Origin of the sequence: Listeria floridensis FSL S10-1187, from assembly GCF_000525875.1 — a bacterium.
Classification (GTDB): Bacteria; Bacillota; Bacilli; order Lactobacillales; family Listeriaceae; genus Listeria; species Listeria floridensis.
This window is the reverse complement of the sequence record NZ_AODF01000006.1, coordinates 1-94,997: the sequence shown is the minus strand read 5'-3', so window position 1 is coordinate 94,997 and position 94,997 is coordinate 1. Positions and strand designations below refer to the sequence as shown.

Below are 94,997 nucleotides of genomic sequence, written 5' to 3'. Positions count from 1 at the left end.
GCGTTCTGTATGGCGTAACTCCTCCGATCGTTCAAGGTCAGCTTCCCATAGGTGGCGAGTCAAACTCTTTTCATAGACTCGACTGTCCGTACATTCTGTGCGAAGTGCACATCCTTCACAAATGGTTGAATTGGATTTATAGAGATAGTAGCCCTCTCGGTTGAGACGGACATAGGACAAAAGATGATTATTCGGACAATGAAACGCGTTTAACCATGCGTCATACATAAAATCTCGTTTCGTGAAAAAGCCTTCTTTTCCTCGAGGCCGGGTATAAGGAAGCACCGCTTCCATCTGATTTCCCCACAGATAATGGGCAATCGCTGGCGTCTTGTAACCTGCATCCATTACCACCACTTCGGGTAGGTATTTTTGACGAAGTTTTTCCATTAAAGGGATGAGTACTTGGCTATCGTGAATGTTTCCAGGTGTTACGATTTTTTCAAGAATAAAGCCATGGCGATCACAAGTCGTGTGAAAAGAATAGGCAAACTGTTTCTCTCGTTCCCCTTTGACGTAGTATCCACTTTCGGGATCTGTTCGACTGATTTTAATTTCTTTCTCCTCGCGTTTCTCTTTCCACACAATCGGCTTTTTTCCTTCTGATTCTCGCACAAAATTAATTTCTTTTTCAAGCTCCTCTTGATAGGTACGTGTTTCTTTACGTACCACTTTTTTTATGCCATTTATTTTTATTCGCATTCGCTTTCACATGTGTCGAGTCTACAAAAGCGATTTCCGTATCCACAAAGCCTGCTTCTGAGGCTTGCTTGAGAATCCGATAAAAAATTTGTTCAAACACATCCGTTTCTGCGAAACGGCGAACATAATTCTTCCCAAAAGTTGAAAAGTGAGGAATTTTCATCGTAAAATCATAGCCTAAAAAAACCATTTGGTTTTTTATGTCAGTTCTCTCCTTAGTATAATCAAAAAAAAGACTGTAAACAAAAGTTTTTTTCACTACTTTGTCTACAGTCTGAAACATCCGGTTGGTACCGGATGTTTTTTTTATGTAAAAGTGTATACAATGTTTGTTAAATCGTACAGAAAAAGCAAAAAGAAAGTCATGATAATTTTAAGTTATATAAACCTTTAAGCGTTGCAACATCTAAGTTTCAATCAAAGAGGACAAACGATTTGCTTCAGACAAAAAGGTCGCGAATAGATTATTTAAAAATTCTTTGATAGAATCAACAAGAGAAAATGAATGTAGGTGTGGTGTAGAATGGGTTGGCTAAAAACTTTCTTCTTTGGCGACATGGAAGAAGAAAACGTAAACGAAGAAAAAAAATTTGAATACAGATGAATCTAAAACGACTTTAAAGCAAGAAATCGTGCCCGATCGATCTCGACAGGTTCGCGCTACGAAATCTAGACCAGAACGGCGAAAAGTCAAAACTAAAATTGCATATGAGTACCCAAAGGGACGTTTCCGTTTTCCGCTTATTCCAGATGAAACAGGAAGACATACATATCAAGTAAGTGATCCCTCTACTCCGCATATTGCTAAGCAAGACGTTGCTGATCAAACGACATCTGAGTCGGTAAAGAAAAAGCCGTTTATTCCAACAGAAGTTCCGTCTCCTGTATTTGCTTATCAAAATCGGCCAAGCCGTTTTGAGTTTAATCTTGATGAAAACTCAGAGCAGGCTAGCCGTTCAAAAAAAACGTATTGCATTAATTAATGAAGAAGTTGTGGTTTCTGATGGATCTATCGTTAACTCAGAAGAAACAGTTCCAGAAATTATTGCTGAGGAGAAGCCCCAACCAGAAATTACATACTCTGAAGAAACTGAAAAAAACTTGGTGGAGCATAATAGTCCAGAATCCGATCTAGAGGATATCTCCGAACCTGAAGTTACCGAGACAATTGATCCGGCGATCCAATCAAATGCATATCCTAGCACTGTTCATGAGTTTGAAACTGAAGCAGATCAGGAGGAAGCTTGTAGTACTGCTGAAGAAGATGAACAAGAAGCGCTTGAAACGATTCAAAATCAGGAACTTGCTTTTCAAACAAAAACTGAGATTCAAAAGAAAGAGTGGAAGGATACACATAAGAAAAATTCGGCGGAACGATCTGAATCACCAAAGTCGCATATTCCGTTTAACGTTTTGATGGTGAATCAAGATGTGAAAGAAAAAGATAAACCACAAAATGATCCTATGATAGAAAAGCCTTCTGCGATGGAAATATCCTCTTTTAGCGAGCAGTCGTCAAATCAGGAGGGTAATTACCATTTTCCGCCTTTATCACTCTTAAATCCGCCTGTTGTATCCAATCATGATGAAACGTGGCTTGATCAGCAAGAAGACCTTTTAAACGAAACCCTGCAAAACTTTAATGTGGAAGCGCATGTAGTCGGACGTACACAAGGTCCCGCTGTAACACGGTTTGAAGTTCAACCGCAAAAAGGAGTAAAAGTCAGCAAAATCACGAATCTAAGTGATGATATTAAACTTAGCTTAGCAGCAAAAGATATTCGAATAGAAGCGCCGATTCCTGGGAAAAGTACGGTCGGTATCGAAATTCCAAACCAAGCCAGCCGTCCCGTTATGCTTGCTGAAATCATGGGGCAGTCGATTTTCCAAGATAACCCTTCGCCGCTTACCGCTGCACTCGGTCTAGATATTTCAGGGGAAGCGATTGCGACAGATTTGCAAAAGATGCCGCACGGGTTAATTGCCGGTGCAACTGGTTCGGGTAAAAGTGTTTGTATCAACTCGCTACTTGTAAGCCTGCTTTATAAAGCTAGGCCGGATCAGCTTAAACTTTTGTTGATTGATCCGAAAATGGTAGAACTTGCGCCATATAATAAAATTCCTCATTTGGTTAGCCCTGTCATTACCGACGCCAAAGCAGCAACTGCAGCCCTTAAATGGGCAGTGACCGAAATGGAACGGCGCTATGAACTTTTTGCGCATACTGGTGTCCGAAACGTAGAGAAATATAATGAGCAGGCAGGGCACCCTGACCATTCTGGTGTTAAGCTGCCATATATTTTAATTGTGATTGATGAGCTTGCTGATTTAATGATGGTTGCTCCAAACGACGTCGAAGAATCAATTAGTCGTATCGCTCAAAAAGCACGCGCTTGCGGAATTCATATGATCGTTGCGACACAGCGACCATCTGTTGATGTTATTACAGGTTTGATCAAAGCGAATATTCCAACACGGATTTCGTTTTCCGTTTCAAGTGCGATCGATTCACGCACCATTCTCGATTCTTCTGGTGCAGAAAAACTGCTTGGAAAAGGGGACATGCTATTTTTACCAAGCGGAGTGAGCAAACCTGTCCGCTTACAAGGAACTTATGTGAGCGATGAAGAAATTGATGCGGTCGTTCGTCATGTTCGCTTGCAAGGCGACCCAGACTACTTGTTTTTAGAAGAGGATTTGGCGAAAGAAGCCGTTCGAGAGGAAGAAGATGAACTTTTTGAGGCGGCATGCGATTTTGTGATGGAGCAAAATGCCGCGTCTACTTCTCTTCTGCAACGTCACTTCCGGATCGGTTATAATCGTGCTGCACGTCTTATGGAAAGCTTAGAGCGTTACCAAATCGTATCAGCAACGAATGGGTCAAAACCGAGAGATGTGATTATTACTCGAGAACAACTCGAAAAGTTGCGCAGTGACGAGCCGGCTATTTAGTACTTATGGCATGGATGAAAAGCAACCTTAATTACAATGAAACGCTTTCTTGTAAGCTTTTTTGTGCCTTTTTCCGTGATTTAAAACAATCGTTTTTCTATTTTCATCGAAAGTGCTATAATAAACAGGTGAATTGACTTCAAATTTGGGTATAACATAAAACACGTTGTAAAAGTAAGATGATGTCTAGAAATTTGAAACATACTTTAGCTCGTTTTTAGACACCCGCTTCGAAAAGGAAAAAATGGGGGTTCAAAACAATGACAGTTTATCATTTTGTTGGAATTAAAGGCGCCGGGATGAGTGCACTTGCACAAATTTTACATGATAAAGGATTTACCGTCCAAGGCAGTGATGTTGAAAAATACTTTTTTACACAGAAAGCATTAGAAGAAAAGCAAATTCCAATTTTGCCTTTCAGCGCTGATAATATTCATGAAGGACTAACAATTATTGCAGGAAATGCTTTTCCTGATACGCATGAAGAAATCGCCAAAGCGTTTGAACTTGATTTGCCAGTTATCCGCTACCATAAATTTTTAGGTCAGCTGATTGGAGACTACACGAGCATTGCTGTGACTGGATCACACGGAAAAACTTCAACGACTGGGTTGCTTTCACATGTGCTTGAATCTATTCGACCGACGTCTTATCTAATTGGAGATGGTACAGGAAAGGGAAATAAGGACGCTGAATACTTTGCTCTAGAAGCTTGCGAGTATCAACGACATTTCTTAGCCTACAAACCAACATACGCGATTATGACAAACATTGATTGGGATCACCCAGATTACTTTAAGAGTGTTGACGATGTTTTTAATGCCTTTGAAACACTTGGCAAACAAGTGAAGAAAGCCATTATTGCTCTAGGGGATGATGCTCAGCTTCGCCGTTTGCAAGATGTAGTAGATGTCCCTGTTATTTATTATGGTTTTGGTGAAAATAATGAATACATTGCTAAGAATGTTGTTAAAAAGACAACAGGAACAACATTTGATGCTTATAATCGCGACCAGTTCATTGAAACTTTTGAAATTCCTTCTTATGGAGATCATAATGTAATGAATGCGCTAAGCGTGATTGCTTTATGTCAGGAAGAAGGTCTTGACATGGAGGAAGTGAAACGCGAATTAAAAACATTTAAAGGTGTAAAACGTCGTTTTAGCGTGACTGAAAAAGCACACCAAACTTTAGTAGATGATTATGCACATCATCCCTCAGAAATTCGCGCGACAATCAATGCGGCACGTCAAAAATATCCGGATAAAAAAGTGGTTGCAGTGTTTCAACCGCATACTTTCACACGGACCCAAGCCTTTTTACAAGGATTTGCAGACAGTTTAAATCTAGCTGATGAAGTTTATCTTTGCGATATTTTCGGATCGGCTCGTGAAAAAACAGGAAGCTTAACGATTTATGATCTGGCTCGTAAAACGAAAGGCAACCATGTGATTCAAGAACAGCACACTGAAGAGTTATTGCAATATGATGATGCTGTCATTCTGTTTATGGGTGCGGGTGATGTTCAAAAATTTCAAGCTGCTTATGAAAAAATTCTAGATAATCGTCAAGAGTATCCCGAACTAGGAGAAAAAGCTGCCTTTTAATAGGTCTAACTGATCTTGCTTGTACCAAGCAAGATCAGTTTTTTTAGTCTTTACATACCAATGATACTGTAATACAATGAAAAATATCTCTGATTTTAGGTAGGAGGACTATTAAAATGTTAAACAGACTGGCAGGGCAAGAAGCACCCGTTTTTCAATTGGAGGCAGTAATGCCCAATTTGAGCATACATACGCTTGCCCCACTTGATTTGAAGGGCTGGACAATTTTGTTGTTTTACCCAGCTGATTTTAGTTTGATTTGTCCAACAGAAATTGCAGCTTTTTCCGCCAGAATTCAGGAATTTTATGAGCGGGACACAGAACTAATTGGTATCTCAACAGATTCACTTGAAACACATCTAAAATGGATAACGGATTCAGCTAAAGATGGAGGAGTCGGCCCAGTATTATTTCCACTTGCCTCAGATAAGGAGAAAGAAGTATGTCGCAGTTACGGAGTCTTGAACGAAACGACGGGAATGTCACGCCGTGGTCTCTTTATTATTAATCCAGACGGTGTGATTGAGTACGAATCGGTACATTCTGAATTGATTTCTCGCGAAGTAAATGAAGTATTACGCATTCTAGAAATTCTACAAACGGGAGGGCTATGCCCGATTAACTAAGTTTATCTGAAAGTCTTTCGCTCTTTGCAAAGGCTTTTTTAAACGTATAAAAATTCATTTCATTTTATTTTTAACGAGTAAAATTGCTACAATAAAAAGGTAAGCATTCTTGCTGAGTGCTGCAATGACGTTTTACATATTAGCCTAAGGGGTAAAGAAACAAGAATATGGAGGTGGGAGTAAATGATTGTTATTTTATATATTGCGGCACTTGTCGCAGCAATCGCTCTTTTAGTAATCGCGATCTACTTAAGCAAAACACTGAAATCAACTTCGCAAACGATTGATGAAGTTGCTAAAACTGTTGAAAAAATGACAACAGAGCTACAAGGGATTTCAGGGGAAGCACAAAAGATGCTTGATAAAGCAAATGATTTGCTGGAAGATGTAAATGGAAAGGTAGCCAAAGTTGATCCGGTTTTTGATGCAATCGGAGATGTGGGTACTTCGATGCTTGGTCTCAGCCAATCCGTTCGCGAACTTGCAACACTCGCAACAAATAAGGTTTCGGCAAATGAGAAAAAGGTTGCGCAAGCCATTTCAATCAGCAATTCAATTCTTGCTTTTAAAGATAAGATGAAAGCAAATAAAGCAGCAAAAGAAGCAGCAAAAGAAGCGCATCAAGAAAAAACTGTTTAATTAACTTGAACTGGAGGAATGTGTTATGTCTGGAAAAGACGGATTAGATGTAAAAGATTTTATTATTGGCGGCTTGATCGGTGGAATTATCGGTTCTGTTACGGCTCTTCTACTTGCTCCAAAATCTGGGAAAGAGCTTCGCGGCGATTTGAATGATCAAGTAGGGGTGTTGAAAGAAAAAGGAACGGAATGGAAAGACATTGCTTATGAAAAAGGAATTGAAATTGGCAATGTTGCCAAAGATAAATCGGGTCAGCTAAAAGATTCTGCTAACGATTTTGTTGGCGTGGTAAAGGATAAATCACAAAACATTGCAGACTCAATTTCGAAACAAAGCAAAAATGTAAAAGATGTTGTACTTAAGAATAAAGAAGAAAATAAAGAAGCAGCTGAAAAAGCAGTTGATGCTGTGGAAAAAGATTTAGATAAGGCTTCTAAAGCGGTTAATGATGCTTCTGAAAAAGCAAAAGATGAAGTTAAGACAGCGGTCAAAGAAGGAAAAGAAGAAACAAAGAAAATCATTGAAAAATAGTAGTTTGAAAAAGCAGTGTGATCATTTCACACTGCTTTTTTTTAGTGGCTTGCATCTTACTGTTAAAAGTGTTATCATAACAATTATACTTTCCGCTTTAGCGCTTAAAAGCGATTAAGTGGAAAAGAAACAATGACAAAATCCTAGTTATCCTCTATAATGAGAAATAAATTGTCAATACGAAAGAAGAAGGGCGGAAGTATGGTGAACAATAATCTGGATGAGCTTCGTAATCAAGTAGATCAGCTGAACATTGAGCTGCTTGAAGTGATTAACAAGCGTGCTAACTTAGTACAAGAGATTGGTAAATTAAAAGGAGTACAAGGATCGTTACGATTTGATCCCGTGCGCGAAAGAGAAATGCTTAACAAAATTGTTAGCGCAAATAATGGACCATTTGAGGATTCCACGATCGAGCATTTATTCAAAGAAATCTTTAAAGCGGGGCTTGAGCTCCAAGAAGAAGATCATTCTAAAGCGCTGCTCGTATCGCGAAAAAATAAACAGGAAGACACCGTTGTTTCAGTAAACGGACTTCCGATCGGCAAGGGTGAACCTGTTTTCGTCTTTGGGCCTTGTTCAGTTGAGTCTTATGATCAAGTTGCACAAGTAGCAGGTTCGATCCGAGCAAAAGGATTGAAACTAATCCGCGGCGGAGCTTTTAAACCGCGTACAAGTCCTTATGACTTCCAAGGTTTAGGAGTTCCAGGGTTAAAAATTCTTAAACAAATTTCGGATGAATACGGCTTAGGCGTGATCAGTGAAATTGTCACTCCAGCTGATATTGAAACAGCTCTTGATTATGTGGATGTCATTCAAATCGGTGCCCGTAACATGCAAAACTTCGAATTGCTAAAAGAAGCAGGACGTGTGAATAAACCGATTCTTTTAAAACGCGGATTAGCAGCGACCATTGAAGAGTTCATCGGTGCAGCTGAATACATCATGTCGCAAGGAAACGGACAAATTATTCTATGTGAACGGGGTATCCGAACCTACGAAAAAGCAACGCGTAACACACTTGATATTTCTGCAGTTCCGATCCTAAAAAAAGAGACCCATCTTCCAGTTATGGTTGATGTGACACACTCTACGGGTCGAAAGGATCTATTGCTTCCATGTGCAAAAGCGGCACTTGCAGTTGGGGCTGATGGCGTTATGGCTGAAGTACATCCAGATCCAGCCGTTGCACTTTCCGATGCTGCCCAACAAATGAATTTACCTGAGTTCGATGCTTTTTGGGAAGAAATTTTAGCTTCCAATCTATTACAGTTAGCTAAAAAATAGATTTATTGAAACAGATCAATGTAGATTGGTCTGTTTTTCTTTAACGAAATTCAGAAAGCGATTTCATAGTGAAAAGCGTATGAAATAACCGTTTTAATGCTTATTCAATATGAAAATTAATGAAAAACAGAAGCGATTTCAATTGCATAACACAACAGATTATCGTATTATAAGATGAAGGCTAAAATGATGACGTTTACATGAAGGAATATTTTTCCTTTTGAATATCAATTTGTGGAGAGTGAAAAGAGATGAATGTGACGATTTATGATGTGGCACGTGAAGCAAACGTTTCAATGGCAACGGTATCACGTGTAGTGAACGGAAATCCGAATGTTAAACCAGTTACACGTAAAAAAAGTTTTAGATGTGATCAATCAACTGGGCTATCGCCCAAATGCTGTAGCACGAGGCTTGGCAAGTAAGCGGACTACAACTGTCGGAGTGATTATTCCGGATATTTCCAATGTTTTTTATGCAGAGCTTGCACGAGGCATTGAAGATATCGCAACGATGTACAAATACAATATTATTTTAAGCAGCTCCGATGAAAATGAAGATAAAGAGCTGCAAGTGTTAAACACTTTGCTTGGCAAACAAGTGGATGGTATTATTTACATGGGCGAAAAAATCACAAGCCAGCTTCAAGAAGAGTTTGACCGTTCACCGGCACCTGTTGTACTCGCAGGAGCAGTTGATATGGAACAGAAGCTTGCTTCCGTTAATATTGATTATCGCGAGGCAACGAAAGCGGCAGTTCAAATGTTCATCCAAAATGGACATAAACAGATTGCCTTTGTAACAGGATCGCTTGAAGAACCTGTGAACCGCGAATTAAAATTAGAAGGATATAAAGAAGCACTTCAAGAAGCTGGAATTAAATACGATGAGAACTATGTCATTGAAGCAGACTATGATTATACAGCTGGAGTTCGCGCTTTTGAACAGTTAAATAAACTTGCTACACGTCCAAACGCTGCCATTGTGACAGATGATGAACTTGCAATCGGCGTCCTGAATGCTGCCCTTGATGCGGGTGTGAAAGTTCCGGACGAGCTTGAAATTATGACAAGCAATAATACGAAACTTACACTGATGAGCCGTCCGCAGCTCTCAACGATTGTGCAGCCGCTCTATGATATTGGGGCAGTGGCGATGCGTCTTCTTACTAAGCTCATGACAAATGAAGAGGTAGAAGAAAAAACAGTTGTTTTACCGCATAGCGAAAAACTTCGCGGGACAACAAAATAAATTAGTAGTTGACGATCAGAAAAAAGATATGCTATAACTAAAGGTATAGTTAAATATTCCAAATGACAATGAACGGACGAAGTAGTCGCTTATCCCTTTTTAAGAGAGCCGATGGTTGCTGTGAATCGGTAAATATAAGTCAGACGAATTACATCCTGGAGTCAAGTCGCGCAGGATAATGGCGCGAACGGCAAAAACCGTTAAACAATGAAGTAAAAGTTGGGTGGTACCGCGTTCAAATACGTCCCTTCGTTCTTAACTGAGCGATCGGGGCGTTTTTTTATTTGGAAAAAACAAAGAAAGAAGGGAATCAAATGAATATTATTGACGAACTAGAGTGGCGTGGCGCCATTTATCAGCAAACAGACGAAGTGGGGCTCCGTGAATTAACGGAAAAGGAATCTGTTTCACTTTACTGCGGAATTGACCCAACAGGAGATTCCATGCACATCGGGCACTTGATTCCGTTCATGATTTTGCGACGTTTTCAAGACGCCGGCCATCGTCCGATTATCCTAGTCGGCGGAGCAACAGGAACAATCGGCGATCCAAGCGGTAAAAAAGAAGAACGTCAGCTACAGTCACTTGAACAAATCAATCATAACGTTGAAAGCTTACGCAAGCAATTAGGGCAAATTTTTGATTTTGACGGTGGATCTGCTGCCAAAATGGTAAATAACTATGACTGGACAAAAGACTTATCCATTCTCGACTTTTTACGTGATTACGGAAAAAACTTTAATGTAAATACAATGCTTGCTAAAGATATTGTACAAAGTCGCCTTGAAATCGGAATTTCTTTTACAGAATTTGCTTATCAAATTTTGCAAGCGATGGACTATAATCATTTGTATGAATTTCATAATTGCCGCCTTCAAATCGGCGGATCTGATCAATGGGGCAACATTACTGCCGGACTTGATTTGATTCGTAAAAAACAAGGCGAAAACGCAAAAGCATTTGGGCTTACGATTCCACTTTTAACGAAAGCAGATGGAACGAAATTCGGGAAGACGGAAGGCGGAGCCATTTGGCTTGATCCTGAAAAGACGACGCCATATGAATTCTATCAATTTTGGCTTAATACGGATGATCGTGATGTCATTAAATATTTAAAATACTTTACATTTTTAACAGAATCCGAAATTGCCGAACTTGAACGTCAAGTAGAAGCTGAACCGCATCTTCGAGCTGCACAAAAAGCACTTGCATCCGAAATGACGAAATTCATTCATAGCGAAGCTGCACTTGAAACTGCCCTTAAAATTTCGAAAGCCCTATTCAGTGGGGAAATCAGTGATCTGACAGCTAATGAAATTGAACAAGGATTTAAAGATGTACCAAGCTTTACTGCGGCGAAAGAAGAGAAGAATCTAGTAGATTTCCTTGTCGAACTAGGAGTTGAACCTTCAAAACGTCAAGCGCGTGAAGATGTGACAAACGGAGCCATTTACATTAACGGTGAACGTGTGCAGGATTTAGAAAAACGGATTGGTTCTGGGGATCGAATTGAAGATCGATTTACCATTGTCCGCCGGGGCAAGAAAAAGTACTTTTTGATTCGTTATTAAATAAAAAAGCAATGAGAAGCATTTCCTCAAAAGGGAAGTTCTCATTGCTTTTTTTTATTTTGCTAATTTAGCCGACGCCTTTTCGGGAAGGTCATTTTTACTGACTTCTTCATAGGAAGTAACACCTTTATCCTTTTTGTAATAGATTTTTAAATAGGCACCATTACGCAAATTTTTCTGAGCAGTAAATGCTAGCTCTTTCGAGTCACCATTTTTATTATAACCCATCAAAGTGTATTTATATTGAACAAAAGTTTCGCCAGTGGAATCCTTCGAAGTCTCTTTTTGGCCGTCTTTATCAATATATACATAATAATTGTCTGCGCCGATATGATTATAATTTTTGAAATAATAGCCGACTGCAAAAGCAAGACCAAGAATGATCACGGCGATTGTGATAATAACAATTAATGATTTTTTCACAGATTGATCCTTCTTTCTGATTTTAGTATGATTTCATTATAAAATAAAAAATTGGATTTTTCCTGCTGAAAAAGTGACAAAGTAGGCGTACAGGCTTACAAATTTGTCATCTTTTTAAAGAAAAAGACTTTGCTTAGAAAAAGCAAAGTCTTTTGAAACTGCAAAATAAAGCTTAACGTGAATAAAATTCAACGATGAATGCTTCGTTAATTTCAGCAGCAAGTTCTGCACGTTCAGGAATACGATTCAATGAACCTTCAAGTTTGTCTGCATCAAAAGTTACGTATTCAGGAACGAAACTTGATACTTCAAGACTTTCAGCGATTGCAGAGTTTTTAGCAGATTTTTCACGAACAGAGATAACTTGACCAATTGAAACTTGGTACGAAGGAATATCTACACGTTTTCCATCTACAAGAATGTGACCATGGTTTACAAGTTGGCGAGCTGCACGACGAGTGCGAGCAAGACCCATGCGGTAAACAATGTTATCAAGGCGTTGTTCAAGTAAGATCATGAAGTTCTCACCGTGTTTACCTTGAAGTTTGCCAGCTTTGTTGAACGTATTTTTGAATTGACGTTCAGTTAGTCCGTACATGTGGCGCAATTTTTGCTTTTCAGCTTGTTGCAAACCATATTCAGACATTTTTTTACGTTGATTAGGACCATGTTGTCCTGGAGCGTATGGACGACGCTCTAATTCTTTACCAGTTCCAGAAAGAGAAATCCCAAGACGACGGGAAACTTTCCAGCTTGGACCAGTGTAACGAGCCATTAATAGACTCCTCCTTTAATTTGTTTTTAGCATAAAAACAAACGAGTACGACGCAGAAAAAGGGCAGTCTACCTTCAAATATCTTCACCTTTGCAGCCGCAGGGTTACACAATATTCCTCAGCAAAGCTGGGGGTAAACAACGAACTTCTTCCAAGCAATCACACAAGCTGCATTTTACACAAAGTATAGTATAGTACAAAGATACAACTATTGTCAATTAATTTCGGCGACAATAGTATCGCGAATTTTTTCGAGCCAGGTCTGGTCAACTGCATCAAACCGAGCGATTTCTGGGCTGTCTATGTCTAGGACGCCGATCAGTTTGCCGTTTGCAACAACTGGGATGACGATTTCAGAACGGCTCGCTGCATCACAGGCAATGTGTCCTGGAAACGCGTTTACGTCATCAACAAGATAGGTTTTGCGGTCGCTTGCGGCATTTCCGCAGACGCCTTTTCCGAGTGGGATGCGAATGCAGGCAGGCAAGCCTTGAAATGGGCCGAGGACGAGCTCGTTTGATGCTTCCTCGTATAAATAAAAGCCAACCCAATTAATAGAGGGAAGAGCTTGGTTTAAAAGAGCCGCTACGTTGCTGAGGTTGGCGATCAGATTTTGTTCGCCAGAGATGAGCGCGGCTGCTTGTTTCACACACAGGGCATAGTTTTCTTCCTTAGTACCTTTAAATTTTGGAATTTCAATCACATTTAGACACCACTTTTTCTTTTTTAAGAATTGGTCAAATTATAGCATATTCTGATTGGTGCTGAAAGTTTTGCTGCTTTTTTGTTTGATGAGACAAGTAAAATTTGCGGAATCGTGGTAAAATAGAGGATGTGTATATTGTGTCGCAAAAGCGGCAGCGTATTGATTGAATGTATTTAAAAAGATAAGGTTTGACCGGGCATTTAGTGGATGGGAGGATTTTTGGATGTTTTACTATATTTTAATTGGCTTTATTGTGGTGGTTGTCGCGCTTTTCGGTGCTGGCTACTCGCTTCGGAAAAAGCATAGCAAACGAATCGGCGAACTTGAAGAAAAACGTAATCAGCTACGTGATAAGCCGGTTATTGATGAGCTTTCGAAAGTGAAAAAGCTTAAGCTAACAGGACAAACAGAGAAATTATTCGAATCTTGGCGTGAATCTTGGGACGAAATTGAAACGAAGCTCTTTCCAGATGTCGAAGAAGTTTTGCTTGAAGCGGAAATGAATGTGGAGCGTTATCGTTTTGGGGCAGCAACACGACATGAAAATGATTTGGAGCAAATGCTTACAACGATTGAAAAACAAATCAATCAAATTTTAACTGGTCTGCGCGAGCTTTTAGCTAGTGAAGAGAAAAATGCGCTTGAAAGTCGTGAGACGAAGGAGAAATTAGCGGAAATGCGCCGCTTTATTTTGACACACGGGTTTAAGCTCGGTAAGGCACAGCCTGCTTTTGAGGAAGAACTGCATCAGATTCAAACGGAAGTGGATCATTATGATGTTTTGACGGATCAAGGCGATCATCTTGAGGCGCGTGAAGTGATTGTAGCTTCCAAAGGGAAGCTCGATGCACTGGATGAAGAGATGGAGCGGACACCGAAATTGCTGCATGAAACGGAAAGTGTGTTGCCAGATGAGCTTATTAAACTGGATGCTGGTTACAGCGAAATGATTGCACAGGGATACTATTTGGAGCCGCTTGGTTTGCAAAAGGAAATTGATCGCTTGAAGCAGAAAAATGATAGCATCAAGGAGCTACTTGTAAAACGCGAACTGGATGCTGCGGATAAATTAATCGAAGAGACAAAAGCGGAAACAGATTTGTTATACGATACGTTGGAAGGTGAAGTTTCAGCTCGGTCGTTTATTTTTGAAAACAAATCCAAGATTGCAGAAAAACTGGAAGCGCAAGAAGAAGTGTCAACGAAGCTGTCAGAACAGATTACGGAAGTGAAAGAAACCTACCACATTTCGGAAGAAGAAATCGCGGCTTATGTTAGCTCGCAGGCTTTGCTTACCGAGCAGAAGGAAAATTTTGAGCGAGTAAGCGACTTGCAGAAGGAAGGCATGATCGCCTACTCTGCAATGCAGGATTCGCTTCGCGAAGTTGAAGCAGTGCTGGTTGAAGTGGCTGAGAAGCAAGAAGTCATTGCTGATGATTTGCGCTCGCTTAGAAAAGATGAACTGGAAGCGCGGGATGAGATGGGGATCATGAAACGCACCGGCAACCAACTTGAGCGAAAATTAAATCGCGCACGTCTGCCAGGTATTCCAGAAGAGTTTCGGGCACTTAAGGTACATTTCTTTGAATCGATTGATAAGATGGAAGGAACATTGTCTGAACGGCCGTTAAACATTAAATCAGTAGCGAAATATCAGCAGATTGCGAAAGAAGATTTGGATCATCTCACGGAAAAAGCCGAAGAAATTGAAGAAAATGCCAAGCTTGTCGAAGCGGTCATTCAATATTCAAATCGGTATCGCGTAGACTATCCAGAGCTTGCAGCAAGTCTCGATCAAGCGGAAGGTCATTTCTATCGTGATTTTAATTATAAAAAGGCGCTTGAAATTGCTGTAACTGCACTTGAGAAAGTGGAGCCAAGTGCGTTTAAGAAGATTGAAAGAGAATTTGAACTGGATGAAAAAGAAGGGGAATAAAAAGAGATGCAGGCTTTAGAAAAAGCTTGCATCTCTTCTTTTTTAAGGTTGACACATGTGGTAAAATAGGAAAGGAAAACTTTTAGAAGGCGAGATTGAAGGATGATTTATTTTGATAATAGTGCTACGACAAAGCCTTATCCGGCTGTGATCGAAACCTATACGAAAGCGGCAAGTGTTTATTTTGCAAACCCGTCTTCGTTACATGCTTTTGGTCAAAAATCACGTGAACTGCATGAACAAGCAAGGAAGCAGGTTGCTCAGTTGGTTGACGTAAAGAATGAAGAAATTATTTTTACAGCAAGCGGAACGGAAAGTAATAATTTAGCAATTAAGGGGACTGCGCATCAATATAAAAATCGAGGCAAGCATTTGATTACCTCGCAGGTTGAACATCCGTCGGTGAAAGAAGTAATGAAAGACTTGGAAAAAGACGGGTTCTCAGTAACTTATCTACCGGTTGATCAAAGCGGGCGGGTAAATCCACGCGACTTGGAAGAAGAACTACGCGAGGATACAATTTTAGTTTCAGTCATGCATGTGAATAATGAAGTTGGAACGATTCAGCCGATTAAAGAACTTGCTGAAATTATGAAGCGACATTCAGCTTTTTTTCATGTGGATAATGTCCAAGGAATGGCGACTACTGAACTTTCTCTTCAAAGTATCGATTTAATGTCGGTTTCAGGACACAAGTTGCATGGCTTGCGTGGAACGGCTTTTTTATATAAGAACAAAGCGGTTTCGCTTCATCCGGAAGTTCTCGGAGGCGGTCAGGAATTTGGCCTGCGAAGCGGAACAGAGAATACGGCTGGTGCTGTTGCTCTCGCAAAGGCGCTTCGGCTGACATTGCAGCGCCAAAGTGAAAAACGGTCGGATATGCTTATGCTACGTAATTATCTAGCAGAGGAACTTGTGAAGTTAGATGGTGTCACACTACACACCGAAACATCAGTTTCTGCACCGCATATTCTTTGTTTTTCAGCAAAAGGGCATCGCGGGGAAGTGCTTGTTCATGCGCTTGAAGAAAAAGACATTTTTGTTTCGACGACAAGTGCCTGTTCTTCGCGGGCGAAACTTGCGAGCAGTACACTGAAAGCTATGGGAGTTTCGGACAGTGATGCGCAAGGCGCGATTCGGCTTAGTCTTAGTTATGAAAACACGAAGCTTGAAGCGGAACAATTTATCGAAAGTTTTCGAGCAGTTTTACAAAAAATCAATGAAGTGGTGAAATAATTGGAATTTGAACGTATTTTAATTCGTTATGGTGAACTTTCTACGAAAGGAAAGAATCGTAAGCAATTTGTAGCAAGGCTCGCAACGAATGTAAAGCGAGTAGTTCAAGATATGCCGGAAGTGAAAGTACACGGCGAACGTGATCGGATGCAGCTTTATTTAAATGGGGCGCCGTATGAAAAGGTTTTGGAACGTTTGAAATCTGTTTTTGGGATTCAATCTTTTAGTCCAGTGCTCAAGGCTGAGCTTGATGTTGAGGCCGTGAAAGAAGCTGCTTATAGGCTTGTAAGTGAGAATCATCAGCCAAACGGAACATTCAAGGTTGCGGCGCGGCGCGGCTTCCGTGATTTTCCACTTGACTCGAATGAGCTTAACCAAGAAATCGGGGCAGCTGTATTAAGACGCATTCCAGATCTAACGGTTAATGTAAAAAATCCGGATATTAAACTAATTGTCGAGGTACGTGCAGATGGGGTGTTTTTGTCCTCGGAAACGATACTTGGTGCTGGCGGGCTTCCAGTTAGCTCGTCGGGACGGGCGATGCTGATGTTGTCCGGCGGTATTGATAGTCCGGTAGCGGGGTATCTGGCGATGAAGCGCGGAGTCGAAGTTGAAGCGGTTCATTTTCATAGTCCGCCGTATACAAGCGAGCAGGCGAAGCAAAAAGCAGTAGATCTGGCGCAAAAAATAGCCAAATACAGTGGCCAAATTCAGATGCATGTTGTACCGTTCACAGAAATTCAGGAAACGATTAAGAAACAAGTTCCAGAAAGCTACATTATGACGGTGACGCGGCGGATGATGCTTAGAATTACAGATGAATTGCGTAAAAGGCGAAACGGGCTTGCGATTGTAAATGGGGAAAGCTTAGGGCAGGTGGCAAGCCAAACGCTCGAAAGCATGATTGCTATTAATGAAGTGACATCAACGTCGATAATCCGCCCCGTGGCTACAATGGATAAAAACGAAATTATCGAGATTGCCAAGGCGATTGACACGTTTGAACTTTCGATTCAGCCATTTGAAGATTGCTGCACGATTTTTACGCCGGCTGCGCCGAAAACGAAACCGAAGCTTGAGAAGGTACAGCATTATGAAAGCTTTGTCGATTTTGACGGCTTAATTGAAAAAGCACTTAAAAACGTGGAAACATTCCCCGTTGAAGTAGCACAAGAAGCGGCAATCAAGGATGAATTTGCCGATCTATTTTAATAGAGAAAGAGAGAATCGAGATGGATAAATTAAAAGAATGGTTGATAAAAACCTTTCCTTGGTACACCGAAAATCTGCACAGCATTATGATGTATCTTGTGATGGGCGGATTTACGACACTCATTAACATTGTCAGTTTCTGGTTTTTAGCTTCTGTTTTAAACTGGGATTATCGTGTAGCCAATACGATCGCTTGGATATTATCGGTCTTATTTGCCTATCTTACGAACAAGCGTTATGTGTTTGAAAGCTATACACCGAGTTTACGTGACAAACTCCGGGAAGCGGGCTCTTTTTTCGGCTTCAGGTTTTTAACGTATCTGGTCGATATGCTGTTAATGGTCGTCTTCATCAGCATGCTTGGTATTAACGAGACATGGTCGAAGATTTGGGTAAATGTCGTGGTGCTAGTACTAAACTATGTGTTCAGCAAATGGATTATTTTCCGGATTCGCAAAAATTAAATGCTTTGTGAGGCTCAGTGCAAACTGGGTCTTTTTTTATATAAAAAACCTGAAGCAGAAGGTTGCTCCAGGTTCAAAAGGTTTATAAGAAATTTCGTTTTACTTTATCCCAAAAAGAATTGTCCGGGAGTTTAATGATATTGATGAATCGATCGCCAACTTCCAGTTTAATATCATGTACGTGTTGGATACTGAGCGCTTCACTGTCCATCCCAATCAGTGGGAAATCATTATTTTCATCTGAGCCGATTTCGATGTGTAATTTCCGTTTTGGACTCAAAATAAAAGAAGAGCCAAGTGTGCGGAAACGATTATTATTCAAGGAAGCGAGTTCACTGACTTGCATAGAAGGCAAAAGCGGATCAACTATCGAGCCGTTAACCGATTTGTTGTAAGCTGTACTTCCTGTTGGTGTCGAAATCACCATTCCGTCACCGCGGAACGTTTCAAAGTGATGATCGTTGATATAAAGATCCATCGTCAGCGTCCGTATAATCGAAGAACGAATGTTAAATTCGTTTAAAACATAAAACGCTTTCGTATTGTTGACTGTTCCATAAATGGTCGGATACCGTCTTACGAGCCAACGTTCCTCTGAAGCAGCTTTTATGATTTCATCCAATTGATGCACATGGAAGTCACAGTATTGTCCAAGTTGCTCAGTCAAAGCAATCCCAGCATAAAGACAATCTTGACGGAAATGTGTTTCGCGAACTGATTTTAAGAAGGCACCGTCTCCGCCGATACTGATAATAACGGTTGCTTTCGTATAATCCTCAGTTAATTCATAACCGTAGTCGGTGGTGATTTTTTTTTAAATCTTTCGCAATTTTATGAAGTTCTTCTGTCTTGCGATATGAAAAATGAAAAACTTGTTTTGGCATTTTTGTTCCTCCTGTCGATCAAATAAAGTCTACTTTTCTATCATATCACGGTTTTTAAAAGTTTGCAGAACGAATTTGCTAGGAAGTTCACAAATAAGCAGATCAGTAGCATTCGGCGGCGCTTTTTTCTACAATAAAAAAGAAGACAACTTGAAGGAGGAAAAATAATGGCAGATGTAACTTTTAAGGGTGCAAAAATGACGCTACTTGGAACAGAACAGCAGGTTGGAAATCAGGCACCTGATTTTACTGTATTAGACAATGCTTTAAATCCTGTAACCTTGCATGATTATGACGGGAAAGTGCGAATTATCAGCGTTGTTCCATCAATTGATACAAGTGTTTGTTCCGCACAAACACGCCGCTTTAATGAAGAAGCGGGCGACCTCCCGAACACAGTTATCTTAACAATTTCAGTAGATTTACCGTTTGCACAAAAAAATTGGTGTGCTGCATCTGGGCTAGATCATGTTATTACGCTTTCCGATCATAAAGAACTTTCGTTCGGAAAAGCTTACGGTGTGGTTATGGAAGAATTGCGGCTTTTAGCTCGTTCTGTTTTTGTGGTGAATCCGGCTGGCGAAATTGTCTATGCTGAATACGTTCATGAAGGAACAGATCATCCAGATTATGAAAAAGCAATCATAGCTGCGAAGAATGCCTAAAAGAAGCGCCTTCAAGCCGTTTGGCAGGAGGCGTCTTTTCTTTTTTCTACAAGCAAATTATTTCTGTACTAATAAAGAGCATAAACTGTATTACAAATAGCCTTTTTTTTGAAAGAAAGGCTTTCAAGTTAGATCGAAATACGTTATAATGATTTTTGGTGTTAAATGATGAAAATTCGAGGTGTTACCTTTGACAAATGAAACAACCCCAAAAGTTTTTCAAGTTCTTGATGAAACTGCCATCATTTTACAGAACGTACTTGAAATGAGTTATTTGGAAGCGGTTTATGAAACGAGTGAGAACCTTTTCCAAAACGATGTGTTACAAAAAGATGAGCTCACGGCTGAACAAGTCAAGAAGCTCGAAGAAAAGTACCAAATGATTCAATTGGAAGATTTTTCATCGGAAGAAATTCGTAAAAGTTTCCAATTGGCTCTCTTAAAAGGAATGAAACACGGCATCCAAGTTAATCACCAGATGACGCCGGATTCGATCGGTTTTATTTTGGCTTATCTAGTTGAAAAAGCGGTGGAAGGCAAGAAACAGATTTCAGTTCTTGACCCAGCGGTAGGAACGGGGAACTTGCTTACCACACTTGTTAACCAGCTTAAGCTTCATAGCGGCGACAAGATCGAAGTGGCGGCAACAGGCGTTGAAGTCGATGATCTCTTGATCTCGCTTGCGTTAGTAGGTTCAGATTTAGAACGAGTTGAAATGACGCTACTGCATCAAGATGGTCTTGCTAATCTGTTAGTTGATCCTGTAGATGTCGTGATAAGCGATCTTCCGGTTGGCTATTATCCAGATGATAATCGAGCCGAAGATTACGAACTGAGACGAGAAGACGGCCATTCCTATGCTCACTTTTTATTTATTGAACAAGGTATGCGTTATACAAAGCCGGGCGGGTATTTATTTTTCATTGTTCCGGAAAATATGTTTGGAACAGAAGACTTCGCCAAGCTCGACCGTTACATTAAGAAATACGGCTTTCTAGAGGGGATAATCAAGCTGCCGGAAAGCTTGTTCCAGTCGGAGAAGGCACGTAAGAGCATACTAATTCTGCAAAAGAACGGCGAGGGTGTGAAGGCGCCGAAAGAAGTCTTGCTTGCGAATTTGACTTCGCTGACCGATCCGCATACAACTGCTCCAATTCTGGCGCAAATTGAAAAATGGTTCCAAGAGAACAAACAAGAAGGGAATTGAAAAAAGAACAATGGAAAAAACAATCGCAATTAATGCAGGGAGCTCATCGCTCAAATTTCAACTTTACGATATGCCTCAAGAAGAAGTGATTACAAAAGGAATCGTAGAGCGAATTGGCTTAAAAGACTCAATTTTTACAATTACAGTAGATGGGGAAAAAATCACTGAAGTAACTGATATTCCTGACCACGAAGTGGCGGTAAATATGTTGCTTGAGAAGCTTATTTCTCACAAAATCATTGGTTCTTACGATGAAATTACAGGTGTTGGTCACCGAGTTGTTCATGGCGGTGAAAAATTCCCGGAATCGGTTTATATTGATGACCAAGTCATTAAAGACATCGAAGCACTATCCGAGCTTGCACCGCTTCATAATCCTGCGAACGTTACAGGAATTAAAGCGTTCAAGAAAATCTTGCCAAATATTGTTTCTGTTGCTGTATTTGATACAGCTTTCCACCAAACGATGCCTCCAGCAAGCTACCTTTACAGCTTGCCATATAGCTACTATGAAAACTTTGGTATTCGTAAATATGGATTCCATGGAACGAGTCATAAATACGTTTCGGAACGTGCAGCTGAACTTTTAGGACGTCCTGTTACTGAACTGCGTCTTATCACGTGTCACCTTGGAAACGGAGCAAGTATCGCAGCAATTGAAAACGGAAAATCAACGGATACTTCAATGGGCTTTACGCCGCTTGCTGGGGTTTCGATGGGAACTCGGTCGGGGAATATTGACCCGGCGCTGATTCCGTTCATTATGGAAAAAACAGGCAAAACGGCTGAGCAAGTCTTGGACGTGCTTAATAAAGAATCTGGCATGTTAGGGGTTTCTGGAATTTCAAGCGATTTGCGCGACCTTGAGGAAGAAGCATCAAAAGGCAATGCACGTGCTGATTTGGCGCTTGAAGTTTTTGTTGATCGTATTCATAAATATATCGGTTCGTATGCAGCTCGGATGAACGGTGTAGATGCCATCATCTTTACTGCTGGAATCGGGGAAAACAGTTCATTTATTCGTGAGAAAGTCCTTCATGGTCTTGAGTTTATGGGTGTTTACTGGGATCCAGCGCTCAATCAAGTGCGCGGTGAGGAAGCATTCCTTAATTATCCGCATTCGCCAGTAAAAGTCATTGTTATCCCAACGAATGAAGAACTAATGATTGCACGCGATGTAGAACACATTAAAAGCGAAAGAGCTTAAGAAAAATAAATTTTCAAGCCGTCTTTTTACTGCAGGAAGCAGTGATTAGGCGGCTTTTTTTTATTTAAATAATTTGTAAATATATTTTACTTTTGTTTATTAATATGATAAACTTTTAAGATGAAAGAAAAGGAGGGGGAAAATGGATCTCATTAAACGAAGTTTTGAGGAAGTAAAACATGGCTTTCATAAAAGCGAAAACAGCTATATCTGCAATTACTGTGAGCAGGTTTTTGAAGAAGGACAGGTCTATCCGCTTTCTGATAAATTCTACACAGCTGAACAGATGATTTTGAACCATATTGAAAGTGTTCACGGCGGAAATTTTCAAATGCTTGTGGACGACCCAAGCAAGTATAATACGCTGACTAAAAAGCAGAAGGAACTTTTGAGGGCTTTTACATCGAAAAAAAAGGATGCTGAGATAGCGAGCGAGTTAGGAGTTTCAGCGTCAACGATTCGACATCAAAAATTTACTTTTCGTGAGAAAGCAAAGCAAGCAAAACTCTACTTGGCACTTTATGAAAATGTGTTTCGAGTTACGGAAGATCCGGCCGAACGTTTTCTTCCGATTCCGACTCGTGCTGCGAATGTTGATGATCGTTTTGCGATTACCGAGAAAGAATATACAGATACGATTCAAGCTTACTTCGATTTTACGGACGGTCTTGTCTTAAAACGACTTCCTCGAAAACAAAAGAGAATTATTGCAGTATTAAATCGCATTAAAGCTGAAATTGATGGTGAAAAAACGTATACGGAAAAAGAAATTACAGCCTTGCTTCAAACCATCTACTATGATCCGGTTACGCTCCGTCGTTATTTATACGATTATGGTTATATAAGCCGGACAAAAGACGGAACAAAATACTGGCTGGAAAAATCCTGATTTGCATCGCAAAATCAGGAGGGTTAAAGGAGAATTGAGTAATGGATGACAAAAAGAAAAAAAGAACTGCGTCAACAATATAAGGAAATGAAGACTTATTATGGTGTTATACAGCTGAAAAATGATGTGAATGGCAAAGTTTTCATTGATACGGTACCGAACACGAAAAATCGCTGGACGTACTATACGATGACACTAGATTCAGGTCGACATCCGAATAAAAGCTTGCAAGACGAGTGGAAAGAATACGGAAAAGAGCATTTTCATTACGACGTCTTGTTTGAAAAAGCAAATACGGATGTGTCTGATATGAAATTTGAACTTAAAAAACTAAAAAAAGAGTGGCTTGTAAAATTACAGCCATTTGCAGATGAAGGTTATCACAAAGAGGACGAATTGGATAAATAAAAAAGCGAAAACCTCAATAATTAAGAGGTTTTCGCTTTTTCGTTAAGTAATTAATCGTAACTTGGATCTTCGTTACGTACAACTAAAACATCGCAAGGGGAGTGACGGATAATATATTCCGAAACACTTCCAATAAGTAAACGTTCAACAGCATTAAGTCCAGTGGCACCACACATGATCAAATCTGCTTGGAAAGCTTTCGCTGCTTCTTTTGTGATCGCAGTTTTTGGCGAACCATATTCAATGTATGTTTCGACTTTGCCAACACCATCTTTCATTGCATCTTCTTTGTAGCCGCTGAGCAACTCGTCAGCATATTCAGTTGCTTTATCCGCCATACTTGTATCATAATTGGCAACGGAAGAAAAAGCACGTGTATCGATAACATGAACTAGACCAAGTGCACCGTCGTTCCTCTTCGCCACTTGAATAGCTTTTTTAAAGGCTTGTTCCGCTTCTTTTGATCCATCGACTGCAACGAGGACCCGTTTGTATTGTTGTAACATTAGAAATCCCTCCCAAAAATATCTTTGAACTACTCTTATTTTACCCCTTTTTTCATGAAACAACCATCAATAACTGGAAAAAAACAAAAGAAATCTAGTATTCTTGTTATTCTTTTTTTAGTTGGATAATTTAGTCGAAGGTTTAGTGAAATTTATTTTTAAAAAAAGACCAGATATGTGTGTGCAATTTAGGTATTTTGTGTTATCATGAAAATGTAAGCGGTTAACTATAGGGCTAATGCCCCATCAAAGGAGAGATTTTTAATGATTATTGGAGTACCGAAAGAAATTAAAAACAATGAGAACCGTGTGGCTATGACACCTGCCAGCGTATTGTCGTACGTGAATGCAGGACATACTGTCATGATCGAAAAAGGGGCTGGGGAAGGTTCGAATTTTCATGATGGAGATTATGAAAAAGCTGGAGCGAAAATTGTAGAGACTGCGAAAGATGCTTGGGCTGCTGAAATGGTCGTTAAAGTAAAAGAACCGATTGCTTCTGAATATCAATATTTCCGTGAAGGATTACTCCTTTTCACTTATTTACATTTGGCAAATGAGCCTGAACTAACTGAAGCACTTGTGAAGAACAAAGTGAATGCGGTTGCTTATGAAACGGTTGAACTGGATGACCGTTCGCTTCCACTTCTTACACCAATGAGTGAAGTAGCTGGTCGTATGGCAACTCAAGTTGGAGCTCAGTTCTTGCAAAAAAATAATGGCGGCATGGGCGTACTGCTTGGCGGCGTACCCGGCGTTGAAAGAAGTAATGTTACGATTATCGGCGGTGGTGTGGCTGGAACAAATGCTGCGAAAATCGCTGTTGGTCTTGGCGCTAAAGTGACAATTTTAGATTTAAATTTGCATCGTTTACGTGAGCTTGATGACATTTTTGGAACAGATGTAACAACTCTAATGAGTAATGATTTCAACATCGAAAAATGTGTCCGCGAATCTGATCTTGTAGTCGGTGCGGTTTTAATTCCAGGTGCTAAAGCTCCTAAACTTGTTAAAGAACATATGGTACAGCAAATGAAACCAGGTGCTGTTCTTGTTGATATCGCGATCGACCAAGGAGGTATCTTCGAAACTTCTGACCGCGTGACAACACATGACAATCCAACTTATGAAAAATATGGGGTTGTACATTATGCTGTTGCAAATATGCCGGGTGCGGTTCCTCGTACTTCAACAATCGCACTTACAAATGCAACGCTTCGCTATGGCTTAAAGCTTGCTAATGAAGGGCTTTTAAAAGCAGTGACGAACGACTATCATTTGTATAAAGGAGTTAATACATTTGAAGGAAACGTGACTTACCAAGCTGTTGCAAAAGATTTAGGTTATGAGTATCAAGAGCTTAGCGTACTTATGAACGCTGCTGCAAAATAAAATAAGAAAAGGCGCTTCGAAAATTCGAAGCGCTTTTTCTTATACATATAATAGATCTTTTGGAAATTCAGTTAAGATATCGTATCCAGATTCGGTTACAACAATGTCGTCTTCAATGCGAACACCGGCTACTCCTGGAACGTAAATACCTGGTTCGATTGTAAATACCATATTTTCTGCAAGCGGCATTTCATTGGTTTCTGTAATAGAAGGGAATTCATGGACGCTTGCTCCGAGTCCGTGTCCAAGTCTGTGCGGAAAATATTCGCCGTATCCAGCTTCGCGGATGATATTTCGCGCAGCAAGGTCAATTTCTTTTGCGGGAACACCAGCTTTGACTTGGTCAATTGCTGCTAATTGCGCCTTTAGTACAGTTTCGTAGATACGTTTTTGTTCGTCTGAAATTTCACCAAATGCAACGGTTCTTGTTGTATCTGATGAGTAGCCCTTATGAACAACGCCAAGATCAAACAAGACGAGATCCCCTTTTTTTATTTTTGTTCCACCGGGAGTACCATGCGGAAGTGCACCGTTTTTTCCAGTTAGAACCATTGTTTCAAAACTCATGCCGCTCACGCCTCTGCGCTTCATTTCATACTCGATTTTTGCAACGATATCCTGCTCAGTGACACCCTCAGCAATTTCAGCAATCCCGATTTTAACTGCTTCATCTGCAAGCAAGGCAGCCTCTTTCAGAATTTTTAATTCTTCGGGTGTTTTTGTCAATCGAATCATTTGAAGTTTGTTTTCAATGGAGAGGTAGGAGGCTGAACTGAATTTGCTTGAAAACTGTTCAAAGCGATCAACACTCATGTGTGATTTTTCAATGGCAATTCGCGCGGGATTCTTTACACGTGCTTTAATTTCGCGAGCGATAATTTCGAAAGGATCTTCGGTATCGCTGTAGCCGTAAACATCGTAATTGAAATCGCTAGCTTTCGCGTCTTCAACTTCAAGTCCGGGTGTGAACAAGAAGGGAGCATGTTCACTAAAAATAGCAAGGCCTAGAACTCGCTCATGTGGGTTGCTGTGATAACCGGTTAGGTAAGCAATGTTTTCTGGATTTGTTAAAAAAGCGGCTTCAGCGCCTTCTTGTTGCAACCAGCTTTTTAATTCGTTTAATTTTTTTTACCATTCTACATCCTTCTTTCGAGGTAAATTTTCTTCTCCATCATACCATGATTCACGATTAGCTAACATCATTTCGATTTTTCTTGTGAAAGTATTGCTTTTCTAGACTAATACAGATAAAATTAGACTAGTACAGTTTGTTTCTTGATACATAAGCATTTATAATAAGTTTTTCTTTTTGTGAATAAAACAGTTTTCTATTTTTTCTAATGGAAAGGAAGTTTTTTGAATGAAAATCTCATTTCACGGTCAAGCTTGTATTAAAATTGAAACGGCGGGTAAGACGATCTTAGTAGATCCATTTATTTCAGGAAATAGTCAATCTGATTTGATTGCTGAAAATGAACAGCCGGACTTTATTGCAGTGACGCATGGGCATGACGATCATGTAGGCGATACGGTTAAAATTGCTAAGCAGTCCGGGGCAACAGTAATCTGTAACGCTGAGCTAGCAGATTTTTTCAGTCTGCAAGGGGTTCAGAATATTGCGGGAATGCATATCGGTGGTAAACGGACTTTTGATTTTGGAACAATTAAGTTGACGCAGGCATTTCATGGTTCTTCGACTGTTGTTGACGGACAATTTATAGATTTGGGTCTTCCAAACGGTTTTGTATTTACGATTGAAGGGAAAAATATATACCACGCTGGAGATACGGGGCTTTTCTCTGATATGAAACTCATTGGGGAATTACAACCGCTTGAACTAGCTTTCTTGCCGATTGGCGATAATTTTACGATGGGGCCGGAAGATGCGAAAATTGCAGCTGATTTTCTTAAAGCAAAAAAAGTTGTGCCAATTCATTACAATACTTTCCCATTGATTGCCCAAGATGGCGCTAAATTCACAGCTTCGCTTTCTGAGGGGATTGAAGGTGTCAAGATGGAAATTGGAGAAGAAATTCACGTTTAAGACTATTAAGAAACAGGTGAATCGAATGGCTACAAAACATGAACAAATTTTAAAGTATATTGAAAATTTGGCGGTAGGCGAAAAGATATCGGTACGCAAAATTGCAAAGAATCTCTCGGTTAGTGAAGGGACCGCTTATCGCGCGATCAAAGACGCGGAAATCCTCGGTTTTGTTTCAACGATAAAACGAGTGGGAACACTAAGGATTGAGCGAAAACAAAAAGACAGTATTGAAAAATTGACGTTTGCTGAAATTGTGAACATGATTGATGGTCAAGTACTTGGCGGGCGAGAAGGCTTGTATAAAGCACTCAATAAATTTGTGATCGGTGCGATGACGATCGAGGCAATGGAACGATATACCGATGCAGGTAATCTTTTGATTGTTGGAAATCGTGAACGTGCGCACGAACTTGCTTTAAATCGCGGTGCTGCGGTTTTGATTACGGGTGGATTTGATACGAGTGATGAAGTGAAACAGCTTGCCGATGAAAAAGAGCTTCCGATTATTTCGACATCCTATGATACGTTTACGGTTGCGACAATGATTAATCGGGCAATTTATGATCAGCTGATTAAAAAAGAAGTTGTAATGGTTGAAGATATTTTGACACCATTTGAGGATACAGCTTATCTGGATACATCTGAAAAAGTGTCAGATTGGCATGCACTTCAAGAAGCGACGGGACACAGTCGTTTTCCTGTCGTTAATAAGGGGCTCAGGCTCGTTGGAATGGTGACAAGTAAGGATATTATTGATAAAAATTTAACAATTTCAATTGAACGTGTAATGACGCGAAGTCCGCTAACGGTTGGTCCGAAAATGAGTGTGGCTTCTGTCGCGCACATGATGGTGTGGGAAAGTATTGAAGTGATACCTGTTGTGAAGGATGATTTAACATTGATCGGGATTGTCAGCCGGCAGGATATTTTGAAATCCATGCAAATGATTCAGAAGCAGCCGCAGGTTGGAGAAACGATTGATGACACGATTGCAAAACAGGTGGAGGAAAAGCAAAACGACCACGAGGAGCCGAGCTATGAGTTTAAAGTGACACCGCAAATGACGAGCTCGCTTGGAACGCTTTCTTACGGTGTCTTGACACAACTTGTTTGCGATGTTGTGCAGCAAAAGCTTTTTTCAATGAAAAAACGCAATGTTGCGATTGAAAATGTTTCGGTTTATTTCCTTAAGCCAGTTCAGATGGATGCTGTTTTGCATGTTATTCCGCGTGTGCTTGAGATGGGAAGAAAAGCCGGAAAGCTCGATGTTGAGCTTTACTTAGAAGGTATTTTAATTGGAAAAGCGATTGTTGCTTGTCAGATGATGGAACGTTAACGAGAGAGAGGTTGGGCGAGGGAAATGAAGCACGAAATTTTAGAGACCATTAAAAAATTTGATACGGTGATTATACATCGCCATGTTCGACCAGATCCAGATGCGTATGGTTCGCAATTGGGGCTCGCAGAAATCATTCGAGCAAGTTTCTCGGATAAGAATGTGTACTCGGTCGGAGAAGAAGAGCCTTCGCTAGCTTTCTTAGGGAATTTGGATACAATTTCGGATGACATTTATCAAGGGGCGCTCGTGATTGTTTGTGATACAGCGAATACGGAGCGAATTGATGATGCGCGCTATTCGACAGGGGCAAAGCTGATTAAGATTGATCATCATCCAAATGATGATGCTTACGGTGATCTCTTTTGGGTTGATCGGTCAGCTTCGTCATGTAGCGAAATGATTACCTCATTTTATGAAACATTCAGGGATGAGCTTGTTATGAATGAAACGGCAGCTATGTTGCTTTACGGAGGAATTGTCGGCGATACAGGACGCTTTTTGTATCCCAGTACGACTGATGAAACACTTCGGCTGGCGGCAAAGCTCGTCGAATTCCCGTTTGATAGACCGGCACTATTTCAAAAATTATACGAGCAGCCGCTTGAAACCTTACATTTGTCAGGCTATATTTTTGAAAATCTTATTGTAGAACCAAATGGCGCAGCAACTATCTATATTTCAAAGGAAACACTTGAGAAGTTCCATTGTACGCCAAAGCAGGCTTCCAATTTAGTCAGTAGTTTTGAAAATGCGAAGGGTCTTAAAGCATGGATTATGTTTGTTGAGGAAGAGAATGAAATTCGTGCACGACTGCGCTCAAAAGGTCCTGTTATCAATGAGCTTGCAAAGGAGTATCGCGGCGGCGGTCATCCATTAGCATCGGGTGCGACAGTGTATTCCAATCAAGAAGTGCAGGAGATGCGTGAAAAGCTGATGCAGTTGTGCGACACTTATCAGAAAGGCCTTTAAATTTTTAAGGGTCTTTTTTTATGCGAACATACTTTCTTTTTTTCGGATTTTCTCGCTATAATAGAAAAAAACAACTGAAAAGGAGTGGGAACATTGGGTTTTGTCCACTTGCAAATTGCGACGGCTTTTGACTTGCTCTCAAGTACGGCTCGCATTGATGCTTTGGTTGAAAAAGCAAAAGAATACCATTTTCCTGCTCTTTCAATTACTGATAAAAACTCGCTTTATGGAGCGGTAGAATTTTATAACGCTTGTAAAAAAGCAGCGATTAAACCGATTATTGGTATGACTATATCTGTAGAAGGTATTGTTTATCCTGGGAATGAGTATGAACTGATTTTACTTGCAGAAACAACAGAAGGATATCGTAATCTTCTGAAAATCACAAGTGCGATTAAAACACGTGATGATAAGGAATCCCTTCCGCTGAAATGGTTGAAATCTTATCGGGATGGGCTGATTGCGCTTTCGCCTGGAAAAACTGGCGAAGTTGAAGGTTTGCTACTTGAAAGTAAAACGGATCTAGCGCTTGAAGCGGCAACTTACTGGCAAGAGCTTTTTGGCTCAGATAATTTTTATTTGACATTACAGAAAGAACAGCCAATTCTTGCAGAAACTGTAAGTGATTTTGTACAGAAGAACAATACTTTTTCACTTACTGTAACAAAAGATGTCCGTTATATTGCACCGCGCGATGTTCAAGCTGTAGAGGTTCTCGAAGCCATTCGTGATAATCAGCTTGTTGACTGGGAAGCGCTCGAACTGATTGGCACTTCTTTTTTTGCAAGCGAAGCGGAAATGGAAAGGATGTATACATCGGAGTTTGAGCGAAAAGCACTTGCGGAATCTGGGGAAATTGCTGCTCGCTGCCACGCTGAAATTGACATGCATCAACAGCTTCTCCCGCGTTTTCCGCTACCAAAAGGAGAAGAAGCGGCAACTGTTTTACGAGAAACGGCTTATCGAGGGTTAAAAGCACGCGGACTTGATGAACAACCGGAATATCAAGAGCGGCTTAGCTATGAGCTGAACGTGATTACTGAGATGGGATTCGCTGATTACTTTTTGATTGTTTGGGATGTGATGAAGTATGCACGCGAACACGACATTTTAACAGGCCCGGGTCGTGGTTCAGCAGCTGGATCGCTTGTATCCTATGCACTTCAGATTACAGATGTTGATCCGATTCTTTACAATTTGCTTTTTGAACGGTTTTTGAATCCAGAACGAGTGACAATGCCGGATATTGATCTTGATTTTCCGGATAATAAACGCGATGAAGTCATTTCTTATGTAGTTGCCAAATACGGCGAACAGCACGTTGCACAAATTGGAACATTTGGGACACTTGCCGCAAAGGCGGCTATTCGTGATACAGCACGAACCTTTGGACTTAATTCCGTTCAGCTATCTGAATGGGCTAAATTGATTCCGAGTACGCTTGGAATCACGCTCGAAAAAGCGTTAAAGGATAATCCACGGCTTGAAAAACACATTCATTTTTCAAGGAAGAATGAAATGATCTGGGAAATCGCTTGTGCAATAGAGGGGTTGCCGCGTCATATATCTACTCATGCAGCCGGTATCGTTATTAGTGATGAACCGCTCGTCGATCAGGTTCCGCTTCAAAAAGGGAGCCAAGATGCATTGCTGACTCAATATGCAATGGGAGATCTGGAACAGATCGGTCTACTGAAAATGGATTTTCTTGGTTTGCGCAATTTGAACCTACTTGACCGTGTCCTTCGTGCAGTTAACTATAATAGAAAATTAAAGCTTACTTTAAAAGATATTCCGCTGAATGATGAATTAACACTTCAGCTTTTTAAACGCGGGGATACAACGGGTGTCTTTCAATTCGAATCAGATGGGATTCGTCGTGTTCTTCGTAATTTGGAACCGACTTCTTTTGAAGATATCGTCGCGGTTGATGCGCTTTATCGGCCGGGTCCGATGGAACAAATCGATACTTTTATTGCTCGCAAGCACGGACGCCAAACCATTTCTTATCCGCACAAAGATTTAAAATCAATTTTGGAAGTGACTTACGGCGTCATTGTTTATCAAGAACAAATCATGCAAGTAGCGAGTACAATGGCTGGATTTTCACTTGGAGAAGCGGATTTGCTACGTCGAGCTGTGAGTAAAAAGAAAGCGGATGTTTTAAATGAACAGCGTGAGAAATTTGTTTCTGGTGCAAAACAAAAAGGTTATCAGGAGCAAAGTGCTCAAGAAGTTTATGACTTAATTCTTCGCTTTGCCAATTATGGCTTTAATCGTAGTCATGCAGCTGCTTATTCAAAAATCGCTTTCCAGCTTGCCTATTTAAAAGCGCATTTTCCGGCAGAATTTATGGCGGCACTACTTAGTTCTGTGTTTGGAAACGATGCAAAGATTGGCCAGTATGTTTCAGAGGCTAAGAAATATGGTATTAAAATGCTGGCGCCGAGCATTAACAGCAGTCACTATTACTTCCAAGTAGAAGGCAATACGTCAATTCGTTATAGTTTTCGGGTAATCCGTAAAGTTCCAAACAAATTTATATTAGAGCTTCTTGAAGAACGTAAACGAGCACCTTTTGTTGATTTTTTTGATTTTTGTGAGCGTATGCCACAAAAAATGTTAACGCCTGCTATACTCGAAGCGCTAATTTATGCTGGCTGTTTCGATGAATTCGGGAAAAATCGGGCGACTCTGATTGCTTCAATGCCTGCTGTGTTGCAGTTTTCAAGCTTGATCGGCAACGATGAGAGAGGCATCAATTTATTCACAGCTGACGATGATTTTGTTCAGACGATGAAGCCGCGGTATAAGGAACAAGATGAATATCCGGAGAAAGAAAAACTGGCGCTTGAGAAAGAATACACCGGGCAGTATGTGTCTGCTCACCCTGTGATGCGTTATCATACAAAAATGAAAAAGTTGGGAATGGTTCCACTCGCTGAACTTGCGACACGCAAAACTGCTTTAATAGGAGCTTATCTTCTATCCGTCAAGGTAATTCGTACGAAAAAAGGTGAGAACATGTGCTTCTTAAACTTGTCGGATGATAGCGGTGAACTATCTGCTGTAGCTTTTCCTGAAGTGTATCGGAATTTTAATCCGTTGTTTGAGACAGGGAATTTACTTGCACTTCAAGTGAAATTAGATAAGCGGGGCGGTGAGAGACAGGCTATTATTGAGCGTGCAGAACGGCTTGAAGTTGTTGAAGTGCCCAAACGGTTATTCTTAAAGGTGGCAAACGAAGCACAAACGGAACAAATTAAAGTTTTTTTGCGTCAGTCGCGTGGAAATTCTAAAGTAGTACTTCATTATGCAGAAACGAAACAAACTATTGAATTGCCAGATTATTTTTCTGTATCTTTCACAGCCGAACTTGAAGAGAATCTAGGACGTTTGCTTGGCGATGGTAATGTAGTTTTTCAATAAAACAGCTTTTTTCATTTCCTAAATAATAACAAAGTGTGGTATAGTTTAGAGTGGACTGGAGGCTTATGGTCTGACTACTGCTAGAAGTAGTTGTTTCAAATAGGTCTTTTTTCCATTCATAGCTTGAAAGAGGGACTATTTTTTATTTTTTATTTTATATCGCTATGAATCCCAGTAAGAAAGCGTAGTAGGGAGGTTTCATTTTTGTTAGGCGATTTATTTACTAAACCAAAGAAGAAAAAATATGCAGCGGTCCAATCAGAAGGAACAAAACATGAAGTTCCGGAAGGGATTATGACGAAATGCCCCAAATGTAAGAAGATTATGTATACAAAAGAACTTGAAAAAAAACTTGATGGTCTGCAGTCATTGCGGATTTCACCATCCGATTGGTGCACAAAAACGTATCAGTTTTCTTGTCGACCATGGATCGTTTCAAGAACTTGATGCCCATTTAAAGCCGGCTAATCCGCTTGGCTTTGAGGATTACATGGATCGTATCGAAAAAGATCAAGAAAAAGCCGAGATGAATGAAGCGATTATGACGGGAACTGCCGAAATAAATGGTGAACCGCTTGTGATTGCTGTCATGGATTCCCGCTTTCGAATGGCGAGCATGGGGAGCGTAGTTGGTGAAAAGATTTTACGTGCAGTCGAAAAAGCAGATGAATTAGGACGTCCATTCGTCATCTTTACAGCTTCTGGCGGTGCTCGGATGCAAGAAGGCATGCTGTCGCTAATGCAAATGGCGAAAACGTCAGCAGCATTTAAGCGTTTTAGCAATCATGGTGGGTTGGCTGTTACCGTGATGACACATCCGACAACTGGCGGAGTCTCTGCTAGTTTTGCTTCACTTGGAGATTTTAATTTTGCTGAACCAGGAGCATTAATCGGCTTTGCGGGTCGACGTGTTATTGAACAAACGGTTCGCGAAGAATTGCCGAAAGATTTTCAAACAGCAGAGTTTTTACTAAAGCATGGGCAGCTTGATGCTGTTATTTCACGTCTTGATTTAAAAGACAAACTGCATTTTGTACTGTCAATCCATGCGAAAAGTGAAGATAGCGGGGAGGATTCAACGGATGGCGAATGAGATGGATTTTGAAAAACCCGTACTTGAGCTTCGTACTAAGATTGCTGACTTAAAGGAATATAACGCTAAATCAGAGGTAGATCTTTCAAAAGAAATCGAAAAGCTTGAGCAACGTCTTGAAAAGCTTGAAGCTGATATTTACGGGAATATGACGGCATGGGATAAATTTCAAGTAGCGCGTCATCCAGAACGTCCAACGACATTAGATTATATTCCTCTTTTGTTCGAAGATTTTATGGAACTTCATGGCGACCGAACTTTTGGCGACGATGCAGCGATTGTAGGTGGTATTGCACGTTACAAAGGAATGCCAGTTACAGTGATTGGTCACCAGCGAGGGAAAGATACAAAGGATAACTTGCGTCGAAACTTTGGAATGCCTCATCCGGAAGGATTTCGAAAAGCGTTACGCTTAATGAAGCAGGCGAACAAATTTGGTCGTCCGATCATTTGCTTGATCGACACAAAAGGGGCTTATCCAGGACGTGCTGCGGAAGAGCGCGGTCAAAGCGAAGCAATTGCTCGAAACCTGTATGAAATGAGTGATATGGAAGTTCCGATTATTTCGATTGTAATTGGTGAAGGCGGAAGTGGCGGAGCTCTTGCGCTCGGCGCGGGCAACCAAATCTTCATGCTTGAAAATGCAGTATTCTCAGTGATCACCCCAGAAGGTGCAGCAGCTATTTTATGGAAAGATGCGAGTCTTGCGAAAAAAGCCGCTGAATCGATGCGTATTGCTGCAAGCGATCTTTATGAACTTGATATCATTGATGGAATTATTCCAGAAGTTCGCGGCGGTGCACATCACGATCTCAAAAAGCAAGCGCAATGGATCGATGAAACCTTGGCCAAGTCACTGCGAACGTTAACCTCATTTACAAAGGAACAGCTCGTTGAACAGCGTTATAATAAGTTTAAAAAAAATTGGAATTTATGAGTCTTAATCAATCAGACATCCTTGATTATTTTATAAGGGTGTCTTTTTTCTGAACTATACCAAATAAGAACTTTTTTCACAAATAAGGTGAATATCTTGGAAATGAATTATGTATAGACCAATTGTTTCTACTTGCTTTATTTGCAAGAGTTGCACGTATCTACCAATTATTTCTCTTGTTTTTAAATTTGTGTAAAACCTTTGAAAAAGCTGGATTTCAGGCTTTCCATTTATGGGGAATTGGGGTAGAATAGTAGCGTGTGATGGAAAAATAATATCATTGTCTGAGGTGGTAGTAAAAAATGAAACGTATTGCGATATTGACAAGTGGTGGCGACGCGCCGGGCATGAATGCTGCAGCACGTGCAGTCGTACGCAAAGCAATTTATGAAGGATTAGAAGTTTATGGAATTAATTACGGCTTTCTTGGACTTGTAAACGGAGATATCCACAAACTTGAACTCGGATCAGTCGGAGATAAAGTACAACGCGGAGGAACTTTCTTATATTCTGCCCGTTATCCGGAATTTGCAACGGAAGAAGGACAACTAAAAGGAATCGAACAACTGAAGAAACATCAGATTGACGGACTTGTAGTTATCGGAGGAGACGGCTCATATCATGGTGCTGAAGCTCTAACAAAACGCGGTTTTCCAACTATCGGAATTCCTGGAACAATCGATAACGACATTTCTGGAACTGATTTTACAATCGGTTTTGATACAGCGCTAAACACGGTTTTAGATGCTCTTGATAAAATCCGCGATACAGCAACAAGTCATGAACGTACTTTTATCATTGAAGTTATGGGACGCGACGCTGGGGATATTGCGCTTTGGTCAGGTCTTGCTGGCGGAGCAGAAGCCATTTTAGTGCCAGAAGTTGAATTCAACATGGAAGATATCGTAGGTCGTCTAAATAAAAGGACGCGAACGCGGTAAAAAACACAGCATTATTGTCGTTGCTGAAGGCGTAATGTCGGGGAATGAGTTTGCGAATCAACTCGCAGAATACGGCGATTATCATGCTCGTGTTACAGTTCTTGGGCACGTACAACGCGGCGGTAGCCCAACGGCATTTGACCGTGTACTTGCAAGCCGTTTAGGTTCACGTGCGGTTGATCTATTGCTTCAAAATCGCGGTGGTCTTGCTGTCGGTATCCGAGAAAATAAAATTGTTGAAAATGATATTACAGAAATATTGAAAGAAAAACATCAGCTGAACAATGAAATGTTTAAGCTAGCATCGATTCTTTCAATTTAAGCAGAAAGGTCACTAAGGATTGTTTAGTGACCTTTTTCGAAGTAAGTTATGAAAACAAGTTTTGAAAATAAGAATTGTTCTCATTTAAGTTATCTAGTTTTTACCGCCATGCTTAAAAAAGCTAGTTTGAACAAAAGTTCACATAGATCTTGTTTCACAAGGTTGTTACTGGTAAAATGAAGTAGATGTGTTTATAATGAGTAATGAATAGGCAGTTCTAGGAGGAATATTGAAGATGAAAAAAACGAAGATTATTTGTACTATTGGACCTGCTAGTGAATCAATTGAAACACTAGTAAAATTGATCGAATCGGGCATGAACGTAGCTCGACTTAATTTCTCTCACGGAGACTATGAAGAACACGGAGCTCGAATCAAAAACATTCGTGAAGCGGCAAAAATTACCGGTACTTCCGTTGCACTTTTACTAGACACAAAAGGTCCGGAAATCCGTACAAACGACATGGTTGACGGGAAAGTAGAATTTACCGAAGGCGATGTTGTTCGTATCGCAATGACTCCTGTAGAAGGTACAAAAGAAAAATTCTCTGTTACCTACGGAGAACTCTTTGATGATGTAGAAATCGGTTCAAGCATCTTACTTGATGACGGATTAATCGGTCTTGAAGTAATCGAAAAAGATGATTCAAACCGCGAACTTGTAACAAAAGTTTTAAATCCTGGCGTTCTTAAAAACAAAAAAGGTGTAAACGTACCAAACGTTTCAATTAATCTTCCTGGAATTACCGAAAAAGATGCGAATGATATTCGTTTTGGTTTGGAACAAGGGATCGACTTTATTGCAGCTTCATTTGTTCGTCGTGCTTCTGACGTGCTTGAAATCACTAAGATTTTGGAAGATAACGATGCGACTCACGTACAAATTATCCCTAAAATTGAAAATCAAGAAGGCGTTGACAATATTGACGAAATTCTTCAAGTTTCTCAAGGTTTAATGGTTGCACGTGGAGACCTTGGGGTTGAAATTCCTGCTGAGGAAGTTCCAATCGTTCAAAAAGAATTGATCAGAAAATGTAATAAATTAGGTAAACCAGTTGTAACTGCAACACAAATGCTTGATTCTATGCAAAGAAACCCTCGTCCGACTCGCGCGGAAGCATCAGATGTTGCCAATGCGATTTTCGATGGTACTGACGCAATTATGCTTTCTGGTGAAACAGCTGCGGGGGATTATCCAGTTGAATCAGTGCAAATGATGGCTAAAATTGCGATTCGTACTGAGGAAGCATTGATTACTCAAGATAAATTTGCGCTTAAGATGCATGCTAATACAGATATGACTGAAGCGATCGGTCAAGCAGTAGGACACACTGCTCGTAACTTGGATGTTCAAACAATTGTTGCAGCAACACAAAGCGGTCATACTGCTCGTATGATTTCAAAATATCGTCCTAAATCACATATCTTAGCAGTTACTTTCAACGAACATGTTTGCCGCGCATTGGCTCTTTCTTGGGGGGTTTATGCACGTCTTGCTGAACCTGTTCAAAATACAGATGATATGTTTGATTTAGCTGTAAAAGAAGCGCTAAATTCCGGTCTTGCTAAACAAGGCGATTTAATCATCATCACTGCTGGTGTTCCAGTTACCGAAAGCGGAACAACAAACTTGATGAAGATTCAATTGATCGGCGAAAAAGTAGTCAAAGGACATGGTGTAGGTCGTACTTCTGTAAGCGGAAAAGCAATTGTTGCGAAAAACAATAAAGAAGCGCTTGAAAAAACAGAAGAAGGCGGAATTCTTGTTGTGAAAACAACAGATAAAGAAATCATGCCAGCTTTTGAAAAGAGTGCAGCGGTTGTTGTTGAAGAAGGCGGACTTACTAGTCATGCTGCTGTTGTTGGTATCAACTTAGGAATCCCTGTGATTGTTGGTGCAAAAGATGCAACAGCGCTTATTAAAGACGGCGAAACGATTACAGTAGATGCTCGTCAAGGCAATGTATACAACGGAAAAACTGCTACTCATTAAGAAATAATTTCAAAGCTATCTTAGATGCATTAAAGCATCTAAGATAGCTTTTTTTCTTTATATTTTTTAAATCTATTGAAATGCGTTATAATGGTGGGATAGAAGAAATACTGGAGTTGATAAAATGAAAAATATGCTCGTTTATTGGTCAGTATATGGACTTGTCGAACTGATTCTCTATGTTTGGCTGTTTCATTGGATCGGTTTTTGGCCGCTCTTTTTGATTCAAGTTCTTTCAACTGCCTTTGGATTATTTATGTTTCGAAGAGTGGGGGGAACCTTATTCCGGAATATTTTAGACGGGCGCACAGTAACTCCTTACTTGCTTGATACAATCTGTTTTCTTTTTTTGCTGCGCTGTTCTTCACGATTCCAGGAGTTCTTACAACTTTATTTGGCTTGTTGCTATTTATTCCGTTTGTCAGAAAATATGTCAAACCGAGGCTTTCTAAATGGTTTTTAAGTCAAAGCAAACGTCCAAGTGATTACTACTTCGATATGTGACAAATTGAAGCGAGCTTTTATTGGAAGGCTCGCTTTTATTTCAAAAAGAATCATTCGGATTACTTATGTTATTTCGGAAACAGTATAGGTTTATTTTATGCTGAATGCGGATTTTATGGTATAATATTTTTATCTTACGGTACTCGTAAGGGAGCGAAAGGTGTTTATTATGTTCACTGAAAGCATGTTATTTTTATTACTATTTTTAGTTCTTGGCCTTGTTGCGAAAAATAATTCGCTCATTATCGGAGTTGCTGTTGTTATCATTTTAAAACTATTTACAACCAATACTAAGATTATGGAAGTCATCCAGTCAAAAGGGATAAATTGGGGCGTAACAATTATTACAATTGCTATCTTGATACCAATTGCGACTGGCCAGATCGGCTTTAAAGATTTGGTTGATTCGTTTAAATCACTAGCGGGATGGGTAGGTTTAAGTGCAGGGATTCTAGTTTCGATACTTTCACGAAAAGGGGTCGGCTATATGTCACAAGATCCTCAAATTACAGTGTCGCTTGTATTTGGAACCATTCTCGCAGTCGCATTGTTTCGCGGGATTGCTGCAGGGCCTGTTATCGCATCTGGGATTGCTTATATCGCGATGCAAACGATCACTTTTTTTACAAAATAAAGACATGAAAAGTTACATAAGGAGTTAAAGGAGGATTTATATGACGGTTTCAAAGGGGTTAGAAAATGTATATGTAGCAGAAACATCAATTAGCTCAATTATTGATGATACGCTTAAATATGTTGGATACAGTATTGATGATCTTGTGGAAAATAATGTGAGTTTCGAAGAAGTTGTCTATTTGCTATGGCATTTAAGGCTTCCAAATCGAGATGAGCTCAAGAAATTTCAAACTGAAATCAAAGAACACATGGTAGTCTCTGATACGATTATTACAAGTCTCCGAATGCAAAATCATCAAAAGCTTCATCCGATGAGTGTTCTTCGGACAACAGTTTCGATGCTTGGCGTTTTTGATACTGAATCAGAGCTTGATGACGGGGAATCAATTTACAAGAAAGGTCTCCGGCTGCAGGCGAAAATGCCCACCATCGTGGCTGCTTTTTCACGTATCCGTCGAGGTCTTGATCCTATTGCACCGCGTGAAGATCTTGGTATGGCTGCAAATTTTCTTTATATGCTTACTGGCGAAGAAGCCGATCCGCTTTCTGTTGAGGCGATGAATAAGGCACTCGTTCTTCATGCTGATCATGAATTTAATGCTTCAACTTTTACCGCGCGCGTTTGTGTGGCAACGCTTTCGGATGTTTATTCAGGGGTTACAGCTGCGATTGGCGCGCTCAAAGGTCCGCTTCACGGTGGAGCGAATGAACGTGTTTTTGATATGCTTGTCGAAATTGATCAGGCATCAAGCAATGTGAGAGATTATGTGCAATATAAAATTGATCAAAAGCAGAAAATTATGGGTTTTGGGCATCGTGTTTATCAAAATGGTGATCCCCGTGCAAAACATTTGAAGCAAATGTCAGAGCTTTTGACTCGCGAAAAAGGCGAAGAAAAGTGGTATACGTTATCGTGCCAAGTTGAAGAAGCGGTTTGGGAACTGAAACATTTGCGACCGAATGTTGATTTTTATTCGGCATCAGTTTACCATGCGCTTGGAATTGATGTTGATTTGTTCACGCTTGTATTTTCTGTAAGCCGTGTTTCTGGATGGCTTGCTCACATCTTTGAACAGTATCGTGACAATCGATTGATTCGTCCACGGGCCATTTATGTAGGCCCTGAGAACCGTGAATATCTACCGATTGAAGAACGAATCTAAGGAGGAAATAAAATAAATGGCAGAAAAAATTCAAGTAAAGAATGGTGTGCTTAATACACCAAACGAACCAATTATTCCTTTTATTGAAGGTGATGGAACTGGTCCAGATATATGGCGCGCAGCAAAACGCGTGTTGGATGCTGCAGTTGAAAAAGCCTATGCTGGAACTAAAAAAAATTGCTTGGAAAGAAGTTTTAGCAGGCGAAAAAGCATTTAATCAAACGGGTGAATGGCTTCCAAAAGAAACGCTTGATTCGATTTCAGAATATTTAATTGCAATAAAAGGCCCACTTACCACGCCAATTGGCGGCGGAATTCGATCGCTTAATGTGGCGCTTCGTCAAGAATTAGATCTTTATGTTTGTCTGCGTCCAGTGCGTTATTTTAATGGTGTTCCTTCGCCGGTGAAACGTCCTGAAGATACGGATATGGTGATTTTTCGAGAAAACACGGAAGACATTTATGCAGGGATTGAGTTTGCTGAGGGAAGTGCTGAGGCTAACAAATTGATTAAGTTTCTTGCAGATGAGTTTGGCGTAAACAAAATTCGTTTCCCAGAAACTTCTGGCATCGGCATTAAACCAATATCAAAGGAAGGCACGGAGCGGCTTGTTCGTGCAGCGATTGAGCTTGCGTTGAAGGAAAAACGTCAATCTGTAACGCTTGTTCATAAAGGAAACATTATGAAGTTCACTGAAGGTGCTTTTAAAAAATGGGGCTATGAGCTTGCTGAACGAGAGTACGGCGATCAAGTTTTCACTTGGAATGAATACGACCGCATCAAAGAAGCAGAAGGTGCAGAAGCGGCAGATCAAAAGCAAAATGAAGCCCTTCGTTCTGGCAAAATTCTGATCAAAGATTCGATTGCGGATATATTCTTGCAGCAGATTTTAACGCGTCCAGCTGAATTTGATGTAGTTGCAACGATGAACTTAAATGGTGATTATATTTCGGATGCACTTGCTGCCCAAGTGGGTGGTATCGGAATTGCTCCAGGTGCGAACATTAATTATCAAACGGGTCATGCAATTTTTGAAGCAACTCACGGCACAGCTCCAAAATATGCAGGGCTTGATAAAGTAAATCCGTCATCCGTTATTCTTTCAGGCACGCTGATGCTCGAACATCTGGGATGGACTGAAGCAGCTGAACTTATTACAGCTTCAATGGAAAAAACAATCCAAGCTAAGACCGTTACGTATGATTTTGCACGACTAATGGATGGTGCAACTGAACTTAAATGTTCGGAATTTGCGGATCAATTAATTGAAAATCTATGATAAAGTAAAGCTTTTCTGGGTTGTAATTTGTTTTTATTTATTTAATGTTCGTATTTGTAAGAGCGCAGTTTTTTCGCTGTGCTCTTTTTTTTGTTGCTTATAGCTGAAACTGTCAATGTACATGCGGATTATGGTAAAATGTAAACAAGTGTAATATTGAGAATGAGGAGGATTTTTCCTGTGAGTAAATTAATTTTGATCGATGGAAACAGTATTGCGAACCGCGCTTTTTATGCGCTCCCGCTTTTGACAAATGATAAAGGGGTATACACGAATGCGGTATATGGATTTGCAATGATGCTCAGCAATGTGCTCGAAAATGAAAAGCCAGATCATGTGCTTGTTGCTTTTGATGCAGGAAAAACAACTTTTCGCCATCAAACTTTTAAAGCCTATAAAGGCGGAAGGCAGAAGACGCCAAGTGAACTTAGCGAACAATTTCCGTTCATTCGCGAACTGCTTGATGCTTATGACATTCCGCGTTATGAACTTAAAGATTATGAGGCGGATGATATAATCGGAACGCTTGCGAAGCAAGCAGAAAAAAGAAAAAACTCAAAACGGTGATTATCACAGGAGACCGCGATTTGACTCAACTTGCAAGTGATGATGTGACGGTTTACATTACGAAAAAAGGCATCACAGATATGGAGAAAAACACGCCTGAAACTTTACGTGAAAAATTTGATCTTTCTCCTGAGCAAATTATAGATATGAAGGGATTAATGGGAGATTCTTCGGATAATATTCCTGGTATTCCGGGTGTGGGTGAGAAAACAGCGCTTAAATTACTGCATCAATACGGAGGAACGGTTGAAAGTGTGCTTGAGCACGCGGATGAAATTTCAGGTAAGAAGCTGCAGGAAAAAGTGATGGAAAATAAAGATTTGGCTCTTCTAAGCAAGGAACTGGCTACAATTAACACAGATTCGCCAATTGAAGTGAGTCTTAAAGATACGGCTTATACGGGCTATAACCCAGAAAAAGTAGTTCCGTTTTTGAAGGAAATGGATTTCAAATCGATTTTGAAAAATATCAGTAGCGAATCGGATGAAATGACCGAAAAGCAAGTTGTCGAAATCGATTATGAAATCGTAACGGAGTTAACGGAAAAGCACTTCGGATCGAAAACGGCATTATATGTTGAACTTGAAAACGATAATTATCATACGGCGCCGTTTATCGGCTTTGCTCTTCATTCAGATGCCGGCACTTTTTACTTTTCAAAGAAAACTGCTGAAAACAGTGCTGCGTTTAAAAAATGGGCGGAAACGGATAAAAATGAGAAGTTTGTTTATGATGCGAAAAAAGTGACTGTAGCACTTCACCGGATGGAGATCGAAATCAGTGGTATTTCGTTTGACATTATGCTCGCTTCTTATTTGCTTAATCCTTCGGAGACGATTGATGATTTTGCAAGTGTAGCGAGTTTGCATGATTATGAGAATGTGGAAACAGATGAAGCGATTTACGGTAAAGGAGCGAAATATGCTGTCCCAGATGAAGATGTTGTTGCGAATCATTTGGTTCATAAAGTTGTTGCAACGGATGAGCTTGTTAAACCATTAGCACGGGATCTCGAAGATAATGAACAGATGGAGCTAATGACGGAACTTGAATTGCCACTTTCGTTTGTACTTGCGAAGATGGAAATTCTCGGGGTTCGTGTGGATACGGATCGGCTTCTTGAAATGAAATCAGAGCTGGCAGAGCGAATTGATACGCTTGAGAAATCCATTCATGGGCTTGCTGGCTATGAATTTAATATTAATTCGCCAAAGCAGCTCGGGGTTGTGCTTTTTGAGAAGTTAGGGCTTCCTGTGATCAAGAAAACAAAAACTGGATATTCTACTGCGGCGGATGTGCTTGAGGCATTATCCGGTTCGCATCCAATTATTGAAGAAATTTTGACGTATCGACAGCTTGGGAAATTGCAGTCAACGTATATCGAAGGCTTGCTTAAGGTGACGGATAAGGATACGCACAAGGTTCACACGCGCTTTAATCAGACGCTTGCGCAAACGGGGCGGCTAAGTTCTGTGGATCCAAATTTGCAAAACATTCCGATCCGCCTCGAAGAGGGCCGCAAAATTAGGCAGGCCTTTGTCCCAAGTGAGCCGGGCTGGAAAATGTTTTCAGCCGATTATTCGCAAGTTGAACTGCGTGTCTTGGCACATATTTCGCAAGATGAAAACTTGATCTATGCGTTTAAGCACGATTATGACATTCATACGAAAACGGCGATGGATGTGTTTCACGTCGAGGAAGATCAAGTGGATTCATTGATGCGACGTCAAGCGAAAGCAGTCAACTTTGGGATTGTTTACGGTATTAGCGATTATGGCTTGTCACAAAATCTCGGAATTACTAGAAAAGCGGCAAAGGACTTTATTGATCGTTACTTTGAAAGTTATCCTGCGGTTCAAGAATATATGCACGATATTGTCAGAAAAGCGAAGGAAACTGGTTATGTAGAAACGATTCTACACCGGAGACGTTATATTCCGGAAATTACAAGCCGCAACTTTAATGTGCGAAGTTTTGCAGAGCGGACAGCTATGAACACGCCGATCCAAGGTAGTGCGGCTGATATTATTAAAAAAGCAATGATTTTGATGAGCGATCGGCTAAAACAAGAGAAACTAGAAGCGCGCTTACTGCTTCAAGTGCATGATGAACTTATTTTCGAAGCACCTAGTGATGAGATTGCAAAATTAGAAAAGATTGTACCGGATGTGATGGAAAATGCTGTGCAGCTGGATGTACCGCTTAAAGCGGACGCTGCTTACGGTGACACTTGGTATGATGCCAAATAAAGGGGTTTTAAAACATGCCGGAATTACCAGAAGTGGAAAATGTACGTAAAACTTTGAACGAACTAATTATTGGGAAAAAGATTGATCACGTGACGATTGGTGTCCCGAAAATGATGGTTCACACCGATCCGGATGAATTTCGGCTCGCGCTTGTCGGTCAAACATTCGAAGCGGTTAGGCGCCGCGGCAAATTCTTGATTTTTGACTTGACTGATTGTTCGATCTTGGCTCATTTGAGGATGGAAGGTAAATTTCGATTGAATGATGAAACGGATGAAGTGACAAAGCATACGCATGTCATCTTTCATTTTACGGATCATACAGAGTTGCGCTTTTTGGACGTTCGCAAGTTCGGAACAATGGAATGGATTGAAAAATACGGCGAAGTGAAAACTAAATCAATCGCAAAATTGGGTCCGGAACCATTTCCCGGAAGTTTTGAACTTGAACCATTTCGGTCGAAAATCATGAAATCATCTCGTGCAATTAAAACACTTTTGCTTGATCAAAAGTACGTGGCTGGAATCGGAAATATTTATGCGGATGAAATTTGTTACCGCGCTAAGGTCTTACCAATGCGACCCGCGGATTCGCTTTCAGAAATTGAAGTCAGCCGCATTTATGAGGAAACGATGACGATTATGGAAGAAGCGGTTGCGCTTGGCGGCTCAACGATTCGAACGTATGTCAATTCGCAAGGAAAGCTTGGGCAGTTTCAAGAAAAATTAGTGGTCTACGGTCATGACGGGGACGCTTGTCCAATTTGCGGAACTGTCATAGAGAAAATCAAATTAAACGGGCGGGGCACACATTTTTGTCCGCATTGCCAGAAATAGGAGCTGAAATAATGGGATTTACACTTGGGCTTACAGGAAGTATTGCGACGGGAAAATCAACGGTCAGTAAAATGCTTAGTGATGCTGGGATTCCAATTATTGATGCGGATGTGTCAGCCCGAAGAGCAGTTGAAAAGGGCACGGACGGACTCGCGTCCATTGTAGATTTTTTTGGGAGCGATATTTTGCTTCCAGATGGTCAACTTGACCGAGCAAAGCTTGGCTCGATTGTTTTTATGAATGAAGATAAACGGGAACAATTGAATCGAATAGTCCACCCATTTGTACAGCAAGATATGTTAAACGAACGCAAAAAATGTTTCGAGGCAGGGGAAATGATGGTTGTGTTTGATATTCCACTGCTTTTTGAAAGTGAACTTGCAAATATGGTTGATGAGGTGCTTGTGGTTTGGACGACTGAAGAGGTTGAGCTTGAAAGGCTTATGGCACGAAACAACTTAACGAAAGCTGAAGCTCTGGCGCGTATCCAATCGCAAATTGGGATTTCAAAAAAGAAAGCTTGGGCGGATTTTTTGATTGATAACAACGGGACAAAAGAAGAAACGAAACGGCAAGTTGATCAGCTTTTACAGGAACTTAGCCGTCGTGGTATAATGAAGCGAAATAATGGGGGTGAATGAACTTGAAATGTCCATCTTGTAAGTATAATGGTACTCGTGTTGTTGATTCTCGCCCCGCAGATGATGGAAATTCGATCAGAAGGCGGCGTGAATGTGAGAATTGCGGATTTAGGTTTACGACGTTTGAAAAGATTGAAGAAAGTCCGTTGATTGTTGTGAAAAAAGACGGTGCACGTGAGGAGTTTGCGCGTGATAAAGTACGTCGTGGTTTGATTCGGGCTTGCGAAAAACGCCCTGTCAGTGTGGAAAAGCTAGAGGAAGTTGTCTCAGAAGTGGAGCATGAATTAAGAGGTCTTGGCGAAAGTGAAATCCCTTCTGATTTAATTGGCGAAAAAGTAATGGATAAGCTTGCGAAGATTGATGAAGTGGCTTATGTCCGCTTTGCTTCGGTTTATCGTCAGTTTAAAGATATTAATGTGTTTGTAAATGAATTAAAAGAATTGATGGAGAAAAATAATAAAGGATGAGATTGGCTTGACAGAATTTTGGATGGAATTAAGACCGGTTGACGGCTATCTTGTGAAGGCAGACGGCGTGATAACTGAATTTGACCGCAAGGTGATCACAAAGCTGTACCAACCGCTTATGGGCGCAGCATCTCTTTCTCTTTATTTGTCTTTGCTTGAAGAAATTGAAGAAACACGGCTTTGGAGCAAGGAAAAACCGCATTCGCAGCTTTTAAGTGCGCTTGGGTTGTCTCTGAAAGCTTTTTTTTGAAGCTCGTTTGAAACTTGAAGGGTTGGTGGCTTTTGCGAACGTTCCAAAAAAGCGGAAGTGATGCGCAGTATTTTGTTTATCAATTGCTTGCCCCGCTTAATCCAAAACAGTTTTTTCAAGACGGGCTACTGAACATTTATTTGTTTAGTCAGGTAGGAAACCGCAGATACCAGTTGCTACAGCAGATGTTTTCAGATAATTCGTTTGACAGTACCGGGTATAGTGAGCTTACACGCTCATTTCAGGATGTTTTTGCGCCTTTTCGTGGAGGTATGGAAACGCCTCGTATAGAGGAGCAGTCCGAATATGTTGAGCCGAAACCCCAAGCGCCAATTAAGCTCGATGCGATTGATTTTGATTGGACTTATTTTTATAATCTGCTTTCACCAAACATGTTAAGCAGAAATCAAATTACAGAGGAAGTTGCAGATACAATTTTGAAGATGCATGCGATTTATCAAATTGATGAAGCTGAGATGCCTTCTTTTTTTGTACCGTGCTCTTGATGCGAAAGGAAATATTGTACCTGAGCAGTTGCGGAAAATTATTCGGGAAAGTTATCAGATTGAACATCAAGATTTACCAAAGCTTGTTATGCGTAAACCGGAGCAAGCACTCGTCAATCAGGAAGAGCAAGTGCAGCTGAATGATGAGGATGCTCTTCAATTGTATCTTGAAAGTGTAACACCGTTTCAACTGCTTGTTGACATTGCAGACGGGGCAGAACCGGCGGAAACGGATCTTAAGGTGATTGAAGATGTAATGACAAAGCAGAACTTGCCACAACCAGTGATGAATGTTTTGATCGAATATGTCTTACTTCGGCTAGATGGTAAAATTTCAAGAAATTATATGATGACGATTGCTGCTCACTGGAAGCGAAAGCGGGTAAAAACAGCTAAGGAAGCTATGGAACTTGCACTTGCGGAACATGAAAAGTACAAAAGATTGCAAGAGGAACCGGAGCTTAAAAGGTCGAACAAAGCCCCGTTTTCGAGAAAACAACGTACGGAGGTTTTGCCTGATTGGTTTGATAAAGAGGAGACGGAGCCTGCGGAAAGCGAGCTTTCCGAACGTGAAAAGGAAACGCTCGAGGAGCAAGTGGAGCGCATTAAACGACAATTGAAGAGGTAGGTGAAACGGGATGGATAAAATCGAACGAACGCTTGGTCAGCTGTTCAGCGGCCGTGATTTTGAGAAGGAATATGGTGAGTTGAAAGAAAAAGTGCTGAATTATGAACCGATTCGGAAGTTTTTGGCGGAACACAGAGCAGATGTGACGGATCAACTGATCAACCAAAATATTTCAAATTTATATGAATTCATGACTCAAGATGAGAAATTTCAAGCGAAAGAAGAAACACTCATGCCGGGCTATGCTCCGAAATTGGTGCTTGATGGCGAGTTTATTACAGTAACGTATTATCCGACTCCAGAAAAAATCGAGGCAGATAAAAGACGGAATGTGGAGCGGCGAATTCGCTCGCTTTATATGCCGAAACAAATTCTCGAAGCATCACTTGATCATTTTTATACGGATGAGGAAGACCGGCAACGAGCGCTCGTTGAAGCATTTAATTTCCTTGAGCATTATCCAAATCAAGCGGGTGAACCAGTGAAAGGACTTTTTATTCACGGCAGTTTTGGTACGGGAAAATCCTATTTGCTTGGCGCGCTTGCTAGAGAACTCGCTCTTCGCGGTGTTTCATCGACGCTTGTTTATTTGCCGGAATTTATGCGAGAGATTAAACAATCGATTTCTGATAATACGGTAAGTGAAAAAAATTGAGTTTGCTAAGGAAACGGAAATTTTAATGCTCGATGATATTGGTGCAGAAGCGATGACGGCTTGGACGCGTGATGAAGTACTCGGTGCGATTTTACAATTCCGGATGCAAGAAGAACTGCCGACATTCTTTTCTTCTAATTACAACATGAAACAACTGGAAGCTCACCTTACGTTTACGCAAAATGGGATGGAAGAGCAACTTAAAGCACGCCGAATTATGGAACGGATTCGCTTTTTATCAAAAGAAGTGCCGCTTGAAGGGAAAAATAGACGTAAATAAAAAACATGAAAGGGCTTGCCAAAATGTTTTTTTTGTGCGTATACTTAAATTAATAGCTCAAAAGTACTGATAAGGACAACCGTCTTGATGGACTGTTTCAGAGAAGGAGGGGAAGCTGAGAACCTCCAAACAGGAATTGAAGAACGGACCCCCTTTGAACTTCTATTTGGAAAGCGCTACTTGCGTGAGTAATGGTAGACGAGTCGCTCTCGTTATCAGCGGCAAGAGGAAATGAACGTTTTTCGTTTGTTTCAAATCTTGGGTGGAACCACGAGTATAACTCGTCCCTTGTTTTTAGGGACGAGTTTTTTATTTGTTCAAAGGAATTTGTTTTTACCAGCAACTAAAAATTTCAAAGGAGAGAATAACATGAAAATTTCATTTCCAGATGGAGCCGTAAAAGAATTTGAAAACGGCGTATCAACAGCGGATATCGCAGAATCAATCAGCCCTAGTTTGAAGAAAAAAGCACTGGCGGGGAAAATTAACGGGGAGCTGATTGACCTTGTTACACCAATTGAAGAAGATGGAGCAATTGAAATCGTAACACCTGATCATCCGGATGCGCTTGGGATTTTACGCCATAGTTCAGCACATTTGCTTGCTCAAGCGGTAAAACGCTTATATCCGGATGCGAAATTCGGGGTTGGTCCTGCCATTGATACAGGTTTCTACTATGACATTGATTCGGATAGCGTGATCAGTGAAGAGTCTTTCCCAGAAATTGAAAAAGAAATGAATAAAATTGTGAAGGAAAACTTGCCGATTTCACGTGAAGTTGTTTCGCGCGAGGAAGCCATTAAGCGGTTTAAAGAGATTGGCGATCCGTATAAATTGGAGCTGATCGAAGCGATTCCAGCAGATGAAGACGTAACGATCTATACGCAAGGTGAATTTTTCGATCTTTGTCGTGGGATTCATGTTCCTTCGACAGGGAAAATTCAAGTGTTCAAGCTCCTAAGTGTGGCAGGCGCTTACTGGCGCGGCGATAGCAACAACAAGATGCTACAGCGGATTTATGGTACTGCGTTCTTCTCGAAAGAAGATTTGGAAGAATTTCTCAAGATGCAAGAGGAAGCTCGCGAGCGTGATCACCGCAAACTTGGTAAGGAACTTGATTTGTTTGCAAACTCAGCTGAGGTTGGGCAAGGTTTACCGCTTTGGCTACCAAAAGGTGCTACGATTCGTCGCGTAATTGAACGCTACATTGTGGATAAGGAAGAAAGTTTAGGATATAACCATGTTTATACGCCGGTAATGGCCAATGTTGAGCTTTATAAAACAAGCGGTCACTGGGATCACTATCAAGACGATATGTTCCCGACGATGAAGATGGATAATGAAGAATTAGTTCTTCGTCCAATGAACTGCCCGCATCACATGATGATTTATAAGAACGACATTCACAGTTACCGCGAACTTCCGATTCGGATTGCAGAGCTTGGTCTTATGCACCGTTATGAAATGAGTGGAGCACTTTCTGGTCTTCAACGGGTTCGTGGAATGACACTTAATGATGCGCATGTATTTGTTCGTCCAGATCAAATTAAAGATGAATTCAAACGTGTGCTTGAACTTGTGCTTGAGGTATATAAAGATTTCAATATCACGGATTATAATTTCCGTCTTAGCTACCGCGATCCTGAAAACACTGAAAAGTATTTTGATGATGATGCTATGTGGGAAAAAGCTCAAACAATGCTGAAAGAAGCTATGGATGAAATGGGTATGGATTACTTCGAAGCGGAAGGCGAAGCAGCATTCTATGGTCCTAAGCTTGATGTGCAAGTGAAAACTGCCATTGGCAAAGAAGAAACGCTTTCAACAGTTCAACTTGACTTCTTGCTACCTGAACGTTTTGACTTAACATATATCGGCGAAGATGGGGAAAAACATCGTCCGGTCGTTATTCACCGCGGGGTTGTTTCGACTATGGAACGTTTTGTAGCTTATTTGATTGAAGAGTATAAAGGTGCTTTCCCTACTTGGCTTGCTCCTGTTCAGATGGAAATTATTCCGGTTAATGCTGACGCTCATCTCGAGTATGCAAAGGAAGTGCAAGCTAAGTTACAACGTGCTAAATTCCGTGTTGAAGTCGATGATCGCAATGAAAAGCTCGGCTATAAGATTCGCGAAGCGCAAACGCAAAAAATCCCTTATGCTCTTGTGTTAGGAGATCAAGAAGCGGAAAGTGGCGAAGTGAATGTGCGACGTTACGGCTCGCAAGATTCGGAAAATATGCCAATCGAGAAATTTATCGAAATGGTATCGCAAGAAGTAAATAAATACTAGATTTTTTGAAACGCTTTTCCTGCTCGTTGTTGTGGGAAAAGCGTTTTTCCGTTATACTAGAACGAGATTAAGAAAAGGATGGGCTGAAATTTATGCAGGTACACAATGTTGAACTGGTCATTAGTGCGGTATGGCAAGAACAGTATCCGGAAGGCGACTTGCCGGAATTTGCGCTTGCTGGACGTTCAAATGTCGGGAAATCTTCTTTTATTAATAAAATGATCGGCCGCAAAAGTATGGCGCGAATTTCGCAAAAGCCAGGGAAAACACAAACACTCAATTTTTATAAGATTGAAGAAATGCTTTATTTTGTTGATGTGCCGGGTTACGGTTTTGCGAAAGTATCGAAAAAAGAACGTGAAAAATGGGGCGAAATGATTGAAACTTATATCACGTCGCGTGAACAGTTGCGAGCGGTAGTTCAGATCATTGATTTGCGTCATAAACCGACTGCGGATGATGTGATGATGTATGAGTTTTTGAAATACTATCAAATTCCCGTCGTTGTAGTGGCGACTAAAGCGGACAAAATCCCGCGTAGCAAATGGCATAAAAATGCGAAAGTTGTGAAGGAAACGCTTGATTTTGATCCAGAAGATGATTTTGTAATGTTTTCATCAGAAACTGGAATGGGCAAAGAAGAAGCATGGAGTTTTTTAGAAGCAAAATTAGGGGAATAATTAGGGCTGTCTCTGGCAGCTCTTTTTTTTGTAACCTAAAGCTTCAATTTCACAAACTGTGTGATTGAATAAACGTAGTGAGAAGTGCTAAAATGGGTGTAACACACTTTAGGGGGACTTGCGGATGTATATACTTTCTGTTGGGCTGAATCATAAAACAGCACCGATTGAGGTTCGCGAAAAATTCAGCTTTTCTGAAACGGAAGAGGAAAAAGCGCATCAAACATTGCAGCAGGAGAAAAGTATTCTAGAAAACGTAATTCTGTCAACTTGTAATCGAACAGAGATCACAGCAGTTGTCGATCAAATTCATACAGGGAAATATTATCTGAAACGTTTCCTTGCAGACTGGTTTAACATCGGTCTTGAGGAGGCTTCTTCGTATTTATTTTTCCATGAAGAAGAGGCGGCGGTAAAGCATCTTTATGAAGTGGCGTGCGGGCTCGATTCGCTTGTCCTTGGTGAGACACAAATCCTTGGTCAGGTAAAACATGCTTTTGCTGTGGCGCAGGAAGCTGGGACAACGGGAACAATATTAAACCAACTATTTCGCGAAGCGGTTCATTTCGCGAAAAATATGCACCATCAAACAAAAATCAATGAAAATGCTGTTTCGGTTAGTTACGCAGCTGTTGAAATCGCAAAAAATATCTATACAGAACTTAACGACAAAACGGTACTGCTTATCGGGGCTGGGAAAATGAGTGAACTAGCGATGCAAAATCTGGCTGGAAGCGGCGTTCGTGAGCTAGTGTTGATCAACCGAACGACTGAAAAAGCAGAGCTTCTTGCTAATCAATTTACAGCGCGGGTAGGTCGTTTTGAAGATATGCACATGGAACTTCTTCATGCGGATATTGTGCTCGTTTCTACATCTGCAGAAAACTATTTACTATGCGAAGCAGACATCGAACCAATTTGCAGCAAGCGCAATTCCCCTCTTCTTATTATCGACATTGCTTTACCGAGGAACGTTGATCCGAAAATCAATCAATTACAAGGTGTCTATCTGTATGATTTAGACGATCTTGAAGGGGTTATTTCTGCAAATACGGAAGAACGTCGGCAAATTGTGGAGGAAACAAAGAGGGCAATTGCTGCAGAGGCTGATCTTTTTTTCGAATGGGAACGTCAACTTGGCGTGGTACCACTGATTCGCGAGCTACGCGAGCAAGCTTTAACTATTCAAGAAACGACCATGCAAAGTCTTGAAAATAAACTCCCAGGTCTTACAGAACGCGAATATACGATGATCGGGAAGCATATGAAGAGCATTATCAACCAAATGTTAAAACAGCCGATATTAGAAGTGAAAGAAATGACAGGAAAACCGAATAGTCATGACCAGATCGAAACTTTTAAAGCTATTTTTGATCTTTCCGGCAACCATCAGCTTAAACAACAAGAGCATAAAAAAGAACTGAACGAGGTGAAGAAATGACAAGAGAAATTATTGTCGGTTCAAGGCGAAGTAAACTTGCTTTAACGCAAACTCGCTGGGTCATTGCTCGCCTTTCCGAACATTTTCCCGAGTACCAATTTAAAATTCATGAAATCGTGACAAAAGGCGACAAGATTCTTGATGTCACTTTGAGTAAAGTCGGCGGTAAGGGGTTGTTCGTTTCTGAAGTTGAAGAAGCGCTGGCTGATGAAACGATCGATTTTGCTGTACATAGTATGAAAGATGTCCCGAGCGTACTTCACGAAGGGCTTGTAATCGGAGCAATTCCGAAGCGAGAATCTCCATTTGACTGTATTGTTTTTGATCAAGCAAGGCGTCTCTCTGATTTAAAAGAAGGGGCGGTTATTGGAACGAGCAGTTTGCGACGAGCGGTTGAAATACTACGTTATCGCCCGGACTTTGAGATTCGTTCGATTCGCGGAAATATCGACACAAGGCTCCGTAAATTGAAGGAAGAAGCATTTGATGCGATTATTTTGGCTGAAGCCGGTCTTAGCAGAATGGGCTGGCTCGAAACGGGAGAGCTGCATCTTGAGCACCTTCAGCCGGAAGTGTGTCTGCCAGCAGTTGGGCAAGGCGCGCTCGCAGTGGAGTGTCGAGCTGACGACAACGAACTAACGAATATGCTTGCACGAATTCACGATCCAGATACAGCTTTCCCAGTACAAGCGGAACGCAGCTTTCTTGAAACACTTGCCGGCGGTTGTGAAATCCCGATTGCTGGTTTTGCAGAGAAGCAAGGGGATGAGCTGTATTTTCGCGGACTAGTTTCAAGCGTAGACGGCAAACAGCGCTTGACGGTTGAAAAACAGGGAACCAATCCGAAAGATGTTGGTGTGAAGGCGGCTGAAACATTGCTTGAAGCTGGAGCTGCCAAACTGATCGCGGAGCTTCGAAATGGCTGAAACTATTTTTTTAACCCGTGAAGCGGATAAAAATGAAGCCAGCCAAAAAGTATTAAAAGCGGCTGGAATTGATGCTGTGTCTGTTCCGATGATTCAAATACAGCCGCTCGCCTTTACGTTTACCTCTGAAATGTTGCAAGCTGATTGGGTTTTCTTCACAAGCCAAAATGCCGTTCGTTATTTTTTTTGACGGTGTCAAATCACTTCCAGCCACACTTAAAGTGGCATCTATTGGAGCAAAAACATCCGATATGCTGTATGACAAAGGAATTTCAGTTAATTTTGAACCAAGTCAATATGAAACAACCCTTTTTTTTGAGAGAGTGGTTTGCGCACTATGGAAAGACAGCGAACACAGTACTTTTACCGCAGAGCGCGATTGGGAAATCGACAATTCCTGTTTTTTTAGAAGGAAAGGGGATTGCTTGCAACCGAATCCCGCTTTACGATACCATCTTGCCAAGTGATGCTTTGACGAAACTTGAAACCGCGCTTCAATTGCATCCTAATTTTCTTGCTGTTTTTGCGAGTCCATCGGCTTGGCGAAACTTTCTACACGTTTTACGCCAGACTAGCTTCAATCGGCCATTTCGTATCGCCTCGATTGGCGAAGTGACAACAGCAGCGATTAAGCAGGACGGATACAACGTACAGTTAGAACCAAAACTTTATACGATGAATCATTTAATTGATTTAATCATAGAGGAGAGAAGTAAATAATGACAAAACCATTTGATCGGCATCGTCGTTTACGTTCATCACAAGCAATGCGAGATTTAGTACGTGAAACTGAACTTACGATGAACGACTTTATTTATCCAATTTTCGTAAAAGAAAGCGGAACAGAAAAAACGGAGGTCTCATCAATGCCAGGTGTTTTCCAGTTTCCGCTGCATATGCTTGAGCAAGAAATGGAAGAAATTCGTGCGGCCGGCATCAAAGCCGTTATTCTTTTCGGACTTCCAAAAGAAAAAGATGAAATCGGGACGGGAGCTTTTCACGATCACGGTATCGTCCAAGAAGCGACTCGTTTAATCAAAGAAAAATTCAAAGATATCCTTGTTGTCGCCGATACTTGCTTGTGCGAATTTACGAGCCACGGGCATTGCGGTGTTGTTAATGGCGAAGAAATTTTGAATGATGAATCGCTTGAAATCTTGAAGAATACGGCTGTCAGTCAAGCAAAAGCAGGGGGGGGATATTATTGCGCCAAGCAACATGATGGATGGCTTTGTAACGGTTATCCGCGAAGGACTAGATGAAGCAGGATTTACCAACATTCCGATTATGTCTTACGCAGTCAAATACGCATCTTCATTTTATGGTCCGTTCCGTGACGCAGCAGATGGGGCGCCACAATTCGGCGATCGCAAAACCTATCAAATGGACCCAGCAAATCGGGAAGAAGCCTTTCGCGAAGCAGCAAGCGATGAAGTAGAAGGAGCGGATTTTCTAATCGTGAAACCGGCGCTCTCCTATCTTGATATTGTACGCGATATTCGAGGTGCAACACATCTTCCTGTTGTCGCCTATAATGTGAGCGGTGAATATGCTATGGTTAAAGCGGCTGCACAAAATGGTTGGATTGACGAACAGAAGATTGTTCTTGAAATGCTGACAAGTATGAAACGTGCTGGCGCTTCACTTATTATCACTTATTTCGCTAAAGATGCTGCTGGCTACTTAGCTGACTAAAAAACCGAGGAGGTCATATTATGAATCATTCAGCATCTAAAAAAGCATTCGCTGAAGCAGTTAAATTAATGCCGGGCGGAGTAAATAGTCCTGTCCGCGCTTTTAAATCGGTTGAAGCAGACCCGGTTTTTATGGATCATGGAAAAGGAGCTTATCTGACTGATATTGACGGCAATACATACATAGATTATGTGCTCTCGTGGGGACCGCTGATTTTAGGACATGCTAATCCGACAGTTGTTGAGAAAATTACGGCAGCACTTCAAAAAGGGACTAGTTTTGGAACCCCAACTGAAATGGAAAATGAGCTGGCAAAACTTGTGATTGAGCGTGTTCCTTCGATCGAAATCGTACGGATGGTTTCATCGGGGACAGAAGCGACGATGAGTGCTATTCGACTCGCGCGTGGCTATACAAAACGCAATAAAATTTTGAAATTTGAAGGAAGCTATCATGCCATGGTGATTCACTTTTGATCAAAGCGGGATCAGGCGTTGCAACACTTGGACTTCCTGATTCTCCTGGAGTTACTGAAGGACTAGCTAAAGATACGATTACAGTTCCTTACAATGACCTTGAAAGTGCTACACTTGCGTTTGAACATTACGGCGAAGATATTGCTTGTGTGATTGTAGAACCAGTAGCAGGCAATATGGGTGTCGTTCCACCAATTGAAGGCTTTTTGGAAGGGCTCCGCAAACTTACGGAAGATTATGGCAGCCTATTAATCTTTGATGAAGTGATGACTGGATTCCGAGTAGATTACTATTCTGCACAAGGCTATTATGCTGTTAAGCCAGACTTGACCTGTCTTGGAAAAGTAATTGGTGGTGGACTTCCAGTTGGTGCTTACGGCGGTAAAAAAGAAATCATGGAACAGATTGCTCCTGCTGGAACCGTTTATCAAGCAGGTACACTTTCCGGTAATCCGCTTGCTATGACAGCTGGATATGAAACGCTCAAGCAGTTACAGTTGCACCATTATGATGAGTTTCATTCACTGATCAAACGAATGGAAACCGGCTTGCTTGAGATTGCTGCACGTTATGAAGTTCCTGTTTCGGTTAACCAGGCTGGCTCAATGTTCGGCTTTTTCTTTACAAACCAAAAAGTAACTAATTTTGAAACGGCGAAAAGCAGTGATTTGGACTTTTTTGGACGTTACTATAAAGAAATGCTTGATCAAGGTATTTTCTTACCGCCGTCTCAATTTGAAGGCATCTTTATTTCCACTATGCATACGACAGCTGAAATCGACCGGACACTCGAAGCAATTGAAACAAGCTTTAAGCGGATTAGAAGTTGATTGACGGACTGCTTGAATTTTGATAAACTGATTTTATACTAGTCAAATGCAAAGATGGGGAAGAGTATGTGAATTCGTCTTTCTTAGAGAGAAAGTGGTTGCTGCAAACTTTCAAAGAAGATTCACAGAAGGTAGCCTCGGAGCAGTTTTTCTGAACTTATAGTAGGAAAAACCGGTGCAATTCGCATCGTTAATGGAATGAAGTGCCAAAGTCTTTTTGCTTTGGTAAAAAGGTGGTACCGCGAATCTAAACTCTTTTCGTCCTTTTCGGATGAAGAGAGTTTTTTTGTGCATCTGATTCAGATGACTTTGAAGGGAGAGATTGGATGAAGGACATGGATAATACTCAAATGCCGACGAAATATGAACCAACCAGTGTTGAAAAAGGAAAGTATCAGTGGTGGCTTGAAAACGACTTTTTCAAAGCACTCGACGATGATACTAAACCAACCTACAGCGTTGTTATTCCGCCTCCAAATGTAACGGGGAAATTGCATCTTGGACACGCTTGGGATACGACGTTACAAGATATCATCACGCGTATTAAGCGAATGCAAGGTTTTGATACACTTTATTTGCCAGGGATGGACCATGCTGGGATTGCTACTCAGGCAAAAGTTGAAGCAAAACTAAAAGACGAAGGGGTGTCACGTCACGAGATCGGTCGAACAAAATTCCTAGAAAAATCGTGGGAATGGAAGGAAGAATATGCCGCTTTTATTCGTGAACAATGGGAGAAACTTGGGCTTGGGCTCGATTACTCGCGGGAACGTTTTACACTTGATGATGGTTTGTCTGATGCGGTTAAAAAAGTATTCGTTTCACTTTATGAAAAAGGACTCATTTACCGCGGCCAGTACATTATTAACTGGGATCCGGTTGCCAAAACAGCGCTATCTGATATTGAAGTTATCCATAAAGATGTTGAAGGACAGTTCTATCATTTGAAATACCCGCTTTCAGACGGTTCCGGCTATCTTGAAATCGCGACAACACGTCCTGAAACAATTCCTGGAGACACAGCGGTTGCAGTGCATCCAAAAGATGAGCGCTATCAAAACTTGATCGGAAAGACGATCATGCTTCCGATTATGAATCGTGAAATCCCGATTGTTGCAGATGAATATGTAGAACGCGATTTTGGTTCTGGTGCAGTGAAAATTACGCCAGCACATGATCCGAATGACTTCGAAGTCGGAAATCGCCACGATTTACCGCGCATTATCGTAATGAATGAAGATGCGACTATGAATGAAAATGCTGGGAAATACCAAGGTTTAGACCGATTTGAAGCACGTAAAGCGATCATTGAAGATTTTAAAGAGCTTGGCTTATTTATCAAGCAAGAACCGCATCTCCATGCAGTGGGACATTCAGAACGTACTGATGCAGTCGTTGAACCGTATTTGTCTCTGCAATGGTTCGTAAAAATGGAACCACTTGCCAAAGCTGCACTTGAGATTCAAGATTCCGAAGAAACAAAAGTTAATTTTGTGCCAAATCGATTTGAAAAAACCTATGTGACATGGATGGAAAATATTCACGACTGGTGTGTATCGCGACAACTTTGGTGGGGACACCGTATCCCAGCTTGGTATCATAATGAAACAGGTGAAGTGTATGTGGGGGAAAATCCGCCGGAAAATGAAGCGGAATGGACTCAGGATGAAGATGTTCTCGACACGTGGTTCAGCTCTGCTTTATGGCCGTTTTCAACAATGGGATGGCCAGATGAAGAAGCGCGTGATTATAAACGCTATTTCCCAAACAGTGCGCTTGTAACAGGCTATGATATCATTTATTTCTGGGTTTCACGGATGATTTTCCAATCTGTCGAATTTACCGGAAAACGCCCATTTAAAGATACATTAATTCACGGACTAGTACGTGACGCAGAAGGACGTAAAATGTCTAAATCGCTTGGAAATGGGGTTGACCCAATCGAAGTGATTGACAAATACGGCGCAGACTCGCTTCGCTATACACTTTCAACGGGAACCGCGCCAGGTCAAGATTTGAAATTCAGCTTTGAAAAAATCGAAGCAACTTGGAATTTTATCAATAAAATTTGGAATGCCTCACGTTTTGCATTGATCAATATGGACGGTTTGACGCATGACGAAATTGACCTGTCGAATGTTAAAGAAGTAAGCGACAAATGGATATTAACTCGGCTTAATGAAAGCATTGAAACAGTAACAGCGCTTTCTGAGAAATATGAATTTGGTGAAGTCGGAAGAACGCTGTATAATTTCATCTGGGATGACTTTTGTGATTGGTATATTGAAATCGCTAAAATTTCGCTTTACGGTGAAGATGAAGAAGCTAAACATACAACCCGTTCTGTTCTCGCTTATGTTCTGGATCAAACGATGCGTCTGCTTCATCCATTCATGCCATTTGTAACAGAAGAAATTTGGCAAAACCTACCGCATGAAGGTAAGTCAATTACAATTGCAAAATGGCCGGAAGTGCGTAAAGAACAAATGAGTTCAGATGCTGCTCTCGCAATGAAAACATTAGTTGATATCATTCGTTCTGTGCGGAATATTCGTGCAGAAGTAAATACACCACTCAGCAAAAAAATTGATCTTGAAATCAAACCAAAAGATGAAGCTTACAAAAAAATCATCGAAGAAAATATTTCTTATATTGAACGCTTTTGTAATCCGGAAAACTTGACCATTTCATTTGATATTGAACCGTCAAGCACAGCTATGACTGCTGTTATTACTGGGGCAGAAATATTCTTGCCGCTTGAAGGCTTGATCAACATCGAGGAAGAAATTACACGCTTATCAAAAGAACTTGAAAAATGGAATAAAGAAGTGGCACGCGTGCAAGGAAAACTTTCAAATGAACGCTTTATTTCAAAAGCACCTGAGAATGTTGTAGAAGAAGAACGCGAAAAAAGAAAAAAGATTATCTTGCAAAAAAAAGCTATCGTTGAAGAACGCATTGCAGCACTAAGAAATGCTTGATAATCAGCAAACCGTCTTTTATCTGAAAAGGTAAAGGGCGGTTTCTTGGGAAGGAGAGAGTATTTGCTTTGAAATTCAAAACGTATGATGAAGCGCTCAACTGGATTCACGGAACGCTTAGACTTGGTATCAAACCAGGGCTGAAACGAATGGAATTAATGCTCGAAAAGCTAAACCATCCTGAAAAACAAAATCAATTTATCCACATTGCCGGCACAAACGGGAAAGGCTCAACGTTAACCTTTCTTTCCAAAGTGCTGGAAAAAGAAGGCTATCGCGTCGGAACCTTTACATCGCCGTTCATCGAAACTTTTAACGAGCGTATTGCTATAAACGGTGTCCCAATCAGCGATACAGACATTGTAAATCTTGCAAATCGAATTGCTCCCATTACCGAAGAAATTGCAGCCAGTGAATGGGGGCCACCTTCAGAATTTGAAATTATTACAGCGATGATGTTTCTGTACTTTGCGGAATACGATACGATTGATTTTGGTGTAATTGAAGTTGGCCTTGGCGGGAGGCTGGATTCAACCAACGTTCTCATACCGATTTTGTCGATTATAACGACAATTGGGCTCGACCACATGGAATTTCTTGGCAACTCCATCGAAGAGATTGCGGCAGAAAAAGGCGGGATCATTAAACCTCGTGTACCTGTTGTAGCTGGCGTTACTCAACAAACTGTGATTGCAACTTTAAAAGAAATTGCAGCCAAACAGGGAGCTGGATTTTACTTATTTCATCAGGACTTTACAGTAGAAAAAGTTGACAATCAATTGATGAATTATCGTGATAAAAAGCATGAAATTGTAGAAATAGCGCTTGGACTTCGAGGCGACCATCAAATGCAAAATGCTGCAGTTGCCATTTTTGCACTTGAGTACTTAGCAGCAGAAGGTTATATTCACCTTTCAGAATCAGGTTTACGTAAAGGATTGCAAGATGCGTTTTGGCCGGGGCGCTTAGAAAAAATTGGTTCAAGACCAGCCTTTATCTTAGATGGGGCACACAATCCAGAAGGCATTCGTGCATTGATTGAAGCATTAAAACAAAACCAGACGGAACAAGTAACACTTTTGTTCAGCGCATTAGAAGATAAAAAGTATCGTGAAATGATTGAAGTGATCTTAAAAGATGTTCCTAATATTGATTTTCATCTCACCACATTTGATTTTCCTCGCGCTATGACACACGAACAAGTGGATCAAATTGCTAGCGATTATGCAGTTACGGCAGAGCATCAATGGACTGATTTTCTCGATCAAAAATATGCCGAACATGCAGGGGGACCGATTTATATCACCGGTTCACTTTACTTTATTTCCGAAGTACGTAAATATCTGATAAACAAATGATCGAGAGCCGAAAAGGTTCTCGATTTTTTTGAAAACCCTTTTTTGGGTAAAAACACTCTTTCAAAATACGATTTTCCCTTAGCCAATTTTCCTTTTTCATTCTGAAAGACTGCGCTAAAAAGCAATTTTACTGAAATGACGAAGCAGCACTGGTCTGATATGATAGAGCTTCAATCGAGAATTAAGGGGAGAGAAGTCCATTGAATTATGTCATTTTATTCGTTTTTTCTGCTGTTATTGTTTCCTTTCTCCACGTTGCGGCTATCCACCTTCCGTTAAAACAGCCTTTTTTTATTTCGGTCGTCATATTGTGATTATTGCGGTGAGCAGCTTTCTATTGGACAAATTCTACCCATTGTATCGTATTTAGTTTTACGTGGATCAACAAGATGTTGCGGTAAAAAAATTTCAGCCGCCTATTTTTGGTCTGAACTATTGTTCCCGCTTACTATTGTCGGAATTTCTGTTTTACAGCAGAATCAAATGAGGCTTGTTCTTGTCCTATTGTGTTTTAGTTTCCTCTTCTTCTTTTTACTGACAGATTTATATTATCTCCATATTCCAGACCTCGTTGTTTGTCTGTTTTTCGGGACCATAGTATTTTATCGCATCTTTACGGGAGGAAGTTTGTATCTCCTCGCAATAGACTTTGGGCTTAATTTATTATTTTATACTGTCATCTATCTACTCTTCAGAAAAGGTATCGGAATGGGGGATGTCAAACTTTTATTTATCCTCGGATTAGCCTTTGGTTTCAAACACGGCTATCTAATCTTACTTGCCGCACTTCTTGTTGCTAATATCACGGTGATCAGTGGCATCCTTTTCCAAAAAATAAAGCGGCGGCAAAAAATTCCTTTCGTCCCATTTCTTTTAGCTGGCTTTTTATTCTATCTGATTTTACCGCTAGAGGTGATTACATGATTAAAAACGGTCCGCGTGAAAAGTTAATGGTTTACGGTGCATCAGCACTTTCCTTAGAGGAACTTGTTGCGATTTTGCTTGAAACCGGTAGTAAAACTGAATCAGTCAGTATGCTAGCCTCTAGGTTTGTCATGCAGTTTCGAGATACGGAAGAAATTCACTATGCTTCCGCAAATGAGTTTCAAACAATTAACGGGATAGGTGCCGCAAAAGCATCAAAACTCGCTGCTGCAATTGAATTTGGAAAACGTGTTTATCAAGAACAGTCAGCTGCAAATATAGTCACTATCAAGAATCCGTTACAAGCTGTTCAAATTGTACAACCAGAACTTAGTTTTCTGCAGCAGGAACATTTCCATTGTTTATTTTTAAATACCAAAAATCAATTAATCCACCGCGAAACCATTTTTGTCGGCGGACTAAACATTAGTATAGTTCATCCACGTGAGGTATTCCGAATTGCTTTAAAAGTATCGGCTGCCTCCATTATATGTTTTCATAACCATCCTTCTGGAGATCCGACACCGTCTAAAGAAGATATTTCTATTACCAAACGGCTAGAAGAATCAGGGAAGATCGTTGGAGTGAGCATGCTTGACCATATTATCATCGGAAGGAATAAGCATCTTAGTTTGAAAGAAGAGTCCTATTTTTAAAGAATTCCTTAATATTTTTTTCTCTCATTAAAAATTAATGCCTTAGCTACACAGTTATGTTATAATGTAGTGGTTGTATATGTGTATAGATAGAAATTGCGGCACAAATGCTTAAGTTTGCGTTATATCAATCAGTTGAAATCGTGTCAGCTCATATTTACTCATACAAGTTAATTTAATGGTAGAAAAGGAGAATACAGATGTTTGGATTTGGTAACAAAGATATCGGCATTGATCTTGGAACGGCAAACACACTTGTGTACATGAAAGGGAAGAGCATTGTTTTGCGCGAACCTTCTGTCGTAGCCATGAAAAAGGATACACAAGAAATCGTTGCTGTCGGCAGTGAAGCAAAAAATATGATTGGTCGTACACCTGGAAATATTATTGCAATTCGTCCAATGAAAGATGGTGTCATTGCTGACTATGATACAACAGCTGCAATGATGAAATACTACATTCAAAAAGCGAGCAAAGGGCTCGGCGCTAGTAAACCGCGTGTTATGATTTGTGTTCCTTCTGGAATTACTGGAGTCGAAAAACGCGCTGTAACTGATGCTACTCGTCAAGCAGGTGCTAAAGAAGCGTACACCATTGAAGAACCGTTTGCGGCTGCAATCGGTGCTGGTCTTCCTGTTTGGGATCCAACTGGAAGCATGGTTGTTGATATCGGTGGAGGTACAACAGAAGTTGCTGTTATTTCGCTTGGTGGTATCGTAACAAGCCGTTCAGTAAGAACTGCCGGTGATGATATGGATGAATCCATCATTAACTATATTCGTAAAAAATATAACCTACTTGTTGGAGATCGCACGGCTGAAACGATTAAGATGGAAATTGGTTCTGCAGACGCATCGAACCTTGAACTTGCACCGTTTAGTATCCGTGGACGCGATCTCGTTACGGGGCTTCCAAAAACAATTGAAGTAACACCGCAAGAAGTTAGCGAAGCGCTTGCTGATACAATTTCTGCTATTATTGACGCTGTGAAAAGCACACTTGAGAATACTCCACCTGAGCTTTCAGCTGATATTATGGATAAAGGTATCGTACTTACAGGCGGCGGAGCACTATTAAGAAATCTAGATTCTGTCATTTCTGAGGAAACGAAAATGCCGGTTATCATTGCCGACGAACCACTTGACTGTGTTGCAATTGGAACTGGGAAATCTCTAGAAAATATGGATCTTTACAAGAAGAAAAAAATGAACTAAATGAACACTCATTTTTTTCAAGCGAACAAAATAGTTAGCTTCTAATCGAAAAAAGAAGGATGAACGAGATGAGGTGTTCTTTATGCCGCAGTTTTTCCTAAATAAACGTTTGATTGTTTTGCTCATTTCGATTATTGTTCTGGTTGCGCTCGTTGGCTTTTCACTGCGTGACCGGGAAAATGCCTCCTGGCCGGAACAATTTGTAAAAGATGTTGTAGGCTTTGGAGAAAACATTGTTTCTAAACCTGTGTCTTATGTTTCCGGAATTTTTGAAGGAGCACAAGATTTAAAGAACACTTATGAAGAAAATGCAAAACTGAAAAAACGTTTGGAAGGAATGGCGCAGCTTGAAAGTGAAGTTGCAGATTTAAAAAAAAGAAAATAGTGATTTGAAAGATTCACAAGACATCAAAGACAGTATTCGTGATTATGATCCGATTAATGCAACGGTTATTTCACGAAATCCAACGAACTGGAATGAACAAGTCGAAATTGATAAGGGTTCGCGTGACGGTGTGAAGCCAGAAATGGCGGTAATTACAGCTGGCGGTTTAATTGGTCGAATTACAAGTACAGGTGCAAAATCATCGACAGTAGAATTGCTCACTTCAAATGATACGAGAAACCGGGTTTCGGCGATGATTCAAGGCAAAGAGAACGCTTATGGAATCATAAACGGTTATGATAGCGAAACCAGTTTGCTTGAGCTTAAGCAACTCCCTTACGACATGAAATTTACTAAGGGACAAAAAGTAGTAACATCTGGTCTTGGCGGAAAATTCCCAGCTGGAATTTTTGTTGGAACGGTTGAAAAAGTTGAAACTGACAAGATGGGGCTTTCGCAAACAGCCTATATTAAGACTGGTGCTGACATGTATGATATGAATCATATTATCGTGTTACAGCGAACTGCTCAAACTTCTTCTTCAGCTGACTTAGGTAGTTCGGATACGGCTTCTTCGACTGGAGGAAATTGATCATGAATGTAAAGAGAACCATTTGGCTTCCCGCCATCATGATTGTAACCTTTATTTTGGAAGGGGTCGTAAGCCTTCAGTTTGCTAAACCGCTTTTTGGCGACAGCAGGATGTTTGTCCCGCATTTTTTATTAGTGATGCTGATTTTGATGACGGCTTTTTATCGTAGAAATACGACGCTTGTATATGCTTTCATTTTAGGCCTTGTATTTGATATCTATTATACGAGTGTAATGGGTATCTATTTCGCGATATTTCCGTTTGTCGTGTACATTACAGATAAGTTTTTGAAGGTACTTCAAAATAATATCGTTTTAGTCGGACTGATTACTGTATTTAATATTATATTGACGGAATCGGTTGTCTATGCCTTTTATTCATTAATTGGAACAACTACTATGTCAATTGCAACTTTTATTGATATGCGGCTTTGGACAACGATTTTGTTGAATTTTGCTTTTTATTTAGTTGTGTTTTTCCCGTTTCGTTATTTCTTAGTGAAACTGAAAAAATCAGAAAATCGCTTATAGAACAGCTTGAATCGCTTGTGCTTTTGAAAGTACAGCAGATGTGTTTTTAACTATCTGAAGCGATTCGGCTGTTTTTTTCATGAAAAATGGCATATTAGAGCTGTTTTCTGCTATAATAAAATTTAGCGCTATGAAAAAAAGAATGAGGCGCATAATTGAGGTGAAAACTGGATGAAAAAGAACGTACAAATTAAAGGAACGAAAGACGGCATTCAAATTATGCTTAGTGACACCGCGAGTATTGAGGAGCTTGAAAAGGAGCTTCTAGTCTTGCTAAAAGAACAAAAGAGCGCACCTTATTCAGGAGAAAAACTGCCTGTTCAGGTACAAATCGGCAATCGTTTATTTTCTGTCGAAGAGGAGTCGAGGATAGAAGATATCATCAAGAAAAACAGCCAAATGGCTATCAGCGCTTTTTACAGCAACGTCATAACGAAAGATGCTGCCAAAAAGTGGAAAGAAGAGGATCAAGTCTATTCACTTGCGACGATTGTTCGTTCTGGACAAGTCATTCAAGTTTCTGGCGATATTCTCTTGATTGGAGATATCAACCCAGGCGGTCAGATCCGTTCAACTGGAAATATTTATGTGCTTGGTAATATTAAAGGAATTGTTCATGCTGGTTTTGATGGTAACGTGCGAGCTGTAGTTGCGGGAAAGTTTTTATATCCTTCACAGGTTAGAATCGCTGAACAATCTTTTGGTTTTGATAGTGAAGCTTATAAGGAAATTGAAGATACGCAATTATTTTCTGCTTTTATTGGCGAAGAGGATCAATTAGTGATCGATGATATACATAAAATTAGAAAAATCAGACCAGAAATTACGAATTTTGAGGGAGGACGATAAACATGGGGGAAGCAATAGTAATTACTTCAGGAAAAGGCGGTGTTGGAAAAACCACGTCAACCGCTAATCTTGGTACCGCTTTGGCACTTCAAGGCAAAAAAGTGTGTTTAGTGGATATGGATATCGGTCTCCGTAATCTCGATGTTGTCTTAGGACTTGAAAATCGGATTATATATGATTTAGTCGATGTTGTTGAGGGACGATGCAAAACGCACCAAGCATTGATTAAGGATAAACGTTTTGATGATTTGCTGTTTCTACTTCCTGCTGCGCAAACAACGGATAAATCAGCTGTTACTGGCGATCAAATGAAGGCTTTAATTAGTGAACTAAAGCCGGATTATGATTTTATTTTAATTGATTCACCTGCTGGGATTGAAACGGGGTATAAAAATGCCGTTGCCGGGGCAGACCAAGCGATTGTCGTCACAACTCCAGAAATTTCTGCCGTGCGTGATGCAGACCGGATTATCGGTCTCTTGGAGAAGGAAGAAGACATGGAGCCGCCAAAGCTCATTATCAACCGGATTCGTACGCAGATGATGAAAAATGGCGACGTGATGGATATCGATGAAATTACATCACATTTGTCGATTGAACTGCTCGGGATTATTATTGATGATGATGAAGTTATTCGTTCATCAAATAGTGGAGACCCTGTTGTAATGCAGCCAAATAACCGTGCATCACAAGGATACCGCAATATAGCCCGCCGGCTTTTAGGAGAATCGATTCCGCTAATGTCGATTGAACAGCCGAAGGAAGGCTTCTTTTCTCGTTTGAAAAAGTTGTTTTCTGGTAAATAAAGTACTTGAGCCTTCACGAAATTTGTGGAGGCTTTTTATGAAGCAATGAGGAGTGGAGAAATGAAGCAAATTATTGTAAATGCACGAACAACAGAGAAGAGAATTGCTGTGATCGAGGAAAAGAAGTTGCTTGACTTCATGATTATTCGCCCGGTGAAAGTAGCTCAAGCCGGTCAGATATATCTAGCTCAAATTGAAAAAATCGATCGGAAAATTAACGCTTGTTTTGTAACGCTTGGAAAGGAAAAAGGCTTTTTGCACTTGGATGATATCCCAGAGGATGCTATGAAAACCCAAGGCGGGAAATTGCTTGTTCAGGTGGTTCGTCCTGGTTCAAAGACAAAACTTCCACTTGTTTCGGGGATGCTTGAACTTACAGGTGAGCAGTTAGTTTATATCTACGGAAAATCTTATGTGTCAGTGTCAAAGCGAATCGGAGATGAGCGGAAGGAAGAACTGATACGTGAAGTAAAACCGCATTTGCAGCAAGCTGAGGCTGTGATTCTGAGGTCTAAAGCGGAAACGAGTTCGACCGAGTCGCTTGTTCAAGAACTTACAGAAAGACGCCAGTTTCTTTTAGACTTAGTTTCTCAATCGCAAAATAAAAAAAAAACCTGGTTTATTGCTTGATCAAGCAAACTTGGTTGCAGAACAAATTGTACGACTTAAGCGCCATTATGGGGTTAGTGAGGTTGTAGCGGACATGTCGCTTTCTGAGGCTGATCGTGTGATTTTGAATCGTGATCTTTTTCAAGAATTCGGTATCGACGGGGAAGTGGGCAAATTAACTCAGCCGATTGTTTACTTAGAAAACGGCGTGACGCTGTATATTGAAAAAACGGAAGCAATGTGGGTTGTTGATGTGAATTCAAGCAGTTTTTCAGGTAACTTTGATAAAGCAGAAACCGTTTTTCGGGTGAATCAGTCTGTGCTAAAAGAAATTTTGCGGCAAATCCGGTTGCGGCAGATGAGCGGCTTAATTGTGATTGATTTTATCGGTGGAATGAAGGATGCCGGTCAAGAAGAGCTGCTGCTCGAAATGGAGCAACTTATTAAGCAAGAACAGCTCACCACGCAAATTGCAGAATTTTCAAAGTCAGGCTTAATGCAGCTGACTAGAAAGAAAAAAAACAGCTTCTCTGCTTGAAACAGTGACAGAAACTTGTCCTGTTTGCAGGGGAACGGGTCATGTTACTTCCGCTCTTTCTACTGCTTATGAATTAGAACGCGAACTTGAATTTTATCAAAATGCCGATTCATTCTTGGTTGTAACCACTGAAGCTGTTTTGGATGTATTTTTAGGACTTGATCAAGCTTCTAAATATACCGTTGATTGGGAAATTGCTGATGAGGCAGCTCCGTTTTATGCGATTCGCCGTGCAGACTAAAAATCATGGGTATATGATTGACACTGTGCGGTTCATGTGCTATGATTTTAATGTTATGTTTGTAGCGCACCACGCTACAACCGCTCGGAACTGGGTCAAGTATTTATCTTCGGATAGATCTCCTGTGATGGCGAGTCTTAGTATATGAGGAGGTGCAAGTATGTACGCAATTATTGAAACAGGTGGAAAACAAATCAAAGTAGAAGCTGGTCAAGAGATCTATGTTGAGAAATTGGCAGGAGAAGTTGGCGACGTTGTTACTTTTGATAAAGTTCTATTCGTAGGCGGCGACGCAGCTAAAGTCGGTGCTCCTTTTATTGAAGGCGCAACGGTTACTGCTAAAGTTGAAAAACAAGGTCGTGCGAAAAAACTTACGGTTTATAAATATAAGCCTAAAAAGAACTACCACAAAAAACAAGGTCATCGTCAACCTTACACAAAATTAACGATTGATACAATCAACGCTTAATTTGAAAGGACGAAACTATGATTCACGTGACTGTTAATGAAAAAGATGGCTTAATTGCTTCTTTTACGATGGATGGACATGCAGATTTTGCCGAGCGAGGCAGCGATCTTGTTTGTGCCGGCGCTTCTTCAATTGCTTATGGAATGGTGAATGCTATTTCAGAGGTAATGGATTTTACACCGATACTTGAAGAAGAGGAAGGTTACCTTCATTATTCTGTTCCAGCTGAATTTGTTAAAGAAGATACGGTTCAAATTTTGTTGCGGGGAATGGTGAATCAACTTAGATCACTGGCGTACAGCTATCCTGATCATATTAAAATAAACTCCAAATAGGAGGTGTATTTCATGTTAAAATTTGATATTCAACATTTTGCCCACAAAAAAGGCGGTGGTTCCACTTCCAATGGTCGTGATTCAGAATCAAAACGTCTAGGTGCAAAACGTGCTGACGGACAATTCGTTACTGGCGGATCGATCCTTTATCGTCAACGCGGTACGAAAATCTATCCGGGAACAAACGTTGGACGTGGCGGCGATGATACTCTTTTCGCTAAAGTTGACGGCGTTGTGCGTTTCGAACGCATGGGACGCGACAAGAAAAAAGTCAGCGTTTATCCGGCTGCACAAGAAGCTTAAAATCAAAAGCCGAGGTCGCTTCGACCTCGGCTTTTTTTTGTGAAATAATCTAGCTAAAATTGCTAGGACAAACTGGCAGAACAACTAAGCTTAGCTTGTTTTGTGAAAAATATTGCATACTATTTTATTGACAGCGCTTACGTTCGTGTGTTTTAATGATATCAAGTTAATAATACTGTCAGGAGAAGAGATGACAATCAAAACGACCGCATAGCAAATATGCTTGCCCCTGTTTTGTTTGTCATTCTTTTTTTGAATAAATAAGTTTGGTGCTAGCGAGTCTGGGGGAAATAATAGAGAGATAGCTCAAACAAAAAATCAAAAGGAGTTGTTAAGGAATGATTGACACGAGTTTAGGTATTCAATTTTTGGGAGAAGTAATTGGTACTGCTGTTTTAGTTTTACTTGGTGGCGGGGTCGTTGCAGGTGTTTCATTGAAATTTTCAAAAGCTGAAAATACAGGTTGGGTTCTTGTAGCACTTGCGTGGGGATTCGCTGTTACGATGGGTGTTTATGTTTCCGGTTACATGAGTATGGCGCATCTTAATCCAGCGGTTACGCTTGGTATGGCACTTGCTGGGACATTTCCTTGGAATTATGTTTTACCTTATATCCTTGCCCAGTTTATCGGAGCCTTTATCGGAGCTACACTCGTTTGGCTACATTACTATCCGCACTGGAAAGCAACAGAAGACAAAGCAACGAAACTTGGTGTCTTCTCTACAGCACCAGCAATTCGTCACTATACCTCAAATGTATTCGGCGAAGCACTTGGTACATTTATGCTTGTATTCGGTTTAATGTCGCTTGGTGCAAACAAATTTTCGGACGGTTTAAATCCAATTGTAGTAGGTATTTTAATCATCGCTATCGGGATGAGCCTAGGTGGAACAACAGGATATGCTATTAATCCAGCACGTGACCTAGGTCCTCGTATTGCTCACTTTATCTGGCCGATTGCTGGTAAGGGTGGTTCTGATTGGAGCTATTCTTGGGTGCCAGTTATTGGACCGTTTTTAGGTGGCGCTCTTGGTGCACTTTCGTATAATGCAATCATCAATAAAGATTTTGGTATGTGGTTCTGGTTAGTTCTTGTGCTCTTTGTACTCGTACTTATTTTCTCAATGATGCTTGATAAGAAAAAACAACTCGTTTAAGCAATTTAGAAATAATACTTGTTTAAAAAAAGGGCTACATTTAAGGAGGAAAAATTAGTGGAAAAAAAATACATTTTAGCATTAGACCAAGGAACAACAAGTTCTCGCGCTATGATCATTGATAGTGACGGAGATGTGATTGGTGTTCAGCAGCAAGAATTTGATCAAATCTTTCCGAAACCGGGCTGGGTGGAACATAATGCTAACGACATTTGGGCTTCTATTCTGGCGGTTATTTCCGGTGTACTTATTAAAACAAATATTGATGCCAAACAAATTGCAGGAATTGGAATCACGAATCAGCGTGAAACAACGGTAGTTTGGGATAAAGAATCCGGCAAACCGGTTTATAATGCGATCGTTTGGCAATCACGTCAAACGGATGATATTTGTAAACAGCTTCGTGAAGCGGGAAAAGAAGATATGGTTCGTGAAAAAACGGGTCTTTTAATTGATGCTTACTTTGCTGGTACAAAAGTTCGCTGGATTCTTGACCATGTTGATGGTGCACAAGAGCGGGCTGAAAAAGGTGAATTATTATTCGGTACAATCGACAGCTGGCTCGTTTGGAAACTAACAGGCGGCAAAGCTCATATTACCGACTATTCCAATGCTTCTCGTACTTTACTTTATAACATCTATGATTTGAAGTGGGATGATGATCTACTTGAAATGTTAAATATTCCAAAAGCAATGCTTCCAGATGTTCGTCCTTCTTCTGAAATTTACGAAACAACTGTTCCTTATCACTTCTTCGGTGAGGAAGTTCCTGTTGCAGGTATTGCTGGAGACCAGCAAGCGGCGTTATTCGGTCAAGGTTGCTTTGAAAGCGGCATGGCAAAAAATACCTACGGCACTGGTTGCTTCCTACTTATGAATACTGGTGAAAAAGCTGTACGTTCCGAGAATGGCTTGCTGACAACACTTGCTTGGGGGCTTGACGGCAAAGTTAATTATGCTCTCGAAGGAAGTATTTTCGTTGCCGGTTCTGCGATTCAGTGGCTGCGCGATGGGCTGCGCATGGTTCGTCAGTCAAGCGACTCAGAAAGCTATGCGACCAAAATCGAGTCTTCTGACGGTGTCTATGTAGTGCCTGCATTCGTCGGCCTTGGAGCTCCTTATTGGGATTCTGATGTGCGCGGGGCAGTATTTGGACTAACACGCGGTACAGAAAAAGAACAATTCATTCGTGCAACGCTTGAATCGCTAGCGTATCAAACACGCGATGTACTTCAAGCAATGGAGCAGGATTCAAAAATCACGCTTAAGGCACTTCGAGTTGACGGCGGTGCTTCTGCAAACAATTTCTTAATGCAGTTCCAATCTGATATTTTGGATGTACCTGTTGAACGTCCAGAAAACCTTGAAACTACTGTACTCGGGGCAGCTTATCTTGCTGGTCTTGCTGTAGGTGTTTGGGAAGATAAAAATGAAATTGTGAAAAATTGGAAATTGAACCGCCGCTTTGAAGTGGAAATGAAAGAAGATGAACGTGAAGAACTTTATAAAGGCTGGCACAAAGCTGTTAAAGCAGCTCAAGCTTTTGAATAAGATTCATGTTAAAAAGTGTTTTAGGCAAATGCCTAAAACACTTTTTTTGCGGTTATTTTCCCTTCAAACTACCCATTTGGTATTAAAAGAACAGACAAATTTTCAAGACTTTACCTATTTTGTAAGAAAGACCCGAGTTTTCCAAAAGAAAATCGCTTGCGCAATCGCGGTTTATTGTTATAATGAAAGATAAGACTTTAATAGAACGGAGAAAAAACATGTTTGTAGATCAGGTGAAAATATATGTAAAGGCTGGAAACGGCGGTGATGGAATGGTTGCATTCCGACGTGAAAAATTTGTTCCAAACGGTGGACCAGCAGGCGGTGATGGTGGCAGAGGAGCAAACGTTGTCTTTGAAGTAGACGAAGGCCTACGAACGCTCGTAGATTTCCGTTATAAACGCAAATTTAAAGCTCCTCATGGTGAAAATGGCATGAGTAAAAGTATGCACGGACGCGGTGCGAGAGATTTAATCATTAAAGTTCCACCGGGTACGGTAGTGAAAGACACGGATACAGGTGAAACTCTTGCAGATTTAGTTGCAGACGGACAACAAGCTATTATCGTGAAAGGTGGACGCGGAGGACGCGGCAACAAACGTTTCGCAACTCCAGCGAATCCCGCTCCAGAGCTTTCTGAAAACGGCGAACCGGGTGAGGATCGTAATATTCAACTTGAGCTAAAAGTGCTTGCTGATGTGGGGCTTGTCGGATTCCCGAGCGTTGGTAAATCCACTTTGCTTTCAATCGTATCGGCAGCTCGTCCAAAAATTGCTGCTTATCACTTTACGACACTTGTACCGAATCTCGGAATGGTAGATACTGGAGACGGACGCAGTTTTGTTATGGCTGATTTACCAGGACTAATTGAAGGCGCAAGTCTCGGCGTTGGACTTGGTCACCAGTTTTTACGTCATATTGAACGGACACGGGTTATCGTACACGTAATTGATATGTCTGGTTCAGAAGGACGCGATCCATATGAAGATTATCTTGCGATCAACAAAGAGCTTGAAGACTATAACCTTCGCTTGATGGAACGTCCGCAAATTATTGTAGCGAATAAAATGGATATGCCGGGTTCAGAGGAGAAGCTCGAGGCATTTAAGGAAAAAGTCGGATCAGAAATACCGATTTTTCCGATTTCTGCACTTACAAAAACAGGACTTAAACCGCTATTGTTGTCGATTGCAGATCGGCTTGAAGATACACCTGAGTTTCCGCTTGACGAACTGCTTGAAAAAGAAGAAGAAAATACGGTGCTTTATAAATTCCAAGAAGAAGCGCCAGAATTTGAAATTACGCGTGATCCAGACGGCGCATTTGTGCTTAGTGGCGAGAAGATTGAACGCTTGTTTGCGATGACAAACTTTGAACGCGATGCATCGATTAATCGTTTCTCACGTCAGCTTCGTGCAATGGGCGTTGATGAGGAACTGCGCAAACGCGGAGCAGAGGACGGGGATACAGTTCGTCTGCTTGACTTTGAATTTGAATTTCAAGAGTAATGAGGAGGGAGGAAAGGAGTGCTTTTTTACGAAGAAGCAGACGCCTGACCTCTTTTTCTTTATCAAAAAGGAGCTGTATAATAAATAATGGATATTGCATACTTAGGACCTGCAGCTTCTTTCACACACAGCGCAGCAAAATATGCTTTTCCCGATGAAACGCTGATTCCGCATGCGGCCATTCCAGATGCGATCATGGCAATTCAGTCTGGTGCTGTTGATGCTGCAGTCGTTCCGATTGAAAACACGATTGAAGGCGGGGTTAATACTACGCTTGATTACTTATTTCACTTTGCTGATGTTCCGATTCAAGCAGAACTTGTTCTCCCTATTGCGCAACATGTGATGGTACATTCAGGTAACGCGGCAGCTTGGAAATCGGTTCAAAAAGTCCTCAGCCATCCACAAGGGCTTGCTCAGTGTGCTGATTTCCTTCAAGCAGAACTTTACGGGGTAGAACTGACGGCGACACCTTCGACAGCTTATGCTGCAAAATGGGTCAGCGAGCATCCAGATATGCTTGCAGCGGCGATTGCGCCAGAACTTGCAGCTACGGAATATGGGCTTGCAATCGTAAAACGAGATGCTCAGGATATTGAACTGAATCAAACACGCTTTGCTGTGCTGAGCCGAAGCCCAGTCCAGATTAGACTTCCAAAAGGGGAAGAGAAAACGACGATCAATGTCATATTGCCCAATAATTTACCAGGGGCTTTACATAAGGTATTGTCGGCCTTTGCATGGCGCGGCATTGACATGTCGAAGATTGAATCGCGGCCGCTTAAAACCTCGCTTGGCGAATATTTTTTCTTGATTGATTTATTGTCAGGAGGAAAAACGGAATTACTGCAAAATGCACTTCAAGAAATTGAACTTCTGGGCGGAGAAGTTAAAGTGCTTGGTAGTTATCAGACTTATCTAATCAAGAAAAAGAAAGCTGGTGAGGCTTGATGGGAATTTGGATTACGGAAATGCGATTAGAGGATTATCCAGCTGTTGCCGCGATTCATCAGCAGGGGATTGATACGCGGAATGCTACGTTTCAAACAGAGGCGTTAAGCTGGGGAGATTTTGATGCAAAATATTTGCAGGAGTGCCGGTTAGTAGCCCGTTTAGATGGAGGAAAAGCACTTGGATGGGCTGCGCTTTTGCCAGTTTCTGCGATGCCCAGTTACCGGGGGGTAGCAGAACTAAGTTTGTATGTGGCTGAGGAGGCACGTGGACAAGGACTCGGCCGTAAATTGATGGAAACTATGGTTGAAGCCAGCGAGCAAGCTGGTATTTGGACACTACAATCGCTTGTTTTCCCTGAAAATAAAGGGAGTTTGGCGCTGCACCATGAATTTGGATTTAAAACGCTGTGTGTGCATGAAAAACTTGGAAAAATGGACGGTGTTTTTCGTGATGTTGAAAGGCTTGAGAGGCGTAGCTCAAAGTACTGAAAAAAGCGATTGGGTTATAATGACTACTCGAAAAAGAACGGAGTTTATGAAATGAAAATTTTATTTATTGGCGATATTGTTGGTTCAATTGGACGTGATACTGTAGCCGAGTACTTGCCGAAACTGAAGAAAAAATATAAGCCAACTGTGACGATTATTAATGGTGAGAATGCTGCTTCTGGACGTGGTATCACTGAAAAGATATACAAGGGCTTTCTTGAGCTTGGTGCAAACGCTGTAACCCTTGGCAATCATGGTTTCGATAATCGTGATATTTTTGAGTTTATTGAGGATGCCAAATACTTGGTGAGGCCGGCAAATTTCCCAAACGGAACTCCTGGTACGGGTATGGTTTATGTGAAATCGAATAATGATCTCGTTGCAGTCATCAATTTGCAAGGACGAACATTTATGGGACAGGATTTAGGTGATCCTTTTAAAAAAGCAGACGAGCTTATCGAAGAGGCAAGAAAGAAAACTTCGCTGATTTTTGTCGATTTTCACGCGGAGACGACCAGCGAAAAACAAGCGATGGGTTGGCATTTAGATGGCCGGGTAACGGCAGTCGTTGGGACGCACACACATGTCCAAACTTCGGATAATCGGATTTTGCCGGGCGGAACGGCTTACTTAACAGACTCAGGAATGACCGGACCTTACGATGCAGTGCTTGGAATGGAAAAAGAAGCTGTTCTGCGCCGTTTTAAGACGCAGCTACCAACGAGGTTTGAAGTGCCGAAATCTGGACGGGCGCTTCTTTCTGGTTGTCTTGTGACGTTTGATGCCACAACTGGTCGGGCAAGTAAGATTGACCGAATTTTGATTAATGAGGATCACCCATTTTATGAATGAGGAGGCCGTTTATTTTTGATGGAAACGAATCGGGAAGAGATTTTAAGAAAAGCTGAGGAATTGCGTGATGCACTTTTAAATACGGAAGAAATTGCTTTTTACCGAAAAGCGGAAGAAACGATTGATGCAAACACGAAGGTGCAGGCGAAAATTGCTGAAATTAAACTTTTGCAAAAGCAGTCGGTAAATCTAGAACATTACGGGAAATTTGAAGCTATGAAGGAAACGGAGGCGCAAATTGATGCACTGCGTTTAGAGATTGACAGCTTGCCTGTCGTTCGTGATTTTAGACGCGCACAAGCGGAAGCCAATGACCTGCTCCAAGCTGTGACACAAGAAATTGATCAGATTGTTACGAAAAACCTTGAGCAAAAGGATGTCTAGGAACTGCTTTTTTCATAAGAGAAAGCAGTTTTCGTTTATGGTATAATTGAGTAAAATGTGTTTAATATAGGGGATGAGTGAAAAAATGGTCGAATATACACCAATGATGAAACAATATTTAGCGATTAAAGAGAATTATCAAGACGCTTTTTTTATTTTTTTCGCTTAGGCGATTTTTATGAAATGTTTTTTGACGATGCGCTTAAAGCATCGCAAATTTTGGAGATTACGCTGACAGGACGTGAGGGTGGCGGCACGGAAAAGATACCGATGTGCGGCGTTCCTTATCATTCTGCAAGCGGTTATATTGATACGTTGATTGAAAAAGGATATAAGGTTGCGATCTGTGAGCAAGTGGAAGATCCGAAGACGACCAAAGGCATGGTGAAGCGAGAAGTCGTGCAGCTAATTTCACCGGGAACGGTGATGGATGAGAAAGGTTTAAAGGAAAAAGAAAATAATTATATTGCGGCTTTTTATGTCTATGAGGATAAGGAATTCGGTTTTGCCTATTCGGATCTTTCGACGGGAGAATTGAAATCTACGGTGCTTGAACTTGGAGAAGATCGTCTTGTGAATGAACTTTCAACGCTTGCTTCAAAAGAAGTTGTGGCGCGTCCAGATGATGCTGGATTCATATCAGATACAGCTCGCGAACAACTTGGTTTACTGGTTTCGATACATGATTCTGCGGAACCAACAAAGGAAAGCGATGCACTGATTGATCGATCAATGGCGCTTTCGGAGAAAAAAGCAGTAATGCTCTTGCTACACTATTTAACGGAAACGCAAAAGCGAGATCTAGGTCATCTTCAAAAAGCGATACATTATGAAACGACGCATTTTATGAAAATGGATTATTATTCGAAGCGCAACTTGGAGCTTTCGGAGTCAATTCGTGGGAAAGGGCGTTCTGGGACGCTTCTTTGGCTACTTGATCAGACGAAAACGGCGATGGGTGGACGGCTTTTGAAGCAATGGATCGATCGACCTTTAATTGAAAGAGAAACCATTACAGCTCGGCAAGCAGATGTAGAAGAGTTGATGAAACACTTTTTTGAACGGGTTGAACTGGCTGAAAACTTGAAGAATGTTTACGATTTGGAACGACTTTCTGGTCGTGTTGCTTATGGAAATGTGAATGCTCGTGATTTGGTTCAACTACGTAACTCGTTGTTTCAAATCCCTAAAATCAAGGCAACGCTTGGGTCACTCCAATCTGCTCAAAATTTGAATCAGCTTGCAAGTTTGCTTGATCCTTGTGAAGATTTGGCAGATTTATTGGAGCAAGCAATCATTGATTCGCCTCCACTTTCGATTCGTGAAGGTGGGATTATTAAAGATGGTTATAATGAACAGCTAGATCAGTACCGGGATGCCAGCCGCAACGGGAAAACCTGGATTGCGGAACTTGAACAAAAAGAACGGCAAATTACGGGGATAAAATCGCTTAAGGTCGGATTTAATCGTGTTTTCGGCTACTATATCGAAGTAACACGCGCAAATACTCACTTGCTTGAAGAAGGCAGATATGAGCGGAAACAGACACTGACGAATGCAGAACGTTATATTACGCCTGAACTGAAAGAAAAGGAACGGCTGATTCTTGATGCGGAAGAGAAATCTGTCGAGCTCGAATATCAGTTGTTTACGGAGGTAAGAGAAGCGGTCAAACATTATATTGAGCGATTGCAAAAGCTTGCTAAATCAATTAGTGAAATTGACTGCTTACAAAGTTTTGCTGAAGTCAGTGAGCGAAATCATTTCGTTCGTCCAACGTTAAGTGAAGATGGTACACTTCAAATTACGGAAGGGCGTCATCCAGTGGTTGAACGAGTGATGGGCGCACAAAGTTATGTGGCGAATGATTGCACGATGTCTGATGATCGTGAGATTTTGCTAATCACGGGTCCTAACATGTCCGGTAAGAGCACGTATATGCGTCAAATAGCACTGACGGCGATTTGCGCACAAGTTGGTTGTTTTGTTCCAGCAAAGGAAGCGATTTTACCAATTTTTGATCGGGTATTTACGCGGATTGGTGCGGCTGATGACTTGATTGCAGGGCAAAGTACGTTCATGGTAGAGATGCTTGAGGCGCGGAATGCGATTGTACATGCGACGAAAAATAGTTTGATTTTATTTGATGAAATCGGAAGAGGAACGGCAACGTATGACGGGATGGCACTTGCCCAAGCGATCATTGAGTACATTCATGAAAACGTTCAAGCAAAGACACTCTTCTCAACGCATTATCATGAACTGACGGTACTTGAAGAAGAGTTGCCTCATCTTAAAAACATTCATGTCAGTGCGGTAGAAGAAAATGGAAAAGTTGTTTTCTTGCATAAGATTAAAGACGGCCCCGCAGATAAAAGCTATGGGATTCACGTTGCTGAGCTGGCACGTTTGCCAAAGTCTTTAATTGAACGTGCGGCTGAGATTTTACAAACGCTTGAAGAGGGCGAGAAAAATTTGTTGAATGAAGCCCAGATCAACAAGCCCTCTGAACGGCAAATGGTACGTGAAAGTTCTGAACCGACTTATCAAGTTGAAAAACTGGTTGCGGATGAAGAGGTACAACTTCCACTATTTGAAATTGAAGAAAAACCGAAAGCAGAAAAAGAAAAGCCTAACCGGATTGAAGCGGAAATTAAGATGCTTAATTTAATGCAAATGACGCCGCTTGATGCTATGAACAAACTATTTGAACTGCAAAGTAAATTGAAATAAGGATGTGATTGTGTGGCGAAAATTATCGAATTAACGGATGACCTCTCCAATAAGATTGCAGCTGGGGAAGTAGTAGAACGTCCTGCTTCCGTAATCAAGGAACTTGTTGAAAACGCGATTGATGCGAAAAGCAGTGTGATCGATATTTTGATTGAAGAAGCGGGCTTATCCAAAATGACGGTCATTGATAATGGTCTCGGCATTGAACCGGAAGATGTTTCCACTGCTTTCTTGCGCCACGCTACAAGCAAGATTAAAACAGAAAAAGATTTGTTTCGGGTGCATACACTTGGTTTTCGAGGCGAAGCTCTGCCAAGTATCGCTTCTGTCGCTAAGGTGAAAATGACCACTTCTTCTGGTGAAATGGGAACGACGATCGTGATCGAAGGTGGAAAAGAAATTGATAAACACAGCGATTCTGCACGACGAGGCACGGAAATTGAAGTGAGTGAGCTTTTTTATAATACCCCGGCGCGGTTAAAATACTTGAAAAGTCTTCCAACTGAACTTGGCAATATTACGGATGTCATCAATCGTTTAGCGCTTGCTCATCCAACTATCAGCTTTAGGTTGTCTCATAACGGAAAACCGCTCCTTTCTACTAGCGGAAATGGGGATTTGCGGCAAGTGATTGCCGCAATCTACGGCGTTCAAATTGCCAAGAAGACGGTACCGATTGAAGCGGAATCGCTTGATTTTAAGATTTCGGGATACGGCGTTTTGCCGGAAATCAACCGCTCTAACCGCAATTATATTTCAACAATTATTAATGGACGCTATATCAAGAATTTTGCACTAGTAAAGGCGATTCAAGAAGGTTATCATACACTCCTTCCAATTGGCCGTTTTCCAATTATCGTACTTGAAATCGAGATGGACCCGATTATTATTGATGTGAATGTTCATCCGGCAAAGCTTGAAGTGCGTCTTAGTAAGGAAAAGGAACTTGGTCAGCTAATTACGGCAGCGATTAAGGATGCTTTTCATAAGCTACAGCTTATCCCAGATGGTGCAGTTTCAAAGCGAGAAAAATTGCAATCGGAACAACTGAAAATTCGTTTGGATGATAAGCCAGATCAAGAAAAGTTGGATCAAGATGATAAACCTGTAACACAGATGCTATTTGAAAAACCTTCTGTGCCCGAGTTTATTCCAGAACAAAATGAAGCAGATTCTGAGCCATTTGTCTTCGAACAAGAAGAGGTGTATGTAAGTGATGCGGCTCCGGTTCCTGAAGAAAAACCGGAAAGGATTCCAAAAATGTATCCAATCGGACAGATGCATGCGACGTATATTTTAGCGCAAAATGAAGAAGGACTTTATATTATTGATCAGCATGCCGCGCAAGAGCGGATTAAATATGAATTTTATCGCGAGAAAATCGGTGAAGTGAGCCGTGAACTTCAAGAATTGCTTGTTCCAATCGTGCTTGAGTTCACAGCAGACGAGTTTTTACGGCTTACGGAAGCAAAAGAAAAATTAGAGGATGTTGGTGTGTTCATGGAGCCTTTTGGGCAAAATAGCTTTATCATTCGTTCGCATCCGACTTGGTTTCCAAAAGGTGAAGAAGAAACGACTTTGCGTGAAATTGTGGATGAAGCACTGCACGAGCCAAATGTAAGCATTCATAAGCTAAGAGAAGATACGGCAATTATGATGAGCTGTAAAAAGTCTATCAAAGCCAATCACTATTTGACGATGCCGGATATGGAAGCTTTGCTTGATACGCTTCGTGAAGCAAGTGATCCATTTACTTGTCCACATGGTCGACCTGTTATCATCAAGTACACAACTTACGAGCTTGAGAAGATGTTTAAGCGCGTGATGTAAAAAGGAGAGCAACGTAAAAGGTGAAAGATTTATTTAACGGGCAACGGATTATTCCAGCAGCCCATAATCAAAGGGATATTGAAAAGATTGCTGAACTTTCAGATGCAACTTATATGGTCATGCTCGAAACACATGTTGCTCAGCTTGGTTCACTTGTCAAATTTGCGAAATCCACGGGAAAGAAAGTACTGCTCCATGCTGATCTTGTAAATGGTTTAAAGAATGATGATTATGCGATTGATTTTCTTTGTCAGGAAATTCGTCCGGATGGGATAATTTCAACGCGAGGGAACGTGATTTTAAAGGCGAAACAGCATAAAGTTTTGGCAATTCAACGCCTATTTATGATTGATTCGAGTGCCTATACGAAAGGTTCAACGCTGATCGAAAAAGTACAGCCGGATGCGATTGAACTTTTACCAGGTATTTTACCTGAGCAAATCGGAAAGATGATTCAAGCGATGGATATTCCTGTAATTGCCGGCGGTTTGATTGAAAGGTATGATCAAATTGATGCTGTGCTTGCGGCTGGTGCGACAGCAGTGACGACTTCAGATAAATCACTTTGGCAAAAAAGCCGTTCTTGATTAAGAACGGCTTTTATTATACAGTTTGGTCTGAATGTCAATTTGTATTATAACAGAACAGAACGTGTTTAATAGTACAGGAAATAAGTTTGTTAGCGTGAAGTTTGGTAAATTAAGGAATTTCTCGGTTGGATGAACTTTCAAGCAAAAAACTGTAGCATTTTTCTAATAATATGTTATGATAACAGTATAGATTTACGTTTAATTATTCACGTTCAGAAATGCACAAAAGAACGCTTACAATAAAATCAAATGTAAGGAAAGACGATTGAAAGGAAGAAGACAATGGAAAAAGTAATCGGCCATGTTCATTCTACGGAAACGATGGGAACGGTTGACGGTCCAGGTGTTCGTTTTATTGTTTTTATGCAAGGATGTTTGTTACGCTGCCAGTTTTGCCATAACCCTGATACGTGGAAAATTGGGACTGGAACGGAGCGAACGGCAGAAGATGTTTTTAATGAAGCTATAAAATATAAAGAATTTTGGGACGCAACCGGCGGCGGTATCACGGTCAGTGGCGGCGAACCGCTTCTACAAGTCGATTTTTTGATCGAACTATTCACACTTTGTAAGGAAGCAGGTATTCACACGACGATTGACAGCTGCGGCGGCTGTTTTACACGCGAACCGGAATTTATTGAAAAATTGGATCGCTTGATGGAACTCACAGATTTGATTTTACTTGATATTAAACAAATGGACCCTGAAAAGCATTTGAAATTAACTTCACGGCCAAATGCTCCAATCTTGGATTTCGCACATTACTTGCGCGATAAAAATCAACCGATTTGGATTCGTCATGTACTGATTCCAACGAAAACAGACGATCCGAAAGATTTAACAGCTTTGCATGATTTTATTCTTACTTTGCCAAATGTTAAACGGGTTGAAGTATTGCCGTATCATACGATGGGGGTTTATAAGTGGGAAAAACTTGGCATTCGCTATCCGCTTGAAGGCATTGAAACTCCGGATAAAGAAACGGTTGATATGGCGAACGAAATTCTCCAAACTCAAACTTATAGATAACAAAAAACCACTTGCTCTTTAAGAGCGAGTGGTTTTTTTGTGTTCAAGTAAACTTTGGCACCATCTTTTTTCAGCCATTGTCAACTCGTACTTGCGTTCATAAATCTGGTAGGGCATGTTACCCGCACGCTCACTTTCTGAAACAAGTCCTAGGTTTTCTTCAATCGAATGAAGCGTTGCGCTGGTTAATATAAGCTGTTCATCGAGGTAAGCAACTCGTTCTTCAAGAAGTTCCTTTGTTCGTTCAGGATTCAACCAATCGAGCTGAATCTTAATGACAAATTCATCGCGTAACACTGGAGACTTTACAGCTGTTTTAGACCAAGCTTCAAGTAGTTCTATCCCAGAAAAAGTGATAGCATAAATTTTTTTTGTTTGGCTTCCCGTTCTGCTGACGTGTATAAGAAACGAGATAACCAAGTTCTTCTAATTTAGCGAGCATTGGATAGATTTGACTGTGGTGCGTATTTTGCATAATTTTCAGCCGATACGCTAAATCATAGCCGCTCGAAGCTTCACGAGCAATCATTTCAAGGAGCGTATAGCCGAGCAAGTTAACCGCAGTCGCCATTTCAAATCATCCTTTCTATATCATCACCTTTACATTTTAAATCAAAAAAAAAGATAATGCAATTTTATACATATGTCACTTTTTATATATGTAAATATTGACATATGAAATAAACAGGAATAAAATAAGAAAGTCGAGAAAAAAAGAAAGAAGTGGATCAATTTATGTTGACAGACAAACAAAAAGCTGCCGGGAAATGGATTACTGCGGCAGCCTCATTACTAGCTTTTATGGGGATTGGGATTGTTGATCCGATTCTTCCAAGTATCGCTGAAAGTATTGGTGCTACTCATTCTCAAGTAGAAATGCTTTTTACTTCGTATATTTTTGTAATGGCCGTGATGATGATTCCGATTGGGATTGTCGCAAGTAAAGTAGGGGATAAGCGGCTGATCGTAACAGGTCTTGCGATTGTCACTGTTTTTGCACTTTTATGCGGCTTTTCAAACAGCATTGCCGGACTTTCGCTTTTCCGAGCTGGATGGGGATTTGGCAATTCAATGTTCCTTGCAACAGCCATGACTATGCTGATTGCATTATCGCATACACCGTCACATGCCATTGGCCTTTATGAGTCTGCTATGGGACTTGGAATGGCATTTGGACCGCTTCTAGGCGGCGTACTGGGCAACTTGTCTTGGCGCTATCCATTTTTTGCTACAGCAACCTTAATTTTTATCGCTTGTTTGCTTGTCCTTTTCAAAGTAAAAGCACCGGCACAAGAAAAGACAGCCAAAAAAGAAGTCCCAATCAAGCAAATGCTACATCTCTTTACCTACAAACCATTTCTGCAAATTGCTGTAAGCGGGATGTTTTACTATTATTGTTTCTTTACGATTTTAGCGTATTCACCCCTTGTATTAGGGCTTTCTGCGATTCAAATCGGTTTTGTCTTTTTTGCTTGGGGCCTTTGTCTAGCGCTTGGTTCTGCCAAAATCGCCCATGACCTTGAAGCGCGTTTCAATTCAAAAACCGTTCTCAAGTTCACCTTAGTCGCTTGCGCCGTTATCCTTGTGCTGCTTGGTATCATCCCAAGCCTTCCTGCGCGAATTGTGCTGATTATCGTGTCTGGGCTGATCCTTGGCATCAATAATGCGCTTTTTACAACGACTGTAATGGAACATTCACCATATGCGCGTAGCGTGACAAGCGGAGCTTACAATTTTGTTCGCTGGCTCGGTGCCGCATTTGCACCATTGCTATCTGGTCTAATCAGCGAAGCCTTCGGCGCGAGCTATCCATTTATTGTCGCAGCAGTTTTAGCTGTTTTCGGAATGGCGCTATTATTCTTGAAAATCGTTCCAACACATCAAGATGCTAAAATTGAAGCAACTGAATAATTTAAAAATACACTCTCATAATTGGAGAGTGTATTTTTATGTTACAATCGAAGGGAAGAGGTGAAAAAAATGAAAGAACAGCTTAATATCATCAATGACCACATGGAAGTAATTGCTGTAAAAGATCGAAATGAAGCTCATCGCAAAGGTTTGCTGCACGAAACAGTTCACGTCTGGTTTTACGTTCGCCATGCAGGAGAAATTTTTCTTTTGTTTCAGCAACGTTCCTTTAAAAAGACAGATTTTGCCGGGCTTTATGACATTACTGTTGCAGGCCATATTGATGCTTCCGAAACACGAGACGAAGCAGTTCTTCGCGAAATCGAAGAAGAAATTGGACTTAAACTTAGCCTAGAGCAGCTTGATTATAGCGGACATGTTCCAAGTTATTATGAAGAACCGGGTTTCATCGACCATGAACTATGCGCAATTTATTTCACGGAATTCAAGTGGAATCAAATGCTCAAACTTGGGCCAGAAGTAGAGCGGCTTATCGTCTTAAATGAAAGAGAGATGGAAGCTTGGAGGAACAATCAAATCAGTTCTGGATACGAACTTGGAAGGCGAAGCAAAAATACATTCCCAATTGAGCCATCCGAATTCTGCCCACATACCGGAAACTATCGTGATTTTGTCGTAAACTATATTGCCGGAAAAAAATAAATCAGAAATATTTAATTCGATTAATATATCATAGTTTCATCATTAAATAAAAATAGTTCATGAAAAAAATCTGGTTTATATAAAATCGGATTTTTAAAATAGCAGAATGAAACAATACTATAATTCTGCCTAAATTTTGTGATTTCCATTGCATCACTTGGTTGGGAGCTTTTTCCAATTATGTCAAAAATGACGAAAATTTATTTAAAAAAAAATAAAACTCGTATCTTATTATATATTTGAATCTAAATTATTTTTACTATACTTGGAGTAAGCAGCTAGTTTCCGCAAAATTTATGCAACGGCTGCAAAACAGTCTCCAAGGAGGAAATTACGAAATGTCAATTAAGAAAGATAAAAAGTTCTATCAATTAACGAAGAAAGGAGTGGTTCTTGGTGTTGCTGCACTAACATTTGGAAGCCAAGTGGTTACGAGTTTGCCAATTAACGTTCTGGCAGTCGATCCTGGTATTTCCGCTCAAGCGGATGAAAGTACGGTTAACGTTTCTTCCTATAGTGATTTTAAAGCAGCATTGGCAAATAATGCTGTAGCAACTATTAATTTAACTGGCGATATCGAATTTCCAAGTACTACCAATGTCTACACTGATGCTCGCGTGACACATTCTGTTACTATCAACGGAAATGGCCATACCATCAACATGTATAAAAACTCTATGAACGGGCGCCGTGATGGTGCAAATACAGTTACTTTTAATAATGTAAATGTAATTGCGAACCAGCCAGACGGTTACTATTCTGCTTATGGTTTAGTTTTTTCTGATGTTGACGGTTATACAATTAACATGAACAATGTTACTTATACCGGGCCGCAAGCGATTTATAATGTAAATGGTCATGTAAATATTTCAGGTACTACAACACTCACAGCAACAGGATCTGGAAATGAAAACATGGAACTGAAAAGCTTAACTGTTCAACCAGAAGCAAAACTGACAATGACGTCGAACGCACTTAATGTTTCTGTCTTTGGTGATGGAGATATAACTATCGGAAATGGCGCTGAGGTAAAAACTTTAGGCGGAAGCAATGCATTTTACTTACGTGGCAAAGCAACAATGACAGTCGAAAGCAATGCAAAAGTGGAACTAAATAATAAGCAAGCTGGTGTTTATGGCTCATCTGCTTCATTTATTCTAGAGCCGAATGCTTCATACAGCTCACATTTCACAGATGAAAAAATAGATTATGTTCAACTGTTAGCTAAAAATATTACTCTAGGATCAGGTAGTACGTTTAAGGTCACAGCGTCTCCTGTCACTGACTATGCAATACGTACAAATACAGGAACTTTTACTTTTGATGGAGTAACAGATTTTGATATTAATAACACCAATATAAAAGGGCGCGCTATTTATTCTTATGGTTCCTCCACCTACAGCTTTAATAATGAAACAATAGGAGCTTGGCTTACAAATAATGCTACAGACATGCCAGATGTTTCCTGGCAGGGATTAACAGGAACATTTAAAATGTCTGGATACACCACATCTGCCCATACTATTAATGATACAAATTTCAATACGAATTTCAAACCAACAAGCATACATCGAATTTCGAACACAAATGCAGTACCACCTGAAGTTACTGTGAACGCTCTAAATGATAAAAGTACTAAAGCAACTGGAACCGTGTCGCCTGGTTCGAACGTAGTTATTGAAGCGGCAGGGAAATCTTACATTGCAACTGTAGCAGCTGATGGCTCTTACTCAGCGGTAATTGATATGCTGCCAGCAGGGACAGAAGTTACGGTTATAGCAAAAAGAGGAAGCTTAACTAATACAACAAAAACTATTGTTGCTGATGTGACCGCGCCAGATGCTCCAACTGTTGAAGCCCCAGTTTATGATGATACACTCGTGCTTAAAGGTACGGCTGAGGCCAACTCAACAGTTACCGCTGTTGTAGAGGGCAACGTGATTGGTACAGCTAAAACTGATAGCACAGGAAATTATCAAATGAATATTCCCGCACAAATGAAAGATGCAGTAATAAGCCTAACTGCTGAAGATGCTGCTGGAAATGTGAGCGCAGAAACTAATGTAACAGTTCTCGAAGCGATTAAAGATTATTCATTAGCAGCAGATCGCTATGAGCTACTCCAAAAAACTTTAACTGGAACATTTGGAAAAGATGTCTCAAAAGTACGTCTCTGGGTTAATGATAAAGTAGTAGCACAAGCTGAAACAGATGGAAACGGAAATTATGTGTTTATGAATGCTGGAAGTTTTATCAAAGCAGATGATAAAGTTGAAATTGTTGCAGTTGATGCTAAATTTGTTGAAGTGAACCGAATTAATGTTACAGTTGCGGAAGAAAGTAAGAATTATAGTTTAACTGTGCAAGACCATCAAATTGGTCAAGCATCACTTTCAGGCAAGTTCGGAAAGGATGTCTCAAAAGTACGCCTTTGGGTGAATGAAAAAGTTGTGGCTCAAGCTGAAACAAACGCTTATGGCAACTATGTTTTCCCTAACGGTGGAAGATTTATTCAATCAACAAGCGATAAAGTGGAGGTAGTGGCAGTTGATGCACAATATAATGAAGTAAATCGTATTGCTGTGCCACTTCTTGAAGCAGAAAAAGACTATAAATTGACTGCTGATAAATACGAAGTTGGTCAAGCAGCGCTTAATGGAGCATTCGGTAAGGATATCTCTAAGGTACGCCTTTGGGTGAATGGCAGTGTCGTAGCCCAAGCATCAATTAATGCAGATGGAACTTATTCGTTCTCAAGTGCTAGCGGATTAATTAAAGAAGGAGATATTGTTGAAGTTGTTGCAGTTGATGCACGTTACAACGAAGTAAATAGGATTACGGTTACTGTAAATGCGCCTGCAAAAGATTACAATTTAACTGCTGATCGCTACGAGTTTTTACAGCAAGCGTTAACAGGGACATTTGGAAAAGACATTTCTAAGGTGCGCCTATGGGTAAATGGAAAAGTCGTGACACAAGCTGAAACTGATGGTAACGGTAACTATTCATTTCCGAATGCAGGAGGATGGATCAAGCAAGACGATCTAGTAGAGATTGTTGCAGTTGATGCTAGCTATAAACAAGTAAACAAAATTGTTGTAACAGTTGAAGAAGCGACAAAAAACTATGATCTGATGGCCGATAAATTTGAAATTGGTCAAACAGAACTGATAGGTACATTTGGCACTGATATCAGCAAAGTACGTCTCTGGGTGAATGGTGAAGTAAAAGCGCAAGCACAACTCAACGAAGATGGAACATACTCGTTCCCGAATGCAGGAAACTTCATTAAATCAGGCGACTTAGTGGAAGTTGTAGGTGTGGATACGCGTTATGTAGAAGTAAACCGTATTACAGTAAACGTGACAGATACGATGGACAACACTTTAACAGCGGATATCTATGAGTTAGGACAAGCTGAACTATCCGGTACTTTTGGTAGTAAAGTTGCTTTTGTACGTCTATGGGTAAATGGCGAAGTGAAAACGCAAGGCGAAGTATATAGTGCAGGAAACTATGTATTTACAAGTGCGGGTCAACTAATCAAGAAAGGCGACAAAGTAGAAATTGTAGCGGTAGATTCACGCTATCAAGAAGTAAATAGAATTGAAGTTCCAGTCAAGGACTATTCGCTAAAAGCAGAAACTTTTGCAGTCGGCGATGCTTCACTTTCAGGAATAGCTGGAAAAGATATTCTTTCAGTACGTTTATGGGTGAATAGCGAAGTGAAAACTCAAAAAGCTCCTGATACAGAGGGCAATTTTAGTTTTGATGGATCACTCGTTAAAGATGGTGATAAGGTCGAGCTTGTTGCAGTAGATAAATCGTATAAGGAAGTCAAACGTTTAACAGTTTTATAAGAATTGTATGGATAATTGATAGGGAGAGCTGAGTTAATTTACTCTCCTTATTGATTTCTTTTTAAGTTTACATAATATATATTATAGGAAGTAATAGATGGATATAACAAATTAATCTTTACGCTTAAAACCTTTTTAAAATAGCTTTTTATGTGACGTTCCTGTGTAAACGTTAGAATTTTAATCGAGCACTTCTATATCTAGATTTCATTTAGTCGCAAATTAAACTGCTTTCTAAACTATAAAAACTGTTTTAAGCTAAAAACCAAATATCTTTCAAACCAGCGCTTTATGCAGCGCCGGTTTCGATTATTCAACTGCTTGTATGGCTCGTTTCAACGCAAAAAATAACTCATATGAAAAACCCATCTAGTTTCAGATGGGTTTAGGATAATTTCGTTTAGATATTGCATTTACTACACGTATTGCTAAGTAGCCAAGGATAATGCCACATACATTTAGAAAAATATCGCCGGTATCAAAATAGCCGACCTTTAAATAATACTGTAGCATCTCAACACTTGAAATTAACAATATGGCAGTTGCTAGGGTTATGAAAAAGCCACGTTTTTTAAATAGAAATCCGATAGGTATAAAAGCTGCTACATTTCCGATTGTAATGACACGTAAATTTCCTGCTAAAAATGGATCGATAAAATCAAACGTATCTGTTGATATACCTTGGATTTGACTTCCTTTTCCAAAAAGAAGAAACAATAGGCACGCAAAGTAAATTAGATAAGCGGCCATCGTTAAGATTGGACTGAATTTGCGATTAATGACTTGGATGGCAATCAGATAGATAAGCGTTGTTGTAATTGAAATGGTCAATAAATCTATAAAACTGTAGGTTTGCATCAAGTTCGTCAAGTAAAAATACATCCAGTCTTTAAAAAAGTACATATACAGATAAATCGCAAATAATATGGAGGCAATCGGCAACAATGTAAGATTAAATGCTTTTTTCATTTTGTTCTCCTCCTTTAATCATTTCTTGCTTCTAAGTATAAAGCAAATTTGTTAAAGAAGTTTTAAACGAAAAGAAAGAAAACTTAAAAATTACAGCCTTACTCCCCTTTTTTCAACAGTTCGATCTTCTTTTACAAATAAGAAGAGTATACCACCAATCACGAAAAGTACAATTAAACTCGTGACACCGTAAGAGGTTTTCCCTGTCAATTGAGTAATAAAACCCATCAAAGCCGGTCCCATAATCGCAGAAAATTTCCCAAAAATGTTGTAAAATCCATAGAATTCATTAGAACGTTCTTTTGGAATCAACTTACCGTAATAAGAACGGCTAAGCGCTTGAATCCCGCCTTGGCTCGTTCCAACAAGGATAGCGAGAATCCAAAAATCCGTTGTTGTTTTCATGAAAACAGCATAGATACAAATGATAATGTAAATGAAAATAGCTGTTAAAATAAGCGGCTTCGTTCCAAAACTTTTGGCCAGCCGTCCATAAATTAGCGTAAAAGGAAATGCTACAAGCTGCGTCACAAGTAAAATAATAATCAAAGTTGTTTGTGTGATACCAAGATCTAGCCCATAGCTTGTTGCCATCCTGAAAATTGTGTCTACCCCGTCTATGTAAAAGAAATAAGCGATCAGAAAAACAGCAATCGTTTTATGTTTTTTTTATTTCGCGCACAGTTTGAAATAAACGCTTGAAGCTCGTACGGACGGGGTTTTTTACACGTTCAATATAGTGATGCTGCTGAACATTTTTAAAAAAAGGAATCGTAAATCCAAGCCACCAAATGGCTGTCATTAAAAACCCAATGTTAACGAGCGCTACTTGGCTGATTGGCAATATCCCTGTTGCTTGGAAAATAATAAAAATCACGAACGGAATACAGCTGCCCAAATAACCATACGCATAACCTGCAGATGAGATCCTGTCCATCCTTTCATTTGACGTTACATCTACTAAAAAAGAATCGTAAAAAATATTAGCTCCGGAAAACCCGATAAGTGATAAAGCATACAGCCCAAGAAGCATGAGCCAACCGTCACTAGGCACAAACGTAAACGCAACCGTACAAAGAATACCGAGCATCGTAAAAACGTTAAAAAATCTCTTTTTGAAAAATTGGTAGTCAGCAATAGTTCCAAGAATTGGTGCCAAAACCGAGATTAGAAGTGTCCCAATTGAGTTGGCGTAACCCCAATAAGCCGTCGAAGTATGGCCTGCAATACCGGCGTTATCCGCCACTCCTTTAAAATATATTGGTAAAATGGCCGTTGTAATCATGATCGAATAGGCTGAATTGGCCCAGTCTTGTAAAATCCAGCTTCTCTCTTCTTTTGTGTATTTCATTCCCTTTTCTCCTTAAAGATTTCGTGAAGAATCTCACCTTCTGTATTCTTCATGTCAAACCCTAAAATTCGCGCAAAAGTTGGTGCTTCATCAATCAAACGAGCGCTATCAAGCATTTCCCCTTGTTTGATTTCTGGTCCTGCAAAGATAAGTGTCGTTTTATAATCTGATTTGTCTGGATGGTAACCGTGAACGGCCTTGTAGAAATTTGGCTCCCCTATTTTTTCATCGGTGATTTTTTCCAAAAATGGCCCCGCTGCATCTTCAATAAAATAATAACCTGGCTTTCCTTCCACCATAAAATCCGCATCCGGATCGGCACCGAGATTGATAATCTCCGCTGATGTATAAACATGTTCAATTTCTGGAATCGACTTCAGTAATTCATATACCGGCTGCTTCAAGGTTTTATCTTTTACGTAAATATAGCTTGAGCCGTCACAGCTTTTGGCATAGACATGATAGCGTTTGATTTCTTGTTCTTGATTGGCTTCCAGATACCCTTCTTCTAAAAAGCGCACATTAAGGCGAATGGCGGTATGAACATCAATTTGATAATGATCCCCTAAAATGGCAAAGGTTGTATCCGGATAGATTCCCGCTTCTTTCGTTGCCTCAATAATTTTACCAACCCGTTCATCATGACGCTTAAGAGCTGCCTTGGCTTCATCGGATTCTACTCCGAATTCATGCCTCATGCTGTCCATATCCACAAAATGAGCAAGCAGTAATCCTGGTTTTTTTGATCGGATTGTATCTGTAACTGCCTCCACTAAAAATGCATCCAAATTTGGTTGTTTAATGCCATCGCGTAGATGACCGTATTTCCGATTCATATCAAGCAGGAAAAATGGTGAACTAGCCCAAAGCGAAACCATCACTTGATTGAGCCAAAAGCGGTTCGGAAAAATTTCAGCGATGTTGTAGTCAATTCCGCTTTGAGCCGCAACCGGCCAGAGAAAAGCAGCCGTCTTATACCCTTTTGCTTTTGCAAGATCATAAAGTGTTGGTACTTGAATATCGCGTTTATACCAATGCCAATCGGGCGAACTTTTCTCCGGTTGAATCTTGGTATTATTTATAATCCCGTGTGCAAGCGGATAATGGCCGGTAATAATGCTTGTGTGGGCCGGATATGTAAGCGATGGATAAATCGTGCTGACTTCTTTCACATGCACGCCGCGATCGATCAGACTTTTAATGGCTGGAAGTTCAGACAAATCTTCCAAATCTTTTGCGCCGAGCGCGTCAAGCGAGAGTACAAATAAATGTTTTGTCATAGTTTCACATCCTTCTTTTCTTTATTATTGTAGCAAACTATGCTGAGTTCCGCTTGCCGAACGCATTTCGCCGTGCAGACAAAATCGATTCAGCGTACAAAAAAACCCGGAAATTAACTTTCCGAGTCTTGTTTAGGAATATCTCGTTTAGGTTTTTTTTTCAAGCATGTGTTCAGCTTGGTCGGTGACGCCCAGAACATCGAGGAAGAACATCACAACTGGAATCCCGACAATTAATCCCCAAATGCCAAAGAAATGTTCTCCGAAAATCAAGATTATAAAGGTATAGAAAACTGGTAAATCGGTTTTAGCAGACATTAGCTTCGGATTCAGCACATATGATTCAAGTGCATGAATCACAACTACAATTACAATAATGTAAAAAATATATTGGAAGCCGCCGATTGTGTATGCAATAATCGTAAGCGGAACCATCGAGATAATCACACCAGCAACCGGGATAAGCCCCAAGAGGAATACCATGATGGATAGTGTCATCAGTTGTGGGAAGCCTAAAATCCAAAGCGAAATCGTTGTGAGGACACAGTTTACAATCGCAATTAGAAACTGTGCTTCAATGACTTTCCCGAATGTGGACACAAACTTTTTGCCGAAATACTTGATTTCTTCGTAAATGAATGCAATCTTGCTTGTCGCAAACTGATTCGTGAATTTTACCAACTGATCTTTCCCGAGCGAGAAAAACAAGCTCAGCATCAAAGCGATGAACACATTAAAGAGCACAACTCCAATGTTTGTCAGGTACGTTACAACAATTTGAACACCTTGTTCGGTATACTTCATCACATCAACTTGGTTAGCCAGGTTCACAACATAGTTAATAAATTCATTATTGCTGTCAGTTGTAAAGAAATGGTTGATAAAGTTTACAAGTTGTTTAATTTGTTCTGTTAAAAGAGGGACATATTTGACAACAACAAAAGTCAAAACGAGCGCAATAATCGCATAAAGTAACAGCACGATCACTTGCCGATAGATTGAAATTCGGCGTAAAATGAAGCCCTCAAGCCGTGTAATTAAAAATGAAAAGATAAAGGTAAGCAAGATAATATCCATCATGCTACGCAGTAAATATAAAACGAATGCGACAAGTATAAAGACCAAAACTCGACGAACGCTTTTGTTTTTAAAAAAACTGAATCAAACTGTCCAAAAAAAGATGTCCTCCCATTCTAAAATGCTTATTTCCATTGTATCAGATAAACCTTACAGATGCATGTGTTCTAATGATTTATTCCGCAAAAAAAGTTCCGGATGTGTCATCCGGAACTTTTACTTATATTATTTCGCTACTTCAATGACAATTTTACCACGCACATGCCCTTTTTCACTCAACTCATGAGCTTCCTTCACTTGATGAAGCGGAAATTCAGCAGCAATTTCAGTTGTGATTTTACCCGATTCGATATAGTTACGTAGTTCGTCGAGATCAGCCCCACTTGAAACTACCCAAAGTCCCTTCGCGATGGCTTTCTTTTCTTTTGCAAGCTCTGGATCTGGAGCACCAGCGATTGAGCCGATACGACCGCCTTCTTTTAAAAGCGAAAAGGCTGCGAGCTGACTTTTTCCACCGATTAAATCAAAAACAACATCAACTGGTTCAGTATCATATGAATCAGTTTTAGTATAATCAAATACTTCGTCTGCTCCGAGTGATTTTACATAGTCGATATTATTTGGTCCTGTTGTTGTGACAACTTCGGCACCGATAATTTTAGCGATTTGAATTGCAAAACTCCCCACACCTCCAGAACCAGCAGAAATAAAAACACGTTCGCCTGCACTTAGACCTGCAAAGTTACGCAAAGCTTGGTAGGCCGTCAAAGCAGCCAGCGGAACTGAAGCTGCTTCCTTATAGCTCAAATTTGCTGGCTTTTTCGACACAAATAATTGGTTAACGGCAATTTCTTCCGCATATGAACCGTTT

69 protein-coding genes, 19 pseudogenes and 4 other annotated features are annotated in these 94,997 nt (G+C 40.6%); of the genes and pseudogenes, 75 read left to right on the top strand and 13 right to left on the bottom strand.

The window, feature by feature from the left end:
- Nucleotides 1-886 (bottom strand): annotated as a pseudogene (locus tag MFLO_RS03725) (transposase); the annotation flags it as partial.
- Between the two features lie 406 nt (nt 887-1,292).
- On the opposite strand from MFLO_RS03725, the gene MFLO_RS14520 reads away from it, so the two are divergent.
- The 9 genes and pseudogenes from MFLO_RS14520 to tyrS all read left to right on the top strand — a co-directional run bounded on the left by MFLO_RS14520 (nt 1,293) and on the right by tyrS (nt 11,167).
- Nucleotides 1,293-1,685, top strand: coding sequence for a hypothetical protein (locus tag MFLO_RS14520; protein ID WP_051993485.1), 393 nt, complete (start codon nt 1,293-1,295; stop codon nt 1,683-1,685).
- A 433-nt stretch (nt 1,686-2,118) separates the two neighbouring features.
- Nucleotides 2,119-3,654 carry a DNA translocase FtsK gene (locus MFLO_RS03715; protein ID WP_077913149.1) on the top strand — a complete coding sequence of 512 codons (1,536 nt, stop codon included), beginning with the start codon at nt 2,119-2,121 and terminating at the stop codon, nt 3,652-3,654.
- A gap of 260 nt (nt 3,655-3,914) precedes the next feature.
- Nucleotides 3,915-5,261 carry a UDP-N-acetylmuramate--L-alanine ligase gene (gene murC, locus MFLO_RS03710; RefSeq protein WP_036096464.1) on the top strand — a complete coding sequence of 449 codons (1,347 nt, stop codon included), beginning with the start codon at nt 3,915-3,917 and terminating at the stop codon, nt 5,259-5,261.
- Nucleotides 5,262-5,377: 116 nt separating this feature from the next.
- Complete coding sequence (locus MFLO_RS03705) at nt 5,378-5,887, top strand: peroxiredoxin (RefSeq protein WP_036096462.1); 510 nt, start codon at nt 5,378-5,380, stop codon at nt 5,885-5,887.
- 183 nt (nt 5,888-6,070) lie between these two features.
- Nucleotides 6,071-6,526 (top strand): DUF948 domain-containing protein, encoded by a 456-nt coding sequence (locus MFLO_RS03700; protein ID WP_036096461.1) that lies wholly within the window; start codon nt 6,071-6,073, stop codon nt 6,524-6,526.
- 25 nt (nt 6,527-6,551) lie between these two features.
- Complete coding sequence (locus tag MFLO_RS03695) at nt 6,552-7,058, top strand: YtxH domain-containing protein (protein WP_036096459.1); 507 nt, start codon at nt 6,552-6,554, stop codon at nt 7,056-7,058.
- 201 nt (nt 7,059-7,259) lie between these two features.
- Entirely contained in the window at nt 7,260-8,345 is a 1,086-nt protein-coding gene (locus tag MFLO_RS03690) for a bifunctional 3-deoxy-7-phosphoheptulonate synthase/chorismate mutase (RefSeq protein WP_036096457.1), read from the top strand.
- 251 nt (nt 8,346-8,596) lie between these two features.
- Nucleotides 8,597-9,596, top strand: a pseudogene (gene ccpA / locus MFLO_RS03685) (catabolite control protein A).
- A gap of 59 nt (nt 9,597-9,655) precedes the next feature.
- Nucleotides 9,656-9,848, top strand: a binding site (T-box leader).
- A 62-nt stretch (nt 9,849-9,910) separates the two neighbouring features.
- Nucleotides 9,911-11,167, top strand: coding sequence for a tyrosine--tRNA ligase (tyrS, locus tag MFLO_RS03680; protein WP_036096476.1), 1,257 nt, complete (start codon nt 9,911-9,913; stop codon nt 11,165-11,167).
- A gap of 54 nt (nt 11,168-11,221) precedes the next feature.
- On the opposite strand, the gene MFLO_RS03675 is transcribed toward tyrS, so the two are convergent.
- From MFLO_RS03675 to MFLO_RS03665, 3 genes are all read right to left on the bottom strand, one after another.
- Nucleotides 11,222-11,590, bottom strand: coding sequence for a YxeA family protein (locus tag MFLO_RS03675; protein WP_036096456.1), 369 nt, complete (start codon nt 11,588-11,590; stop codon nt 11,222-11,224).
- Between the two features lie 172 nt (nt 11,591-11,762).
- Nucleotides 11,763-12,365 carry a 30S ribosomal protein S4 gene (rpsD, locus tag MFLO_RS03670; RefSeq protein WP_036096455.1) on the bottom strand — a complete coding sequence of 201 codons (603 nt, stop codon included), beginning with the start codon at nt 12,363-12,365 and terminating at the stop codon, nt 11,763-11,765.
- Nucleotides 12,366-12,579: 214 nt separating this feature from the next.
- Nucleotides 12,580-13,068, bottom strand: coding sequence for a GAF domain-containing protein (locus MFLO_RS03665; protein ID WP_036096454.1), 489 nt, complete (start codon nt 13,066-13,068; stop codon nt 12,580-12,582).
- 226 nt (nt 13,069-13,294) lie between these two features.
- Between MFLO_RS03665 and MFLO_RS03660 the strand changes: the two genes are divergently transcribed.
- The 4 genes from MFLO_RS03660 to MFLO_RS03645 all read left to right on the top strand — a co-directional run bounded on the left by MFLO_RS03660 (nt 13,295) and on the right by MFLO_RS03645 (nt 17,919).
- Nucleotides 13,295-15,007: a septation ring formation regulator EzrA gene (locus MFLO_RS03660; RefSeq protein WP_036096453.1), complete on the top strand. Its 1,713-nt coding sequence runs from the start codon at nt 13,295-13,297 to the stop codon at nt 15,005-15,007.
- Nucleotides 15,008-15,109: 102 nt separating this feature from the next.
- Nucleotides 15,110-16,243, top strand: a complete 1,134-nt coding sequence (locus MFLO_RS03655) for a cysteine desulfurase family protein (RefSeq protein WP_036096452.1) — start codon at nt 15,110-15,112, stop codon at nt 16,241-16,243.
- Entirely contained in the window at nt 16,244-17,455 is a 1,212-nt protein-coding gene (thiI, locus tag MFLO_RS03650; RefSeq protein ID WP_036096451.1) for a tRNA uracil 4-sulfurtransferase ThiI, read from the top strand.
- Nucleotides 17,456-17,475: 20 nt separating this feature from the next.
- Entirely contained in the window at nt 17,476-17,919 is a 444-nt protein-coding gene (locus MFLO_RS03645) for a GtrA family protein (RefSeq protein WP_036096450.1), read from the top strand.
- Nucleotides 17,920-18,001: 82 nt separating this feature from the next.
- Here MFLO_RS03645 and MFLO_RS03640 read toward each other — a convergent pair.
- Nucleotides 18,002-18,803 (bottom strand): annotated as a pseudogene (locus MFLO_RS03640) (NAD kinase).
- Between the two features lie 167 nt (nt 18,804-18,970).
- On the opposite strand from MFLO_RS03640, the gene tpx reads away from it, so the two are divergent.
- From tpx to MFLO_RS03615, 5 genes are all read left to right on the top strand, one after another.
- The gene (gene tpx / locus MFLO_RS03635) at nt 18,971-19,468 is read left to right on the top strand and encodes a thiol peroxidase (RefSeq protein WP_036096448.1); all 498 of its coding nucleotides are present in this window, start codon (nt 18,971-18,973) and stop codon (nt 19,466-19,468) included.
- Nucleotides 19,469-19,658: 190 nt separating this feature from the next.
- Entirely contained in the window at nt 19,659-20,675 is a 1,017-nt protein-coding gene (locus MFLO_RS03630) for a class I SAM-dependent methyltransferase (RefSeq protein WP_036096445.1), read from the top strand.
- Between the two features lie 10 nt (nt 20,676-20,685).
- Entirely contained in the window at nt 20,686-21,882 is a 1,197-nt protein-coding gene (locus tag MFLO_RS03625) for an acetate kinase (RefSeq protein WP_036096444.1), read from the top strand.
- A gap of 142 nt (nt 21,883-22,024) precedes the next feature.
- Nucleotides 22,025-22,771 (top strand): DUF2087 domain-containing protein, encoded by a 747-nt coding sequence (locus MFLO_RS03620; protein WP_036096443.1) that lies wholly within the window; start codon nt 22,025-22,027, stop codon nt 22,769-22,771.
- 45 nt (nt 22,772-22,816) lie between these two features.
- Nucleotides 22,817-23,179 carry a GIY-YIG nuclease family protein gene (locus MFLO_RS03615; RefSeq protein WP_036096441.1) on the top strand — a complete coding sequence of 121 codons (363 nt, stop codon included), beginning with the start codon at nt 22,817-22,819 and terminating at the stop codon, nt 23,177-23,179.
- A gap of 50 nt (nt 23,180-23,229) precedes the next feature.
- Here the strand turns inward: MFLO_RS03615 and MFLO_RS03610 are convergent, their stop codons facing one another.
- Nucleotides 23,230-23,685 (bottom strand): universal stress protein, encoded by a 456-nt coding sequence (locus tag MFLO_RS03610; protein WP_036096439.1) that lies wholly within the window; start codon nt 23,683-23,685, stop codon nt 23,230-23,232.
- 264 nt (nt 23,686-23,949) lie between these two features.
- On the opposite strand from MFLO_RS03610, the gene ald reads away from it, so the two are divergent.
- The gene (gene ald / locus MFLO_RS03605) at nt 23,950-25,077 is read left to right on the top strand and encodes an alanine dehydrogenase (RefSeq protein ID WP_036096437.1); all 1,128 of its coding nucleotides are present in this window, start codon (nt 23,950-23,952) and stop codon (nt 25,075-25,077) included.
- Nucleotides 25,078-25,116: 39 nt separating this feature from the next.
- On the opposite strand, the pseudogene MFLO_RS03600 reads toward ald, so the two are convergent.
- A pseudogene (locus tag MFLO_RS03600) lies at nt 25,117-26,205 on the bottom strand (M24 family metallopeptidase); the annotation flags it as partial.
- 232 nt (nt 26,206-26,437) lie between these two features.
- Between MFLO_RS03600 and MFLO_RS03595 the strand changes: the two are divergent.
- From MFLO_RS03595 to pflA, 53 genes and pseudogenes are all read left to right on the top strand, one after another.
- The gene (locus MFLO_RS03595) at nt 26,438-27,121 is read left to right on the top strand and encodes a metal-dependent hydrolase (RefSeq protein WP_036096434.1); all 684 of its coding nucleotides are present in this window, start codon (nt 26,438-26,440) and stop codon (nt 27,119-27,121) included.
- A gap of 25 nt (nt 27,122-27,146) precedes the next feature.
- Nucleotides 27,147-28,460 carry a CBS-HotDog domain-containing transcription factor YtoI gene (ytoI, locus tag MFLO_RS03590; RefSeq protein ID WP_036096433.1) on the top strand — a complete coding sequence of 438 codons (1,314 nt, stop codon included), beginning with the start codon at nt 27,147-27,149 and terminating at the stop codon, nt 28,458-28,460.
- Nucleotides 28,461-28,484: 24 nt separating this feature from the next.
- Nucleotides 28,485-29,432 carry a DHH family phosphoesterase gene (locus MFLO_RS03585; protein WP_036096432.1) on the top strand — a complete coding sequence of 316 codons (948 nt, stop codon included), beginning with the start codon at nt 28,485-28,487 and terminating at the stop codon, nt 29,430-29,432.
- Between the two features lie 93 nt (nt 29,433-29,525).
- Entirely contained in the window at nt 29,526-32,861 is a 3,336-nt protein-coding gene (gene dnaE / locus MFLO_RS03580; RefSeq protein ID WP_036096431.1) for a DNA polymerase III subunit alpha, read from the top strand.
- 204 nt (nt 32,862-33,065) lie between these two features.
- Nucleotides 33,066-33,954 (top strand): annotated as a pseudogene (gene accD / locus MFLO_RS03575) (acetyl-CoA carboxylase, carboxyltransferase subunit beta).
- A pseudogene (gene accA / locus MFLO_RS03570) lies at nt 33,944-34,898 on the top strand (acetyl-CoA carboxylase carboxyl transferase subunit alpha). Before accD ends, accA begins: the two co-directional pseudogenes overlap by 11 nt.
- Nucleotides 34,899-35,193: 295 nt before the next feature.
- A pseudogene (gene pfkA, locus MFLO_RS03565) lies at nt 35,194-36,154 on the top strand (6-phosphofructokinase).
- 235 nt (nt 36,155-36,389) lie between these two features.
- On the top strand, nt 36,390-38,147 hold the full coding sequence (pyk, locus tag MFLO_RS03560; RefSeq protein ID WP_036096428.1) for a pyruvate kinase: 1,758 nt from the start codon (nt 36,390-36,392) through the stop codon (nt 38,145-38,147).
- Nucleotides 38,148-38,271: 124 nt separating this feature from the next.
- A pseudogene (locus MFLO_RS16945) lies at nt 38,272-38,651 on the top strand (FxsA family protein).
- A 169-nt stretch (nt 38,652-38,820) separates the two neighbouring features.
- Nucleotides 38,821-39,285, top strand: a complete 465-nt coding sequence (locus tag MFLO_RS03550; RefSeq protein ID WP_036096474.1) for a DUF441 domain-containing protein — start codon at nt 38,821-38,823, stop codon at nt 39,283-39,285.
- Between the two features lie 40 nt (nt 39,286-39,325).
- A complete protein-coding gene (citZ, locus tag MFLO_RS03545; protein WP_036096427.1) occupies nt 39,326-40,450 on the top strand; it encodes a citrate synthase in 1,125 nt (374 codons plus the stop codon).
- Between the two features lie 16 nt (nt 40,451-40,466).
- Nucleotides 40,467-41,730, top strand: a pseudogene (gene icd / locus MFLO_RS03540) (NADP-dependent isocitrate dehydrogenase).
- A 180-nt stretch (nt 41,731-41,910) separates the two neighbouring features.
- Nucleotides 41,911-44,546: pseudogene (polA, locus tag MFLO_RS03535) on the top strand (DNA polymerase I).
- Nucleotides 44,547-44,560: 14 nt separating this feature from the next.
- A complete protein-coding gene (gene mutM / locus MFLO_RS03530; protein WP_036096425.1) occupies nt 44,561-45,382 on the top strand; it encodes a DNA-formamidopyrimidine glycosylase in 822 nt (273 codons plus the stop codon).
- An 11-nt stretch (nt 45,383-45,393) separates the two neighbouring features.
- Nucleotides 45,394-46,023: a dephospho-CoA kinase gene (coaE, locus tag MFLO_RS03525; protein WP_036096424.1), complete on the top strand. Its 630-nt coding sequence runs from the start codon at nt 45,394-45,396 to the stop codon at nt 46,021-46,023.
- 2 nt (nt 46,024-46,025) lie between these two features.
- The gene (gene nrdR, locus MFLO_RS03520; RefSeq protein ID WP_036096423.1) at nt 46,026-46,490 is read left to right on the top strand and encodes a transcriptional regulator NrdR; all 465 of its coding nucleotides are present in this window, start codon (nt 46,026-46,028) and stop codon (nt 46,488-46,490) included.
- A gap of 7 nt (nt 46,491-46,497) precedes the next feature.
- Nucleotides 46,498-47,874: pseudogene (locus MFLO_RS03515) on the top strand (replication initiation and membrane attachment family protein).
- A 10-nt stretch (nt 47,875-47,884) separates the two neighbouring features.
- A pseudogene (gene dnaI / locus MFLO_RS03510) lies at nt 47,885-48,809 on the top strand (primosomal protein DnaI).
- A 57-nt stretch (nt 48,810-48,866) separates the two neighbouring features.
- Nucleotides 48,867-49,101, top strand: a binding site (T-box leader).
- Nucleotides 49,102-49,178: 77 nt separating this feature from the next.
- Nucleotides 49,179-51,101, top strand: a complete 1,923-nt coding sequence (gene thrS / locus MFLO_RS03505) for a threonine--tRNA ligase (RefSeq protein WP_036096422.1) — start codon at nt 49,179-49,181, stop codon at nt 51,099-51,101.
- A 92-nt stretch (nt 51,102-51,193) separates the two neighbouring features.
- Nucleotides 51,194-51,781, top strand: a complete 588-nt coding sequence (gene yihA / locus MFLO_RS03500; protein ID WP_036096421.1) for a ribosome biogenesis GTP-binding protein YihA/YsxC — start codon at nt 51,194-51,196, stop codon at nt 51,779-51,781.
- A 124-nt stretch (nt 51,782-51,905) separates the two neighbouring features.
- The gene (hemA, locus tag MFLO_RS03495; RefSeq protein ID WP_036096419.1) at nt 51,906-53,222 is read left to right on the top strand and encodes a glutamyl-tRNA reductase; all 1,317 of its coding nucleotides are present in this window, start codon (nt 51,906-51,908) and stop codon (nt 53,220-53,222) included.
- A complete protein-coding gene (gene hemC / locus MFLO_RS03490; RefSeq protein ID WP_036096418.1) occupies nt 53,219-54,148 on the top strand; it encodes a hydroxymethylbilane synthase in 930 nt (309 codons plus the stop codon). Before hemA ends, hemC begins: the two co-directional genes overlap by 4 nt.
- Complete coding sequence (locus MFLO_RS03485) at nt 54,141-54,338, top strand: uroporphyrinogen-III synthase (RefSeq protein ID WP_036096416.1); 198 nt, start codon at nt 54,141-54,143, stop codon at nt 54,336-54,338. Before hemC ends, MFLO_RS03485 begins: the two co-directional genes overlap by 8 nt.
- 107 nt (nt 54,339-54,445) lie before the next feature.
- Nucleotides 54,446-54,868, top strand: a complete 423-nt coding sequence (locus MFLO_RS03480) for a uroporphyrinogen-III synthase (protein ID WP_162148132.1) — start codon at nt 54,446-54,448, stop codon at nt 54,866-54,868.
- Nucleotides 54,868-55,843, top strand: a pseudogene (gene hemB, locus MFLO_RS03475) (porphobilinogen synthase). Before MFLO_RS03480 ends, hemB begins: the two are co-directional and overlap by 1 nt.
- 17 nt (nt 55,844-55,860) lie before the next feature.
- Nucleotides 55,861-57,149, top strand: a pseudogene (gene hemL / locus MFLO_RS03470) (glutamate-1-semialdehyde 2,1-aminomutase).
- A gap of 42 nt (nt 57,150-57,191) precedes the next feature.
- Nucleotides 57,192-57,418 (top strand) — a binding site (T-box leader).
- A gap of 57 nt (nt 57,419-57,475) precedes the next feature.
- On the top strand, nt 57,476-60,130 hold the full coding sequence (locus MFLO_RS03465; RefSeq protein ID WP_036096414.1) for a valine--tRNA ligase: 2,655 nt from the start codon (nt 57,476-57,478) through the stop codon (nt 60,128-60,130).
- A 68-nt stretch (nt 60,131-60,198) separates the two neighbouring features.
- The gene (locus MFLO_RS03460; RefSeq protein WP_036096412.1) at nt 60,199-61,488 is read left to right on the top strand and encodes a bifunctional folylpolyglutamate synthase/dihydrofolate synthase; all 1,290 of its coding nucleotides are present in this window, start codon (nt 60,199-60,201) and stop codon (nt 61,486-61,488) included.
- 303 nt (nt 61,489-61,791) lie between these two features.
- Nucleotides 61,792-61,938, top strand: a pseudogene (locus MFLO_RS17140) (prepilin peptidase); the annotation flags it as partial.
- A gap of 33 nt (nt 61,939-61,971) precedes the next feature.
- A complete protein-coding gene (locus MFLO_RS15005) occupies nt 61,972-62,412 on the top strand; it encodes a prepilin peptidase (RefSeq protein ID WP_149022957.1) in 441 nt (146 codons plus the stop codon).
- Entirely contained in the window at nt 62,409-63,068 is a 660-nt protein-coding gene (gene radC / locus MFLO_RS03450) for a RadC family protein (RefSeq protein ID WP_036096408.1), read from the top strand. Before MFLO_RS15005 ends, radC begins: the two co-directional genes overlap by 4 nt.
- 200 nt (nt 63,069-63,268) lie before the next feature.
- Entirely contained in the window at nt 63,269-64,282 is a 1,014-nt protein-coding gene (locus MFLO_RS03445) for a rod shape-determining protein (protein WP_036096407.1), read from the top strand.
- A gap of 82 nt (nt 64,283-64,364) precedes the next feature.
- A pseudogene (mreC, locus tag MFLO_RS03440) lies at nt 64,365-65,259 on the top strand (rod shape-determining protein MreC).
- 2 nt (nt 65,260-65,261) lie between these two features.
- Complete coding sequence (gene mreD / locus MFLO_RS03435; RefSeq protein WP_036096405.1) at nt 65,262-65,789, top strand: rod shape-determining protein MreD; 528 nt, start codon at nt 65,262-65,264, stop codon at nt 65,787-65,789.
- A gap of 171 nt (nt 65,790-65,960) precedes the next feature.
- Nucleotides 65,961-66,638 (top strand): septum site-determining protein MinC, encoded by a 678-nt coding sequence (gene minC, locus MFLO_RS03430; protein WP_036096403.1) that lies wholly within the window; start codon nt 65,961-65,963, stop codon nt 66,636-66,638.
- Between the two features lie 2 nt (nt 66,639-66,640).
- Entirely contained in the window at nt 66,641-67,444 is an 804-nt protein-coding gene (minD, locus tag MFLO_RS03425; RefSeq protein ID WP_036096401.1) for a septum site-determining protein MinD, read from the top strand.
- A 60-nt stretch (nt 67,445-67,504) separates the two neighbouring features.
- Nucleotides 67,505-68,074 carry a ribonuclease E/G gene (locus MFLO_RS16725; protein WP_051993481.1) on the top strand — a complete coding sequence of 190 codons (570 nt, stop codon included), beginning with the start codon at nt 67,505-67,507 and terminating at the stop codon, nt 68,072-68,074.
- Nucleotides 68,067-68,591, top strand: a complete 525-nt coding sequence (locus tag MFLO_RS14510) for a ribonuclease E/G (protein WP_051993479.1) — start codon at nt 68,067-68,069, stop codon at nt 68,589-68,591. The genes MFLO_RS16725 and MFLO_RS14510 overlap by 8 nt, the downstream gene beginning before the upstream one ends.
- 4 nt (nt 68,592-68,595) lie before the next feature.
- Nucleotides 68,596-68,832, top strand: a complete 237-nt coding sequence (locus MFLO_RS14505) for a hypothetical protein (protein ID WP_051993478.1) — start codon at nt 68,596-68,598, stop codon at nt 68,830-68,832.
- 68 nt (nt 68,833-68,900) lie between these two features.
- Nucleotides 68,901-68,980, top strand: a sequence feature (ribosomal protein L21 leader region).
- A gap of 12 nt (nt 68,981-68,992) precedes the next feature.
- Entirely contained in the window at nt 68,993-69,301 is a 309-nt protein-coding gene (gene rplU, locus MFLO_RS03415) for a 50S ribosomal protein L21 (RefSeq protein WP_036096399.1), read from the top strand.
- A 17-nt stretch (nt 69,302-69,318) separates the two neighbouring features.
- Complete coding sequence (locus tag MFLO_RS03410; RefSeq protein ID WP_036096397.1) at nt 69,319-69,636, top strand: ribosomal-processing cysteine protease Prp; 318 nt, start codon at nt 69,319-69,321, stop codon at nt 69,634-69,636.
- Nucleotides 69,637-69,648: 12 nt separating this feature from the next.
- On the top strand, nt 69,649-69,939 hold the full coding sequence (gene rpmA / locus MFLO_RS03405) for a 50S ribosomal protein L27 (protein ID WP_036096394.1): 291 nt from the start codon (nt 69,649-69,651) through the stop codon (nt 69,937-69,939).
- Between the two features lie 338 nt (nt 69,940-70,277).
- Nucleotides 70,278-71,096, top strand: a complete 819-nt coding sequence (locus MFLO_RS03400) for an MIP/aquaporin family protein (RefSeq protein WP_036096393.1) — start codon at nt 70,278-70,280, stop codon at nt 71,094-71,096.
- A gap of 57 nt (nt 71,097-71,153) precedes the next feature.
- Nucleotides 71,154-72,647, top strand: a complete 1,494-nt coding sequence (gene glpK / locus MFLO_RS03395) for a glycerol kinase GlpK (protein WP_036096391.1) — start codon at nt 71,154-71,156, stop codon at nt 72,645-72,647.
- A gap of 218 nt (nt 72,648-72,865) precedes the next feature.
- The gene (obgE, locus tag MFLO_RS03390; protein WP_036096389.1) at nt 72,866-74,155 is read left to right on the top strand and encodes a GTPase ObgE; all 1,290 of its coding nucleotides are present in this window, start codon (nt 72,866-72,868) and stop codon (nt 74,153-74,155) included.
- 87 nt (nt 74,156-74,242) lie between these two features.
- Nucleotides 74,243-75,106, top strand: coding sequence for a prephenate dehydratase (pheA, locus tag MFLO_RS03385; RefSeq protein WP_036096388.1), 864 nt, complete (start codon nt 74,243-74,245; stop codon nt 75,104-75,106).
- Entirely contained in the window at nt 75,106-75,597 is a 492-nt protein-coding gene (locus MFLO_RS03380) for a GNAT family N-acetyltransferase (protein WP_036096387.1), read from the top strand. Before pheA ends, MFLO_RS03380 begins: the two co-directional genes overlap by 1 nt.
- A 51-nt stretch (nt 75,598-75,648) precedes the next feature.
- Nucleotides 75,649-76,449 (top strand): TIGR00282 family metallophosphoesterase, encoded by an 801-nt coding sequence (locus tag MFLO_RS03375; RefSeq protein WP_036096472.1) that lies wholly within the window; start codon nt 75,649-75,651, stop codon nt 76,447-76,449.
- A gap of 18 nt (nt 76,450-76,467) precedes the next feature.
- The gene (locus MFLO_RS03370) at nt 76,468-76,833 is read left to right on the top strand and encodes a YlbF/YmcA family competence regulator (RefSeq protein ID WP_036096385.1); all 366 of its coding nucleotides are present in this window, start codon (nt 76,468-76,470) and stop codon (nt 76,831-76,833) included.
- Nucleotides 76,834-76,918: 85 nt separating this feature from the next.
- Nucleotides 76,919-79,566: pseudogene (mutS, locus tag MFLO_RS03365) on the top strand (DNA mismatch repair protein MutS).
- 12 nt (nt 79,567-79,578) lie between these two features.
- Nucleotides 79,579-81,396, top strand: a complete 1,818-nt coding sequence (gene mutL, locus MFLO_RS03360; RefSeq protein WP_036096383.1) for a DNA mismatch repair endonuclease MutL — start codon at nt 79,579-79,581, stop codon at nt 81,394-81,396.
- Nucleotides 81,397-81,416: 20 nt separating this feature from the next.
- Nucleotides 81,417-81,983 carry a glycerol-3-phosphate responsive antiterminator gene (locus tag MFLO_RS03355; protein WP_036096382.1) on the top strand — a complete coding sequence of 189 codons (567 nt, stop codon included), beginning with the start codon at nt 81,417-81,419 and terminating at the stop codon, nt 81,981-81,983.
- Between the two features lie 285 nt (nt 81,984-82,268).
- Nucleotides 82,269-83,015, top strand: coding sequence for a pyruvate formate-lyase-activating protein (pflA, locus tag MFLO_RS03350; RefSeq protein WP_036096380.1), 747 nt, complete (start codon nt 82,269-82,271; stop codon nt 83,013-83,015).
- An 18-nt stretch (nt 83,016-83,033) separates the two neighbouring features.
- On the opposite strand, the pseudogene MFLO_RS16940 reads toward pflA, so the two are convergent.
- Nucleotides 83,034-83,586, bottom strand: a pseudogene (locus MFLO_RS16940) (PadR family transcriptional regulator).
- Nucleotides 83,587-83,750: 164 nt separating this feature from the next.
- Here MFLO_RS16940 and MFLO_RS03340 point away from each other — a divergent pair.
- The 3 genes from MFLO_RS03340 to MFLO_RS14500 all read left to right on the top strand — a co-directional run bounded on the left by MFLO_RS03340 (nt 83,751) and on the right by MFLO_RS14500 (nt 89,449).
- Nucleotides 83,751-84,926: an MFS transporter gene (locus tag MFLO_RS03340; RefSeq protein ID WP_036096378.1), complete on the top strand. Its 1,176-nt coding sequence runs from the start codon at nt 83,751-83,753 to the stop codon at nt 84,924-84,926.
- Nucleotides 84,927-84,995: 69 nt separating this feature from the next.
- Nucleotides 84,996-85,589, top strand: a complete 594-nt coding sequence (locus MFLO_RS03335) for an NUDIX hydrolase (RefSeq protein WP_051993476.1) — start codon at nt 84,996-84,998, stop codon at nt 85,587-85,589.
- Nucleotides 85,590-85,927: 338 nt separating this feature from the next.
- Entirely contained in the window at nt 85,928-89,449 is a 3,522-nt protein-coding gene (locus MFLO_RS14500; protein ID WP_051993474.1) for an immunoglobulin-like domain-containing protein, read from the top strand.
- 375 nt (nt 89,450-89,824) lie between these two features.
- On the opposite strand, the gene MFLO_RS03325 is transcribed toward MFLO_RS14500, so the two are convergent.
- From MFLO_RS03325 to MFLO_RS03305, 5 genes and pseudogenes are all read right to left on the bottom strand, one after another.
- Nucleotides 89,825-90,418, bottom strand: a complete 594-nt coding sequence (locus MFLO_RS03325) for a VanZ family protein (protein WP_036096376.1) — start codon at nt 90,416-90,418, stop codon at nt 89,825-89,827.
- Between the two features lie 90 nt (nt 90,419-90,508).
- Nucleotides 90,509-91,769 (bottom strand): annotated as a pseudogene (locus MFLO_RS03320) (MFS transporter).
- Entirely contained in the window at nt 91,766-93,049 is a 1,284-nt protein-coding gene (locus tag MFLO_RS03315) for an alkaline phosphatase family protein (RefSeq protein ID WP_036096374.1), read from the bottom strand. The pseudogene MFLO_RS03320 and the gene MFLO_RS03315 overlap by 4 nt, the downstream one beginning before the upstream one ends.
- A 147-nt stretch (nt 93,050-93,196) precedes the next feature.
- Nucleotides 93,197-94,174, bottom strand: coding sequence for an AI-2E family transporter (locus tag MFLO_RS03310; protein WP_051993470.1), 978 nt, complete (start codon nt 94,172-94,174; stop codon nt 93,197-93,199).
- 177 nt (nt 94,175-94,351) lie between these two features.
- Nucleotides 94,352-94,997: NADP-dependent oxidoreductase (locus MFLO_RS03305; protein WP_036096372.1), on the bottom strand; the 646-nt coding region annotated here is incomplete at its 5' end.

Coding starts and splice junctions, on each gene's coding strand:
- MFLO_RS03715 (WP_077913149.1), top strand. CDS start 2,119: ATGGTGAATCAAGATGTGAAAGAAAAAGATAAACCACAAAATGATCCT.
- murC (WP_036096464.1), top strand. CDS start 3,915: ATGACAGTTTATCATTTTGTTGGAATTAAAGGCGCCGGGATGAGTGCA.
- MFLO_RS03705 (WP_036096462.1), top strand. CDS start 5,378: ATGTTAAACAGACTGGCAGGGCAAGAAGCACCCGTTTTTCAATTGGAG.
- MFLO_RS03700 (WP_036096461.1), top strand. CDS start 6,071: ATGATTGTTATTTTATATATTGCGGCACTTGTCGCAGCAATCGCTCTT.
- MFLO_RS03695 (WP_036096459.1), top strand. CDS start 6,552: ATGTCTGGAAAAGACGGATTAGATGTAAAAGATTTTATTATTGGCGGC.
- MFLO_RS03690 (WP_036096457.1), top strand. CDS start 7,260: ATGGTGAACAATAATCTGGATGAGCTTCGTAATCAAGTAGATCAGCTG.
- tyrS (WP_036096476.1), top strand. CDS start 9,911: ATGAATATTATTGACGAACTAGAGTGGCGTGGCGCCATTTATCAGCAA.
- rpsD (WP_036096455.1), bottom strand. CDS start 12,365: ATGGCTCGTTACACTGGTCCAAGCTGGAAAGTTTCCCGTCGTCTTGGG.
- MFLO_RS03660 (WP_036096453.1), top strand. CDS start 13,295: ATGTTTTACTATATTTTAATTGGCTTTATTGTGGTGGTTGTCGCGCTT.
- MFLO_RS03655 (WP_036096452.1), top strand. CDS start 15,110: ATGATTTATTTTGATAATAGTGCTACGACAAAGCCTTATCCGGCTGTG.
- MFLO_RS03645 (WP_036096450.1), top strand. CDS start 17,476: ATGGATAAATTAAAAGAATGGTTGATAAAAACCTTTCCTTGGTACACC.
- tpx (WP_036096448.1), top strand. CDS start 18,971: ATGGCAGATGTAACTTTTAAGGGTGCAAAAATGACGCTACTTGGAACA.
- MFLO_RS03625 (WP_036096444.1), top strand. CDS start 20,686: ATGGAAAAAACAATCGCAATTAATGCAGGGAGCTCATCGCTCAAATTT.
- MFLO_RS03620 (WP_036096443.1), top strand. CDS start 22,025: ATGGATCTCATTAAACGAAGTTTTGAGGAAGTAAAACATGGCTTTCAT.
- MFLO_RS03615 (WP_036096441.1), top strand. CDS start 22,817: ATGACAAAAAGAAAAAAAGAACTGCGTCAACAATATAAGGAAATGAAG.
- MFLO_RS03610 (WP_036096439.1), bottom strand. CDS start 23,685: ATGTTACAACAATACAAACGGGTCCTCGTTGCAGTCGATGGATCAAAA.
- ald (WP_036096437.1), top strand. CDS start 23,950: ATGATTATTGGAGTACCGAAAGAAATTAAAAACAATGAGAACCGTGTG.
- MFLO_RS03595 (WP_036096434.1), top strand. CDS start 26,438: ATGAAAATCTCATTTCACGGTCAAGCTTGTATTAAAATTGAAACGGCG.
- ytoI (WP_036096433.1), top strand. CDS start 27,147: ATGGCTACAAAACATGAACAAATTTTAAAGTATATTGAAAATTTGGCG.
- MFLO_RS03585 (WP_036096432.1), top strand. CDS start 28,485: ATGAAGCACGAAATTTTAGAGACCATTAAAAAATTTGATACGGTGATT.
- pyk (WP_036096428.1), top strand. CDS start 36,390: ATGAAAAAAACGAAGATTATTTGTACTATTGGACCTGCTAGTGAATCA.
- MFLO_RS03550 (WP_036096474.1), top strand. CDS start 38,821: ATGTTCACTGAAAGCATGTTATTTTTATTACTATTTTTAGTTCTTGGC.
- citZ (WP_036096427.1), top strand. CDS start 39,326: ATGACGGTTTCAAAGGGGTTAGAAAATGTATATGTAGCAGAAACATCA.
- mutM (WP_036096425.1), top strand. CDS start 44,561: ATGCCGGAATTACCAGAAGTGGAAAATGTACGTAAAACTTTGAACGAA.
- coaE (WP_036096424.1), top strand. CDS start 45,394: ATGGGATTTACACTTGGGCTTACAGGAAGTATTGCGACGGGAAAATCA.
- thrS (WP_036096422.1), top strand. CDS start 49,179: ATGAAAATTTCATTTCCAGATGGAGCCGTAAAAGAATTTGAAAACGGC.
- yihA (WP_036096421.1), top strand. CDS start 51,194: ATGCAGGTACACAATGTTGAACTGGTCATTAGTGCGGTATGGCAAGAA.
- hemA (WP_036096419.1), top strand. CDS start 51,906: ATGTATATACTTTCTGTTGGGCTGAATCATAAAACAGCACCGATTGAG.
- hemC (WP_036096418.1), top strand. CDS start 53,219: ATGACAAGAGAAATTATTGTCGGTTCAAGGCGAAGTAAACTTGCTTTA.
- MFLO_RS03485 (WP_036096416.1), top strand. CDS start 54,141: ATGGCTGAAACTATTTTTTTAACCCGTGAAGCGGATAAAAATGAAGCC.
- MFLO_RS03480 (WP_162148132.1), top strand. CDS start 54,446: ATGAAACAACCCTTTTTTTTGAGAGAGTGGTTTGCGCACTATGGAAAG.
- MFLO_RS03465 (WP_036096414.1), top strand. CDS start 57,476: ATGAAGGACATGGATAATACTCAAATGCCGACGAAATATGAACCAACC.
- MFLO_RS15005 (WP_149022957.1), top strand. CDS start 61,972: ATGAGGCTTGTTCTTGTCCTATTGTGTTTTAGTTTCCTCTTCTTCTTT.
- radC (WP_036096408.1), top strand. CDS start 62,409: ATGATTAAAAACGGTCCGCGTGAAAAGTTAATGGTTTACGGTGCATCA.
- MFLO_RS03445 (WP_036096407.1), top strand. CDS start 63,269: ATGTTTGGATTTGGTAACAAAGATATCGGCATTGATCTTGGAACGGCA.
- mreD (WP_036096405.1), top strand. CDS start 65,262: ATGAATGTAAAGAGAACCATTTGGCTTCCCGCCATCATGATTGTAACC.
- minC (WP_036096403.1), top strand. CDS start 65,961: ATGAAAAAGAACGTACAAATTAAAGGAACGAAAGACGGCATTCAAATT.
- minD (WP_036096401.1), top strand. CDS start 66,641: ATGGGGGAAGCAATAGTAATTACTTCAGGAAAAGGCGGTGTTGGAAAA.
- MFLO_RS16725 (WP_051993481.1), top strand. CDS start 67,505: ATGAAGCAAATTATTGTAAATGCACGAACAACAGAGAAGAGAATTGCT.
- rplU (WP_036096399.1), top strand. CDS start 68,993: ATGTACGCAATTATTGAAACAGGTGGAAAACAAATCAAAGTAGAAGCT.
- MFLO_RS03410 (WP_036096397.1), top strand. CDS start 69,319: ATGATTCACGTGACTGTTAATGAAAAAGATGGCTTAATTGCTTCTTTT.
- rpmA (WP_036096394.1), top strand. CDS start 69,649: ATGTTAAAATTTGATATTCAACATTTTGCCCACAAAAAAGGCGGTGGT.
- MFLO_RS03400 (WP_036096393.1), top strand. CDS start 70,278: ATGATTGACACGAGTTTAGGTATTCAATTTTTGGGAGAAGTAATTGGT.
- obgE (WP_036096389.1), top strand. CDS start 72,866: ATGTTTGTAGATCAGGTGAAAATATATGTAAAGGCTGGAAACGGCGGT.
- pheA (WP_036096388.1), top strand. CDS start 74,243: ATGGATATTGCATACTTAGGACCTGCAGCTTCTTTCACACACAGCGCA.
- MFLO_RS03380 (WP_036096387.1), top strand. CDS start 75,106: ATGGGAATTTGGATTACGGAAATGCGATTAGAGGATTATCCAGCTGTT.
- MFLO_RS03375 (WP_036096472.1), top strand. CDS start 75,649: ATGAAAATTTTATTTATTGGCGATATTGTTGGTTCAATTGGACGTGAT.
- MFLO_RS03370 (WP_036096385.1), top strand. CDS start 76,468: ATGGAAACGAATCGGGAAGAGATTTTAAGAAAAGCTGAGGAATTGCGT.
- pflA (WP_036096380.1), top strand. CDS start 82,269: ATGGAAAAAGTAATCGGCCATGTTCATTCTACGGAAACGATGGGAACG.
- MFLO_RS03340 (WP_036096378.1), top strand. CDS start 83,751: ATGTTGACAGACAAACAAAAAGCTGCCGGGAAATGGATTACTGCGGCA.
- MFLO_RS03335 (WP_051993476.1), top strand. CDS start 84,996: ATGAAAGAACAGCTTAATATCATCAATGACCACATGGAAGTAATTGCT.
- MFLO_RS14500 (WP_051993474.1), top strand. CDS start 85,928: ATGTCAATTAAGAAAGATAAAAAGTTCTATCAATTAACGAAGAAAGGA.
- MFLO_RS03325 (WP_036096376.1), bottom strand. CDS start 90,418: ATGAAAAAAGCATTTAATCTTACATTGTTGCCGATTGCCTCCATATTA.
- MFLO_RS03315 (WP_036096374.1), bottom strand. CDS start 93,049: ATGACAAAACATTTATTTGTACTCTCGCTTGACGCGCTCGGCGCAAAA.